General features: G+C 65.2%; 108 protein-coding genes, 1 tRNA gene and 2 pseudogenes (1 of these 111 running past the window's edge). 37 read left to right on the top strand and 74 right to left on the bottom strand.

The window, feature by feature from the left end; all coding sequences use genetic code 11:
* The 4 genes and pseudogenes from IT41_RS20570 to IT41_RS04725 all read right to left on the bottom strand — a co-directional run.
* A pseudogene (locus tag IT41_RS20570) lies at positions 1 to 128 on the bottom strand (S-(hydroxymethyl)glutathione dehydrogenase); the annotation flags it as partial.
* A 143-nt stretch (positions 129 to 271) separates the two neighbouring features.
* Entirely contained in the window at positions 272 to 1285 is a 1014-nt protein-coding gene (locus IT41_RS04735; protein WP_036739070.1) for a hypothetical protein, read from the bottom strand.
* A gap of 31 nt (positions 1286 to 1316) precedes the next feature.
* A complete protein-coding gene (locus IT41_RS04730; protein ID WP_036739069.1) occupies positions 1317 to 2453 on the bottom strand; it encodes an FAD-binding oxidoreductase in 1137 nt (378 codons plus the stop codon).
* Between the two features lie 3 nt (positions 2454 to 2456).
* Positions 2457 to 3530: a Rieske 2Fe-2S domain-containing protein gene (locus IT41_RS04725; RefSeq protein ID WP_052081272.1), complete on the bottom strand. Its 1074-nt coding sequence runs from the start codon at positions 3528 to 3530 to the stop codon at positions 2457 to 2459.
* 161 nt (positions 3531 to 3691) lie between these two features.
* On the opposite strand from IT41_RS04725, the gene IT41_RS04720 reads away from it, so the two are divergent.
* Together IT41_RS04720 and IT41_RS04715 are read left to right on the top strand one after the other, a co-directional pair.
* The gene (locus tag IT41_RS04720; protein ID WP_036739068.1) at positions 3692 to 4264 is read left to right on the top strand and encodes a TetR/AcrR family transcriptional regulator; all 573 of its coding nucleotides are present in this window, start codon (positions 3692 to 3694) and stop codon (positions 4262 to 4264) included.
* A gap of 150 nt (positions 4265 to 4414) precedes the next feature.
* Positions 4415 to 5818, top strand: a complete 1404-nt coding sequence (locus IT41_RS04715; protein ID WP_036739067.1) for a uracil-xanthine permease family protein — start codon at positions 4415 to 4417, stop codon at positions 5816 to 5818.
* A 78-nt stretch (positions 5819 to 5896) separates the two neighbouring features.
* On the opposite strand, the gene IT41_RS04710 is transcribed toward IT41_RS04715, so the two are convergent.
* From IT41_RS04710 to ectA, 4 genes are read right to left on the bottom strand one after another with little or no spacing between them, the layout of a single operon-like run.
* Entirely contained in the window at positions 5897 to 7336 is a 1440-nt protein-coding gene (locus IT41_RS04710) for an aspartate kinase (protein ID WP_036739066.1), read from the bottom strand.
* 48 nt (positions 7337 to 7384) lie between these two features.
* Positions 7385 to 7777: an ectoine synthase gene (locus IT41_RS04705; protein ID WP_036739064.1), complete on the bottom strand. Its 393-nt coding sequence runs from the start codon at positions 7775 to 7777 to the stop codon at positions 7385 to 7387.
* A 6-nt stretch (positions 7778 to 7783) separates the two neighbouring features.
* The gene (gene ectB, locus IT41_RS04700; RefSeq protein WP_036739063.1) at positions 7784 to 9073 is read right to left on the bottom strand and encodes a diaminobutyrate--2-oxoglutarate transaminase; all 1290 of its coding nucleotides are present in this window, start codon (positions 9071 to 9073) and stop codon (positions 7784 to 7786) included.
* A 54-nt stretch (positions 9074 to 9127) separates the two neighbouring features.
* Complete coding sequence (gene ectA / locus IT41_RS04695; protein ID WP_052081271.1) at positions 9128 to 9658, bottom strand: diaminobutyrate acetyltransferase; 531 nt, start codon at positions 9656 to 9658, stop codon at positions 9128 to 9130.
* 225 nt (positions 9659 to 9883) lie between these two features.
* On the opposite strand from ectA, the gene IT41_RS04690 reads away from it, so the two are divergent.
* Positions 9884 to 10348 (top strand): MarR family winged helix-turn-helix transcriptional regulator, encoded by a 465-nt coding sequence (locus tag IT41_RS04690; RefSeq protein ID WP_036739062.1) that lies wholly within the window; start codon positions 9884 to 9886, stop codon positions 10346 to 10348.
* 105 nt (positions 10349 to 10453) lie between these two features.
* On the opposite strand, the gene IT41_RS04685 is transcribed toward IT41_RS04690, so the two are convergent.
* Positions 10454 to 12865, bottom strand: coding sequence for a M10 family metallopeptidase (locus tag IT41_RS04685; RefSeq protein WP_036739061.1), 2412 nt, complete (start codon positions 12863 to 12865; stop codon positions 10454 to 10456).
* 35 nt (positions 12866 to 12900) lie between these two features.
* Entirely contained in the window at positions 12901 to 13278 is a 378-nt protein-coding gene (locus IT41_RS04680; RefSeq protein ID WP_139221670.1) for a hypothetical protein, read from the bottom strand.
* Between the two features lie 256 nt (positions 13279 to 13534).
* On the opposite strand from IT41_RS04680, the gene IT41_RS04675 reads away from it, so the two are divergent.
* On the top strand, positions 13535 to 13885 hold the full coding sequence (locus tag IT41_RS04675; RefSeq protein ID WP_052081270.1) for an STAS domain-containing protein: 351 nt from the start codon (positions 13535 to 13537) through the stop codon (positions 13883 to 13885).
* Complete coding sequence (locus IT41_RS04670) at positions 13882 to 14457, top strand: ATP-binding protein (RefSeq protein WP_036739058.1); 576 nt, start codon at positions 13882 to 13884, stop codon at positions 14455 to 14457. Before IT41_RS04675 ends, IT41_RS04670 begins: the two co-directional genes overlap by 4 nt.
* Before the next feature lie 9 nt (positions 14458 to 14466).
* Here IT41_RS04670 and hspQ read toward each other — a convergent pair whose 3' ends face one another.
* The 4 genes from hspQ to IT41_RS04650 all read right to left on the bottom strand — a co-directional run bounded on the left by hspQ (position 14467) and on the right by IT41_RS04650 (position 18595).
* Positions 14467 to 14799 carry a heat shock protein HspQ gene (gene hspQ / locus IT41_RS04665; protein WP_036739057.1) on the bottom strand — a complete coding sequence of 111 codons (333 nt, stop codon included), beginning with the start codon at positions 14797 to 14799 and terminating at the stop codon, positions 14467 to 14469.
* A gap of 151 nt (positions 14800 to 14950) precedes the next feature.
* Positions 14951 to 15682 carry a metallophosphoesterase gene (locus IT41_RS04660; protein WP_036739055.1) on the bottom strand — a complete coding sequence of 244 codons (732 nt, stop codon included), beginning with the start codon at positions 15680 to 15682 and terminating at the stop codon, positions 14951 to 14953.
* Positions 15683 to 15736: 54 nt separating this feature from the next.
* A complete protein-coding gene (gene serA / locus IT41_RS04655; RefSeq protein ID WP_036739109.1) occupies positions 15737 to 17326 on the bottom strand; it encodes a phosphoglycerate dehydrogenase in 1590 nt (529 codons plus the stop codon).
* Between the two features lie 114 nt (positions 17327 to 17440).
* Positions 17441 to 18595 (bottom strand): phosphoserine transaminase, encoded by a 1155-nt coding sequence (locus IT41_RS04650; RefSeq protein WP_036739054.1) that lies wholly within the window; start codon positions 18593 to 18595, stop codon positions 17441 to 17443.
* A 166-nt stretch (positions 18596 to 18761) separates the two neighbouring features.
* Between IT41_RS04650 and serB the strand changes: the two genes are divergently transcribed.
* The 3 genes from serB to IT41_RS04635 all read left to right on the top strand — a co-directional run bounded on the left by serB (position 18762) and on the right by IT41_RS04635 (position 21947).
* Entirely contained in the window at positions 18762 to 19637 is an 876-nt protein-coding gene (serB, locus tag IT41_RS04645) for a phosphoserine phosphatase SerB (protein WP_036739053.1), read from the top strand.
* 91 nt (positions 19638 to 19728) lie between these two features.
* Complete coding sequence (locus IT41_RS04640; protein WP_036739107.1) at positions 19729 to 20421, top strand: CDP-alcohol phosphatidyltransferase family protein; 693 nt, start codon at positions 19729 to 19731, stop codon at positions 20419 to 20421.
* 56 nt (positions 20422 to 20477) lie between these two features.
* Positions 20478 to 21947: an ABC transporter substrate-binding protein gene (locus tag IT41_RS04635; protein ID WP_036739052.1), complete on the top strand. Its 1470-nt coding sequence runs from the start codon at positions 20478 to 20480 to the stop codon at positions 21945 to 21947.
* A gap of 54 nt (positions 21948 to 22001) precedes the next feature.
* On the opposite strand, the gene IT41_RS04630 is transcribed toward IT41_RS04635, so the two are convergent.
* The 3 genes from IT41_RS04630 to IT41_RS04620 form a co-directional block, all read right to left on the bottom strand.
* On the bottom strand, positions 22002 to 22913 hold the full coding sequence (locus tag IT41_RS04630) for a lytic transglycosylase domain-containing protein (RefSeq protein WP_036739049.1): 912 nt from the start codon (positions 22911 to 22913) through the stop codon (positions 22002 to 22004).
* A 103-nt stretch (positions 22914 to 23016) separates the two neighbouring features.
* Positions 23017 to 23763, bottom strand: a complete 747-nt coding sequence (locus IT41_RS04625; protein WP_036739048.1) for a L,D-transpeptidase — start codon at positions 23761 to 23763, stop codon at positions 23017 to 23019.
* A gap of 329 nt (positions 23764 to 24092) precedes the next feature.
* Positions 24093 to 25394: a D-amino acid dehydrogenase gene (locus tag IT41_RS04620; RefSeq protein WP_036739047.1), complete on the bottom strand. Its 1302-nt coding sequence runs from the start codon at positions 25392 to 25394 to the stop codon at positions 24093 to 24095.
* Between the two features lie 248 nt (positions 25395 to 25642).
* On the opposite strand from IT41_RS04620, the gene IT41_RS04615 reads away from it, so the two are divergent.
* From IT41_RS04615 to IT41_RS04595, 5 genes are all read left to right on the top strand, one after another.
* Positions 25643 to 27277, top strand: a complete 1635-nt coding sequence (locus IT41_RS04615) for an MFS transporter (RefSeq protein WP_036739045.1) — start codon at positions 25643 to 25645, stop codon at positions 27275 to 27277.
* Positions 27278 to 27333: 56 nt separating this feature from the next.
* Positions 27334 to 28272: an ABC transporter permease gene (locus tag IT41_RS04610; protein WP_036739043.1), complete on the top strand. Its 939-nt coding sequence runs from the start codon at positions 27334 to 27336 to the stop codon at positions 28270 to 28272.
* Complete coding sequence (locus tag IT41_RS04605) at positions 28269 to 29081, top strand: ABC transporter permease (RefSeq protein WP_036739042.1); 813 nt, start codon at positions 28269 to 28271, stop codon at positions 29079 to 29081. The genes IT41_RS04610 and IT41_RS04605 overlap by 4 nt, the downstream gene beginning before the upstream one ends.
* Positions 29078 to 30664 (top strand): ABC transporter ATP-binding protein, encoded by a 1587-nt coding sequence (locus IT41_RS04600; RefSeq protein WP_036739041.1) that lies wholly within the window; start codon positions 29078 to 29080, stop codon positions 30662 to 30664. The genes IT41_RS04605 and IT41_RS04600 overlap by 4 nt, the downstream gene beginning before the upstream one ends.
* A gap of 551 nt (positions 30665 to 31215) precedes the next feature.
* The gene (locus IT41_RS04595) at positions 31216 to 32076 is read left to right on the top strand and encodes a D-amino-acid transaminase (protein ID WP_036739040.1); all 861 of its coding nucleotides are present in this window, start codon (positions 31216 to 31218) and stop codon (positions 32074 to 32076) included.
* Positions 32077 to 32157: 81 nt separating this feature from the next.
* Here the strand turns inward: IT41_RS04595 and IT41_RS04590 are convergent, their stop codons facing one another.
* From IT41_RS04590 to rplO, 19 genes are all read right to left on the bottom strand, one after another.
* Positions 32158 to 33006, bottom strand: coding sequence for a calcium-binding protein (locus IT41_RS04590; RefSeq protein ID WP_139221669.1), 849 nt, complete (start codon positions 33004 to 33006; stop codon positions 32158 to 32160).
* A gap of 159 nt (positions 33007 to 33165) precedes the next feature.
* Positions 33166 to 33942, bottom strand: coding sequence for an amino acid ABC transporter ATP-binding protein (locus tag IT41_RS04585; protein WP_052081269.1), 777 nt, complete (start codon positions 33940 to 33942; stop codon positions 33166 to 33168).
* 11 nt (positions 33943 to 33953) lie between these two features.
* Positions 33954 to 35405 (bottom strand): amino acid ABC transporter permease, encoded by a 1452-nt coding sequence (locus IT41_RS04580; RefSeq protein ID WP_036739038.1) that lies wholly within the window; start codon positions 35403 to 35405, stop codon positions 33954 to 33956.
* A gap of 1 nt (position 35406) precedes the next feature.
* Complete coding sequence (locus IT41_RS04575) at positions 35407 to 36660, bottom strand: amino acid ABC transporter permease (protein ID WP_036739037.1); 1254 nt, start codon at positions 36658 to 36660, stop codon at positions 35407 to 35409.
* A 112-nt stretch (positions 36661 to 36772) separates the two neighbouring features.
* Positions 36773 to 37798 carry an amino acid ABC transporter substrate-binding protein gene (locus tag IT41_RS04570; RefSeq protein ID WP_036739036.1) on the bottom strand — a complete coding sequence of 342 codons (1026 nt, stop codon included), beginning with the start codon at positions 37796 to 37798 and terminating at the stop codon, positions 36773 to 36775.
* Between the two features lie 150 nt (positions 37799 to 37948).
* A complete protein-coding gene (locus IT41_RS04565; protein WP_036739034.1) occupies positions 37949 to 38659 on the bottom strand; it encodes an ATP12 family chaperone protein in 711 nt (236 codons plus the stop codon).
* Complete coding sequence (locus tag IT41_RS04560) at positions 38652 to 39311, bottom strand: HAD-IA family hydrolase (protein ID WP_036739032.1); 660 nt, start codon at positions 39309 to 39311, stop codon at positions 38652 to 38654. Before IT41_RS04560 ends, IT41_RS04565 begins: the two co-directional genes overlap by 8 nt.
* On the bottom strand, positions 39308 to 40360 hold the full coding sequence (locus tag IT41_RS04555; RefSeq protein WP_036739030.1) for an RluA family pseudouridine synthase: 1053 nt from the start codon (positions 40358 to 40360) through the stop codon (positions 39308 to 39310). Before IT41_RS04555 ends, IT41_RS04560 begins: the two co-directional genes overlap by 4 nt.
* Complete coding sequence (crcB, locus tag IT41_RS04550) at positions 40357 to 40731, bottom strand: fluoride efflux transporter CrcB (protein ID WP_036739028.1); 375 nt, start codon at positions 40729 to 40731, stop codon at positions 40357 to 40359. Before crcB ends, IT41_RS04555 begins: the two co-directional genes overlap by 4 nt.
* On the bottom strand, positions 40728 to 42056 hold the full coding sequence (locus tag IT41_RS04545) for a replication-associated recombination protein A (RefSeq protein WP_036739027.1): 1329 nt from the start codon (positions 42054 to 42056) through the stop codon (positions 40728 to 40730). The genes crcB and IT41_RS04545 overlap by 4 nt, the downstream gene beginning before the upstream one ends.
* 61 nt (positions 42057 to 42117) lie before the next feature.
* Entirely contained in the window at positions 42118 to 42708 is a 591-nt protein-coding gene (locus IT41_RS04540) for an acyl-homoserine-lactone synthase (RefSeq protein ID WP_036739024.1), read from the bottom strand.
* Between the two features lie 67 nt (positions 42709 to 42775).
* Positions 42776 to 43387, bottom strand: a complete 612-nt coding sequence (locus IT41_RS04535; protein ID WP_036739022.1) for a helix-turn-helix transcriptional regulator — start codon at positions 43385 to 43387, stop codon at positions 42776 to 42778.
* 346 nt (positions 43388 to 43733) lie between these two features.
* On the bottom strand, positions 43734 to 44156 hold the full coding sequence (rplQ, locus tag IT41_RS04530) for a 50S ribosomal protein L17 (RefSeq protein WP_036739020.1): 423 nt from the start codon (positions 44154 to 44156) through the stop codon (positions 43734 to 43736).
* Between the two features lie 163 nt (positions 44157 to 44319).
* Positions 44320 to 45336 carry a DNA-directed RNA polymerase subunit alpha gene (locus tag IT41_RS04525; protein ID WP_036739018.1) on the bottom strand — a complete coding sequence of 339 codons (1017 nt, stop codon included), beginning with the start codon at positions 45334 to 45336 and terminating at the stop codon, positions 44320 to 44322.
* Between the two features lie 117 nt (positions 45337 to 45453).
* Entirely contained in the window at positions 45454 to 45843 is a 390-nt protein-coding gene (gene rpsK / locus IT41_RS04520) for a 30S ribosomal protein S11 (protein WP_011747123.1), read from the bottom strand.
* A gap of 12 nt (positions 45844 to 45855) precedes the next feature.
* The gene (gene rpsM / locus IT41_RS04515) at positions 45856 to 46224 is read right to left on the bottom strand and encodes a 30S ribosomal protein S13 (RefSeq protein ID WP_036739016.1); all 369 of its coding nucleotides are present in this window, start codon (positions 46222 to 46224) and stop codon (positions 45856 to 45858) included.
* 153 nt (positions 46225 to 46377) lie between these two features.
* On the bottom strand, positions 46378 to 47040 hold the full coding sequence (locus IT41_RS04510) for an adenylate kinase (RefSeq protein WP_036739014.1): 663 nt from the start codon (positions 47038 to 47040) through the stop codon (positions 46378 to 46380).
* Between the two features lie 39 nt (positions 47041 to 47079).
* Positions 47080 to 48450: a preprotein translocase subunit SecY gene (gene secY / locus IT41_RS04505; protein WP_074948094.1), complete on the bottom strand. Its 1371-nt coding sequence runs from the start codon at positions 48448 to 48450 to the stop codon at positions 47080 to 47082.
* A gap of 103 nt (positions 48451 to 48553) precedes the next feature.
* A complete protein-coding gene (gene rplO, locus IT41_RS04500; protein WP_036739009.1) occupies positions 48554 to 49039 on the bottom strand; it encodes a 50S ribosomal protein L15 in 486 nt (161 codons plus the stop codon).
* 649 nt (positions 49040 to 49688) lie between these two features.
* Here rplO and IT41_RS04495 point away from each other — a divergent pair.
* From IT41_RS04495 to IT41_RS04485, 3 genes are all read left to right on the top strand, one after another.
* Positions 49689 to 52031: a sensor histidine kinase gene (locus IT41_RS04495; protein WP_036739007.1), complete on the top strand. Its 2343-nt coding sequence runs from the start codon at positions 49689 to 49691 to the stop codon at positions 52029 to 52031.
* Positions 52032 to 52093: 62 nt separating this feature from the next.
* A complete protein-coding gene (locus IT41_RS04490; RefSeq protein WP_231564687.1) occupies positions 52094 to 52735 on the top strand; it encodes a response regulator transcription factor in 642 nt (213 codons plus the stop codon).
* Positions 52736 to 52819: 84 nt separating this feature from the next.
* Positions 52820 to 52895, top strand: a tRNA-Ile gene (locus IT41_RS04485).
* A gap of 1018 nt (positions 52896 to 53913) precedes the next feature.
* Here IT41_RS04485 and trpE read toward each other — a convergent pair.
* The 4 genes from trpE to IT41_RS19375 form a co-directional block, all read right to left on the bottom strand.
* Entirely contained in the window at positions 53914 to 55416 is a 1503-nt protein-coding gene (gene trpE, locus IT41_RS04480) for an anthranilate synthase component I (RefSeq protein ID WP_036739005.1), read from the bottom strand.
* The gene (locus IT41_RS04475) at positions 55416 to 57356 is read right to left on the bottom strand and encodes a peptidylprolyl isomerase (protein ID WP_036739003.1); all 1941 of its coding nucleotides are present in this window, start codon (positions 57354 to 57356) and stop codon (positions 55416 to 55418) included. The genes trpE and IT41_RS04475 overlap by 1 nt, the downstream gene beginning before the upstream one ends.
* A 120-nt stretch (positions 57357 to 57476) precedes the next feature.
* Complete coding sequence (locus IT41_RS04470) at positions 57477 to 58652, bottom strand: aminotransferase (RefSeq protein ID WP_036739001.1); 1176 nt, start codon at positions 58650 to 58652, stop codon at positions 57477 to 57479.
* A gap of 13 nt (positions 58653 to 58665) precedes the next feature.
* Positions 58666 to 59514: a hypothetical protein gene (locus IT41_RS19375; RefSeq protein WP_052081268.1), complete on the bottom strand. Its 849-nt coding sequence runs from the start codon at positions 59512 to 59514 to the stop codon at positions 58666 to 58668.
* Between the two features lie 138 nt (positions 59515 to 59652).
* Here IT41_RS19375 and IT41_RS04460 point away from each other — a divergent pair, with 138 nt between their 5' ends.
* The 13 genes from IT41_RS04460 (at position 59653) to IT41_RS04400 (ending at position 70716) form a co-directional block, all read left to right on the top strand.
* A complete protein-coding gene (locus IT41_RS04460) occupies positions 59653 to 60243 on the top strand; it encodes an anthranilate synthase component II (protein ID WP_036739104.1) in 591 nt (196 codons plus the stop codon).
* Positions 60240 to 61274 (top strand): anthranilate phosphoribosyltransferase, encoded by a 1035-nt coding sequence (trpD, locus tag IT41_RS04455; protein ID WP_036738999.1) that lies wholly within the window; start codon positions 60240 to 60242, stop codon positions 61272 to 61274. Before IT41_RS04460 ends, trpD begins: the two co-directional genes overlap by 4 nt.
* Before the next feature lie 3 nt (positions 61275 to 61277).
* Entirely contained in the window at positions 61278 to 61946 is a 669-nt protein-coding gene (locus tag IT41_RS04450; RefSeq protein ID WP_036738997.1) for a uracil-DNA glycosylase, read from the top strand.
* A 9-nt stretch (positions 61947 to 61955) separates the two neighbouring features.
* Positions 61956 to 62744 (top strand): indole-3-glycerol phosphate synthase TrpC, encoded by a 789-nt coding sequence (gene trpC, locus IT41_RS04445; RefSeq protein WP_036738995.1) that lies wholly within the window; start codon positions 61956 to 61958, stop codon positions 62742 to 62744.
* Complete coding sequence (moaC, locus tag IT41_RS04440) at positions 62741 to 63214, top strand: cyclic pyranopterin monophosphate synthase MoaC (protein WP_036738993.1); 474 nt, start codon at positions 62741 to 62743, stop codon at positions 63212 to 63214. The genes trpC and moaC overlap by 4 nt, the downstream gene beginning before the upstream one ends.
* A 12-nt stretch (positions 63215 to 63226) precedes the next feature.
* A complete protein-coding gene (locus IT41_RS04435) occupies positions 63227 to 64399 on the top strand; it encodes a molybdopterin molybdotransferase MoeA (protein WP_036738992.1) in 1173 nt (390 codons plus the stop codon).
* A 102-nt stretch (positions 64400 to 64501) separates the two neighbouring features.
* The gene (gene lexA / locus IT41_RS04430) at positions 64502 to 65200 is read left to right on the top strand and encodes a transcriptional repressor LexA (protein ID WP_036739103.1); all 699 of its coding nucleotides are present in this window, start codon (positions 64502 to 64504) and stop codon (positions 65198 to 65200) included.
* 127 nt (positions 65201 to 65327) lie between these two features.
* Complete coding sequence (locus IT41_RS04425) at positions 65328 to 66476, top strand: D-alanyl-D-alanine carboxypeptidase family protein (RefSeq protein WP_036738990.1); 1149 nt, start codon at positions 65328 to 65330, stop codon at positions 66474 to 66476.
* Between the two features lie 14 nt (positions 66477 to 66490).
* Positions 66491 to 67090 (top strand): dTMP kinase, encoded by a 600-nt coding sequence (gene tmk, locus IT41_RS04420; protein ID WP_036738987.1) that lies wholly within the window; start codon positions 66491 to 66493, stop codon positions 67088 to 67090.
* Positions 67087 to 68169: a DNA polymerase III subunit delta' gene (locus tag IT41_RS04415; protein ID WP_036738985.1), complete on the top strand. Its 1083-nt coding sequence runs from the start codon at positions 67087 to 67089 to the stop codon at positions 68167 to 68169. Before tmk ends, IT41_RS04415 begins: the two co-directional genes overlap by 4 nt.
* An 11-nt stretch (positions 68170 to 68180) precedes the next feature.
* Positions 68181 to 68978: a TatD family hydrolase gene (locus tag IT41_RS04410; protein WP_036738984.1), complete on the top strand. Its 798-nt coding sequence runs from the start codon at positions 68181 to 68183 to the stop codon at positions 68976 to 68978.
* On the top strand, positions 68975 to 69775 hold the full coding sequence (locus IT41_RS04405; protein ID WP_036738982.1) for an MBL fold metallo-hydrolase: 801 nt from the start codon (positions 68975 to 68977) through the stop codon (positions 69773 to 69775). The genes IT41_RS04410 and IT41_RS04405 overlap by 4 nt, the downstream gene beginning before the upstream one ends.
* On the top strand, positions 69772 to 70716 hold the full coding sequence (locus IT41_RS04400; RefSeq protein ID WP_036738981.1) for an AEC family transporter: 945 nt from the start codon (positions 69772 to 69774) through the stop codon (positions 70714 to 70716). Before IT41_RS04405 ends, IT41_RS04400 begins: the two co-directional genes overlap by 4 nt.
* 8 nt (positions 70717 to 70724) lie before the next feature.
* Here IT41_RS04400 and IT41_RS04395 read toward each other — a convergent pair whose 3' ends face one another.
* The 6 genes from IT41_RS04395 to IT41_RS04370 form a co-directional block, all read right to left on the bottom strand.
* Positions 70725 to 71678: an ABC transporter permease gene (locus IT41_RS04395; protein WP_036739101.1), complete on the bottom strand. Its 954-nt coding sequence runs from the start codon at positions 71676 to 71678 to the stop codon at positions 70725 to 70727.
* Between the two features lie 5 nt (positions 71679 to 71683).
* Entirely contained in the window at positions 71684 to 72982 is a 1299-nt protein-coding gene (locus IT41_RS04390) for an ABC transporter permease (RefSeq protein WP_036738979.1), read from the bottom strand.
* Between the two features lie 59 nt (positions 72983 to 73041).
* Positions 73042 to 74121 carry an ABC transporter substrate-binding protein gene (locus IT41_RS04385; protein WP_036738978.1) on the bottom strand — a complete coding sequence of 360 codons (1080 nt, stop codon included), beginning with the start codon at positions 74119 to 74121 and terminating at the stop codon, positions 73042 to 73044.
* 95 nt (positions 74122 to 74216) lie between these two features.
* A complete protein-coding gene (locus IT41_RS04380; protein WP_036738977.1) occupies positions 74217 to 75299 on the bottom strand; it encodes an ABC transporter substrate-binding protein in 1083 nt (360 codons plus the stop codon).
* A gap of 22 nt (positions 75300 to 75321) precedes the next feature.
* Positions 75322 to 76425, bottom strand: coding sequence for an ABC transporter ATP-binding protein (locus IT41_RS04375; protein ID WP_036738976.1), 1104 nt, complete (start codon positions 76423 to 76425; stop codon positions 75322 to 75324).
* Between the two features lie 160 nt (positions 76426 to 76585).
* Positions 76586 to 76975 (bottom strand): acyl-CoA thioesterase, encoded by a 390-nt coding sequence (locus IT41_RS04370; RefSeq protein ID WP_036738975.1) that lies wholly within the window; start codon positions 76973 to 76975, stop codon positions 76586 to 76588.
* A gap of 267 nt (positions 76976 to 77242) precedes the next feature.
* On the opposite strand from IT41_RS04370, the gene aqpZ reads away from it, so the two are divergent.
* Positions 77243 to 77929, top strand: coding sequence for an aquaporin Z (gene aqpZ, locus IT41_RS04365; RefSeq protein ID WP_036738974.1), 687 nt, complete (start codon positions 77243 to 77245; stop codon positions 77927 to 77929).
* 101 nt (positions 77930 to 78030) lie between these two features.
* On the opposite strand, the gene xylB is transcribed toward aqpZ, so the two are convergent.
* The gene (gene xylB, locus IT41_RS04360) at positions 78031 to 79491 is read right to left on the bottom strand and encodes a xylulokinase (protein WP_036738973.1); all 1461 of its coding nucleotides are present in this window, start codon (positions 79489 to 79491) and stop codon (positions 78031 to 78033) included.
* Between the two features lie 77 nt (positions 79492 to 79568).
* Positions 79569 to 80033, bottom strand: coding sequence for a GatB/YqeY domain-containing protein (locus tag IT41_RS04355; protein ID WP_036739099.1), 465 nt, complete (start codon positions 80031 to 80033; stop codon positions 79569 to 79571).
* Positions 80034 to 80201: 168 nt separating this feature from the next.
* Here IT41_RS04355 and carA point away from each other — a divergent pair, with 168 nt between their 5' ends.
* Together carA and IT41_RS04345 are read left to right on the top strand one after the other, a co-directional pair.
* A complete protein-coding gene (gene carA / locus IT41_RS04350; RefSeq protein ID WP_036738972.1) occupies positions 80202 to 81350 on the top strand; it encodes a glutamine-hydrolyzing carbamoyl-phosphate synthase small subunit in 1149 nt (382 codons plus the stop codon).
* Between the two features lie 94 nt (positions 81351 to 81444).
* A complete protein-coding gene (locus IT41_RS04345; RefSeq protein ID WP_036738970.1) occupies positions 81445 to 83571 on the top strand; it encodes a glycosyltransferase in 2127 nt (708 codons plus the stop codon).
* A gap of 20 nt (positions 83572 to 83591) precedes the next feature.
* Here IT41_RS04345 and IT41_RS04340 read toward each other — a convergent pair whose 3' ends face one another.
* A complete protein-coding gene (locus IT41_RS04340; RefSeq protein ID WP_081967457.1) occupies positions 83592 to 86471 on the bottom strand; it encodes a [protein-PII] uridylyltransferase family protein in 2880 nt (959 codons plus the stop codon).
* Positions 86472 to 86708: 237 nt separating this feature from the next.
* On the opposite strand from IT41_RS04340, the gene IT41_RS04335 reads away from it, so the two are divergent.
* The 3 genes from IT41_RS04335 (at position 86709) to ilvN (ending at position 90057) form a co-directional block, all read left to right on the top strand.
* The gene (locus IT41_RS04335; RefSeq protein WP_036738968.1) at positions 86709 to 87554 is read left to right on the top strand and encodes an arginyltransferase; all 846 of its coding nucleotides are present in this window, start codon (positions 86709 to 86711) and stop codon (positions 87552 to 87554) included.
* Between the two features lie 165 nt (positions 87555 to 87719).
* On the top strand, positions 87720 to 89474 hold the full coding sequence (locus tag IT41_RS04330) for an acetolactate synthase 3 large subunit (RefSeq protein ID WP_036739096.1): 1755 nt from the start codon (positions 87720 to 87722) through the stop codon (positions 89472 to 89474).
* Between the two features lie 22 nt (positions 89475 to 89496).
* Positions 89497 to 90057 (top strand): acetolactate synthase small subunit, encoded by a 561-nt coding sequence (gene ilvN, locus IT41_RS04325; RefSeq protein ID WP_036738966.1) that lies wholly within the window; start codon positions 89497 to 89499, stop codon positions 90055 to 90057.
* 6 nt (positions 90058 to 90063) lie between these two features.
* On the opposite strand, the gene IT41_RS04320 is transcribed toward ilvN, so the two are convergent.
* Positions 90064 to 90405 carry a hypothetical protein gene (locus IT41_RS04320; protein WP_036738965.1) on the bottom strand — a complete coding sequence of 114 codons (342 nt, stop codon included), beginning with the start codon at positions 90403 to 90405 and terminating at the stop codon, positions 90064 to 90066.
* Positions 90406 to 90661: 256 nt separating this feature from the next.
* Entirely contained in the window at positions 90662 to 91411 is a 750-nt protein-coding gene (locus tag IT41_RS04315; RefSeq protein ID WP_036738964.1) for a M48 family metalloprotease, read from the bottom strand.
* A gap of 142 nt (positions 91412 to 91553) precedes the next feature.
* On the opposite strand from IT41_RS04315, the gene IT41_RS04310 reads away from it, so the two are divergent.
* Both IT41_RS04310 and IT41_RS21480 read left to right on the top strand, forming a co-directional pair.
* The gene (locus IT41_RS04310) at positions 91554 to 91808 is read left to right on the top strand and encodes a hypothetical protein (protein ID WP_036738963.1); all 255 of its coding nucleotides are present in this window, start codon (positions 91554 to 91556) and stop codon (positions 91806 to 91808) included.
* Between the two features lie 209 nt (positions 91809 to 92017).
* Entirely contained in the window at positions 92018 to 92233 is a 216-nt protein-coding gene (locus IT41_RS21480; protein ID WP_139221668.1) for a hypothetical protein, read from the top strand.
* A gap of 105 nt (positions 92234 to 92338) precedes the next feature.
* Here the strand turns inward: IT41_RS21480 and IT41_RS04300 are convergent.
* The 23 genes and pseudogenes from IT41_RS04300 to rplC form a co-directional block, all read right to left on the bottom strand.
* Positions 92339 to 92554: pseudogene (locus IT41_RS04300) on the bottom strand (IS21 family transposase); the annotation flags it as partial.
* Positions 92555 to 92685: 131 nt separating this feature from the next.
* Entirely contained in the window at positions 92686 to 93360 is a 675-nt protein-coding gene (locus tag IT41_RS04295; protein WP_036738960.1) for a DUF2270 domain-containing protein, read from the bottom strand.
* A gap of 452 nt (positions 93361 to 93812) precedes the next feature.
* Positions 93813 to 94541: a hypothetical protein gene (locus IT41_RS04290; protein WP_231564686.1), complete on the bottom strand. Its 729-nt coding sequence runs from the start codon at positions 94539 to 94541 to the stop codon at positions 93813 to 93815.
* A 149-nt stretch (positions 94542 to 94690) separates the two neighbouring features.
* Positions 94691 to 94879, bottom strand: coding sequence for a 50S ribosomal protein L30 (gene rpmD / locus IT41_RS04285; protein WP_036738959.1), 189 nt, complete (start codon positions 94877 to 94879; stop codon positions 94691 to 94693).
* A gap of 12 nt (positions 94880 to 94891) precedes the next feature.
* Positions 94892 to 95458: a 30S ribosomal protein S5 gene (gene rpsE, locus IT41_RS04280; protein WP_036738957.1), complete on the bottom strand. Its 567-nt coding sequence runs from the start codon at positions 95456 to 95458 to the stop codon at positions 94892 to 94894.
* Between the two features lie 128 nt (positions 95459 to 95586).
* A complete protein-coding gene (gene rplR, locus IT41_RS04275; protein ID WP_036738956.1) occupies positions 95587 to 95946 on the bottom strand; it encodes a 50S ribosomal protein L18 in 360 nt (119 codons plus the stop codon).
* A gap of 11 nt (positions 95947 to 95957) precedes the next feature.
* Positions 95958 to 96491: a 50S ribosomal protein L6 gene (gene rplF / locus IT41_RS04270; RefSeq protein ID WP_036738954.1), complete on the bottom strand. Its 534-nt coding sequence runs from the start codon at positions 96489 to 96491 to the stop codon at positions 95958 to 95960.
* 10 nt (positions 96492 to 96501) lie between these two features.
* Complete coding sequence (gene rpsH, locus IT41_RS04265; protein ID WP_139221667.1) at positions 96502 to 96900, bottom strand: 30S ribosomal protein S8; 399 nt, start codon at positions 96898 to 96900, stop codon at positions 96502 to 96504.
* 10 nt (positions 96901 to 96910) lie between these two features.
* Positions 96911 to 97216 carry a 30S ribosomal protein S14 gene (gene rpsN / locus IT41_RS04260; RefSeq protein ID WP_036738953.1) on the bottom strand — a complete coding sequence of 102 codons (306 nt, stop codon included), beginning with the start codon at positions 97214 to 97216 and terminating at the stop codon, positions 96911 to 96913.
* Between the two features lie 19 nt (positions 97217 to 97235).
* Positions 97236 to 97796: a 50S ribosomal protein L5 gene (gene rplE / locus IT41_RS04255; RefSeq protein ID WP_036738952.1), complete on the bottom strand. Its 561-nt coding sequence runs from the start codon at positions 97794 to 97796 to the stop codon at positions 97236 to 97238.
* Positions 97796 to 98101, bottom strand: a complete 306-nt coding sequence (rplX, locus tag IT41_RS04250) for a 50S ribosomal protein L24 (RefSeq protein WP_036738950.1) — start codon at positions 98099 to 98101, stop codon at positions 97796 to 97798. The genes rplE and rplX overlap by 1 nt, the downstream gene beginning before the upstream one ends.
* Entirely contained in the window at positions 98101 to 98469 is a 369-nt protein-coding gene (gene rplN / locus IT41_RS04245) for a 50S ribosomal protein L14 (protein ID WP_010400243.1), read from the bottom strand. Before rplN ends, rplX begins: the two co-directional genes overlap by 1 nt.
* A 63-nt stretch (positions 98470 to 98532) precedes the next feature.
* Positions 98533 to 98781 (bottom strand): 30S ribosomal protein S17, encoded by a 249-nt coding sequence (gene rpsQ, locus IT41_RS04240; RefSeq protein ID WP_036738949.1) that lies wholly within the window; start codon positions 98779 to 98781, stop codon positions 98533 to 98535.
* A gap of 12 nt (positions 98782 to 98793) precedes the next feature.
* Positions 98794 to 99000, bottom strand: coding sequence for a 50S ribosomal protein L29 (gene rpmC, locus IT41_RS04235; protein WP_036738948.1), 207 nt, complete (start codon positions 98998 to 99000; stop codon positions 98794 to 98796).
* 143 nt (positions 99001 to 99143) lie between these two features.
* Positions 99144 to 99644 (bottom strand): hypothetical protein, encoded by a 501-nt coding sequence (locus IT41_RS04230; protein WP_139221666.1) that lies wholly within the window; start codon positions 99642 to 99644, stop codon positions 99144 to 99146.
* Positions 99645 to 99809: 165 nt separating this feature from the next.
* Positions 99810 to 100223 (bottom strand): 50S ribosomal protein L16, encoded by a 414-nt coding sequence (rplP, locus tag IT41_RS04225; protein WP_036738945.1) that lies wholly within the window; start codon positions 100221 to 100223, stop codon positions 99810 to 99812.
* Between the two features lie 12 nt (positions 100224 to 100235).
* Entirely contained in the window at positions 100236 to 100958 is a 723-nt protein-coding gene (gene rpsC / locus IT41_RS04220; protein WP_036738944.1) for a 30S ribosomal protein S3, read from the bottom strand.
* Positions 100958 to 101338 (bottom strand): 50S ribosomal protein L22, encoded by a 381-nt coding sequence (rplV, locus tag IT41_RS04215; protein ID WP_036738943.1) that lies wholly within the window; start codon positions 101336 to 101338, stop codon positions 100958 to 100960. The genes rpsC and rplV overlap by 1 nt, the downstream gene beginning before the upstream one ends.
* A gap of 5 nt (positions 101339 to 101343) precedes the next feature.
* Complete coding sequence (rpsS, locus tag IT41_RS04210) at positions 101344 to 101622, bottom strand: 30S ribosomal protein S19 (RefSeq protein ID WP_036738942.1); 279 nt, start codon at positions 101620 to 101622, stop codon at positions 101344 to 101346.
* 3 nt (positions 101623 to 101625) lie between these two features.
* Positions 101626 to 102462, bottom strand: coding sequence for a 50S ribosomal protein L2 (gene rplB / locus IT41_RS04205; protein ID WP_036738941.1), 837 nt, complete (start codon positions 102460 to 102462; stop codon positions 101626 to 101628).
* A 94-nt stretch (positions 102463 to 102556) separates the two neighbouring features.
* Positions 102557 to 102853, bottom strand: a complete 297-nt coding sequence (locus IT41_RS04200; protein ID WP_036738940.1) for a 50S ribosomal protein L23 — start codon at positions 102851 to 102853, stop codon at positions 102557 to 102559.
* Complete coding sequence (rplD, locus tag IT41_RS04195; protein ID WP_036738939.1) at positions 102850 to 103470, bottom strand: 50S ribosomal protein L4; 621 nt, start codon at positions 103468 to 103470, stop codon at positions 102850 to 102852. Before rplD ends, IT41_RS04200 begins: the two co-directional genes overlap by 4 nt.
* Positions 103467 to 103992 carry the 3' portion of a 50S ribosomal protein L3 gene (gene rplC, locus IT41_RS04190; RefSeq protein WP_036738938.1) on the bottom strand. It continues 347 nt past the right edge of the window, so 526 of the gene's 873 nt are visible here — the last part of the coding sequence; the start codon falls outside the window, past its right edge; the stop codon is at positions 103467 to 103469. The genes rplD and rplC overlap by 4 nt, the downstream gene beginning before the upstream one ends.

Below are 103992 nucleotides of genomic sequence, written 5' to 3'. Positions count from 1 at the left end.
TCGGTATGGCAGATGCCGGTCGCCTTGATCTCGACCATCACCTCGCCGGCCTTCGGACCTTCGAGGTTCACCTCCATCACCTCAAGCGGCTTGCCGGCTTCCAATGCGACTGCGGCGCGGGTTTTCACGTGTTTTCCTTTCGAGCAGATGAGGATCGGCAGGGCCGACCCGTGATGAGGTTAGAAGCCGGACGCCAGATCGCGCCCGCGCCGAGACCGGCCCGGCACTTGCCCTGCGGCAGGCCCCCGGCATGATGCCTTCGGTGGCTCCGCTATGCCACGCTGGCCGACAATTCCCGGGCTTCGGCCGATGCGATCTCTTCCCAGGTGTTGCGCAGCCATTCCGCGATCGCCACGTTCTGATCGAACAGCGAATAGCCGACGCCGCCGCCATAATCGGGCATGTCGATCATGTCGGTGGTCATCCAGCGCAGCGGGCTGTTCGGTGTCGCATGATGATGGCGGAAGACCTTGCGCACGACCTCCTTGCAGGGCTCGACGCGATAGGCGTGCCAGAAATGATCCCATTCGCCGGGGCCGGGGCGCTTGAACGGGTACTGGCAGGCGCGGCCCCAGCGGCCGCCCGTGCCGATCATCGACGTGTTCCTGGGACCGTTGGGCGAAACCGGGCGGACCTGCAGCCAGACCACCATGTTCTGGTCGATCCATTCGTCGATGACATTGCCCTCGTCGTAAGGGTCAAGGATCAGCCTGCCGCTTTCGACATCCTCGCGGATGCCGCTGGCATCCTGTTCCTCGGGGCTTTCGATCTTCAGCAGCACATGGCTGTGATCCAGCACGAAATTGAACGGAACGCCCCGCGCCCGGACCTTTTCCGCCACCGGAGTGATGCGGCGGAAGTCCTCGCTGAACATGTAGATATGCACCTCGGCCGAGATGGTGATGCCAAGGCTTTCGCCGACCTCATGGGCGCGCAGATAGAATTCGACCACCTCGTCATCGGTGACCACATGGCCCTGCGCGTGATGGGTCGAGATCATCAGGTTATGGCATTTCGCCCTCGCCTTGGCGGCCCATTCCAGATTGTGACGTATAAGCGCCTCGTCCCGGCCCACCTGATAGGTCCAGAGCCCCGTGGTCAGCGGCACGCCGAACTTGTTCGAGGCCTCGACATATTCGCGCTCCTGTCCCGGCTGCGGGATGCGGTCGAAATGGTCGAACACACCGCTGTCGCGCAGCATGCGGAACTGATCCTCAAGCGGCAGTTCCTTGGTATGCATCAGCCCCCGGCCGTTGCAGCCCAGCGAAAAATCATCGTTTATCATTTCTTTTCCCGGCATTCATCGGTTGAAGGGCTTACAGTTCGATCTGGATCGGCCCCTTGGGGCGCCCGCAACAGGTCAGGACCATGCCGGCCTCTTCCTCGCCCGGCTCAAGCCCCTCGGTGTCGTCCATGGCGACGGTGCCCGACAGGCAATGCGCCTTGCAGGTGCCGCACAGGCCCATCTGGCAGTTCGTCGCGATGGCGATGCCGGCGGCGGTCGCCACCTCCAGGATCGTCTGGCCCGGCTTGTAGGGCACGGTCAGGTCCGAGACGGTAAAGGTGATCTCGGTCACGTCCGATTCGGGCGGCGGCGCCGGATGCTCGGCATCGTGGTGGATGTGCTCGGGCTCGGCCACGCGGTCCAGCGTCAGGCTTTCGGGCGTCGCCCCTTCGGGGTTTTCCCGCTCGGCCGGATCGCCGAAGCTTTCCTGATGGTAATGCGCCATGTCAAAGCCAAGCTCGGCCAGGATGCCCTTGACCGCGTTCATATAGGGCTCGGGCCCGCAGGTCAGCACGGTGCTGTTCAGGATGTCGGGCGCGCGACGTTCCAGGATCTCGCGGGTCAGGAAGCCCTGATCCATCCCGTCCTCGGCGTCATTCTGGCAGATGAAGCCCAGCCTGGTGCCGCTGCGCTCGGCGATCAGTTCCAGCTCGCGGCGGAAGATGATATCCGCGGGCGTGCGCGCCGAATGCAGGAAGGTGACGTCGTAGTCATGCGCGCGCGTGTCGTGCAGATAGCGCAGCATCGACATCACCGGCGTGATCCCCGAACCGCCCGAGAGCATGACGATGCTTTTTCGCGGCGTGGTCGAGATCAGGTCGAAATGCCCGCCCGGCCCGCTGACCGGCAGCACGTCGCCCACCTTCAGAACGTCGTGCATGTAGCGCGAGACCAGGCCCCTTGGATCGCGCTTGATGGTCATGGTCATCAGATGCGGCCGCGAGGGCGAGGACGAGATGGTGTAGGAGCGCGGCACCAGCTTTTCGCCATGGCGCAGGCGCAGGGTAACGAACTGTCCGGGGCGATGCAGGCACAGCGGCGCATCGCCATCCATTCCCGGGCGAACCCGGAAATGGAAGGTTTTGACATCATGGGTCTCGGATTCGATGTCCACGCATTCAAGGTTCCACCGGCCCGAATGCCACTTGTCCAGATGGGTGATGTCCATGGCTCAGATGTTGTCGCGTTCGTTGTTGAGCCAGGTCTTGATCGCCTCGGGACCGTCGGCCTTGGCCTTGCACAGCTCATAGAGCAGGCGGCGATAGGTCAGCGACACCTTGTCCGGGCCCACGGCGATCTCGTCGCGCGGATGCGGGATCTGTTCCGGATCCTGGCTCTCGACGATATCGACATCCTCCTCCAGGATGACCGCCTGCATGTCCATATGCGGCTGGTCGGGGCCGTCATGGTCCGAGTTGCGGCAGGCGAACCAGAAGCTGCGGCAGTGGATATTGTCGAGCGGCGTCGCCCACATCCACATCACCGTGCGGTTGCCGTTCTGCAGCGTCAGGTCCAGCGTCACGCCAAAGGGCAGGTTGATCGTGTAATCGGTAAAGGCCAGTGGCGACATCCCGCCGCGGGCATCCATCGCCTGACGCGCGTCCTTGGGCGGGTCATAGCGGAAGCGCATCCGGCCTTCCTTGCGGAACGCGATGTCCGGGGTCAGGAAGGTGACATGCCCGTCGCGGCCCAGCGTTTCCGGGTGGACAAAGGGGAAATGCGCGAGGTCGGTATAGTTCTCGACCCGGCGGGCGGAATGGGTCTTCCAGTCGTAGGACGGGCCGTGAACGCATTTGAAAGTCGGGTCGTCATAGACGATATGGCCCGGGATCTCGGTATCGGCCGAGCCGTCCAGGCGCACCCAGACCAGGCCGTATTTCTCCTGGCAGTCATAGGCGGTGGCCTTGGCGTTGGGCGGGATCGGCCCGTCGGGCGCGGCGGGGATGCCCATGCATTTGCCACCCTCGCCCCACATCCAGCCGTGATAGGGGCACTGGATGCAATTGCCCTTGTTCCAGCCCAGATGCAGCTGCGCCGAGCGGTGCGGACAACGGTTGTTCAGCGCCACGACACCGTTTTCCAGCCGCGCGACGACGATATCGGTGCTCAGCAGCTTGACGCGCAGCAGCTGGCCGCGCCCGGTATCCGATTCTTCCAGCTCCTTGACGGTGCAGACCGGGTGCCAGAAATAGCGCCAGGTCTCGTTGTCCAGGAACGTTTTCTCGTTCGAAATCATGGTATTCATCGCGTGCCTCTCCTCCCTTGGTGCCGAAGCCGAAAAAGCTCTTGGCGGTTGCCTTGGTATGCGTTACACTCCGTAACGATACACACTGTAACGACCAAATCAAGAGGTTTGCGCAAAAATTGCCGATGACCGCAACTTTACGAAACCCGAGCGGACGTAAAATGGATGATGGTCTGGGGCGCCGGATCACCGATACGACATGGCAATTGCTTGCGGAAAAACCGCTTGCGACGCTGACCATCAGCGAGATCGCCGAAGGGGCTGAAACCAGCCGCCCGGCGATTTATCGCAGGTGGAACTCGGTCGAGGAAATCGTCATCGACGCGTTTCTGTCCGAGGTCGAAGGTGCGGTTCTTGCCGATCTCACCCGCCACCCGCCCGACGCGCTGCGCGACTATATCCGCGCGCTCGGCAGGTTTCTGGGCGGTCGCGTCGGGCGCATCATGGCCGAGATTCTGGGCCGGGCCCAGAACGAGCCGGAACTGATGGAGCGATTCCACGCCAGTTTTCTGCGCCAGCGGCGCGATTACGGCCGCGCCCTTGTCCAGCGGGGACAGCAGGCGGGGTTTTTCCGCGCGGATCTGGACAGCGACCTGATCATCGACCTTTATGCCGGCCCGCTGTATTTCCGCGCATTCGCCAAACATGCCCCGATCGATGACGACTTCACCGACCGGCTGGCAGAGATCGTTCTGATCGCGATCGCCCCAATTCGGACGGAATCCGAATCCTGAACCCCAAGCAAAACAAGGCAAAAAGGACAAAACCCGACCGAAGCTGGACGACATGACCAGCCTCCGGCCACCAGATCGGTCCTGCGACGGCATCAGAGGAGGATGCCTGCAGGGACATCCAGACAATGCAACCTAGGGAGGAACCACTCTATGGCCACCAAGGCAATCGGCACGCCGGAACAACTGCGCGATCCGAACTATACCCCACCAATGCACCAGGCGATTCCGCTGGGCATCCAGCACGTGCTTGCAATGTTCGTCGCGAACGTGACGCCGGCCATCATCATCGCGGGCGCCGCCGGTTTCGGCTATGGCTCCAACAGCCCCGATTTCCCGCAGATGATCTATCTGATCCAGATCTCGATGTTCTTCGCCGGCATCACGACGCTGATTCAGACCATCGGCATCGGGCCGGTCGGCGCACGTTTGCCGGTCGTGATGGGCACATCCTTCGCCTTCATCCCGGTCATGGTGCCGATTGTCGCGGGCAAGGGCGTCGATGCGATGGCCGCGCTGACCGGCGGCGTGATGATCGGCGGCATGTTCCACGCGATACTCGGCCTGTTCATCGGCAGGATCCGTTTTGCGCTGCCGCCGCTGGTAACGGGTCTGGTCGTGCTGCTGATCGGGCTGTCGCTGGTCAGGGTCGGGATCCAGTATGCCGCGGGCGGCGTGGCTGCGATCGGCACGCCCGAATATGGCAGCCTGCAGAACTGGACCGTCGCGGTCATCGTCGTGCTGTCGACATTGTTCTTCAAGTTCTTCGTCAGCGGCATCATGTCCATCTCGGCCATTCTCGTCGGGTTGCTCATCGGCTACCTCGTCGCGCTGCCGCTGGGCATGGTCGATTTCAACAGCGTCGCCACTGCGGCAGTGTTCTCGATCCCCGATCCGCTGCATTTCGGCGTCGAGTTTTCGGCCGGCGCGATCATCGGCATTTCGCTGATGGCTTTCGTGTCGGCGGTTGAAACCGTGGGCGACGTCACCGGCATCCTGAAAGCCGGTGCCGGGCGCGACGCCACCGATGACGAGATCCGCGGCGCGACATTCGCCGACGGTCTGGGCACCGCATTCGCCGGCCTGTTCGGTTCGCTGCCGAATACCTCGTTCAGCCAGAATGTCGGGCTGATCGCGATGACCGGCGTGATGAGCCGCCATGTCGTGACCATTGGCGCGGTCTTCCTGATCCTGTGCGGCCTGTTCCCCAAGCTTGGTGCCATCATCTCGACCGTGCCGATCGAAGTGCTGGGCGGCAGCGTCATCGTCATGTTCGGCATGATCGCCGCGGCCGGCGTCTCGATCCTGTCCGATGTCGACTGGAACCGGCGCAATATGGTGATCTTCGGGCTGGCGCTCAGCCTCGGGCTTGGCCTGCAGCTTGAGCCGGCGGCGCTGGCCAAGCTGCCGACGACGATCCAGGTGCTGCTGACCAGCGGCCTGCTGCCCGCGGCGCTGATCGCCATCGTCATGAACCTGCTGGTCCCGCACGAGCTCCGCGACGAGGCGACCGAGGAAATCTCGGGCGGCATGGCGGGAAAGCGCGTCAAGAACTAGGCGCGGCCGGCACCCGGTCCTGCCATCGACCCGCCCCCGAGGGGGCGGGTTTTTTGCATTGCCGCCCCGGCCGCGAGATCACGCGGCGATGCTGGCCGGGGTTTCATCCTCGATCAGTTCGGCATGCAGCGCCACGATGGCCGCGTCCAGATCGTCCGGGCTCAGAAGGAACTGCACATCCACGGCGCGGCCGGGATTCTGCGCGGCCTGAACCTCGATCCCGGCCCGATCCAGCGCCTGCAAGCCGCGCATGAGCACGTTCTGCCCCCTGAGGTCGCGCCCGATGGCCGAGGCGATGGCGGCAGAGCGCGCGGTGACGCTGGCCGAGGGATAAAGCCCCGACAGTTCCGATTCGATCCGGCGCGCGCGTTTCAGCGATGTCGCCAGATAATGCGTGATCGTGTTCGCGTTCGATATCTTCGAGACGATGAACACATTATGCCGCGCCAGCACCTCGAGGATCGCGGCGTCATAGCCCTTCACGCCGACCATGTCCTGCTCGAACAGTTCCAGAACCACGACCGGCAGGCCGGTGACGATCTCGGCCCCGGTCGCGGTCGCGGGGGCGTCGTCGATCAATGTGCCCGGGTCATCGGGCTCGAACGCATTGGTCACGCGCAGCGGAATCCTGGCCTGGCGCAGCGTCTTGGCGGCTTTCGGATGGATCGCCTCCATCCCCAGATTGGCAAGCTGGTCGGCGACGTCGTAATTGGTATGGCCCAGCTTGCGCACCGCGCCGGGCCCGGCCAGTCCCGGATCGGCCGAAGACAGGTGAAACTCCTTGTGGATGATCGCCTCTTTCGCGCCGGTCAGCCGCGCCAGCCGGGAAAAGGTCACCTCGGAATAGCCGCGATCGAATTCCGCCATCAGCCCTTCGGTGCATTGCGCATAGCCGGTGACGATGGGCAGTTCGGTGGTCAGGTCGATCCCTTCCATCGCGGCGCGCAGCCGTTCCTCCAGCGTATATTCACGCTCGTCCCGCCAGCCGGTCAGATCGACATGGCGCGCCGAGACGCCGGCCCGGTTCAGAAGCAATGTCGCGACAAAGGCGGAATGCGCCTCGCCCAGGCCCGAGAGCAGTTCGCGGAACGCCATCATGTGCTTGGACAGGCGGAAATGGCCATAGCTGCACAGGCGTTGCAGGTCGAACAGGCAGGACCGCGCGCCCTCGATCCGCTCGCGGACGAATTCATCGGCCTGCGTCAGATCCGCGGAATGGTCCAGGATCTCGTGATTCGCCTCGCGCATCGCCTCGGCCACGCGGTCCAGAGCCTGCAGCCAGCCATGCCCCTCGGACGCATTGGCGAAACTGGCATAGACGCCGGGCTCGCCCGTCTTCTTGTGTTCGAGCAGCAGGTTGGTGATGCCGGCAAAGGCCGAGACGACGAAGATGCGCCCGTAAAGACCGGCCCCCTTGCGGTCGCCGATCAGCAACGTGTCGCGCAGTTCCTTCAGGCGGCTCATCGAGGTGCCGCCGATCTTTTCCACCGTATGTTCGGGAAAGCGAAGTTTGGTCAATCTGCTTTCCCGGCCCTGTTGGCGGGCCGGGCCTCTTGTCGTTTCCAGTTATCCTTCGGCGCCGGCGGGCGCATAGGAGCCGTCGGCCCGATGCACCTCGGTTCCGGTCACCGGCGGGTTGAAGCAGCAGGCCATGACCAGTTCTTCCTCGGCGCGCAGCGTATGGCGGTCATGCAGGTTCAGCGCATACATGACGCCCGGTGCGATCTCATGCGTCTCGCCGGTGGCCAGATCTGTGATCGAGCCCCTGCCCGAGATGCAATAGACGCTTTCGAAATGGTGCTTGTAGTGAAACGTATGCTCCGAGCCCGCTTCCAGCGTGGTGATGTGGAAGGAAAAGCCCATCCCGTCATCGGCCAAGAGCATGCGGACCGAACTCCAGCGCGCATCCTTCACGTCGCGGTCGGTGTTCCTGAGCTTGTTGAAATCGCGTATGATCATGTCTGTTTACTCCGCTGCGATCCGGCCGGACCCGGTGGCATCGCGAACCGCGGCCTCCAGAATGTCCAGACCCTTGGTGAAGATGTCGTCAGGTATGGTCAGCGCGGCCAGCACCTTGACCACCTCGTCATGGGCGCCCGAGGTTTCGATGATCAGGCCGTTCTCGAAGCAGGTGGCGCAGATCCGGCCGGCCAGCTCGCCGCTGCCTACATCGATGCCGCGCATCATGCCACGACCCTTGAGCGCGGCGCCCGGCACCAGCGCGGCAATACCCGCCAGCCGCTGGCGCAGGATCTCGCCCTTGCGCTGCACGTCGTTCTGAAATGCGTCATCGGCCCAGAACTTGTCCAGCGCCACCCGCGCGGTGACAAAGGCATGGGTATTGCCGCGGAAGGTGCCGTTATGCTCGGCCGGTTTCCAGATGTCATGCTCGGGCTTGATCAGCAGCGCCGCAAGCGGCAGGCCCATGCCGCTGAACGATTTGGCCTGGGTGATCATGTCGGGATCGAGCCCGAATTCCTCGGTCGAGAAATAGCTGCCCGTGCGTCCGATACCGGCCTGAATGTCGTCGATGATGAACAGCGCGCCGTGCCGGCGGGCCAGGCGCTGGATACCCTGCAGCCAGTCCTTGCTGGCGGCGTTCAGGCCGCCTTCGCCCTGCACCGGCTCGACGATGAAGGCCGCCGGGTCGTCCATCCCGCTCGAGGGGTTCTCAAGAACCCATTCGATATATTCCAGCGTATCCTTGTCCCCCATGGCGTTTTCGAACGGCATGTGGGTGACATCGGCCAAGCTGCCGCCGCCGGCGCCCTCGCGCTTGCCGGAATTGCCGGTCAGGGCCAGCGAACCCATGGTCATGCCGTGAAACGCATTGGTGAAGGCGACGATATTGCGGCGGCCGGTCACCTTGCGGGCCAGCTTGATCGCCGCCTCGACCGCATTGGTGCCGGTCGGGCCGGTCATCATGACCTTATAGTCCATGCCGCGCGGCTTCAGGATCCGCCGCTCGAAGGCGTCAAGAAACGCGGCCTTCTGGACCGTGTACATGTCCAGCCCGTGGGCGATGCCGTCCTGGCTGATATGGTCGATCAGCGCGGCTTTCATGTCCGGGTCGTTATGGCCGTAGTTCAGCGACGAGCAGCCGGCGAGAAAGTCGATATATTCGCGCCCGTCCCGGGCCGTCATGATCGAGCCGCTGGCACTGGCAAAGACAGTCGGGAAGCTGCGGCAATAGGAGCGCGCCTCGGATTCGCGGCGCTCGAAGATACTGGTGTCGGCCGTCTTGTCGGTCGGCATGGGAAAATTACCTCGGATCTGATTGATGTGTTCCGGCGATCGTCGCGGGGCCGGTCAGGCCGCGCGCGCCACCGGGGCCGGGAAACGGATGGTGACCATGTGTTCGGTGGCATGTTCACCGTCGAAATGGTCGTCCTTCCTGAAATGGGGCTTGTCGGTCAGCACGCCGTTGTGGCGCGCGGCCAGGCTGCGGAACAGGGCCCAGCTGGCGTCATTGTCGCGGGTGATGGTGGTTTTCAGATGCAGCACGCCCGCCATGTCGTCGCGCGACAAAAGGCTGTCCAGCATCCGCCCGCCCAGACCCATCCCGCGCGCATCCCCGGAGACGGCAACCTGCCAGATGAACAATGTATCGGCGGCATCGGGCAGGATATAGCCCGAGATCCAGCCCACCGGCACGCCATCCCGTTCGGCCAGAACGCAGGTATCGGCAAAATGGTCGCACTGGATCAGGTTGCAGTACATGCTGTTTTCGTCCAGCGGCTTGCAGGCCCGGATCAGCGCCCAGATATCGCTGCCATCCTCGGGCTCGGGCTTGCGGAAGATCAGTGTATCCCGGTTCTCCGGCTCGACCATGTCTTTCATGCCGCGCTCCTCATTTAGTTCGTAATGCTAAATAACACAAGCTGACCATTTCGCAACCGCAGCATTGGAATTTTTGCGATATATCGCTATTTACGCGAGGTTTCGCCGGGCTTGTCCGGTATGTTCGTCTAATGAAATATTCGCTTTTATAACCAATTGCCGGCGATGATTGACCATTCCGTGAGAATCCAGAATACTGGTTGATCGTCGCCCAGGAGACCGCATGTGGATCGGATCGACACCTGTCTTATCGCCCTTCGCAGAATTTTGCGGGCGGCTGAAACCTATGGCAAGGAGCTCGCGCAATCCGCGGGCATGACCCCCGTGCAGCTGCGGGTCGTCCAGATCGTCGCGGAAACCGGCAGCAGCACGGCTGGCGCGATCGCGAGGCGGATGCATGTTGCCCCGGCCACGATCACCGCGATCATCGACAAGCTGGAGCGCGCCGGCCATGTCAGCCGCGAGCAAAGCCGGACCGACCGCCGCCAGACGCATATCGTTCTGACCGAGCGGGGCCGCAATGCCCTTGATCGGGCGCCCGATGCGCTGCAACAGAAATTCGCGACCGATTTCGAAGGGCTCGAGGATTGGGAGCAGGCCATGATCGTCGCCGTTCTGGAACGCGTCGCGTCGATGCTGGACCGCACCGAGACGCAGCGCGGCGCGGTGCTCTACCCGGGCGAACTCTGACAAACCCGCCCGCCGGACGCCCGGACATCAACGTGGCAGGGTCGCGCGATGCGCAAAAGGCGCCGCGAATGCCGCGGCGCCCTCGCAGGTCCCGTGATGCGTTTCTCAGATGATGATCAGATCGTTCATCAGGATCGCGGTATCGGTCACGCCGTTCACGGTCAGCGTATTGCCATTGCCGAAATTGAACACCGTATTGCCGCCGATGACATCGGCATCGGCCAGCAACTGCGCACGCGTCCGGGGCGCGCCGCCCCAAAGCGCGTTGTCGATGCGGATCGTGTCCATATCGTCACGGAAATCCGTGATGATGTCGCGGCCATCGTTGAAGACGAAGTTATCCGATCCGCCACGGCCGGTCAGAATGTCGTTGCCGTCATTGCCGTTGATGAAATTATCCGCGAAATTGCCTGTGATGCGGTTGTTCAGATCGTTGCCGAACCCGTGCATGACACTGGTGCCCATCATGACCAGGTTCTCGACATTGGCGCTGATCGCGACGGTCGAGGTGGCGCGGATGATGTCGATGCCGCCATTTACCCCTTCCAGGATAACGTCGCCGCTCCGCCATTCATAGATATCGTTGTCGCCGCCGCCGGCCAGATGGTCGCGGCCCTGGCCGCCGACCAGCCGGTCGCGGCCGCTGCCCCCGACCAATGTATCGTTCCCGCCATAGCCGAACAGGACATCGCCGCCGCTCAGCCCGTACAGACGGTTATCCGCGTCATTGCCCAGCATCCGGTTGGCCAGCGAATTTCCATAGCCATCCAGAGCCGTGTTCGAAATCAGCTGCAGGTTCTCCAGATTCGCGCCAAGCCGGGTCAGCAGATCGGTGCGTATCGTATCTATGCCGCCATTCGCGCCTTCATTGATCCGGTCGCCGGCATCGACGAAATAGACATCGTTGCCGGCGCCGCCCAGCAATGTATCCGAACCGCTGTTGCCATAGATCGTGTCATTGCCCCCGCTGCCCCGGATGATGTCATTCCCATCCCCGCCCAGCAGCACATCCGCGCCGTTGTCGTCATAGATCGTGTCATTGCCGCCGCCGCCGCGGACGATGTCATTCCCGGCCCCGCCGATCAGCGTATCCGAACCGCTATTGCCGTAGAGTTCATCGTTGCCGGCGAGACCGCGGATCATATCGTTGCCGTTCCCGCCCTGGATCTGGTTGTTCGCCCAGTTGCCGTAGATCAGGTCATCGCCACGCCCGGCAAGCAGGTCCTCGATCAGCGTGCCCTCTGCGATCGAGATGTTCCCGCGCAGCCCGTAGGCGTTGGAGATGCTGCCCGGCGCCAGGTCGATGCGCTGGTTATTGCCGTCCATGCGCAGGTCCAGCCGGTCGGTGCCGCCCTGGTCGAAGATGGTGAATGTGATGTCGTCGCGCGTATCGGTATTGCGCAGCAGCCTGGCGATGGTGGCATAGCTCTCGCCGGCATTGGTCTGCTCGCCATAGACGTTATTGCCCGTGCGGATCGAGGTCGTCCCGTAAAGGTCCTGCATGGCCTGAATATCGGCCATCATCGCGGACATCACGAAAGCATAGCTGGCATCGATCGTGGTGTTATCCACCTGGCTGAAATAGGACATGATCGACGCCTGCCAACTGTCATTGGCATAGCTGTTATCGACTCCATAGGTGGCCGCGCCGTTGTAATCCCCGGCATGGCCCAGCCCCAGGGCATGGCCGATCTCATGGATATAGGTCTGATAGGAATAGGTGTTGAAGTCGGTGCCAAAATTCGACAGCCAACTGGTGCTGACATTGACGAACGAACTGATGATCTCGCCGCCGAACACCTGCGAGGTCGAATAGGCACCTTCGTCATAGTCGTCAAAGGTGATGTGAGCCGTTCCGCCGCCGGGGTTGCGGTTGAAGTTGATCCCCAGCACGTCCTCCCAGGCCGAAAGCGCCATATCGGCCAGTCGCCGCCCCGCCCCGGTCAGCCCCGCCAAATTGACGTTCAGCGCACCGCCCTGCGCGACATCGAAAGACCGGCGCGAGACTCCGGCATATTCCCAGTAGCCATCGGTCAGCTGCTCGCCAATCTCGTCCATGGTGAGCACCTCGCCGGGATCGACGGCCGCGACGCCAAGGCTGTAGGCGCCGCTGTAATAGTCGCCATAGGAGCCGGCCTCGATGTAATAGGTGCTGGCCGTGGTGACGCTCAGAACGATGCGCGAGCCCAGGCCGCTGCCGCCGTCATCGTCGAATCTCACCTGGGTGCCGCTGGCGTCCATCAGCCGCAGATAGGGGTCGTAAAGCGGCGAGTTGCCGCGCCCGTCCAGCGTGATCTCGTAGACACCCGGCCCCAGCGAGATCCGAACCCAGTCTGCATCCCCCTCGGGGCTCAGATTGCCGTTGAACGTGTCGCCCGAGCGCATGCTGTATGACGTCGCGCGCGAGGCGGCGGCATCGCTGCCTTCGAACAGGTTGGCGCGGGAAATACCGCCCCCTTCCAGCGGTGCCGCAACGATGCGCTCGGACAGGCTGGAATTTCCGTTGCTGGAAGTCATGGCAAAGAATCCTTAATGATGACAGTCTCTTGTTATCAAGGTCCGATCGCCCGCTGCAAAAGGGTGCCGGCGAACTGCTCGATCTGCGCGAAAGGTATGCTGTCGCGGTCGATCACCGTGATCTGCCCCTGCTCACCGACCTGCCGGCTGCCGTCCTGTTCGACGATCAGCCGGGCGTTCAGCACGCCGGGGCCGGGACTGTCCGCCTCGACGATCAGCCGCAGGGGCGCGCCTCCGCCAGCCTGCGGCCGGTAGCCGCGATCCCGCAGCCCGGCCTCCAGCGCGGCGCAAAGCCGCGCCATGGCCGGGACCGGGTTTTCCGGGCATATCAGCGTGACAGGGGAAGAGGCGGCAAGCGGCGTCCCGATCATGGCACCGGCCAGGACAAGGGCGGGCCGCAGAAACAAGCGCATGGTGACATTTTTCAACCGGGACAAGGCAAACCGACCGCACTGAATCATGATCGGTATCTAAACCGAAGCGGGCAAGCCCGCGCAATCTGTCCTTTGGGACAGCCGGGCGGCGAATCCAAAGGTCAACCCGCCCGGAATCCGCGATTTTATGAAAATCCTGCCTATTCCGGCGGAGGCTGAACGCCGTTTTACTTACCTTTCGGTAATGGTTCCGGGTTAACAATCAAAAGACGAACCACGCATGGCAGGACCACAGATGCAGCTGGCACTGATCCCCGAGCCCGACCGGCTGACGATCCAGGTTGACGAAAAACGTCTGGACGCCGCCATCGCGACCGCGTTCAGGGACAAGGTACGCAGCCTGATCGGCAATGGCGGGGCGGCGGTGACGCTTGATCTCAGCGGCGTCGATTTCATGGACAGTTCGGGGCTGGGCGCGGTGATCGCGATCTTCAAGTCGATGCCGGCGGGGCGCAAGCTGGAACTGACCGGGCTGACACCGAATGTCGCGCGCGTCTTTCAACTAACGCGCATGGATACCGTTCTGACCATCCGGCCGGGCGGATGCGCGGCGGCGGCCGGGGCGCCGCAAGGTGGCGGCGAATGAGCCCGGGCATCGCAACCGGCGGCCAATACCGGCTGCGCGCGGTGCCGCCCGGCAGGCAGCCGATGCTGCACCGGATCTTTCGCGCCGATCCGATGACCGTGCGCGAGGCCCTGGTTTTCCTGCATGACAGATTCGACGGCAGCGCCGGCGACGAGGTGATCGCCAGACTGGAACTGGCCGTGGCCGAGGTGCTGAACAATATCTCGCAGCATGGCGCGCAACACGGGGCGCTGCCTCTCGACGGCCGCCCGCATGCGCCGCTGGTGCATCTTTGCGTCGCGCGCCATACCGGCGGCATCGCCTGCGCGGTCACCGATGACGGCCGGCCGCTGCCATCGACCTGCCTCGAGCCCGCCGCCCTGCCCTATGCGGCGCCCGGCCCCGACTCGCCCAAGCCGCCGGATATCTCGGCCCTGCCCCAGGCCGGGTATGGCTGGTTCCTGATCCGGGAACTGACGGCCTCGCTCAGCTATTTCCGAGAGGGGCGCCGGAATTTCCTGGCCTTCATCGTGCCGGTGAACGATCCCCTGCCCCCGGCGGATGCCGATGACCGCAGCCAGAGCGCGGGTTAGGCGCGCCGCCTAGTTCAACCCGAATTGCAGCGGATAGCGGCCATTCTGAAACTCGCCGAACATCTCGGTCACTTCCGGATGGTCCAGCGGTTCGCCGGAAATGTCCGGCATCAGATTCTGCTCCGAAACATAGGCGACATAATAGGTCGCCTCGGTCTCGGCATAGAGATGATAGAACGGCTGGTCGCGGCAGGGACGGGCATCCTCGGGAATGGATTCGTACCATTCCTCGGTATTCGAGAATTCCGGATCGACATCGAAGACCACCCCGCGAAACGGATGTTCGCGATGGCGCACGACCTGCCCCAGACTGTATTTCGCGGTTTTCGAACTGATCCGCATCTCACCATTCCTGTCTGGCGCGGCTCTTACAGTTCCATGCGTCCGCTGTCCACCTCAACAAATGTCCGACATCGCGGCAGGCGCCGATTGCGCCAGGCCGCAGCGGATGGGGTCGGCCGATGCCAACGCACTGGCGGCCATCGCGCCGCGCCTATTTCGGCGCGATGGGCACGCGCCCCTTGCCGCGCACCAGATGCAGGCCGGTTTCGTCAAACACCACCGCGCTCAACGGTCCGCCATAGGCCGCCCCGGTATCGACCGCCAGGCGATTGCCGAAATGCGTGACCTTGCCGACCGGGGTATGGCCATGCACGACCAGAACGCCATGATCAGTCGCGTCCTCCAGAAAGCCGCGGCGGATCCATAGCAGATCATGCTCGGCCTGCGCCGTCAGATCGACACCCGGCCGAATTCCCGCATGAACGAACAGTGCCTGCGGAATCAGATGCCAGAGCGGCAGGTTTTCCAGCCAGCGCAGATGCGCCTCGGGTACGGCGCGCAGGACCTCGGCATGGGTGCGCGCATGATCCGCGCAAATCTCGACGCCATAGGATGCCAGCGTCTCGGCCGCTCCCAGCGTGGCTTGATCAAGCCAGTGCCGCCCCGAGGCTAGACCCGCATCGACCCAGCCCGGCTGGCGGGCAAAGCGCGGCAGGAAACGGTCGTGATTGCCCATCAGCACGATCCACGGCCGCCCGGCGGCCTGCCCCTGCATCAGGTAATCGACAACGCCGTGCGAATCCGGACCGCGATCCAGCAGATCGCCAAGATGAACGATCTCGCCCCGACCGCCATGCGCCGCCTGATCGCGTGCGATCCGGTCATGCGCGGCTTTCAGCAGGTCCAGATGGCCATGAATATCGCCGATGGCATAGGTCGCCATGATCCCCCCGGTCAAGGAAAGCCCCCGAAGATTTACGTCAGGGGCCGGCCGGTTTCAAACCTCGAAATGCAGCGGACGGACCTGCAGGAACTTGTCGGTTGCGCGCAAGGCCTCCAGCACATCGGGACGCGCCGCCTCGTCCAGATAAAGGATCGCGATGGCGTCCTCGCCCGAACCGGTCCGGCCCAAGGTGAAGTTGGCGATGTTCACGCCCAGATCGCCCAGCGTCATCCCAAGGGCGCCGATCACGCCGGGCACGTCCTTGTTGCGGGTATAAAGCATGTGCTCGCCGATCTCGGCATCGACATTGATGCCGCGGATCTGGATGAAACGCGGCTTGCCGTCGCTGAACACGGTGCCGGCGATCGAGCGCTCGCGCGAATCGGTCACCACCGTCGCCTTGATATAGCCGTCGAAGACACCGGTCTTGGCCTGGGTCGTGGTCGCCACCTGCACGCCGCGCTCGGTGGCCATGACAGGGGCCGAAACCATGTTCACATCCGGGTTGGTGGCCTTCATCACCCCCGCGATCACCGCGGCGTTCAGCGCCTTGAGGTTCATCTCGGACGCCACGCCATCGTAAAGCACGTTGATCGCCTTGATCGGCTCATCGGTCATCTGACCGATAAAGGCGCCCAGATGCCCGGCCAGCTTGATCCAGGGCCCCATCACCGCAGCCTCCTCGGCCGTGACCGAGGGCATGTTCAGCGCGTTCTGTACCGCACCGGTCAGCAGGTAATCCGACATCTGCTCGGCCACCTGGATCGCCACGTTCTCCTGCGCCTCGCTGGTCGAGGCCCCCAGATGCGGCGTCACCACGACATTGGGCAGACCGAAAAGCGGGCTTTCCGTCGCAGGCTCGGTCGCGAATACGTCCAGCGCGGCGCCGGCCACATGGCCCGATTTCAGCAATTCCGCCAGCGCCTCCTCGTCGATCAGCCCGCCGCGCGCGGCATTGACGATGCGCACGCCCTTCCTGGTCTTGGCGAGGTTCTCGCGCGACAGGATATTGCGGGTCTTGTCGGTCAGCGGCACATGCAGCGTGATGAAATCGGCCTTGGCCAGCAACTCGTCCAACTCGACCTTGGTCACGCCGATTTCCCGCGCGCGATCCTCCGACAGGAAGGGGTCATAGGCCAGCACCTTCATATGCAGCCCCAATGCCCGGTCGATCACGATCGAGCCGATATTGCCCGCGCCGATCACGCCCAGCGTCTTGTTGAACAGCTCGACCCCCATGAACCGGTTCTTTTCCCATTTCCCTGCATGGGTCGAGGCACTCGCCTCGGGCAGTTGCCGCGCCACGGCGAACATCAGCGCGATGGCATGTTCTGCGGTGGTCACGCTGTTGCCAAAGGGCGTGTTCATCACGATCACGCCCTTTTTCGAGGCCGCCGGGATCTCGACATTGTCGACCCCGATCCCGGCGCGCCCGATCACCTTCAGATTGGCGGCATTCTCCAGAAGCTTCGCCGTCACCTTGGTCGCCGAGCGGATCGCCAGACCGTCATATTGACCGATGATCCCGGCCAGCTTTTCCTTGTCCTTGCCGACCTCCGGCAGGTAGTCGACATCGACGCCGCGATCGCGAAAGATCTGGACGGCAGTTTCCGAAAGCTTGTCCGAAACAAGAACCTTGGGCATTTTCTTCATCCTCTTGGACGAACAAGGACGGCGCGATGGCGCCCGCGCCTCGTTCTCTTTCATGTTCAAATATCCTGGGGGTCCGGGGGCAAGGCCCCCGGTCCGGCATCTCCGTCAGGCGATTTCCGCCTGCGCCTCGATCTCGGCGTTGAAGGCATATTCGATCCAGGGCATCAGCGCCGCGACATCCGAGGTCTCGACGGTCGAGCCGCACCAGATCCGCAGCCCGGGCGGCGCGTCGCGATAGGCGCCGGCATCCAGTGCCACGCCCTCTTTCTCCAGCCGCTTGGCGACCGCCTTGGCGAAAGCCGCACCGTCGCGGATCCGCGGATCGGTGAATTTCAGACAGACGCTGGTGGTCGAGGCCGTGGCCGGATCCTCGGCCAGATCGGCGATCCAGTCCTTGCCGGCGATGAAATCGCGCACCGCCGCGGCATTGGCATCGGCCCGCGCGATCAGCGCCTTGCGCCCGCCCAGCGAGCGCGCCCATTTCAGCGCCACCAGATAATCCTCGACGCAAAGCATCGAGGGCGTGTTGATCGTTTCGCCCTTGAAAATCCCCTCGATCAGCTTGCCGCCCTTGGTCAGGCGGAAAATCTTGGGCAGGGGCCATGCCGGGGTGTAACTCTCCAGGCGCTCGACGGCGCGCGGGCTCAGGATCAGGATGCCATGCGCACCCTCGCCGCCCAGCACCTTCTGCCAGGAGAACGTCACCACATCCAGCTTGTCGAAGGGCAACTCCATTGCAAAGGCCGCGCTGGTCGCGTCGCAAATGGTCAGGCCGGCCCGATCCGCCGGGATCGCGTCGCCATTCGGCAGCCGCACGCCCGAGGTCGTGCCGTTCCAGGTAAAGACCACGTCCTTGTCGAAATCGACCTGCGCGAAATCGACAATCCGGCCGTAATCGGCCTCGCGCACCATGGCGTCCAGCTTCAGCTGCTTGACCACATCGGTGACCCAGCCCGCGCCAAAGCTTTCCCAGGCCAGCATCTCGACCGGGCGCGCGCCCAAAAGCGACCACAGCGCCATCTCCATCGCGCCGGTATCCGAGGCGGGCACGATCCCGATCCGGTAATCCTGCGGAACGTCCAGAAGCTCGCGGGTCAGCTCGATCACCTCGGCCAGCCTGGCCTTGCCGATGGCGGCACGATGCGAACGGCCCAGCGGCGCGCCCTCCAGCATGTCCAGCGAAAAACTGGGGATCTTGGCACAGGGGCCCGAAGAAAAGCGCGGATTGGCCGGCCGCGCGGCCGGGGCAGTCATGCTCATATGTGTAGCCTTCCAGCTATTTAGCGCCGCGTTGGGGCGGCGTGTCCCACCGTCGGACCTATACCCGGCACCCGATTCCCGCAAGCGCTTTCTCATCTGCTGCGCGATTGAACCCGGGCCGCGCATTCGCTAGTGCTGCGCCCGACCCATCAGGCCCGGAGCCCCCATGTTCACCGTCACCATCCTCGCCGCCCCGAAACGCGCCGATCTGACACCGCGCCTGGTCGAGGATCTGCGCGCCCAGTGGAACGGCGGCCATGTGATCTGGCTGAACGCGGGCATCGCGGCCGAATTCCCGCTGGAGGCCCTGCCCGCCGATTTCTGGCCCATCTGGGAGGTGCTGCAGGCGCAGGGCTTCGACCTTGCGATTCAGCCGACCCGGACCCGGCGCAAGGCGATCCTGCTGGCCGATATGGATTCCACCATGATCGAGCAGGAATGCATCGACGAACTGGCCGATGTCGCCGGCGTCGGTGAACGCGTCGCCGCCATCACCGCCCGGGCAATGAACGGAGAGCTGAATTTCCACGAGGCCCTGATCGCCCGCGTCGCCCTGCTGTCCGGCCTGCCCGAAAGCGCCATCGGCGAGGTTCTGGACAGCCGCATCACGCTGGCGGCGGGCGGGCGCGAACTGGTCGCGACGATGCGCGCGCAGGGCGGTTATACCGCGCTCGTCTCGGGCGGGTTCACGGTCTTTACCGAGCCGGTCGCGACCGCGCTCGGCTTTGACGAGCATCGCGCCAATACGCTTCTGGCTGATAACGACCTGCTCACCGGCCATGTCGCCCTGCCCGTGCTGGGCCGCGAAGCCAAGGTCGAGGCGCTGCACGAAATCGCCGCCGCGCGCGGGTTCACACCCGCCGATGTCATCGCGGTCGGCGACGGCGCCAACGATCTGGGCATGTTGCAGCTTGCGGGCACGGGCGTGGCGCTGCATGCCAAGCCCTCGGTCGCGGCGCAGGTCGATCTGCGAATCAACCACGGCGATCTGACGGCGCTGCTCTATCTTCAGGGCTACGCGGCCGAGGAATTCGCGAATTAGCGGCGCAATCGCGCATCACGACACGGGCAAACCGGCCGGCAGGTCCGGGCAAGAACTTGCGAACATGACCGTTCGATGACACAAGCACATGATGAACCTGCGTCTCAAGGCTCTTCTCGTTCACCTGCTCACCGCCACGGGGGCGGTTCTTTCCATGCTGGCGCTGCTCGCCGCCGGCAATGGCGACTGGTCGATGATGTTCTTCTGGCTGGTCGTGGCGCTGATCGTGGACGGGGTCGATGGCCCGCTGGCGCGCCGCTATGACGTCAAGCACAACTGGCCGACCTATGACGGCGTGCTGATGGACCTGATCATCGACTATCTGACCTATGTCTTCATCCCCGCCTATGCGCTGTTCATGTCGGGGCTGCTGCCCGGCTGGACGGGCTGGATCGCGATCATCGCGATCACCTATGGCAGCGTCGTATATTTCGCCGATACCCGCATGAAGACAAAGGACAATTCCTTTTCCGGCTTTCCCGGATGCTGGAATATGGTGGTGCTGGTCCTGTTCGCGCTCAAGCCGAATTTCTGGGTGATCCTGTTCATCGTCGTGGTCCTGACCTACGCCATGTTCACCAATATCAAGTTCATCCACCCGGTCCGGACGGAACGCTGGCGCTGGATCTCGCTGCCTGTGGCCATCCTCTGGGTGGTGTTCGCGATCTGGGCGGCGATGGTCGATTTCCACGCCGAGACCTTCGCCCGCTGGGGCCTTCTGCTGACCTCGCTCTGGCTGCTTTTTGCCGGACTCGCCCAGCAACTGACCGCGAACCGGGCTTGATCGCCGGCGGTTTTGCCCGGAATGTGCCCCGGGTCAGCCAATCGAAAGGGACAGGAATGTTTGCCAGGCTCATGCGGGCGGTCGCATTCGCGGCGATCGCCTCCCCGGCCCTCGCGGCCCAGGACTCGATCATACTGGGCATGGTGCTCGAGCCGCCGAACCTCGACCCGACCGGAGGCGCCGCCGCCGCCATCGACGAGGTGGTCTATGCCAACCTGTTCGAGGGGCTGACCCGCATCGCTCCGGACGGCAGCGTGCAGCCCGCACTGGCCGAAAGCTGGGACATCTCAGGGGATGGCAGCGTCTATACCTTCCGCCTGCGCCCCGGCGTGACCTTCCACGATGGCAGCGCCTTCGACGCGCAGGACGTGATCTTCACGCTCGACCGCGCCCGGGCTCCGGACAGCACCAATGCGCAGAAAACCCTGTTCGAGGGGATCAGCACCGTCGAGGCCATAGACCCGCACACCGTCCGTATCGCGCTGAAATCCCCCGATGGCGCCCTGCCCTTCAAGCTGGCCTGGGGCGACGCGGTCATGGTCGAGCAGGCCAATATCGGCGATATCGCCTCGCATCCGGTCGGCACCGGCCCGTTCCGGTTCGGCGAATGGAAACAGGGCGATCATATCACCCTGACCGCCTATGATGGCTATTGGGGCGAAAAGCCGGCGCTGAAGACCGCCACCTTCCGCTTCATCAGCGATCCGACCGCCGCCTTCGCCGCGATCATGGCAGGCGACATCGACGCTTTCCCGATCTATCCCGCGCCCGAGACCCTGGCCCAGTTCCAGGCGGATCCGCGCTTCCGGGTGCTGGTCGGCACGACCGAGGGCGAAACCATCCTGGCGATGAACAATGCCCGCCCGCCGCTGGACGATCTGCGGGTGCGCAAGGCCATTTCGCACGCGATCAATCGGCAAGAGATCATCGACGGCGCGATGTTCGGCTACGGCACGCCCATCGGCACGCATTTCGCCCCCCATAGCCCCGATTACATCGACCTGACGGCGGAATCGCAGCACGATCCCGAACTGGCGAAAAGCCTGCTGGCCGAGGCGGGCGCCGACAGACTGACCCTGCGCCTTGCCCTGCCGCCCACCCCCTATGCGCGACGCGGCGGCGAGATCGTCGCGGCCGAGCTGCGTGCCGTCGGCATCGACACCCGGATCACCAATATGGAATGGTCGCAATGGCTCGAACAGGTGTTCGGGAACGCGGATTACGACCTGACCATCATCAGCCATGTGGAGCCGATGGATATCGGCATCTACGGGCGCGAGGATTATTACTTCAACTACGACAATCCCGCCTTCCGCGAGGTGATGGCCGAACTAGACGCCGCCACCGCGCCCGCGACGCGCTCGACACTCCTGAAACAGGCGCAGGAGATCATCGCCCGGGATCAAGTCAACGCCTATCTGTTCCAGCTTGCCAAGACCGGCGTCGCCAGGGCCGAACTGCAAGGGCTGTGGGAAAATGCGCCAATGCCCGCCAACGACCTGACGCAGGTCCGCTGGGCAGAATAGCCCGTTTCTTCTTCATTCAAATATCCATGCCGAACGCCGCCACCCGCGCGGCGTTCAGTTCTTCAGCACCAGACAGCGGCCGCCCAGACCGCGCAGCCGGGCGCAAAAGGCATAGGCCTCGGTCTTCGAGGAATAGCCGATCTGCGCGGTATACATCCTGCGCGGCGCGCCCGAAATCTTGCGCCGCACATAGCCGATGCGCTTGCCGCCCAGGATCGGGCGCAGCGTCCGGTTCAGCCGCGACACCTGGCTGGTCGCGCCGGCGCGGCTGGCATGGGCGGCGACGATCACGCCCCAGGGCCAGACGCGGTCCGGCGTCTGGAATTCGCGCAGCTTGCGGTTGCCCGCCAGATCGATGCAGGCCGCGCGAAAGGGGCGCTCCCTGTCCAGCCTTATATCCAGCTCGCCCGGCGGATCGTCGCGCCAGTTCCACGCGGTCCGGCCGGTGATCGCCTCGACGTAATCCTGCGTCTCCCAGGGCAGGCTGCCGCCCTGCGCGATGAAACGCGCGGCGCGGTTCTCGCCACCGTTATAGGCCACCGCCGCCAGCCCGACATTGCCGAAACTGTCGGTCAGCTGGCGCAGATAACGGGCCGAGGCCTCGATCGCCTTTGCCGGGTTGAAGGGATCGTCCAGCCCCACCATCTCGGCGGTGCCGGGCATGAACTGCGCGATTCCCATCGCGCCGACGGGGCTGATGGCATTGGCCTCGAACAGGCTTTCCTTCCACAGCAGCCGGGCGAGGAAATTCGGGTCCAGCCGGTTCTTTCCCGCCGCGCGCTCGATGGTGCGACAGACATCGGGCACATAGGTCGCGACCGCGATGCAATGCCCGCCGTCATCGGTGCAGCGCAACTGGTCCGAGTCGCGCGGCGCGGGCAGCCCATGCACCGGATCGACCGCCTCATAGGCCGGGGCGGAAAAGGCGACAAGTGTCGCGGCCAGGGTCAGGACAAGACGCAGCATCGTTTCCCGAACGCAAGAACATCCCGATCCAGATAGCAGCCCCGGGCCGGTTTGCAAACCGCGTTGCGGCCGGCGCGTGCCGGCCGCGCGATGCAGCCGAGATCTATTGCGGTTGAACGGCCGCGGCGGTCTGCAGATCGCGCTCGCGCACCAGATAGCCGTTCGGCTGCTGGATCATCGGCCCTTCCAGCGCGATGCTTTCGGCCCGGGTCCGCACCTTGACCGGGGTGCCCAGGGGGATCTCTTCGAACAGGTCCATGGCATCCTGGTTGAACAGGCGGATACAGCCGGCCGAGGTGGCCTTACCGATCGAGGACGGGTCCATCGTGCCGTGAATGCGATACATGGTGTCGCGGCTGCCCTTGTAGAGATAGAGCGCACGCGAGCCCAGCGGATTGTCGACACCGCCCTTGAGACCGCCCCTCAGCGGGCCGTAAAGCTCGGGCTGGGTGCGGACCATGTTGGCGGTGGGCGTCCAGCTGGGCCAGGCCTGCTTGCGGCGGATCGTGGCACTGCCGGCAAAGTTCTTGCCGGCCTGCCCGACGGCGACGCCGAAACGCATCGCTTCGCCATTCTCCAGCACATGGTACAGGAAACGCGCATAGGGATCGACGACGATGGTGCCCGGCCGTTCGGGGCCGTTATAGGCGACGCGCTGGCGGGTGTTCTGTTCGTTCAGATAGGCCGGGCGCACGGCCGGAATGTCGATCGGCTCGGAATTGGGGCCGGAATCGATCCGGGCGCCATATATGCCCTGCGTGGTCGTGGTCGGGGTGGTCGTGGCTTCGGGCGGGGCGGCGCAGGCGGCAAGCACAAACCCCAATGCCAGCATAAGCGAAGCAAGGCGCATCGGTATTTCCCTTCGTAACGCACTGCGCCGCAGAGGGCGCAGACGTGGCAGCATTAACATATCACAACGTCGCGCGCACCGCCCGAGCAGAGGGCGGCACGACTCGTATAGCCGTAACAGTCGCCGGCACCGACGCTGCGTCAAGGGCAAGCCCCGCTTCAATGACAAAACGTTACCAGAGTGTTGCTATACGGTTTTCGGCGAAACCTCCCCGAAACCCTTATGAAACAAGCGAAAAACCTGATGCGCAGCGAATCCGGCCGGTGCCACGAATGCGAAAGGGCCGGGTTCGGAACCCGGCCCTTGTCTTGTGACAGGCTTGAGGCCGTTCAGGCGCGCGCGGGCTGCAGCGAACCGCCGATGCCGTCGCGCAGGCCGCGCTGGTAACGCGCATAGCCCAGATCCTCTGCGGCGATATCCGGCTTGCGCCCCGAGATCAGATCGGCCAGCAGGCGGCCCGAGCCCGCAGACATGGTCCATCCCAGAGTTCCGTGGCCGGTATTCAGGAACAGGTTCGCGATCGGCGTCGCGCCGACGATCGGGGTTCCGTCGGGCGTCATCGGACGCAGCCCGGTCCAGAACTCGGCCTTGGCCGGGTCGCCGGCGCCGCCGAACAGTTCGCTCACCGATTTCGCCAGCGTCGCATGGCGGCGCGGGTTCAGGCTCAGGTCGTAACCGGCGATTTCCGCCAGCCCGCCGACGCGGATGCGGCTGCCCAGACGGGTGATCGCGATCTTGTAGGTCTCGTCCATGACGGTCGAGACGGGGGCGCGGCTTTCATCCTCGATATCGATGGTCAGCGAATAGCCCTTGAGCGGATAGACCGGCAGCTTGACGCCCAGATGGCGCACCATCTGCGGCGAATGCGGCCCCATGGCCAGCACATAGCGGTCGGCGGTCATCCGGCCCTGATCGGTCTGAACGCCGGTGATCCGCCCGTTCGCGGCCTGCAGCCGCTCGACCGTCACGCCCCAGCGGAAGGTCACGCCGGCCGCCACGGCCATTTCGGCCAGCCGGTTGGTGAACTTGAAGCAATCGCCGGTCTCGTCGCCCGGCAGGCGCAGCCCGCCGGCGATCCGCTCGGCCGAGGCGGCCAGCCCCGGCTCGGCGGCGATGCAACCCGCGCGGTCCAGCACCTCGAAGGGAACACCGTCAGCTCGGAGCACCTCGATATCCTTGCCGGCCGCGTCAAGCTGCTCGGGCTTGCGGAACAGCTGCAGCGTGCCCTGCATGCGCTGGTCGTATTCGATCCCCGTCTCGGCGCGCAGTTCGCCCAGGCAGTCGCGGCTGTATTCGGCCAGCCGGACCATGCGGCTCTTGTTGATCGCATAGGCCGACGAGGTGCAGTTGGCCAGCATCCGCGCCATCCAGGACACGCGATGCCAGTCCAGGCGCGGCTGCAGGACCAGCGGCGCATGGCGCTGGAACATCCATTTCAGCGCCTTGAGCGGCACACCCGGCGCGGCCCAGGGCGAGGAATAGCCGGGCGAGATTTCGCCTGCATTGGCATAGCTGGTTTCCAGCGCCGGGCCCTGCTGGCGGTCGATCACGGTGACTTCATGTCCGGCCTTGGCCAGATACCATGCCGAGGTGACGCCCAGCACACCTGCTCCGAGGATGATGACTTTCATGTTCGCGCTCCCTCTCCTTCGTGTTGCCGACAAGAATAACATTCCGCAGGAAAATGAATTCCCGATCTGGCCGCCAAACTACGGCATTGCGGATATTATATTCGACATAAATGGAAAATTATCGAAGAACATTCGATAATAAAAAGATATGGTGGGATATATGCCCTTGCGCCGGGAATCATCGCCGGATGATTGCAGCCCATGGGCGGTATGCGTAGGCTGGGCCTGCCGCCCCAGGTGATCAGGACATGCCCAGCCAAGCCCGCCAGAGCCCCCTCGCCCCGTTCAGACACACCGATTTCCGACTGCTCTGGTCGGCCACGCTGATCTCGAATTTCGGGGCGCTGGTGCAGGCTGTCGGCGCGGCATGGATGATGACGCAGCTGACGGATTCGGCCACGCTGATCGCGCTGGTGCAGGCGTCGAACACCCTTCCGATCATGATTTTCGCTCTGATTTCAGGAGCCTTGGCCGATATCCTGGACCGACGGACATTGCTTCTGGGGGCGCAGCTGTTCATGGCCCTGGCCTCGGTCCTGCTGGCGGTGCTGACCTGGCAGGGGCTGATGACGCCGCTGCTGCTTTTGTCGCTGACCTTCCTGATCGGGGTCGGCCAGGCGATCTACAACCCGCCATGGCAGGCCAGCATGCAGGACCTTGTCCCGCGCGAGGACCTGCCGGCGGCGGTCACGCTGAATTCCGTCGGCTTCAACCTGATGCGCAGTATCGGCCCGGCGGCGGGCGGGATAATCACCGCGGCCTTTGGTGCGGCGGCGGCTTTTCTTGTCAACGCGGTCAGCTATGTCCCGCTGCTGGCGGCGCTGGCGCGCTGGCGCCCGGCCCCGCCTCCGCGCACCACCTCGCCCGAGCCCTTTGTCTCGGCGGTGGGGGCGGGGCTGCGCTATGTCGCGCTGTCGCCCAACCTGATGCGGGTGCTGCTGCGCGCAGCGCTGTTCGGCTTTTCGGCCATTGTCATCATGGCGCTGCTGCCCGTGGTCGCCAAGGAGCAGCCCCGGGGCGGGTCGCTGCTTTTCGGCCTGCTGCTGGGCTGTTTCGGCCTGGGCGCGATTCTCGGCGCGCTGATCAACCCGCATATGCGCGAGCGGCTGGATAACGAGAACGTCGTCCGGGTCGCATTCGCCGCCTTTGGCTGCTCGGCGCTGGCGCTGGCCTGGACCGACAGCGTCTGGGCGCATGCGCTGGCCATGCTGCCCGCCGGCGCAAGCTGGGTGCTGGCCCTGTCGCTGTTCAATGTGACCGTGCAGCTGTCCACCCCGCGTTGGGTGGTGGCGCGCGCCCTGGCGCTTTACCAGACCGCGGTCTTTGGCGGCATGGCTGTGGGAAGCTGGATCTGGGGCATGGTCGCCTCGGCCCATGGCGTCGGCGCGGCGCTGGCGCTCTCGGCCATCCCGCTGTTTCTGGGTGCGGTTCTGGGGCACTGGCTGCGCATCCCGGAATTCTCGACATTGAATCTGGATCCGCTGAACCGTTTCCGCGAGCCCTCGCTGGGGCTGGACCTGCGCGGCCGCTCGGGTCCGATCATGGTGACCGTGGATTATATCATCGATCAGCAGGACGTGCCCGAGTTCCTGCGCCTGATGGCGCTTCGCCGCAATATCCGCCGCCGCGACGGGGCGCGCAACTGGGCGCTGCTGCGCGATCTTGAAAGCCCCGAGCAATGGACCGAAAGCTATCATATCGCGACATGGGACGAATATATCCGCCACAACCAGCGCCGCACCATGTCCGATTTCGAGACATACGAGGACCTGCACAAGCTGCATCGCGGCCCGAACCCGCCCGTCGTCCGCCGGATGATCGAGCGCCATACCGTCCCGGCCAGCGACGACACGCCTCTGGTCGGCAAGCTGGAACTGCCATAGGCAAATTTACGCAAAGTTCGCTTTACCCATTCCGCAGCGAGGGCTAGCTTTTTGCCATGCGGCGCTATGTGATCCGTCGGGTGCTCTCGCTTGGTCTCAGCCTTGCTGTGGCCTCGATACTGATTTTTCTGGTGGTCGAACTGGTGCCGGGCGATCCGGCCAGCTACATGCTGGGCACCGGCGCGCAGCCCGATACCATCGCCGCCCTGCGCGAGCAGATGGGGCTGGACCTGCCGCTGCCGCAACGCTACGGCAACTGGATCGCCGGCGTGCTGAGCGGAGATTTCGGCCACAGCTTCACCTACAAGACGCCGGTCGCCGGGATGATCGCCGAGCGGATGCAGGTTTCGCTGCCGCTGACGCTGATGGCGCTGGCGCTGGCCGTGGCGATTGCCCTGCCGATCGGCATGTTCGCCGCCGCCCGTCGCGGCGGGGCGGGCGATACATTGGTGATGGGGGCCACGCAGATCGGCATCTCGCTGCCGAATTTCTGGTTCGCCATGCTGCTGGTGCTGGTCTTTGCGGTCAATCTGCGCTGGCTTCCGGCCGGCGGTTTTGCCGGCTGGGACAATCCGCTGGAGGCGCTGAAATCGCTGATCCTGCCCGCCATCGCGCTGGCATTGCCGCAGGGCGCCATCCTCGCGCGCGTGCTGCGCTCCTCGCTGGTCGAGACGCTGGGACAGGATTACATCCGCACCGCCCGCGCCAAGGGCCTGAGCCGCGCACAGGCGCTGTCGCGCCACGCGCTGCGCAATGCGCTGATCCCGGTGCTCACCATCATCGGCATGCAGTTCTCGTTCCTGCTGGCCGGCGCGATCATCATCGAGAATGTCTTTTACCTGCCCGGACTTGGCCGGCTGATCTTTCAGGCCATCAACCAGCGCGACCTGATCGTGGTGCAGGGCGCGGTTCTTGTGCTGGTCGCCACCGTCATCCTGGTCACCTTTCTGGTCGATATGGGCTATGCGCTGATCGACCCGAGGCTGCGCAAATGAGGGCGTCGCTGATCGTCGGCGGGCTGCTTTCGGGGCTGGCGCTGCTCGCCGCGCTTCTGTCCTATGTCTGGACGCCGGGCGACGTGCTGCAGCTTGCGGTCGCCGACAAGCTGCAACCGCCCTCGGCCGGGCATCTGCTGGGCACCGATCAGCTGGGCCGCGACATGCTGTCGATGATCATGGTGGGGGCGCGCACCTCGCTGGCGGTGGCGCTGGTCGCGGTCGGCATCGGCATGGGTCTTGGCGTGCCGCTGGGCCTTCTGGCCGCCGCGCGGCATGGCGGCTGGCTGGACGAGATCATCATGCGCGGCAACGACCTGATCTTCGCCTTTCCGAGCCTTGTCATCGCGATCCTGATCACCGCCGCCCTGGGGCCGTCGGCGACGAACGCGATCATCGCCATCGGCATCTTCAACATCCCGGTCTTCGCCCGCGTCACGCGCGGCGCGGCGCTGCCGATCTGGGTGCTGGACTATATCCGCGCGGCGCGGGTGGCGGGCAAGGGGCGCGCGCGGATCAGCATCCAGCATATCCTGCCCAATATCGCCAATCTGCTGATCGTGCAGGGCACCATCCAGTTCAGCATGGGCATCCTGGCCGAGGCCGGGCTGTCCTATGTCGGGCTGGGCGCGCAGCCGCCAACGCCAAGCTGGGGCCGCATGCTGGCCGAGGCGCAGACCATGTTCGCCATCGCCCCCCATGTCGCGGTCATTCCCGGGCTGGCCATCGTCATCACCGTCCTGGGGCTGAACCTGCTGGGCGACGGGCTGCGCGACGCGCTGGACCCGAGATTGCGCAGGTCGCCATGATCGAGACCCGCGACCTTGCGCTGTCCATCGGCACGCATCAGATCCTGCATGACATCGACCTGCGCCTGACGCCGGGCCGGATCACCGGGCTGGTAGGCGAATCCGGCTCGGGGAAATCCATGGCGGCGCTGGCGATCATCGGGCTGCTGCCGCCGGCGGCGCGGGCCCAGGGACGGGTCGATCTGGACGGCGACAACCTGCTCGACATGCCCGAGCGCGAGCTGTGCCGCATCCGCGGCAGGCGCATCAGCATGATCTTTCAGGAACCGATGACGGCGCTGAACCCGCTGATGACCATCGGCGAGCAGGTGGCCGAGTCGCTGCGCATCCACCAGCGCCTTGACCGCAAGGCGGCGCTGGCGCGCGCGCGCGAAAGACTGGACCGCGTCGGTCTGCCGGCGCCGCGCTTTCCGCTGACACTGTTTCCGCATGAGCTCTCGGGCGGTCAGCGCCAGCGCGTCGCCATTGCGCTGGCAATCGCCGAGCGTCCCGACCTGCTGATCGCGGATGAGCCGACCACCGCGCTGGACGTGACCACGCAGGCGCAGATCCTCGACCTGCTGCGCGATCTGGTGCGCAACGAGAACATGGCGATGCTGCTGATCACCCATGACCTTGCGGTGGTGGCAGGCATCGCGGATCGCGTGGCCGTCATGCAGCGCGGCGTCATCGTCGAGGAAGGCCCGACCGAGGATCTGTTGCGCCGCCGCGCCCATCCCTATACCCGGCAACTGTTCCAGGCGACCACGCATCAGCCCCGCCTTGTGCTGCGCGCCAGCCCCCGCACGCCCCTGCTGCGGGTCGAGAGCGCGCGGCGCGAATATCCCCTGCCCCGCGCCTCGGCCCGGGAAGCGGCCGGCGTCCTGCGGGCGGTGGACGATGTCAGCTTTCAGATCGACCGGGGCGAATCGGTGGGACTGATCGGCGAATCGGGTTGCGGGAAATCGACCCTGACCCGCGCCATCCTGGGCCTCGACCCGCTGCAGGGCGGCCGCATCACCCTGGACGGGCAGGAGGTCCGCGCCGGCCCCGCCATGCCCGCCGATCTGCGCGCGCGGATGCAGATCGTGTTTCAGGACCCGTTCGGCAGCTTCGATCCGCGCTGGCGGGTCGAGCGGCTGGTCGCCGAGCCGTTTCACCTGATCGGCCGGCCCCGCGACTGGCGCGAGCAGGTGGCCGAGGCGCTCTACGAGGTCGGCATCACCGGCGATGTCATGCGCCGCCATATCCACGAATTTTCCGGCGGCCAGCGCCAGCGCATCGCCATTGCCCGCGCGCTGATCATCAAGCCGCGCCTGATCGTGCTGGACGAGGCGGTCAGCGCGTTGGACGTGCGGGTCCGGGCGCAGGTTCTGGACCTGCTGGCGCGGCTGCGCGCCAGCCACGGGCTGGCGTATCTGTTCATCAGCCACGATCTTTCGGTGGTTCGCCGGATCACCGACCGGGTGCTGATCATGGAAAAGGGCAGGCTGGTGGAAACCGGCACCACCGGCGAGGTGATGGAGAATCCCCAGCACGCCTATACCCGGCGGCTGATCGCGGCCTCGCCCCGCATCCCCGAGGCATGGGGGGCCGAGGAATAGCTCAACGGGCAAGCGGCCAGCAGCCCCGCCCGAATCAGCGATTCGCACCCCGGCGCCGCGCAGCGGACAGCCACCGGGCGCGAACAGGTTCCCGCAGCCGGGCCGCGATCGGCACGGCCTGCACAGCGCCGGCGATCACCGGCCCGATAGGCAGATTTGCCTAAGTCACAGATTTTTCATGAAATAGACATGAAGCACATGCAGAGCACCGGCCCAAAAACAACAGGCCTTGCGACGAACGCAAGGCCTGCTGCTCCTCCCCTGAATGGCGGCCAGCCTCCCCGCGTGGCCGCCCAGGTATCCCGCTCCGTCCGGCGACCCTCACATCTGCCTGACGATCCATCACTTTTGCCTGAAGGGCGGAAGCTCTGTCAACTCGCACGCGTGCCGGATAGGCGGTTGATCGCCGGAGCGGCAATTCTCGCCGCCCGCGTTTCCGGCCGGCGCCGTCCGCTTGTCAATCTTGACGGCCTGCCGCTTCTGGCGCAGGACCGCTGGACACGGCCGGACAGACCGGCCGCGCCCGCCCTTGCGAACACGAGAGGAACGACATGACCCGCACCGTCTATCTGAATGGCGAATACCTGCCGGAAACCGAGGCCCGCGTCTCGATCTTCGATCGCGGCTTCGTGATGGGCGACGGCGTCTACGAGGTCACCAGCGTGCTGGATGGCCGGATCCTGGAATTCACCGGCCATATGAACCGCCTGACCCGGTCGCTGAACGAAATGGGCATGGAGAACCCGCTGGACGAATCCGAATGGCTGGCCATCCATCGCAGGCTGATCGAGCTGAACGACATCGACGAGGGGCTGATCTATCTGCAGGTCACGCGCGGCAATGCCGGCGACCGCGATTTCGCCTATCCGCCCGCCGACACGCCGCAGACGGTGGTGCTGTTCACGCAAAGCAAGCCCGGCCTTGCCGACAATCCGGCCGCCAAATCCGGCCTGCGGGTGATTTCCCTGCCGGATCTGCGTTGGGGCCGGCGCGACATCAAGACGGTGCAACTGCTCTACCCCTCGATGGCCAAGATGGAGGCCAAGGCGCGGGGCGTCGATGAAGCCTGGTTCACCGAGGATGATCTGGTGACCGAGGGCACCTCGAACAACGCCTATATCGTCAAGGGCGGCAAGATCATCACCCGGCAATTGTCGAACGATATCCTGCACGGGATCACCCGCGCATCGCTCTTGCGCTATGCCGCCGAGGCGCAGATGCAGATCGAGGAGCGCCCCTTTTCCATCGCCGAGGCGCAGGCGGCGGATGAGGCCTTTGTCACCTCGGCCTCGGCCTTCGTGCTGCCGGTGGTGGAAATCGACGGCGCGACACTGAACGGTGGCCGGCCCGGCCCTGTCGCGGCCCGGCTGCGCGAGCTTTATATCGAGGAATCGCTGAAACGCGCGGTCTGAGCGCAGCGAGCCCGCCCGGCAACGGGAAAGGCGCGCGGGCTTCCCCGCGCGCCTTTTTCAATGCCCGTCTCCGGATCCGGCTCAGGCGTCGGCGGTTTCGCGGACCAGCTGGATCGGATCGACATCGCGGACCAGAACCGAGCGCAGGATGGCGATTTCCTCGCCGTCCAGCACCACGCGCACATCCTCGCCGTCCTGCACCAGTTCATACTCCTCCTCGCCGGCATAATCCTCGGCCAGGGTGATGGTGAGAATGTCGGCGCCGCCCAGCATGATATCGGCCGGCCCGCCGGCATCGCTGCGCAGAATGATGGAATCCGACCCGGACCCGGCATCGACCAGATCGCCGGCGCCGGCATGGATGGTATCGCGCCCTTCGCCGCCCAGGAGCGTGTCGGGCGCCTCGGGGTCCGAGGCATCGGCCGACAGGATCAGGTCGTCACCCGACTCGCCCTCGATATAGACCGAGCCGCCATAATCCTCGATCTGGTCGTCGCCTTCACCGCCCAGCACCGAATGGTTGCCCAGATTGGTGATGATGGTGTCGCGGCCAATCCCGCCATCGATGGTGTCATTGCCCTCCTCGGCGCCTTCGTCATATTCGCCGTAAATATCGTGCTGGCCGCCCAGATAGATCTCGTCATTGCCCGGATCGGCGATGACGGTATCATCGCCATAGCCCGCGCCGATTATGTCATCGCCCGCGAGGCCGTCGAAAAGCTCGTCATCGTCGTCGCCAGCGATACCGTCGTCGCCGTCCGTGCCGGTCAGGACCTGGTCGTCATCGTCATCCTCGATCCTGACATCGGGATGCAGGCGGGGATCATCGGCCGGCCCCTCCGGCGGATGGTCGTCGTCATTGCCGGACACGGCCGCGCCGATTCCCACAAGGCCAAGCAGGCCCAGCATCAGGAAGATGGTCTGATTCATCGTCAATTCTCTCCGCAACGGTTGGCGGCAAGATAGACCGTTCATTCCCCGGCCTGCAACCGTTCAGCCGCGCCCTGCCCCGGCCATGGCGGATATCCGGGGAAAACCCGGCCGCCACGCGCATGACGGCAGAGGCGCAATCGCCGGCGATGGCGCCGGTCAATGCCCCAGGATCTGGCTGAGAAACAGCTTGGTGCGTTCCGATTTCGGATTGTTGAAGAATTCGGTCGGGGTGTTCTGCTCGACGATCTGGCCCTGATCCATGAAGATCACCCGGTGCGCGACCGCCTGGGCAAAGCCCATCTCATGGGTCACGCAGAGCATGGTCATGCCCTCCTCGGCCAGTTCGATCATGGTGTCGAGCACCTCCTTGATCATCTCGGGGTCGAGCGCGCTGGTCGGCTCGTCGAACAGCATGATCCGCGGACGCATGCACAGCGCGCGCGCGATGGCGACGCGCTGCTGCTGGCCGCCGGACAGCTGGCCGGGATATTTCCGCGCCTGATCGGGGATCCTGACCTTTTCCAGGAAATGCATCGCCGTTTCCTCGGCCTCGCGCCGGGGGATCTTGCGCACCCAGATCGGCGCCAGCGTGCAGTTCTCCAGAATCGTCAGGTGCGGGAACAGGTTGAAATGCTGAAACACCATGCCGACCTCGGAGCGAACCTTGTCGATATTCTTCAGGTCATGGGTCAGTTCGGTGCCATCGACGACGATCTTGCCGGTCTGGTGCTCTTCCAGCCGGTTGATGCAGCGGATCAGCGTGGACTTGCCCGAGCCCGAGGGGCCGGCGATCACGATCCGCTCGCCGCGGCTGACATGCAGGTCGATATCGCGCAGCACGTGAAAGGTGCCGTACCATTTGTTGAGCTTGACGATGTCGATCGCCGTCTCATCCGCTTGCCGGGTTTCGGCGGTCAGGGGTTGCATGCTCATGGACAGGCTCCTCAGCGGTTGCCGCGCTTCAGGCGGCGCTCAAGATGCATCGAATAGCGCGACATGCCGAAGCACAGGACAAAGAAGATCGCGCCGACAAAGAAATAGGGCTCCCAATAGGCGCCTTTCCATTCGAAGCTGGCGCGGACGGTGTCGGACATCGCCTTCAGCGGATCGAACAGGCCGACAAAGACGACCAGCGTGGTGTCCTTGAACATGCCGATAAAGGTCGAGACGATCCCCGGGATCGAGATTTTCAGCGCCTGCGGCAGGATGATCAGGCGCTGCGCCTTCCAGTAATCCAGCCCAAGCGCGTCGGCGGCCTCGTATTGTCCGCGCGGCAGCGCGGCCAGCCCGCCGCGGATCACCTCGGCGACATAGGCGGCGGAAAACAGCGTCACCATGATGATGACGCGCAGCACGATGTCGAAACTCGTGCCGGGCGGCAGGAAATAGTTCAAGAGCAGCGAGGCCACGAACAAGAGCGCGATCAGCGGCACGCCGCGGATGAACTCGATGAACATCACCGCCAGCATCTTGACCACCGGCATATCCGAACGCCGCGCCAGCGCCAGCACGATGCCGATGGGCAGGGACAGCGCGATGCCGGCGATGCCGATGGTGATCGACAGCACGAAACCACCGAACTGGTCCGAGGTCACCGGCACCAGCCGCAGCGGCACCGCCCCGGCCAGCAGCCCGGCAAGAGGCGCGGACACCAGCCACCACCACAGCGCCGCGGCAGCCGCCCCGGCCGCCACGGCGAGCATGCCGAAACGCGCAGCTACCCGCCACACCGCAAGGCCGACGCCAAAGCCCGCCAGCACCATGACCGGCCCCCAGAGCGACCCGCCCCACAGCAGCCAGACCCCGGCAAAGGGATAAAGCAGACTGGCCAGCAGCGCCCGCCCCGGGCGTGCGTCGATCAGCGCCGACCATGCCAGCATCAGCGCCGTCATGCCGGCCAGCACCGCAAGGCCGGTGTCCAGCATGGCCGCCGACAGCACGGTCAGCACGGTCGCGATGGCCAGCACGATCCGCCGCGCCCGGACGCTGGCGCCGAAGAGCAAGGGCGCCAGCGCCAGAAACAGCAATCCGAAGGCAAGGATCGGCCGCCAGTAGAATTCCTGCGGATAGAAGCCAAGAACGAACTGGTGCCAGCGGGCCCTGATGACCGCGAAACAGGCGCCATTGGCCTCGGGGCCATAGGTTTCGGAAACGATCTGGCGGCATTCCCGGATGCTGCCCGCGTTCCAGACCGAATGCGACAGCCAGGGCCACAGCGTATCGAAGATCAGCCACAGGATGCCGAGCCCGATCAGGGTCAGCAGGATGTTCACCGGGCCCGAGAACAGGTTCGCGCGCAGCCACAGCACCGCGCCCGAGCTGCGCATGGGCGGCGGCTGCGGCGGCAGCATGCTGTCGCGGACATAGGCGACGGTCTGGGCATGGGTCTCGCTCATCTCATCGCTCCTTCAGCCGGACGCCGCTGTTGAACAGGTTCATGCCGCTGGAGATGCCCAGGCAGAGCACCAGATAGACGGCCATCATCAGCACCATGCATTCCATCTCGCGCCCGGTCTGGTTCAGCGTCGTGCCGCCCAGCGTGCCGCGCAGATCCATATAGCCGACGGCAATCGCCAAAGAGCTGTTCTTGGTGAGGTTCAGATATTGCGAGATCAGCGGCGGCACGATCACCCGCAGCGCCTGTGGCAGCACCACCAGCGACATGGTGCGGCGCGGACGCAGGCCCAGGGCAAAGGCGGCCTCGGATTGCCCCTTGCTGACCGCGAGGATGCCGGCGCGGGTGATCTCGGCGATGAAGGCGCCGGTATAAAGGGTCAGCGCCAGCCACAGCACGACGAAGCTGTTGTCCAGATTGATGCCATCGGCAAAGTTGAAACCGCGCAGCGCCGGCGGCACCAGATGCAGGCCGAAATACCAGGTCAGGAACAGCAGCGGCAGCAGATAGATCGACAGGCTGATCCACCAGGTCACCGGGCGGATGCCGGTCCGGTCCTGAACCCGCTGCGCCCGCGCCCTGATCAGGCGATGCGCAAGCACCGCCGCGACGAAGGCCACGGCATAGGTGATGAAGGCCCAGCTGATCCCGATGCGCCCGAATGTCAGGGTACCGGGCGAATTCGTCATGCCAAGCGACGGGATGGCGGTATAGCGGTTGGTGGGCGCGATCGTCTCGAACAGGATCATCCCGGCCTCGGGGGTGTCGCCGCGATAGGCATTGGGCGGCGGCAGCACCTCGGAAAAGATCGCCAGGATCAGCAGGATCCACAGCAGCAGCGGGATATTGCGAAAGATCTCGACATAGACCGTCATCAGCCGCGCGATCAGCCAGTTCGAGGACAGCCGCAGCACCCCCGCCAGCACGCCGAGGATGGTCGCGGTAATGCAGCCCAGGAACGAGACCAGCAGCGTGTTCAGCAACCCGACGACGGCGGCGCGCAGATGCGTGTCGTCCGAATTATAGGGGATCAGCTGCTGCGGAATGTCATAGCCGGCGCGGCGGAACAGGAAATCGAAGCTCAGCGTCTTGCCAAGCGCGGCCAGGTTCTGAAGCGTGTTGTTGATGAACCAGCTGGCGGCAAGCATCGCAAGGATGAAGACGACGGCCTGCAGGGTCAGCGACCGGTATCGCCGGTCGTAGATCAGCATCGACAATCGGAACGGCGGAGACTCCGCCCCCGGATATGAAACCATTTTCCCCCCTGTTTCCGGCGGCAGGAACGGGCCTTTGGCCTCTTTGCCTTGCCGGTCTTATGATTTGCGAACGCGCGGAGGTTTCCCCCCGCGCGTCATCTTCTTGCCGCGATCAGCGGAAGGGCATCGCGTAAAGCAGACCGCCCTGCGTCCATTGCGCGTTCAAGCCGCGCGCCAGGCCGATCGGCGTTTCCTCACCGATCGTCTTGGCGAAGATTTCGCCGTAATTGCCGCCGGCCTTGATGGCGCGCACCGCCCATGCGGCGTCAAGGCCGATCATCGTGCCCAGCTCATCGGTCGCGCCCAGCAGCCGCTGAACCTCGGGGTTGCCCGAGGATTTCGCCAGTTCGTCGATATTGGCCGAGGTGACGCCGTATTCCTCGGCCGCGACCAGCGCGTAAAGCGTCCAGCGCGCGATATCGCCCCAGTTGTTGTCGCCATGGCGCACCGCCGGGCCAAGCGGCTCTTTCGAGACGATCTCGGGCAGGATGATGTGGTTTTCCGGATCGGCAAAGGCAGCGCGGGTCGCGGCCAGTCCCGACACGTCGGTGGTATAGGCATCGCAGGCCCGGGCCAGATACTGCTGCTCGCCCTCGGCATTGCTGTCGATGTTGACCGGCCGGTATTCCATGTTGTTGGCCTTGAAGTAATCGGCCAGGTTCAGCTCGGTCGTGGTGCCGGTCTGGATGCAGATCGAGGCGCCGTTCAGCTCCTTGGCCGAGGTCACGCGCTGATCCTTGCGCACCATGAAGCCCTGACCATCGTAATAGTTCACGCCGATGAAATCGAGCTTGAGATCGGTGTCGCGCTGGAAGGTCCAGGTCGAGTTGCGCGCCAGGATGTCCACCTCGCCCGAGGACAGGGCGGTAAAGCGCGTCTGCCCGGTCAGCGGCACATATTTCACCTTTTCCCCATCGCCCAGGACCGCGGCGGCCAGCGCCTTGCAGAAAGCAACATCAAAGCCCGACCAGTTGCCGTTCGCATCCGGGGCGGCGAAACCGACGAGGCCGGTATTCACGCCGCAGTTCAGGACGCCACGGGTCTTGACCTCGTTCAGCGTGTCGCCCTCGGCCGCCATGGCGCCGGATGCGGCCAGAACAACCGCCGCGACCGAGCCGAAGAGTACTGATTTTTTCATGGATTTCCTCACTGTTGCTTCCGCACGGGCGCCGTCTCGGCCGGTTTTGCCAAAACAGGCCCGTCGGGTTCACAAGGAACATTTATGCCCCCATAAGCGGCATTGTGCCGATCAGCGGCGATGCGTCAAGGAATAAGCCGGTGAGCCGGCTTAGCCCCGGCTCAGCTTCCAGAAGCGTTCGGCGGCGCGCATGGCGGCCAGCCGGCCCTCGGCCGCGGCATCCGCCTCGTCGTCGCGACCCCATCTATCGGCCTGGAATTCCTCGTCAATCCGGGACAGGCGCCAGGCCGCTTGCGCGTCCACGCGGCCGCGCAGCACCGCCAGACCAAGAACCAGCGAGCCGGGCAACGTGACCAGATCGTGAAGCGCCGTCAGCCCATAGGCATCCAGAGCGGCGATTTCCGCCTGCAGTTTCAGAAGGACGGCCGGATCCTGATCGACCGGGATCACCCCATGGGTGATGCGCAGCGGCGCGCGCAGCTCGGTCGCCAGCCAGTCGATCAGCGGGTCCCAGCCCTCGGCCTGGGCGCGGATCAGCGCCTCGGGGGCCTCGGCGCGGTAGCACAGCAGATCGGTCGCGCCATATTCGCCCAGCATCATGGCGACGGCGTGAAATTGCGGCATCACCTTTTCGATGGCCGAATTCGCGGCGCGGGTCAGCGGCATGGCATTGGGGTCGATGAGATCGGTCTGCGCCTGCCATTCCTGCGCGATGGCATCGGCCAGCGCCCGGGTCGGCAGGGTCAGCGGCTGCTTGCCGGGGGTCCGCAGCGGGCGTTCGTCCAGCAGCACCTCCCAGCCCCGGGCCAGCGCCCGGACCGAGGCCGCCTGCCAGAACCGGCGCGCTTTCCATTCACTCATCGAGCCACTCCAGCAGGCTCCGTGTCAGCGCCGGATAGTCGGGCGCCACCATCGCGGCGCCGGCCGCCAGCAGCCGCCCGGCCGGGTGATAGCCCCATGACACGCCAAGCGCGCGGGTGCCGGCGGCGACGCCCATGGCGATATCGAATTCGGTATCGCCCACCATGCAGGCCCGGCCGGCGGCCACGCCCGCCTCGTCCAGCGCCGCCTGCAGCATCGCGGGATGCGGCTTCGAGGGGTGGAAATCCGAGGTCTGGCGGCTGATGAACAGCCGCTCCCAGCCATGCGTTTCGATCAGCGCGTCGAGGCCCCGCCGCGCCTTGCCGGTGGCGATCGCCAGCAGCACGTCGTCGCGGATCGCAAGCGCGTCCAGACAGTCCTGCGCCCCCGGATAAAGCGGCGATTCCAGATGCATGCGCGCGGCCAGATAGGCGGCGCGGTAGCCCTCGACCACCTGCGCCTGCTGCGCGGGTGACGCCTCCGGCACCAGCTCCGCGACCGCCACCGGCAGCGACAGCCCGACGATGGCGAGGATCGTGTCGCGCGGCAGGGGCGACAGGCCGGCCGCGGCAAAGCCGGCATTCATCGAACTGACAATCATCTGCTGGCTGTCGACCAGCGTGCCATCGACATCGAATATGACAAGCTTCATGGCGCCTCGGCGAATGGGTCTTCGGGCACGTCCTGTTCGGACCAGCCAAGCGTCGCCCAGGTGCGCCGCATGTGATCGGGCAAGGGCGCGGTGATGGTGACGGTTTTCTTGGTGATCGGATGCTCGAAACGGATCAGGCGGGCATGCAGATGCAGATTGCGGCTGATTTCTCCGCCCAGCTGCGCGCCCCAGCCATCGCCCATGTTTTCCTGGCCCGAGCCGCCATATTTGCCGTCGCCCACGATCGGGTGGCCCATCTCGGCCATATGGGCGCGCAACTGATGGGTGCGGCCGGTGACCGGGACCAGCGCCGCCCAGCTGACCCGGGTGCCAAGCGCATCCAGCACCGCATAATCGCTATGGGCCCGCTTGGCGCCCTCGGTCGCGGCGACCTGCGCGGGGTGGATGGCGACCATCTTTTCGCCCTCGCCCATGCGGCCGCGACCGGGCGCCTTGACCAGCCCGTATTTGATCGAGCCCATGCGCGGGCTGGGCACGCCCGCCACCGCCGCCCAGTAGATCTTGCGCGTGGCGCGATGCCGGAACGCCTCGGACAGGGCGCGGGCGATGCGGTCGGTGCGCGCCAGCAGCAGCACGCCCGAGGTGTCCTTGTCCAGCCGGTGCACCAGCTTGGGCCGGTCCTTGTAGCCGAACATCAGGGCCCCGGTCAGCCCGTCCACATGCCGGTCCCCCTGCCCCGAGCCCCCCTGCGAGGGCAGGCCCGGCGGCTTGTTCAGCGCGATGATATGGTCGTCCCGCCACAGCACGGCGGCCTGGATCATCTGCTGATCCGATGATTTCACGGCGGCGGTCCTGGGCGCCGCCGGCGGTTTGACCGGCGCCTCCGGCAGGGGCGGCACGCGCACCTCCTGCCCCGGCGCGATGCGGGCATTGGCCTTGACCCGGCCACCATCGACGCGCAACTGTCCGGTGCGGCACCATTTTTCCACCGCGCCCTGGGTCAGTTGCGGGAAACGCTTCTTCAGCCAGCGGTCGAGGCGCTGATCGCCCTCCTCCTCGGCCACGCGAATGGTCTGCACGCCGCTCATGCAAACACCCCGCGGCCAAGGCTCAGCCCCGCGATCACCGCCAGCAGCGAGGCCGTGACCGAGGCGAGCGCATAGCCGGTGGCGGTGCCACTCGCGCCGCGTTCCCACAGCACCATCGTGTCCAGCGCGAAGGCCGAAAACGTGGTGAACCCGCCCAGAAGCCCGGTCAGCAGGAACGGCGCCCAATCCTGCCCGCCACGCAGCGTCAGGAGCGAGGCCAGCATCCCCATCGCGAAACAGCCCAGCACATTGGCGATCAGCGTGCCCAGCGGAAAGCCCGGGACCAGCCGCGTGGCCAGGATATTGACGCCATAGCGCGCCGAGGCACCGATCGCGCCGCCAAGCGCCACCTGCAGGAATTCATATCTCATGTCTTGCCCTCTGGCCGCCGCTTCTGGCGCAGACCGGCGAACCATTCAACGCGCTTTTTCAGCTCCCGCTCATAGCCGCGTTCGACCGGCAGGTACAGGACCGGGCGCTTCATGCCGTCAGGGAAATAGTTCTGCCCAGAAAAGGCATTCTCGGCGTCATGGTCATATTGATAGCCCGCGCCATAGCCCTGATCCTTCATCAGCGAGGTCGGCGCGTTCAGGATATGGGCGGGCGGCATCTGGCTGCCGGTGCGCCGCGCCAGATCGCGCGCCGCCTTGTAGGCGTTGTAGCCGGCGTTGGATTTCGGCGCCAGCGCCAGATAGATCACCGCCTGCGCAAGCGCCAGTTCGCCCTCGGGGCTGCCCAGGCGTTCGTAAAGCGCCCAGGCGTCCAGGCAATGGCGCTGCGCCGCCGGATCGGCCAGGCCGATATCCTCGACCGCCATGCGGGTGATGCGCCGCGCCAGATAGCGCGGATCCTCGCCCCCCTCGAGCATGCGGCCCAGCCAGTAAAGCGCGGCATCGGGATCGCTGCCGCGAACCGATTTGTGCAGGGCCGAGATCAGGTTGTAATGCTCTTCGCCGGATTTGTCGTATTTCGCCGCGCGCCGCATCAGGCGGCGCGACAACTGCTCGGGGTCCAGCTTGCCAGTCACCTTCCAGGCCATGATCTGCTCGATCAGGTTCAGAACCGCGCGACCGTCGCCATCGGCCATTTCCAGAAGCCGGTCGCGCGCCTCGCCGGTCAGCGGCAGCGGCCGGGCCAACTCCTTTTCGGCACGCTGCGCCAAGAGTTCCAGATCGATCAGGTCCAGCCGCTTCAGCACGATGACCTGCGCGCGCGACAGCAGCGCGGCGTTCAGCTCGAAACTGGGGTTTTCGGTGGTGGCACCGACCAGCGTGATGGTGCCGTCCTCCATATGCGGCAGAAAGCCGTCCTGCTGCGCCTTGTTGAAACGGTGGATTTCATCGACGAACAGCAATGTGCCGCGCCCCTGCTGATGGCGCAGCCGGGCGGCATCGAAGACCTTGCGCAATTCCGGCACGCCGGAAAAGATCGCCGAGATCTGCACGAAGGCAAGATCCGTCTCGCGCGCCAGCAGGCGGGCGATGGTGGTCTTGCCGACCCCCGGCGGTCCCCAGAGAATCAGCGAGGACAGGCTGCCCGAGGACAGCATGGCGCCAAGCGGGCCATCGGCATCAAGCACACCGCCCTGTCCGATGACATCGGACAGGCGCGCCGGCCTGATCCGGTCGGCCAGCGGGCGGGTCTTTTCAGGCGCAGATTCGCCTGCGGGGGGCGTCGTATCGAACAGGTCTGCCATAGGACCGGCATGTTACGCCGCGCCGGATTGGCGCGAAAGCCCCCCGAAGGGAGGTTGGCGGTCAATGCATCTTGGGCGCGAGATTGATCGAGACGCACTGAAAGTAATCGTCGTCGATCCAGATGACCGGCCCCATCGCCTGGGCATCGACACCGCGCGGCGTCAACCAGCGCGGCCATGTCGACTTGACCAGGCACAGCAGGCGGCTGGCCCCCAGTTCGCGGCCGGAATTGCTCATCTCGGCGATCAGGCTCATCTGCACGCGCCGGCGCTTGCTGCTGGGGATCGAGTGATCGACGAACAGGCGGCTCGCCTCCCATGTCGTTTCATCGACCGGCGCCTTTTCATCCAGCAGGTTCTGCGGAATCGTGCCGCCCAGAAGATCCTCCTGCGCGTCGCGGATCATGTAGGAATAGACGCCGCAACGCGCCGTGGTCGGCGTCAGCCGGACGCCGGCCAGAACCTGGCCGTTTTCATGGATGGCGACCCAGCGGCTCATCGGTGTGTCGTACTGGTCGAACTCCATCCCGTCGGCTTGCGGCAGGGGCCATTTCTTCAGGTCGATGAAGCTCTGCTTGCGAGCGCGGAAGATATTGGCGAACAGCTCGCCGTGGATGTGCATGTTGGCGAAGGAAAGTGTGGTGGTCTGCATGGTGGTTTTCTCCTGGGGTGTGGTGGTGGTGGCCCCCAGGTGTAACCCGCAACGGTGGACGGACCGTTTATAGCAAGCGGTAATCCTTGGCGCGTTGCAGCGCCTCGGCCGTCGTTCGCGCCATCAGCCTTTCACGCGCAGAGATCAGACGGGCCTTGAAGGCGCTTTCCGTAATACCAAGTTTGGCAGCCGCCGCCGCATGGCGATCCCCCTCTGCGATACACCGAAGGGCCTCTTGCTGAGCCTTCGTCAGGCTCTCCGGCGGCTCGGTCACTTCATGGAGCCGTCGTATCGTGGCCGAGATCACCTCGATCTCGTCATCCGTGAATTCCCGCTTGTCATGCGCGAAATCCGCAATCGTGCGCGACTTGATCGGGCCATGCGCGACCGCAAGCCCGTAATGCAAGCCGTGATCCGCCGCGTCCTGCAGGATGGAGAACGGGTCCGGAATCGGCAACACGCTCCAGCGGCATGTCCCGGTCGTCGAGAACCCCCAGGCGATGGTGGGATCGCGCAGGGCATAGGCACGCTCGGAATAGCGCTGCGACCATTCCTTGTTATAGGTTTGGAACTGCATCAGAGGTGCAGCAAAACGAATATGCAGCCCGATGAAATAGCCCGCGGGAGAGAGCTTTTTCAGCTTGGCCAGTGCAGCATTGATTTCCGCGCGAGACGACATGACGATATGGACAGCTTGTGTTTTCTTTATGTTATCAGGAAAATGGCACAGATTGCAGGCTATTCAAGCAATACCGCAATCCTGCGCGATGTTTTTCGCGCTTACCCCGCGTCAACCATGACCGCAGGGTAAGCGGCGTTTCCGGCATGAACCAGATCCCCCCGAAATGGTTTGCCAAATTATGCGCGGGTTCCAACGCGATACACAACCCGTAATAGAACGCTTAGGCAAAGCTACCCATGAAACGCCGCGCCGCGGCGGCACGGACTGTGGCAAAAAAGCCCGCAGCCGCGATCGCGGCTGCGGGCCTGAACCATCTCTTAACCTGCCGGAACGGCTGGATTTCTTACGATTCGTCGGCAGCCTCTTCGGCCTCGACGCGGGCGCGGTCTGCCGCGCCCTTGGCGTCGGTGTCGCGATCGACAAGCTCGATGATCGCCATCGGCGCCATGTCGCCATAGCGGAAACCGGCCTTCAGGACCCGGACATAGCCGCCCTGACGCTCCTGGTAGCGGGCGCCGAGCACGCCGAACAGCTTTTCGACATGGCTGTCCTGCTTGAGCTGGGCCGCCGCCTGACGGCGGGCGTGCAGATCGCCGCGCTTGGCCAGCGTGATCAGCTTTTCGACGATCGGGCGCAGTTCCTTGGCCTTGGGCAGGGTGGTCTTGATCTGCTCGTGCTCGATCAGCGAGCCGGCCATATTGGCGAACAGCGCCTTGCGGTGTTCGTGGGTACGGTTGAGGCGGCGATAGCCGCGGGCGTGACGCATTTCATTCTCCTAACTTGCGTTTTGCTTTGTCCGGCGGCCCTTGCGTGAAAGCCGCTCTCCTTGGGGCACGATGCCCGATGCCTTGCGGCGGGTCCGGGGGCGCCACATGTACAGCAAGCGTACACGGGTCGTAAAGCGGGCCTGTGACGCCCCCGGGGATTTCCTAGAACTGGTCGTCGAAACGCTTGGCCAGATCCTCGATGTTTTCCGGCGGCCAGTCGACCACATCCATGCCCAGATGCAGACCCATGCCCGAGAGCACTTCCTTGATCTCGTTGAGCGACTTGCGGCCGAAGTTCGGCGTGCGCAGCATCTCGGCCTCGGTCTTCTGGATCAGATCGCCGATATAGACGATATTGTCGTTCTTGAGGCAGTTCGCCGAGCGCACGGACAGTTCCAGCTCGTCGACCTTTTTCAGCAGCCGCGGATCGAATTCCAGACCGTCCTCGGCCTCCGAGCGGCTCGCGGCTTCCGGCTCGTCGAAGTTCACAAAGACCGACAGCTGGTCCTGAATGATGCGCGCGGCATAGGCCACCGCATCCTCGGGCGACAGCGAGCCATCGGTTTCGACCCGCATGGTCAGCTTGTCGTAATCCAGCACCTGGCCCTCGCGGGTAGGCGTGACCTCGTAGCTGACCCGCTTGACCGGCGAAAAGATCGCGTCGATCGGGATCAGCCCGATGGGCGCGTCCTCGGGACGGTTCTTGTCGGCGGCGACATAGCCCTTGCCGTTCGAGACGGTCAGTTCCATCTGCAATTCGGCCCCGTCATCCAGGTGACAGATGACATGGTCGCGGTTCAGGATGGTGATGCCGGCGCTTTCCTGGATCTCGCCGGCCTTGACCTCGCCCGGACCCTTGGCCGAGAGCATGAGGCGCTTGGGCGCATCGACATCCATTTTCAGCGTCACGCCCTTGAGGTTCAGGACGATGTCGGTCACGTCCTCGCGCACACCGGGAACCGACGAAAATTCGTGCAGCACATTGTCGATCTGCACCGAGGTGATCGCGCCCCCCTGCAGCGAGGACAGCAGCACCCGGCGCAGGGCATTGCCCAGCGTCAGACCGAAGCCGCGCTCCAGCGGTTCGGCCACGACCGTGGCCACGCGGGCCGAATCGGCGCCCGGCTTGATGTCAAGCTGGGTCGGCTTGATGAGTTCAGCCCAATTCTTGTGGATCATGCGTTTGCCTCCATACCTGTTCCCGACCCATGATCGCCGGCCGGAAACGCCCGAGGTGAAATGCGAAAAGCGCGCCCGCGCCGACAGGCGGCGCGAAACGCGGCAAAGTCTTGCGGATCAGACGCGGCGGCGCTTCGGCGGGCGGCAGCCGTTATGCGCGATCGGCGTCACGTCCCGGATGGCCGTGATGTTGAATCCGACGGCGGCCAGCGCACGCAGAGCCGATTCGCGGCCCGAGCCGGGGCCCTGGACTTCGACTTCCAGCGTGCGGACGCCGTGTTCCTGCGCCTTCTTGCCGGCGTCTTCGGCGGCCATCTGGGCGGCATAGGGGGTCGATTTGCGCGACCCCTTGAAGCCCATGGTGCCGGCCGAGGACCACGAGATCGCGTTGCCCTGAACGTCCGAGATCAGGATCTTGGTGTTGTTGAACGAGCTGTTCACATGCGCCACTCCGGTGGCGATGTTCTTGCGTTCCTTGCGCTTGATGCGGGTCTTGTCGCGTGCCATGTCCGTTCCCCCTTACTTCTTCTTGCCGGCGATCGGCTTCGCCGGGCCCTTGCGGGTGCGGGCATTGGTGTGGGTGCGCTGGCCGCGGACCGGCAGGCCGCGGCGATGGCGCAGGCCACGATACGAGCCCAGGTCCATCAGGCGCTTGATGTTCATCTGCGTTTCACGGCGCAGGTCGCCTTCGACGGTCAGGTTGCCGTCGATATATTCGCGGATCTGCAGGACTTCGGCATCCGACAGGTCATTGACGCGGCGCGCCGGGTCGATGCCGACAGCCTCGATGATCTGATGGGCGAAATGGGGGCCAATGCCATGGATATAGGTCAGGGCGATGGGGACGCGTTTCCCCGTCGGAATGTTGACGCCAGCAATACGAGCCACGCGTTTTCCTTTTCATGTTGCGGTTCCGTAGCACCGGAACCTTTTTTCACAACCAAAGACCCGAAAGCCATGCCTTCGGGCCTTTAACCGGCACCCGGATATCGGGCGTTTCTCTTGCGAGAAGCTGCCGATTATGCGATTCGCGACCGGGCGTCAACCCTTGCGCGACAGTCTGTCAAGAACTTTTGACATGGCCGCCGCGACCACGTCGATATCGGCCAGCCCGTCGACGGTATGCAGGTTGCCCTTGGCATAGTAATAGCCGATCAGCGGCGAGGTTTTCTTGTAATATTCCATCAGCCGGGTCTTGAGGCTTTCCTCATTGTCGTCAGCCCGGCGCCGCAGATCGGTCGAGCCGCAGGCATCGCAGGTGCCCGCCACCTTGGTCGGCCTGGTCTCGTCGTGATAGACCTCGCCGCAATTGCCGCAGGTGAAGCGGCCGGTGATGCGCGCGATCAGCGCCGCGTCATCGACCTGCATCTCGATCACGGCGTCGATGCGCTGGTCGGTTTCCGCCATCAGCGACTGCAGCGCATCGGCCTGGGCCAGGGTGCGCGGAAAGCCGTCGAAGATGAAGCCCTTGCCGCCCTGCCCCAGCTTTTCGCGGATCAGGCCGATGACGATCTCGTCGGTGACCAGTTCGCCGCGCGCCATGACCTCGGCCACGATCTGCCCCAGCTCGTTGCCGCTCGCCTTGGCCTCGCGCAGCATGTCGCCGGTGGACAACTGGACAAGGCCGCGCTCGTCGATCATGCGGCGGGCCTGCGTGCCCTTGCCTGCGCCGGGCGGGCCCAGCAGAATGATGTTTGTCGCCATTGTCGTCCCTCTTTTGCTATTCTCGGGCGAACCGCCGCCTCAGCGCCGCGACGGCGCCTTGCGCGGCTTGGCCGCCCCGCCCTTGCCACGCCTGCCACGCAATTGCGACTTTTCGATCAAACCTTCGTATTGATGCGCAAGCAAGTGGCTTTGCACCTGATTGATCGTATCCATCACGACGCTGACCACGATCAGGACCGAGGTGCCGCCGAAATAGAACGGGATGGCCAGCTGGTCGCGGATGATCTCGGGCAGGAGGCTGACAAAGGCCAGATAGGCCGAGCCGATGACCAGCACCCGGTTCACCACATAGGTCAGATAATCCTCGGTCCGCTTGCCGGGGCGTACACCGGGGATGAAGCCGCCCTGGTTCTTGAGGTTCTCGGCCACGTCATCGGGTTTGAAGCTGACGTTGAAGGTGTAGAAATAGGTGAAGAAAATGATCATCGCCGCGAAAAAGATCAGGTAAAGCGGCTGTCCGGGACCGAAATAGGCCAGCACCGTGGACATGATCGGCCCGGTCTCATTGCCCGAGAAGGTCGAGATGGTGATCGGCAGAAGCAGCAGCGAGCTGGCAAAGATCGCCGGGATCACGCCCGCCGGGTTCACCTTGATCGGCAGATGCGAGGACTGGCCGTCATAGATCTTCATCCCGACCTGGCGGCGCGGATACTGGATATGGATCTTGCGCATCGCGCGTTCCATGAACACGACAAAGGTGACCACCGCGATGATCATGACGATCACGCCCAGCGTCAGCGCGGTCGAGCCGCTGGAGGCGCCCTGCGCCAGGAATTGCGCGACCTGGGTCGGGATTTCCGCCACGATGCCGACAAAGATGATCAGCGAGATGCCGTTGCCGATGCCGCGGGCGGTGATCTGTTCGCCCAGCCACATCAGGAACATGGTGCCGCCGACCAGCGTGATCACCACCGAGGCGCGGAAGAACAGGCCCGGATCATGGGCCAGATTGCCCGCCTCGAGGCTGACCGCAAGGCCGTAGGCCTGGAACAGCGCCAGCGCCACCGTGCCGTAGCGGGTATACTGGTTGATCTTCTTGCGGCCCTGCTCGCCCTCTTTCTTGAGTTGCTCCAGCGCCGGCACCATCGAGGCCAGAAGCTGCACGATGATCGAGGCCGAGATATAGGGCATGATCCCAAGCGCAAAGATCCCCATGCGCCCCAGCGCGCCGCCGGTGAACATCGACAGGATGCCGCCGATCCCGGCCTGCGCGTCCTGCATGAAGTTGCGGAGCGCGGCGCCATCAATGCCGGGCACCGGGATATAGGTGCCCAGGCGGTAGATGATCAGAAGTCCGAGGGTGAACCAGATCCTCTGGCGAAGCTCTTTCGCCTTGCCGAGCGCGCCCCAGGAAAGGTTCGCGGCCATCTGTTCTGCGGCTGACGCCATTCTTGTGCCCCTTCATGGCAGCGCCGCCGGATCGTTTCCCGATCCCGCGGCGCCTGGAAAACTTAGCTGCTATCTATGGGGCGCGGTCGCGCCCTTCAACAGCTTATTCGGCCGCGGCTTCTTCTTTGGCCGGGCGCGAGACGGTCAGCTTGCCGCCGGCCTTCTCGACCGCCTCGACGGCGGTTTTCGACGCGCCGGCCACGGTCAGGTTCAGTGCGGCCTTCAGCTCGCCCTTGGCAAGGACGCGCACGCCGTCCAGCTTGCGGCGGATGACACCGGCCGCGACCAGCGCGTCCTCGGTCACATCGGCTTTCGCATCCAGCTTGCCGGCATCGACAAAGGCCTGCAACTGGCCCAGGTTGACCACCGCGAAGCGCAGGCGATTCGGCTTGGAAAAGCCGCGCTTGGGCAGGCGGCGATAAAGCGGCATCTGGCCGCCTTCGTAACCGTTCAGCGCCACGCCCGAACGCGAGGTCTGGCCCTTGATACCACGGCCGGCGGTCTTGCCCTTGCCCGAGCCGGGGCCACGCGCCACGCGCTTTTTCTTGCGGTTCGCGCCTTCGTTGTCGCGCAGTTCATGCAGTTTCATATCGCTTCTCCTGAAGCCGGAAGCGCCCCATGAAGCGAAAGGGGGGCGGACACGGCATTTCTTGGTTGTTGAGTCGGTGCCGTCAGGGGCACCGGGGGCGTATAGGCGATCGGCCGGACGGGATCAAGTGAGTGCAGGCGGCGCGGGCGAAACCGGCGGGATCGCGACCAGGCAGGCGCACAGGCGCGACCGGAACCTGCCCCGGCCGCGCCCGGCCTTGATGCGATCAGCCCCCCGATGGGATCGAGGGAGACGGGAGGCCGATCGCGGTAACCAGTTAACCGCCTAAAAATCGGGCAGGCCGGCCTGGGCGCACGCCAGACCGGGCCAAACCCAAACTACCGCCGGACGAGGACGGCCGGCAAACTCATGTACAACAGCCCCTGCTCTGTCAGCACGGCTGACGCGCCGGAGTCGTTGCGGTTTTTGTTCCATGACAGCCGCCACAGGTAAATTCGTGTCATTGCCTAGGCAATATCGCCCATGCTGCACCGCAGAACCGGACCGCCGCCCAAAGCCCCTATGAATCGGCCGAAAGCTTGGTAGAACAGGCCGCAAACAAGCGGCAGTCCCGGGGGCAGCGCGTGATCACAGTTGGAAAAGCCCCGCCCGTCGCGACGGGCCGGCATCGCCGGAAGGACCGTTGGCCATGATGAAATCGCTGGGCGCATTGCTGGCGCTTGGCCTTGCCGGCCTGCAGTTTCTGGCCGTGCTTGCGGTCGTGTTCTCGTCCTATATCACCTCGCAAAAGGCGCTGCTCGATCAGGCCCGGGACCTGCTCCGCGATGTCGGCGCCAATACGGTGGTCCATTCCCAGGGCTTTCTGAACCCGGCCGAGGGCGCCGCCCAACTGGCCGCCCGGCTGGCGCAGAACGAGGTGGTCGCCAGCGACGACCAGCAGCGGCTCGAGCAGCTGTTGTTCCAGCAATTGCAGATCACCCCGCAATTCGCCGGGCTCTATTATGGCAACGAGGATGGCGGCTTCGTCTATGTCATGCGCAGCCCGGACGAGCCGGGGGTGTTCCGCTCGAAGATCATCGCGATTTCGGCCGAGGGCGAACGCAGCACGCGGCTCATCTGGCGCGACGGCGACTTCAATATCCTCAGATCGCAACTGGACCCTGCGGACCGCTTCGATCCGCGGACCCGCCCCTGGTATATCAAGGCGCAGGCAGAGCGGGCGATCATCTGGACCGATCCCTATATCTTCTTTTCCTCGCAGCAGCCGGGGATTACCCTCGCGGCGCCGGTATTCGAGGTCGAACACGGCGTTCGCGGCGCGATCGGCGTCGATATCGAGATCAGCATGATCTCGGTCTTTCTGGCCAGCCTGAATATCGGAAGCAATGGCAAGGCCCTGATCATCAACAGCAATGGCGACGTGATCGCGCATCCCGATCAGGATCTGATCAAGACCGCCACCGACGAGGGCGGGCTGCGCTTTGCCGATATCCGCGAAATCGGCGATCCGATCGCGCGCGCCGCCTTTGGACCGCTGGCCGCCAGCGGCTCGATCCCGGTGGCGCAGGAAACCGCCTCGGAATTCGTCTATGAAGGCAATCGCTACGTCTCGAACATGATGCCGGTGATCAGCGAAAAGCTGCCCTGGACCATCGCCGTCTATGCCCCCGAGGACGATTTCACCGGCGTCATCAAGCGAAACCGGGCGATGAACATCTGGCTGGCGGTGCTGGTCGCGGTCGTGACCGCGATCGTCGGGCTGGCGCTGGCCGATTTCATCCACCGGCCGGTGCGCGCCTTTGCCGTGCGCACCGCGCTGATCTCGCAGGGCGAGATCGACGCCGACGCGCCGGCGCCCAAGACCTATCGCGAACTGGAACGCGCCAATGAGGCGCTGGTCCAGGAGATCGTCGCCCGTCACGCGGCCGAGCGCGAATATGGCGAGACCTTCAACATGTCCTCGCGCGGGATGGCGCAGATCGCGCATGGCAGCGGAAATTTCATGCGCGTGAACCAGCGTTTCGCCGAGATCCTCGGCTATGACCGCGACCAGCTGATCGGCATGCGTTTCGCCGATCTGATCCATCCGGACGATGCCGCGCCTTTCGCCGATTCCGGCATCCTGACCAAGGACGATTTCGTGCTGAACCGGGATCTGCGCTGTATCGGCGCCAATGGCGAGGCGATCTGGGTCACGGTCAATGCCATCACCATCCTCGACCAGAACGGCAAGGCGCTGCATGCGGTCCTGACCATGGATGACATCACGCAGAACCGCCATGCCGAGGAACAGATCGACCGTCTCAACAAGGACCTGTCGCATCTGGCGCGGCGCGACACCATGGGGCAGATGGCCTCGGGCCTGGCGCATGAGCTGAACCAGCCGTTGACCGCCATCGCCCAGAATGCCGACAGCGCGCTCGTGTTGCTGGACCGGCAGGGCGGCGGCAATCCCGAACTGCGCGACATCCTGACCGAGATCGAGCAGCAATCCCTGCGCGCCGGCGATATCATCCGCGCCCTGCGCGGCTTCATCCGCAAGGATGAGTTTCCGCCGAAGCCCTTCAGCCTGGAGGACCTTCTGAAACAGATGTGCTATCTGGTGCGGGCAGAAGCGAGCGACGCGCGGGTCACCATCACGACCTCGCTTCCGGACGATCTGCCCAGGGTCGTGGCGAACCGGGTGCAGATCGCCCAGGTCCTGATCAACCTGCTGCGCAATGCCATCGAGGCCATGGCCACGCAGCCGGACGCCGCCCCGCGCGAGATCGGCATCGCGGCCTCGGCCTCGGAGGAGTTCGTGACCGTCTGCGTCACCGATTCCGGCCCCGGCATCGCCCCGGATCTGAACCTGTTCGCCGAGTTCGAGACCACCAAGGCCGGCGGCATGGGCCTGGGCCTGTCGATCTGCCGATCGATCGCGGGAAACAATGGCGGCAGCCTGTGGCTCGACGACAGCGTCAGCCGCGGCGCAAGGTTCTGCTTCACGATTCCAGTATATCAGCCCAAAGTGACCCCACTGCAGGATTGACAAACCTGGCATCATGCCCGGAAACGGTTCCAGCAGCCGAGCCGATCCTTCGTGAAATATTCATGGCGCCGAAACCGATGAACGACGTTCCCTTTACTGTCTTTGTGGTCGATGACGATGACGGCATCCGCGTATCGCTCGAGCGCGCGCTGAGCATGCGTGGCTATCGGGTCGAAACCTACGACTCGGCGCGGTCCTTCCTGGAATCCCTTGGCGGGGACCGTCCCGGCTGCCTGGTGCTGGATTATGGCATGCCCGGCATGAACGGCCTTGAGCTGCAGCAATATCTGAACGCGCACGAGATCCGCCTGCCGATCATCTTCATCACCGGCCATGGCGGCGTGCCGGAATCGGTGCAGGCGATCAAGGGCGGCGCGCTGGATTTCCTGGAAAAGCCCTTTCCGCAATCGGCCCTTGCCGAACGGATCGACGCCGCCTTCGAGATCATTCGCAGCCAGATTTCGGCCGATCGCTCGCAACGCGAGAAACAGGCCCGGCTCGACAGCCTCACCGCGCGCGAACGGGAAATCGTGCGCCTGTTCGTCGAGCGCCCCGCCGAGACCTCGAGCAAGGAGGTCGCCGCCCATTTCGGCATCAGCCCGCGCACGGTCGATCACCACCGCGCGCGCATCCTGGAAAAGCTCGAGGTGAAATCCCTGGCCGAGCTGATCGCGCTGGTCCGACCGGCGGATATCGCGCGTTAGCCCCGGCCCGGCTTTCGGGCAGCGCGAAACTCGCCGCGCTCCCTTGACCTTGGCACAAAACCCCAGCAAGGTGCGCCCTGTTCAGGGCCTGTAGCTCAATGGTCAGAGCAGGGCGCTCATAACGCCTTGGTTGGGGGTTCGAGTCCCTCCGGGCCTACCATCCTCACGCAGATCTCTTTTTTCAGGTTCTGACGCGGCATTATGTCAAACCTGCCCAACGGGTTTGGCAATTTTTGCTCTCTACTTCGTCCGCTGCAAGCTGCTTGTTTGCAACTGCGGGCCGATCTGCCAGCTTGGCTACGGTCGCCTTGACATGTTCCCTTTTCAGCTTCGCAACTGTCTTGTCGCCGTGCTGTTCAGGAAAGGGTTCAATGGTGCTGCGATAGGTTCGCTGCCTGATCGGCTTGAGCTTGAGGTATTCCGATGATCGGCAATAGCTAACGACAAGTGCGGCGACGGTGCCGGGCGAGGAAGCATTGGCAATATTTCGGGGGCTTGCGCATCATCGCAGCACTTCATTCCATGCGTGACCTGTATCGACACCTTCCGTCGGCATGCCGGCTCCCGGCAAGCAATCAATTGCGGCGTCCAGCGCCCGAACATCCCACAGGGCGCGGCCATAGACCTTTTTCGGGCCGTGGTGTCCATCCTCGCCTCAGAACGCGCCGCTCTGCCGCACCTTGACGGCCCGGTCGACACCGCGACGAACTCGAGCCACATCCAGCCTGGTATTGCCGCTGGCTGTCGAGGTCACGAGGCCGTTGTCCGAGAGTTGTAGTAGACCGGGACGTCTGGCCCTGCGTAGGCTTCGCTGGCGACTTTCGGCAGTTCAAAGACGCCCATCGTCAGGCGTTGTTGCAGAATTCAGCCTTTGATCGCAGTTCCCACTCTCCCCTTCAGCTCATGCAACGCGCCCCATCTTGGCGGCGCGGAGTGCGTTGAAGCGGTTGACGATGGTAATGCCGCCGGGATGTGCTCCTTCCTCAGGCGGGCGTTCCTGCGGATCGCAATGACAGAGGCACCGCCGCGATCAAGGATCGCGATGTGGCATCAGCGTGTAGCCGTGCCCAACAGTTACAGCGCTCTCGGCATCTCCGTCACGGAACCCACAGGATAAGCATGTCTAGGGAAGAAAACGTCTTCCCTTCACCAGACTTGCGCAAAAAGCCCGGCCATTCCTACCCGTTTCCGCGCACGAAACGCGCCGCTTCCTCGGCCGCGCGTTGCAGGGCGCGCGATTTGTTCACGGTTTCCGTGAACTCGGCCTCGGGGTCGCTGTCATAGACGACGCCGCCACCGGCCTGGATGTACAGCGTCTGGTCCTTGATCACGCCGGTGCGCAGCGCGATGCACATGTCCATCTCGCCATTCGCCGCGAAATAGCCGACGCCACCGGCATAGACGCCGCGCTTTTCGGGTTCGAGCTCGTCGATGATCTCCATCGCGCGGACCTTGGGCGCGCCGGACACGGTGCCGGCGGGCATGCCGGCCAGCAGCGCGGACAGCGCATCCTCGCCCTCGCGCAACTCGCCCACCACGTTCGAGACGATATGCATGACATGGGAATAACGCTCGACGATGAATTGCTCGGTCGGGGTCACGGTGCCCATTTTCGCCACGCGGCCGACATCGTTGCGGCCCAGATCCAGCAGCATCAGATGCTCGGCCAGTTCCTTTTTATCGGCCAGCAGGTCGGCCTCAAGCGCGTCATCCTCGGCCGGGGTGGCACCGCGCGGGCGGGTGCCGGCGATGGGCCGGACGGTCACCTGCCCGTCGCGCAGGCGGACGAGGATCTCGGGGCTGGCCCCGACGATCTGGAAACCGCCGAAATTCAGGTAGAACATGAAGGGCGACGGGTTGGTGCGCCGCAGGCTGCGATAAAGCGCAAAGGGCGGCAGCGGGAAATCCATCGCCCAGCGCTGCGAGGGCACGACCTGAAAGATATCACCCGCGCGGATGTAATCCCTGGCCTTTTCCACCGCCGCCAGATAGGCGGGCTTGCTGAAATTGCTGCGCAGCTCGCCGACCTTGAGGTCATGGCCAAGGGCGCGGGGCTCATGCGGCTGGCGGTCCAGTGCGCGCAGCGCCTCCATCAGACGCTCGGCGGTCCTTGCATAGGCGGCGCGGGCGGGCACCCCGTCATCGTGCCAGGCGGGGGCGCATAGCAGCACCTCGCCCTTGACCCCGTCCAGCACCGCCACGACCGAGGGGCGCATCATCATCGCATCGGGCAGGCCCAGCGGGTCGGGGTTCACGTCCGGCAGGCGTTCGACCAGGCGGATCATGTCATAGCCCAGATAGCCGTAGAGGCCGGCAGCCCCGGCGGGCACGCCCTCGGGCATGTCGATCCGGGTTTCGGCGATCAGCGCGCGCAGGCTGTCCAGCGCCGGGCGGTCGTCATCGCTGAACTCGTCGGAATAGCGGGCATTGCGGTTGATCCGGGCCTGGCCGTCGCGGCATTCCCAGATCAGGTCCGGCTTCATGCCGACAAAGGAATAGCGGCCACGGACCTCGCCCCCGGTCACGCTTTCCAGCATGAAGGAATTGGGCGCGGCCTCGGCCAGTTTCAGCATCAGGCTGACCGGCGTGTCCAGATCGGCGGCCAGGCGGATGGTCAGCAACTGGTTGCGCCCCGCGCCCCAGCCGCGTTCGAAATCGCTGAATTCGGGCGAGATATCCATTATTGCAGCCGCGCATTCTCCGCATCGATCGCGGTCTGGTTCAGGGTCACGCCGCCCTGCGTCTGCAAGGCGCGGGTGAAATATTCAAACACATCCTGGCGCATGGAATCGGCCAGGCGTGCCTCGATTCCGTCGCGCACCTGCCGGGCCTCCTCGCTGTCGGTTTCGGCCGGATGCACCGCGTCCAGCGTGACCAGAAAGACCCGGCCCGCGGCATCGACGATCTCGGTCTGGCCGGGCTCGGCGATCTCGAAGGCCTGGGTCACGACCTCCTGCGGCACATCGGCGATGAAACCGCCGCGTTCCAGCCCGATCTCGGCCTGACCGGGCCCGAGCGCCTGCCCGGGTTCCTCTGCGCTTGCGGGTGTATCGACCATCACCCCGGCCGCCTGCGCGACCGGATCCGTGGCGGCGGTCTGCGCCGGCTCGATCACCGGCTGGGCGACGGCATCGGCGCGGACGCGCTGCTCCTCGGCAAGGACCCGAAGCTGGCGAATGGTCTCGTTGCGGGTCCAGTCCTCGGCCACCCGGTCGCGGACCTCGGCAAAGGGGATCAGCGCCGGCGGCTCGATCGCATCCAGCCGCAGCGCGAAGACGCCGCCATCCTCGAGCTCGAAGAGTTCGGGAAAGTCGCGCTCGGTGATCTGGGCCGCCTTTTCGCGGAATTCCGGATAGGCGTCGATGCCGCCCGGATCGGCTTCGGCATTCGCCGTCCAGTCGATCCTGCCCAGCTCCATCGGCGTCTCATCGGCCAGATCCTCAAGCGTGGCGCCGCCCGCCAGCCGGTCGGAAAAATCACTGGCGCTGTCCTCGATTTCGCGGCGGGCGCGATCCACGGCCGCCTCAAGGCGCAGATCGGCGCGCGCCTGCTCATAGGGGATGTCCACCGGTTCGAGGATCGCATTCATCGAGAACAGGGCCGGACCCAGATCGGAACTGGCCGGCCCGGCGATGCCGGGCGCGTCCAGCGCGAAGACCGCCGCGCCCGCCGCGCCCAGATCGGCCTCGGCAACCTCGCCCAGGTCGATATCCTCAAGCGTCAGCCCGCGCTCGGCGGCCAGTTCCTCAAAGGTGGCTTCGCCGCGGTCGAGCCGCGCCCTGGCATCCTCGGCGGCGGCCATGGTCGGAAAGACCAGACGCTCCACCATCCGGCGCTCGGGCTGCCGGTAATCCGCGATGCGACTGTCATAAAGGTCGCGCAGGGCCTCCTCGTTCACCTCGACCTCGGCTTCCAGCATCTCGGGCGTGAGCCAGGCAAAGGTGATCTTGCGGATCTCGGGCGAGGTGAAGCGGTCGGCATTGGCCTGATGCCAGGCCTCCAGCGTGGCGTCATCGGGCTGCGCGATCGGCTCCGGCAGATCCTCGGCGGTCAATTCGCGCCAATGTATGTCGCGCGTCTCCAGCAGCCAGCCCTGGGTCAGCGAGGTCACCGGCTGCGGCGCGACCACGCCGGCCAGCGCCGCGCGCAGCAGGATCGAGCGCGCCTCGTCCATGCGCAGGTCATGTTCGTATTCGGCCTCGGTATAGCCCAGACGCCGCAACTCGTCGGCATAGACCTCGCGGTCGAAATTCCCGCTCAGCCCGCGAAATCCCGGATCGGCGGCGATCTGTTTCAGCACCGGCTGGTCGCCGACCGAAACGCCGATCTGCCTGGCCTCGTTCTCAAGCGCGGCGGCGGTGAAAAGACGCGCGAGCGCCGATTGCTCGATGCCGATGGCGCGCGCCTCGGCGGGGCTGAGCTGGCGGCCGGTGCGGGCGGCGAATTCCTGCATTTCGGCATTCAGCATGCGCCGGTAATCGTCCGAGGTCACCTCGACCTGCCCGACCGCGCCGATATCCGTGCTCCCGCCCGAGAAATTGGTCACGCCAAAGCCGCCCAATCCCAGTATCAGCATCCCCATCAGCACCCACACGATGGTCGATCTGCCCTTGCCGCGCATCTTGTCGCTGCCTCGTCATGATTTCATTCTTGTGCCAAGTCTTTAGGGTGCCATCGCCCCGGCGGCAAGTGTCGCGATCGCGGCCGTGACGGCAGGCCGCGCGGGGCAGAGGCGGGTTTTTCAGGGTCGAAATGCCGCAAGCCGCTGCAACAGCGCCGCGATCCCGACCCGATCGGCATTGGCAAAGGCGATGCGCAGATGCCGCGACGCCTGCGCATCCCCCTCGGGCATGAACATGGTGCCCGGCAACAGCAGTACGCCGGCCTCATGGACCAGCCGCCGCGCCAGCTCGGCCGAGCCCATCCGATAGGGGTGTTCGACCCAGGCGAAATAGGCACCGCAGCCCTTGACGCGCCAGCCGTCAAGCCCGGCCATGCCGCTGGCCATGGCATCGCGCCGGGCAAGGATCTCGGCCCGCTCGCCGGCCAGCCAGTCGCGCAGGTTCGCCATGCCCCAGGCGGCGCCGATCTGGCCAAGCTGGCCGGCGCAGATGGCGACGGTATCCAGGAATTTCTCGATCTCGACCATGCGGGCGGGGCCGGTGATCAGCGCGCCCACGCGATGCCCGGTCAGCCGGTAGGCCTTGGAGAAGCTGTAGAGATGGATCAGCACCTCGCCCCAGTCGGGATCGGCGAACAGATCATGCGGCGCGCCCTCGCGGCTATCAAAATCGCGATAGGTCTCGTCCAGGATCAGCGCCAGCCCGCGTTCGCGCGCCAGATCGCGGAATGCGCGCAGGGTTTCGGCCGGATATTCCGCGCCCGACGGGTTGTTGGGGCTGACCAGCACGATGGCGCGGGTGCGGTCACTGACCAGCGCGGCGGCGGTCTCGGCATCGGGGATCATGTCCTGCCCGCAATGCAGCCCGACCGTGCGGATGCCCTGCATGTCCAGCCACATCTTGTGGTTGAAATACCAGGGCAGCGGCAGGATCACCTCGTCGCCCGGCCCGGCCAGCGACTGGATCGCGGCGCAAAAGGCCTGGTTGCAGCCCTGGGTGATCGCGACCTCATCGCTGCGGATGGCGCCGCCATAGGCGCGGGACCATTCGCGGGCGACGGCCTCGCGCAGCTCCGCCCGGCCCAGCACGGGACCGTAAAGATGCGCGTCCGCGCGGTTCAGCGCCGCCTCGGCCATGGCGCGGCGCAGGGGTTCGGGCGGCGGCGCGACCGGCGCCGCCTGGCTGAGATTGATCAGCGGGCGCTCGGGCGGAAAGCTGACCCCCTCGATCCAGCGGCGCGCCTCCATGACTGGCGGCCGGAAGGTCGAGGCAAGGGCGGGATTGATGGCTGGCATGGCGTGTCCGGGGCTAGTCGTTCAGGCGCAGATCGCCGAGGCCCGGCGGCAGCGACAGATCGAAGCCCGATCCCGGCGCGGTTGCGGGCGGGGATGCGGTCTGGGATGCGGGCGGGGCCTCGGGCGTAACGGCGACGGGCAGCGGCGCCGATTCGCGCTGCGGATCCGGGGCGGGGCGGGCCTGAACGGCGGGCAGCGGCGCCGGCGCGGGCGCCGCAAGCCCGGCAACGGCTTCGGCCGGCTCGGGCTGCGGTTCGGGCCGAATTTCTGGCGGAGTTTCGGGCCGCGACAGGACCGGCGCCGCATCCGCCTGCCCTGCCTGACCGGCCCGCGGCGCGGTCGGCCGGGGCAGGCCCGGATCGGACAGGCCGCTTTCGGGCGCGCGGTCGGGCGTCGGCACCACCACCCTGCCCGGCAGCGCCAGCGGCACCGGCGCCTTGTCCGCGGCATCGGGCAGAGCGACGGGCTCGGGCGCGCGCAGGGTGATCGCGGGCGCGGCCGGAGCCTCGCCGCGCGCCTCGGGGCGCTGGCGCTCGGTCTCGGCCGCCTCGGGGGCGATCTCATCGGCGGGGGCCGCGACCACGGGGGGGCTGGCAAGCCGGGGGGCGGCGGTCAGAGGCTGCGGCGGCTGCGGCTGCATATCGGTGCCGCGCGCGAATTCCGAGCCGGCGGGCACGGACAGCGTCTCGGTCGCGCGGCTGCCCGCTGCCGGGTTTTCGGCGCCGGTCGCGAGCTCCGCCACAGGCACGTCCGCCAGCCCGGACGGGCGCGGCGGCTGCGGCATGGCAAGCGACAGCACCACCAGACCCGCACCGCAGATCACGGCACCCTGAATCAGCCCCGCCGCGAATCCTTTTGCCATAGCTCGCCTTGTCCTGCCGCGTGAGGGCGCGCATGCACGCCTGTTTTTCTTGCCCTGCGGGCTTGACCCCCGGCAAGGCTTTAGCCCATCTATAACGGCAGTTTTCCCGGGGTTCACCCCCCAATGCAAGGCGCCTCCATGATCCTGCTCATCGACAATTACGACAGCTTCACCTGGAACCTCGTGCATTATCTGGGCGAGGCGGGCGCGGATGTGGTCGTGCGCCGCAATGACGCGCTGGACGTGGACGGGGCGCTTGGGATGGGCGCGCAGGGCATCGTCATCTCGCCCGGGCCATGCACCCCCGCGCAGGCCGGCATCATCGTGCCGCTGATCCGGGCGGTGGCGGAACGCGGCCTGCCGCTGCTGGGCGTCTGCCTGGGCCATCAGGCGATCGGCGAGGCCTTTGGCGGCAAGGTCGTGCGCGCGCGCGAAATCGTGCATGGCAAGACCGATGCGATCAGCCATGACGGCACCGGGGTCTTCGCCGGCCTGCCCTCGCCCCTGACCGCGACGCGCTATCATTCGCTGACGGTCGAGCCGGAATCACTGCCCGACTGCCTGCGCGTCACCGCCACCACGGCGGACGACACGATCATGGGGCTGGTCCACCGAACCCTGCCCATCGAGGGGGTGCAGTTCCACCCCGAATCCATCGCCTCGGAACATGGCCACGACATGATCCGCAATTTCCTGCGCCGCTGCGGCAATCTGGACCGCGCCGCATGAGCGGCGCGACCGATATCCGCCCACTGATCGGCCTTGCCGCCAGCCGTCCCCTGACCGGGGCCGAGGCCGAGGCCGCCTTCAACGCCCTGTTCGAGGGCGCCGCGACCCCCGCCCAGATCGGCGGGCTGCTGATGGCGCTGCGCGTGCGCGGCGAAACCGTGGACGAGATCGCCGCCGCCGCCCGCGCCATGCGCAATCGCATGAACCGCATCGAGGCGCCGGCGGATGCGATGGATATCGTCGGCACCGGCGGCGACGGCAAGGGCACGCTGAACATCTCGACCGCGACGGCCTTTGTGGTGGCGGGCGCGGGCGTGCCGGTGGCCAAGCACGGCAACCGCAACCTGTCGTCGAAATCCGGTTCCGCCGATGCGCTGACCCATCTGGGCCTGAACGTGATGGCCACGCCCGAGATCGCCGAACAGGCGCTGGCGCAGACCGGCATCTGCTTCATGATGGCGCCCATGCACCACCCCGCCATGCGCCATGTCGGCCCGGCGCGGGCGGAACTGGGCACGCGCACCCTGTTCAACCTGCTGGGGCCGCTGACCAATCCCGGCGGCGTGCGGCGGCAGCTGACCGGCACCTTCGACCGGGTCTGGAACCGCCCCATGGCCGAGACCCTGCGCGAGCTGGGATCGGAAACGGTCTGGATGGTCCATGGCAGCGATGGCACGGATGAAATCTCGATCGCCGGGCCGACCTGGGTCGCGCAGTTGAAGGATGGCGAGATCGCCGAATTCGAGATCACGCCCGAGGATGCCGGCCTGCCCACCCATCCGTTCGAGGCGGTGCTGGGCGGCGACCCCGCCCTGAACGCCGCCGCGCTGCGCGCGCTGCTGGCCGGCGAAAAGGGCGCCTATCGCGATGCGGTGCTGCTGAACGCGGCCGCCGCGCTGCTGATCGCGGGCAAGGCCGCAGATCTGCGCGAAGGCGCCGAGCGTGCCGCCGAGGCCATCGACAGCGGCGCCGCGCAGGCGCGGCTGGAGGCGCTGGTCGCCATGGTCGGCGCGCCCGAGCCACAGGCCTGATCCATGGCGCAGGGCATCGCGATCCCGCCGGCATGGGCCGATCTGCCGTTTTTCCGCAAGGACTGGCCGGGAATATCGGAGCGACTGGCGGATCAGGACTGGCTGCCCGGCCCCGCCCGCGTCTTTGCCGCGCTGGACCTGACCCCGCCCCAGGCCGCGCGCGTGGTCATTCTGGGTCAGGATCCCTATCCGACGCCGGGCCATGCCAATGGGCTGGCCTTTTCGGTCACGCCGGAAACCGCGCTGCCGCGTTCGCTGAAGAATATCTATGCCGAGCTGCGCGACGATATCGGCGCGGCACCCCCCAATGGCGATCTGTCGCATTGGGCGCGGCAAGGGGTTCTGCTGCTGAACAGCTCGCTTTCCGTGCTGCCCGGTCAGGCGGGGGTGCATGCGAAATGGGGCTGGGACCGGCTGGTGCGACAGGTCGTGGAGCGCGCGCAGGCCCAGCGGCCGCTGGCTTTCATCCTGTGGGGCGGGCATGCGCAAAAGGCACTGGCGGGCCTGCCGCGCGACGGCGATCTGGTGATCGAAACCGCCCATCCCTCGCCCCTGTCGGCACGGCGGGGGTTCCTTGGCTCGCGCCCGTTCAGCCGGGTGAACGACTGGCTGCGCGAACGCGGCGAAATGCCCGTCGACTGGGCCCTTTCCGAACAGGCCGCTGCGGAGTAAACCGAAACCATGGATATCCTCGACCGCATCAAAGCCTACAAGCTTGACGAAATCGCCGCCGCCAAATCCGCGCGCCCGCTGGCCGATATCGAGGCCGCGGCCCGCGCCGCCGGTCCCCTGCGCGGCTTTGCACAGGCGCTGGCCGACAAGGCGGCGACCGGCCACGCGCTGATCGCCGAAATCAAGAAGGCCAGCCCTTCGAAAGGGTTGATCCGGCCCGATTTCGACCCGCCGGCGCTGGCCCGCGCCTATCAGGCCGGCGGCGCGGCCTGCCTGTCGGTGCTGACCGACGGCCCCAGCTTTCAGGGCGCGCCGGACTTCCTGACCGCCGCCCGCGATGCCTGCGATCTGCCCGCGCTGCGCAAGGACTTCCTTTACGACACCTATCAGGTGGCCGAGGCCCGCGCCTGGGGCGCCGATTGCATCCTGATCATCATGGCCTCGGTCGATGACATGCTGGCCGCCGAGCTTGAGGACGCCGCCCGCCACTGGGGCATGGATGCGCTGATCGAGGTGCACGACCGCGCCGAACTGGACCGGGCGCTGCGCCTGAAATCGCCGCTGATCGGGGTAAACAACCGCAACCTCAGGACCTTCGAGGTCAGCCTTGATGTCACGCTGGAGCTTGCGCCGCATGTGCCCGAGGGCCGCGATCTGGTCTGCGAAAGCGGGCTGTTCGCACCCGCCGATCTGGACCGCATGGGGGATGCAGGCGTCAAACGCTTCCTGATCGGCGAAAGCCTGATGCGGCAGCAGGACGTCACCGCCGCCACCCGCAATATTCTGGGCCTGACATGAGCCTGACCCATTTCGACGCCAGCGGTCAGGCCCATATGGTCGATGTCTCGGCCAAGCCCGACACCGCGCGCGAGGCCGTGGCAGAGGGGCTGGTCCTCATGTCCGCCGAGACCCTGGCACTGGCCCAGGGCGGCGCGGCCAAGGGCGACGTGCTGGGCGTCGCGCGGCTGGCCGGGATCATGGGGGCGAAACGCACCTCGGATCTGATCCCGCTGTGCCATCCGCTGCCCATCGCCAGGGTCTCGCTGGACCTGACGCCCGATCCCGCCCTGCCCGGCATCCGCATCACCGCCACCGTGCGCACGACCGGCAAGACCGGCGTCGAGATGGAGGCGCTGACCGCCGTCTCGACCGCCTGCCTGACCGTCTATGACATGCTCAAGGCGGCGCAAAAGGACATGCGGATCGAAGGCATCCGGCTGCTCTCCAAGACCGGCGGCAAATCGGGCGAGTTCCGCGCCCAACCCTGAAGGGAGGCCCCCATGATCAGCGTCGATGAAGCCCGCGCCCTTGTCCTTGGCCTGGCCCGAGCGCCGGAAACCGAGGATATCCCCCTGCATGACGCGCTTGGCCGCGCGCTGGCCGCGCCCGCCGTCGCGCGGCTGACGCAGCCGCCCTTCGATGCCTCGGCCATGGATGGCTATGCGCTGCGCTCGGCCGAACTGCCCGGGCCCTTGCAGGTCATCGGCACCGCCGCCGCCGGCGTGCCCTATCAGAGCGAGACGCCCCCGGGCAGCGCCATCCGCATCTTTACCGGCGCGCCGGTTCCCGCCGCCTATGACCGCGTGGTGATGCAGGAAATCGTCACGCGCAAGGGCGACGAAATCACCGTTTCCGATGCTGGCGAAAACCTGAATATCCGCCTGCAAGGCAATGATTTCAAAGCGGGTGACGAGTTTCAACCCAAACGCCCGCTGCGCCCCTCGGATCTGGCGCTGATCGCGGCAATGAATGTGGCGCGCGTCACCGTGGCGCGGCGCCCGCGCGTCGCGATCCTTGCCGGCGGGGATGAGCTGGTCCTGCCCGGCGCCGATCCGGCACCCGGCCAGATCGTCAGTTCGAACGACATCGCCATCGCCGCCATGGCGCGCGAGGCCGGCGCCGATCCCTTTATCCTGCCGCTGGCCCGCGATACCCAGGAGAGCCTGCGCGACCGCTTTGCCGAATCTGAGGGGGCGGATCTGATCGTCACCATCGGCGGCGCCTCGGTCGGCGATCACGACCTGATCGCCAAGGTCGCGGCCGATCTGGGGATGGAGCGCGCCTTCTACAAGCTGGCAATGCGCCCCGGTCGGCCGCTGATGGCCGGCCGCATGGGCAGCTCCGCCATGCTGGGATTGCCGGGAAATCCCGTATCCGCAATAGTCTGCGCGAAACTGTTCATGCAGCCGTTGATCCGCGTGATGCAGGGTCTGCCCGCCGGCCCGGAGCCCGCCCTTGCCGTGCTGTCGCGCGACCTGCCAGCCGAGGGCAACCGCCGGCATTACCTCCGCGCCCGGCTGATGGCCGCTGACGGGCTGCCGCGCATCGACCCCTTTGCCGATCAGGACAGCGCCCGGCTGTGGCTTCTGGCGCAGGCCGACGCCCTGCTGATCCGTCCGGCCAATGACCCGGCGCGCCGGGCTGGCGAGCAGGTCGAATTTCTGCCGCTTTAACGGCTTTTTTACCCGAATCGCGGTAGCGATTGACGCGTGGGAGTCGATGGTCTAGAACATTCAAGGAACATGATGGCGGTTGCAGCAAGGCAGGAACAGACGATGCTGACGAAAAAGCAAATCCAGCTGCTTGAGTTCATTCAGGCGCGCATGGCCCGCGACGGTGTGCCGCCTTCTTTCGACGAAATGAAGGTGGCTCTGGACCTGCGCTCGAAATCGGGCATCCACAGGCTGGTCACCGCATTGGAGGAACGCGGCTTCATCCGCCGCCTGCCGCATCGCGCGCGGGCGCTGGAAATCGTCCGCCTGCCCGACACGCTCAGCAGGGGTGCGGGTTTCCGGCCGCGGGTCATCGAAGGCAGCGTGCCCGACCGCCCGGCGCCCCTGCCACGCGGCGCGATGGAGGTTTCGACCTCGGCCGTCGAACTGCCGGTCATGGGCCGCATCGCCGCGGGCGTCCCTATCGAGGCCATCTCGGAGGTTTCGCACCACATCGCGGTGCCCGGCGCGATGCTCAGCGGACGCGATCGCCATTACGCGCTGGAGGTCAAGGGCGATTCGATGATCGAGGCCGGGATCAAAGATGGCGACGTGGTGGTGATCCGCGAACAGGACGCAGCCGATAACGGCGACATCATCGTCGCCCTGATCGAAGGCGCCGAGGCAACGCTGAAACGCTATCGCCGCAAAGGCGGCATGATCGCGCTGGAAGCCGCGAACCCCGCCTATGAGACCCGCGTCCTGCCCGAGGACAAGGTGCGCGTGCAGGGTCGCCTCGTCGGCCTGATCCGCAGCTACTAGCGACACGCTCGCAAAGGCCACAGGTTTCAAGGTCCTTCACGTGCCCGGCACCCGCGCCCAAGCAGCGTTGCGGGCCGCCAATGGCTGGGGTAACCATGTGTCAAACGCGACAGGCCAAGGATAATCCATGCGCGCCCTGACATTCCGCATCTTCGCTCTGGTCATGTTGCTGGCCCTTCCCGCCCAGGCATTCGAAACCAATGCCCGCGCTGCCTGGGTCTATGATCTCGCGACCGGCACCGAGTTGATGGAAACGAATGCTGATGAGCCGCTGCCGCCGGCATCAATGTCTAAGCTCATGACCCTTTACATGCTCTTCGAGGCGCTGGACGAAGGACGGCTGCAGATGGACACGCGGCTGCCCGTCTCGACCAAGGCCCGGCAGATGCAGGGGTCGACCATGTTCCTGAACGAACAGGATCGCCCGACCGTGGAGGAACTGATCAAGGGAATTGTCGTGCTGTCCGGCAATGATGCCTGTGTCGTGGTCGCCGAGGGGCTGGCCGGAACCGAGGCCGCCTTTGCCCGCCAGATGACCGAACGCGGCACGGCGATGGGCCTGACCAATTCGACCTTTGTCAATGCCTCCGGCTGGCCCGATCCGCGACATCGCATGTCGGTGCGCGACCTTGGTGTCCTCGCGCAACGCCTGATCACGGATTTCCCCGAATATTATCCCTATTTCGCAATCAGGGAATGGCGTTTCGACAACCGTGCGCCCGCGAACCGCTTCAACCGCAACCCGCTGCTGGGGCTGGGGATCGGCGCCGACGGCCTCAAGACCGGCCATACGCAAGAGGCGGGCTATGGTCTGGTCGGCTCGGCTGTGCAGGGCAACCGGCGGATCATCTTCGTCGTTTCCGGCCTGGAAAGCGACAAGGCCCGCGCCGAAGAGGCTGAACGGATCGTCAACTGGGCCTATCGCCAGTTCACCATGAAGACCATCATCCCCAAGGGCGAGGTCGTGGCCCAGGCGCCGGTCTGGCTGGGCAGCGCCAGCAAGGTCGGGCTGACCACCGATGACGGTGTCAAGGTCCTGATCCCGGCCGGATCGCAAGCCGGCGTCACCGCCGAGGCGGTTTTCCGGGGCCCGATCGAGGCCCCCATCACCGCGGGCGACAAGCTGGGCGACCTGGTGGTGAATATTCCGGGCGCCGGCACGTCGCGCCTGCCGCTTTACGCGGCCAGCGATATCCGCCGCTCGGGTCTTTTCGGCCGGTTGCAAAGCGCCGCGTTCCGGCTGGGCGAGCGCGCCTATCAGGCCGCGATGAACTAGGCGGCATCGACCGGATGTTCATCAGCTTCGAGGGGATAGACGGCTCGGGCAAGTCAACCCAGGCGAAACGCCTGGCGCGGGCACTGGCACAGCGCGGCATCGAGATCGTCCTGACCCGCGAGCCCGGGGGCAGCCCCGGCGCCGAGGAGATCCGCCGCCTGCTGGTCGAGGGCGGCAGCGAACGCTGGTCGCCCGAAACCGAACTGCTGCTGTTCACCGCCGCCCGGCGCGATCATCTGGAACGGCTGATCCGGCCGGCGCTGGCACGGGGCGCATGGGTCGTCACCGATCGTTTCGCCGATTCCACCCGCGTCTATCAGGGGGCCGCGCGCGGCGAACAGCGCGCCCTGGTCGAAGAGCTTCACCGCCTGATGATCGGCCTCGATCCGGATCTGACCTTTGTCATCGATATCGCGCCCGAGGTCTCGCTGCAGCGCGGTCAGGCCCGGGGCAGCCCGGAGGACCGGTTCGAGGGCATGGGCCTGGATTTTCAGCACCGGCTGCGCGACGGCTTTCGCGCCCTTGCGAGGGCCGAGCCGCAGCGCATCCGCCTGATCGATGGCAGCGGCAGCGAGGATGAGGTCGCCGCGCGCGTCCTCGCCGGTCTGCCATGAGCGATGCAGCACCGCCCGAACCGGACCGCATTCCCGGCGCCCCCCACCCGCGGCACGCCCGCCGCGTCGTCGGGCATAACGCGGCGATCGCGGGTTTCCTGCAGGCCGCGCATGCCCGCCGGCTGCATCACGGCTGGCTGATCACCGGCCCGCGCGGCACCGGCAAGGCGACGCTGGCCTGGGCCATCGCGAAATGGCTGTTGAGCGACGGCGACGCGGCGGATCTTGGCTCGGATCCCGATAATCCGGTCGTGCGGCGGATCCGCGCCCTGTCCGAGCCACGGCTGCAACTGATCCGCCGGCCGGCCGACGACAAGACCGGGCGGCTGCGCAACGAGATCACCGTGGACGAAATCCGCAGGCTTCACGGCTTTTTTCACCTGAGCGCGGCCGGGGGCGGGCGCCGCGTCGCGATCGTCGATGCCGCCGACGAAATGAACGGCGCCGCCGCCAATGCGCTGCTGAAACTGCTTGAGGAACCGCCGCCGGATGCCACCCTGCTGCTGGTGGCGCATCAGCCGGCGCGGCTTTTGCCCACCATCCGGTCGCGCTGCCGCGAGTTGCGCCTGCATCCCCTGCCCCCCGAGGACATGGCACAGGTTCTGGCCGGGCTTGGCGTCGAGCAGGATGCCGCGCAACTTGCCGCGCTGTCCGGCGGCTCGGTGGGCGAGGCGCTGCGGCTCGCCGGACAGGACGGGCTGGCGCTCTATGAGCAGATCGTCCGGCTCTTCGCCGACCCGCCGCGCATGGATCGCCGCGCCGCCGCCGAGATGGCCAATGCCGCCGCAGGGCGCGCGAATGCCGAGGGCGATTCCTTCGATCTGATGATCACGCTTCTGGACCGGTTCCTCACCCGCGCCGCACGCACCGGGTTGATGGGCGCCCCCCTGCCCGAGGCCGCCGAAGACGAGGCCGAGGTGCTTTCGCGCCTCTCGCCCGATCAGGCCGCCGCGCGCCATTGGGCCAGCGCGCAGGCCGAACTCTCGGCCCGCGCCCGCGCCGGGCGGGCGGTCAACCTTGACCCTTCGGCATTGGTGTTGGATATGCTGGTCGGGCTCGCGCACCGCCCCGCGACCTAACGGGACCCGCCATGACCGAACCTGCCCCTCTGCCACTGGTGGACAGCCATTGCCACCTCGACTTTCCCGATTTCGACGGCGAGCATGCCGAGCTGATCGCGCGCGCCCGTGCGGCGGGCGTCACGCGCATGGTCACGATCTGCACGCGGCTGAGGAACGAGACCGCCGTGCGCAAGCTGGCCGAACAGCATGACGAAATCTATTACGCGGCCGGCACCCATCCGATGTATGCCGCCGAAGAGCCGATGGTTTCCGTGCAGGACCTGGTCGCGCTGGCCGAACATCCCAAATTCGTCGGCATCGGCGAAACCGGTCTCGACTATCACTATACCGCCGAAAGCGCCGCTGCGCAGGCCGACAGCCTGCTGATCCATATCGAGGCCGCGCGCCAGACCGGCCTGCCGCTCATCATCCATTCGCGCGACGCGGATGAGGACATGGCCCGCATCCTGACGCGGGAACATGCCGCGGGCGCGTTCTCCTGCGTCATGCATTGCTACACAAGTGGCCCCGCACTGGCCCGCGCCGCACTGGATCTGGGCTTTTACCTGTCGATGTCGGGGATCGCGGCCTTTCCCCGCTCGCACGAGATCCGCGAGATCTTCGCCGCCGCCCCCCGCGACCGTATCCTGGTGGAAACCGACGCCCCCTATCTGGCGCCGCCGCCCCATCGCGGCCGGCGCAACGAACCGGCCTATGTCGCCGATACCGCCCGCGCCGGCGCCCGGGCGCTTGGCATGGATGCCGCCGAATTCGCCGCGCTCACCACCGCGAATTTCGCGCGGCTGTTTGCCAAGGCTGCGGCATGATCCGCGCGACAATCCTGGGCTGCGGCTCGTCGGGCGGGGTGCCGAGGCTGGGCAATCGCTGGGGCGATTGCGACCCGACCAATCCGAAGAACCGCCGCCGCCGATGCGCCCTGCTGGTCGAGCGGATCGGCCATGACGGGGTGACCCGTGTGCTGATCGATACCGGCCCCGATCTCGTGCCGCAGATGCTGGATGCCGGGATCGGGGAGTTGGACGCGGTCGCCTATACCCACGCCCATGCCGACCATATCCATGGCATCGACGATCTGCGACAGATCGTCTTCAACATTCGGCGCAAGCTGCCGGTCTGGGCCGATGCCGTCACCGGCCGGGCGCTGGTGACCCGTTTCGGCTATATCTTCGAGGCGCCGCCCGGGTCCGGCTATCCGGCGATCTGCCAGATGCACATGATCGACGGCCCGTTCGAGGTGGATGGCGCCGGCGGACCCATCCACATGGCCCCTTTCGAGGTGGATCACGGCGGCATGCCCGCACTCGGGTTCCGCATCGGCGGGCTTGAGCAGAGCCTCGTCTACCTGCCCGATGTGCTGAGCATCCCCGAGGATTCCTGGCCCTCGATCATCGGCTGCGATGTGTTCATCTGCGACGCGCTGCGGCGCGAGCCGCATCCCAGCCACGCGCATCTGGCGCTGACGCTGGAATGGATGGCACGGTCCGAATGTGCGCACGGTGTGATCACGAACATGCATATCGACCTGGATTACGAGGAGGTCATGGCCGAAACCCCGCCGAATGTCGTCCCCGCCCATGACGGCATGACGATCGAACTGATATGAGCGCGCTTTTCAACGTCATCCTGCCGGTCTTTCTGGTCGTGGGTTTTGGCTATATCACCTGCTGGCGCGGCATGCTGTCCGAGGTCGCGGTCGATGGCATCATGCGTTTCGCGCAGAATTTCGCGGTGCCCGTCCTGCTGTTCAACGCCATTGCCAATCTGGATCTGGGCGCGAATTTCGACCCGTTCCTGCTGGCGTCATTCTATGCCGGGGCGTTCATTTCCTTTGGCGCCGGGCTTGCCGCCGCGATCTACTGGCTGAAGCGCCCGCTTGAGGATGCCATCGCCATCGGCTTTGTCTGCCTGTTCTCGAACTCGCTGCTGCTGGGCGTGCCGATCACCGAGCGCGCCTACGGCCCCGACGCACTGGTCTGGAACTTCTCGATCATCGCGATCCATTCGCCGCTGCTTTATACCTTTGGCATCACGGTGATGGAATTCGCGCGGGCGCGCGGCCGGAACCTGTCCGTCGGGCGGGTCGCTTTGCGCGCGCTGTCGGGGGTGCTGCATACGCCATTGGTCATCGGCATCCTCAGCGGGCTGGTCATGAACCTGCTGATCCAGGCCGGGCTGGTCATGCCCGAAGGCTTCTGGTCGGCGGTCACCATGCTGTCGAGCGCGGCCCTGCCGACCGCGCTTTTCGCGCTTGGCGGCATCCTCTATCGCTATCGCCCCGAAGGCGAGATGCGCGCCATCGCGCTGTGCTGCGCCGCGTCGCTGGCGCTGCATCCGGCCATCGCCTTCGGGCTTGGCAGCCTGTCGGGGCTGAGCACGGACCAGATGCGTTCTCTGGTCGTCACCGCCAGCATGGCGCCGGGGGTGAACGCCTATCTCTTTGCCTCGATCTACGGGGTGGCCAAGCGCGTGGCCGCCTCGACCGTGCTGATCGGGACGCTGCTGTCGATATTGACCGTCTGGTTCTGGCTGAACGTTCTGCCCTGAGCGGCGGCCTAATGCGGGGTGATCCCGCGCAGCTTTTCCGAGCGGCGGCGCAGCAGCTCGACCGTGGTCAAAAGCGCGATGGAAAAGATCACCAGCAGCGTCGCCACGGCCAGGATCGCCGGGCTGATCTGTTCGCGAATGCCGTTCCACATCTGGCGCGGGATGGTCTGCTGGTCGGGTCCGGCGATGAACAGCACCGCCACCACCTCGTCGAACGAGGTGACAAAGGCAAACAGCGCGCCCGAGATCACGCCGGGCAGGATCAGCGGCATGGTGATGCGGAAAAACGTCCTGCGCGGATTGGCGCCAAGGCTGGCCGCCGCCCTGTTCAGCGACTGGTCGAAGCCGACCAGCGTCGCCGTCACCGTGATGATGACGAAGGGGATGCCCAGCGTCGCATGGGCAAGGATCACCCCCAGATAGGTCCCCGCCAGCTTGCCGCATTGCGGGCTCAGCCCGAACCAGGTCAGCAATTCGCAGGGGTTCGAATAGAAGAAGAACATCCCCGTCGCGGTAATGATGATCGGCACGATCATGGGCGAGATCAGCACCGCCATGATCGCCCGGCGATACGGCATCTCGGGTCGCGACAGGCCAAGCGCTGCCAGCGTGCCCAGACAGGTCGCGAGGATCGTCGAGAACACGCCGATGATGACCGAGCTTTTCGCCGCCTTGATCCATTTCGCATTGGCCCAGGCATCCGCCCACCAGCTGCCGTCGCGCGGCGCGTCCGGGTTGGCCATGCCGAATGTCAGCAGACTGTCATACCAGCGCAGGGAATAGCCCTCGGGGTCAAAGGCCAGCATCTCGTCGGTAAAGGTGAAATAGGGCTCGGCATTGAAGCTGAGCGGAATCACCACCACGATCGGCGCGATCAGGAAAAAGAAGATCGCGCCACACAGGACCAGATAGGTGTAGTGCCAGATCCGCTCGGTCGTCGAGGCATATTTCGGAAGCGCCATGGCGATCACCCCAATTTCAGATTGTCGATGCCGACCAGCCGGTCATAGAGCCAGTAAAGGATCAGCACGCCGCCCAGCAGCATGGCTGCCAGCGCCGCCGCCATCGACCAGTTCAGCGTCCGCGTCATATGCATCGCGATCAGGTTGGAAATCAGCTGCCCCGAAGAGCCGCCGACCAGCGCCGGCGTGATGTAATAGCCGACCGCCAGGATGAACACGAGCAGCGCCCCCGCCCCCAGCCCCGGCAGGGTCTGCGGGAAATAGATGCGCCGGAACGCCGTCCAGCTGGTCGCGCCAAGGCTGCGCGCCGCGCGGACATAGGACGGGTTGATCGTGCGCATCACCGAATAAAGCGGCAGGATCATGAAGGGCAGCAGGATATGCGTCATCGCGATGATCGTGCCGGTCTGGTTATAGATCATCTGCAGGCGCTGGCTGTCATTGATGATGCCCAGCCAGACGAAGACGTCATTGATCACGCCCTGCTGCTGCAACAGCACCATCCAGGCGGTGGTCCTGACCAGAAGCGAGGTCCAGAAGGGCAGCAGCACGAGGATCATCAACAGGTTCGACTTGCGCATCGGCAGCGTCGCCAGCAGATGCGCGACCGGAAAGCCCAGCACGAAGGTGGTGAATGTGATCAGCAGCGACAGCCACAGCGTGCGCATGAACAGCATCAGATAGACGCGCTGCTGCTCCTCGACCCGGACGATATTGCCCGCCTCGTCGCGGGTCATATCCATCGCCGCCAGGTAGAAATTGGCGGTGTAGGGGGTCGAGGCCTGGCGCATCACCGACCAGAGCTGCGGATCGGCCCAGTCCTCGTCCATCTCCAGCAGCTTTTCGCGGTAGGGCGGCTCGATCCCGCGCCTGACCTGTCGCCCGGCCGAGGTGAACAGCGAACGCGTACCGGGCATGTCGTAATTGATCCGGGTGCCGACGACGCCGATGCTGCGCGCCTCGGCCGCGGCCTGCAGGTCCAGCGCCAGCGCCTGCCATGCGGCCGCGTCGGGTTCGGTGCCCGGCGGGTTCTCGGCGAACCAGGCCGAGATCTGCGGCATGTTCGCGGAGAACCCGTCATTCTTGACCGAGCGTTGCAGCATCTGCCCGATCGGCACGACAAAGGTGATCAGCACGAACAGCAGCAGCGGCAGAACCAGCAGGAATGCCTGCCGGCGCGCCCGCGCCTGACTGCGCGCCAGCGCCCGGGCCAGCGGCTGCCCGTCCGCCGTGCGCAGCGGCCCCTCGGGGGCGATCTCGCTTGCGGTCACGGCAGCGCCTTGCGGGTCGAGCGAATGGGCCATGTCGGTCCTTTGTCACATGAGAGACGCCGCCCGGAGCCCCTGCCCCGGACGGCATGAGGTCAGTTGGCCAGCCAGGCGTTGAAACGCTCGACCATCTCGGCATCGTGGTCGGCCCACCATTCCGGATCATCCATGACCGCCGTGGTCATATGTTCCGGATTGGTCGGCATATGCGGCCCCATCTCGGTCTTGCCGTCCTGATACAGGCCGACCAGCGCGGCCGAGCTTTTCCGCGACGGGCCATAGGCGATATATCTCGCCTGATCGGCCAGCCGCTGGGTGTCGGTGGCGAATTTCAGATATGCCATCGCCGCCTCGGGATTGGGCGAGCCTTTGGGAATGGCGAACATGTCCAGATCCATGTACTGCCCGTCCCAGATGATCTGGAAGGGCTTCCCTTCGCTGACCATGGCATCGAAGAAGCGGCCGTTATAGCCGGTGGCCATCGACACTTCGCCATCGGCCAGAAGCTGCACGGGCTGGGCGCCGGCATCCCACCAGACGACATCGTTCTTGATCGTGTCGAGCCTCGCGAATGCCCGGTCCACGCCTTCGGGCGTGTCCAGCGTGTCATAGATCGCATCCGCCGCCACGCCATCGGCGATCAGCGCCAGGTACAGGGTCCGCTTGGGGTTCCTGGGCAGGCCGCGCTTGCCGGGGAATTTTTCGAGGTCAAAGAAATCCGCTGCGGTCGCGGGCGGGTTGTCGCCGAATTTCGTCGTGTCAAAGGCGATGACCGTGCCCCAGAAGATATTGGCCACCGCGCATTCGCGCAGCGCGCCGGGGATGAAATCCTCGGCCGCGGGCGTGCCGTCTGGAGCGGGCGGCAGGTCGGCGGGGTCGATCTCGACCAGCGCGCCCTCGTCGCACAGGCGGATCGCGTCCGAAACCTCGATATCGAAGACATCGCCGGTGATATTTCCGGCCTCCACCTGCGCCTTCAGCGGCGTGGCGGGGTTGTCGGCGGCCAGCATGTTGACCTTGATGCCGGTCTTCTTGGCAAAGGGAATATTATAGGCCTCGACCTGCGAGCGCTCATAGGCGCCGCCCCAGGATACGACATTGACCTCCTGGTTCTGGGCCTGGGCCGCCAGCCCGAAGCCGCAGAGGGCCGAGGTCAGGACAATCGTTTTCTGCATGTTCTCCTCCCGTTGAATATCCGGACTTGCGCCGGCTTTTCACACGCCCCGGGACGCGTGATGGCCGCGGCGAAGCTGCCGCCGCGGCCGAAAGATCAGTTCGCCGCCAGCCAGGCGTTGAACCGTTCCTGCAATTCGGCATCGTGATCGACCCAGAAATCCAGGTTCGAGCCCAGTGCCTGGGTCATGTTCTCGGCGAATGTCGGCAGGTTCGGACCCATCGGCACATCCGTGCCCTCGATATTGCCGACCAGCGCGGCGGCCGAGACGCGCGGCGGGCCGTAGCTGATGAATTCGGCGGCGCGAGCCTGCTGTTTTGGTGCGGTCGAGAAGGCGACGAATTCCTTGGCCTCGTCCAGATGCGGGGCGCCCTTGGGAATGACCCAACCTTCCATCTCATAGATCTGGCCGTCCCAGACGATCTTGAACGGCTTGCCCTCGCCCTGGGCGGCGTTGAAGATCCGGCCGTTGAAGGCAAAGGCCATGCTGACCTCGCCATCGGCCAGAAGCTGCGGCGGCTGCGCGCCGGCCTCCCACCAGATCACGTCGTCCTTGATGGTTTCCAGCTTGGCAAAGGCCCGGTCGACGCCCTCGGGCGTGCCCAGCATGTCATAGACCTGATCGGGCGCGACGCCATCGGCCATCAGAGCGAATTCCAGGTTGAACTTGGCGCCCTTGCGCATGGTGCGCTTGCCCGGGAATTTCGCCGTGTCGAAGAAATCGGCCGGGCCGGCGGGCTTGGCGTCAGCGAATTTGCTGTCGTCATAGGCCAGCACCATGGAATAGACATCCGTGCCCACGAAACATTCGGTCACCGCGCCGGCAATGAAATCATCGGTGGCGGCGGTGCCGTCTTCGGCGGGCAGCAGGATCGCGGGGTCGATTTCCTCAAGCAGCCCCTCGTCGCAAAGCCGCACCGCATCGGCATATTCGACCGAGGCGACATCGACGGTGACATTGCCGGCCTCGACCTGCGCCTTGACCGGCGTGGCGGGGTTGTCGGCATCCGAAACCGTGACCTTGATGCCGGTCTCGGCCTCGAAGGGCTTGGCATAGGCCTCGACATGGCTCTTGCCATAGGCCCCGCCCCAGGACAGCAGATCGACCTGCCGGTCCTGCGCCTGGGCGGTGGCCGCCACGGCGACCAGGGCCGAGGTCAGAATGAGGAAGCGCTTCATCGTAACTCCTTTTCGATGCGGGTCAGACGGGATCCAGCGCGCGGGCATCCTCGGGATGCCAGCCGATCCGGATGGTTTCGTTGGGCGACAGTTTCACCTGGCCCAGAGTATTGCGGTATTTCATCACGAAATCCTCCTGCCCGGCCACGTGCAGCCGCGCCCGCAGGATGTCGCCCATATAGATCACGTCCCGCACCTGCGCCTCGACAGTATGGGCGTCGGCGGGCATCAGTTCGGGCTTGAACTCGACCCGTTCGGGCCGGATCGAAACGGTGGTCGCCTGCCCGCTCTCGCGGATATTGACGGCGGTGGCGTCGATCAGCTCGCCATTGCCAAGCCGGACCAGCGCCTTGTCCCCGTCCAGCTTTTCGATGACACCCCGCAGGGCGTTGTTTTCACCTATGAAACCGGCGACGAAACTGTTTTCCGGCTGCTCGTACAGGACCGGCGGCGCGGCCAGCTGCTGGATGCGGCCATCGTTGAAGACGGCGATGCGGTCGGACATGGTCAGCGCCTCGCCCTGGTCATGGGTGACATAGACCACGGTGATGCCCAGCCGGTCATGCAGCGCCTTGATCTCGAACTGCATGTGTTCGCGCAACTGCTTGTCCAGCGCCCCCAGCGGCTCGTCCATCAAGACCAGCTTGGGGTCGAAGACCAGCGCCCGCGCCAGCGCGATCCGCTGCTGCTGGCCGCCGGAAAGCTGCGCCGGGCGGCGGCTGGCGAACTGGCCCATCTGCACCATGTCCAGCGCGCGGGCGATGCGCTCCTGCCGCTCGGACTTGGACATGCCGCGCACTTCCAGCGGAAAGGACAGGTTCTCGCCCACGGTCATATGCGGGAACAGGGCATAGTTCTGGAACACCATGCCGATGCCGCGCCGGTGCGGCGGCACATCGTTGATGTTCTGCCCGTCGAGCAGGATCTCGCCATGCGTCGCGGTCTCGAACCCGGCCAGCATCATCAGGCAGGTCGTCTTGCCCGAACCCGAGGGGCCGAGCATGGTCAGGAATTCGCCCTTGCCGATCGAGAGGTTCAGGTCTTTGACGACAAGCACCTGTCCGTCATAGCTTTTCTGTACGTGATCAAAGACAACGAAAGCGTCGTTGCCGGATTGCGATGTCACGATGCGGGCTCCCTGTATTCTATGGTTCTTTGTTCCGCAGGTTCAGACTATTCGGGCGCCGCGACAGATTGCAACCTGCTTGTTCGATCATGCCGGCGATGACCCGCAGGCAATCCGGCCCTGCCGTTCGGTCGCGCGATCCGCCGGGCCGCGTGCCTGTTCAGCGATCATCCGGCAGCGGCCGCGGGCGGCCATGTTCGTCCAGCGCGACAAAGACAAAGGTCGCCTCGGTGACCTTGTGGCGGTCTTCGGCCTCGCGCGAGCGGCGCCATGCCTCGACATGCAGATGCAGGGAACTGCGCCCCTCGCGGATGATATTGGCAAAGACCGAAACCTCGTCCCCGACCTTGACCGGCTGATGAAAGGTGAATGAATCCACCGCAACGGTCGCCGTGCGCCCGCGTGCCCGCCGGGCGGCCACATTGCCGGCGGCCAGGTCCATCTGCGCCATCAGCCAGCCGCCGAAGATATCGCCCGCCGGGTTGGTATCGGCGGGCATCGCCGTCGTGCGGATCGCGGCATGCCCCGTGGGGAAGTCATCCTTGTCCATCTGAACCCACCATCTGCTTGCTTTCCGCTGGCCGTGCATTCGGGCGCAGGCGCCACAGGGCCAAGCTTGACCGCGCGCCTGCTTGCGGTCAATGCCCCTGCCGGGTCGCGGCCCTCCATAGGCAGAACCACCAACTTGACGGCACAGGTCAAATAGCGCCGAATTGCCGGGCATGGAGCCTGCGCGTCGGTCGGGAAAACCGCTTCCGCCCTGCAGTCCGGTTCGTCAGGCTTTGTGATGTGGTCTGTATACGAGGAGTTGGTTACCATGCAGAAACGGCTTGCGGCCGAGGCTCTCGGCACGTTCTGGCTTGTTTTCGGCGGCTGCGGCAGCGCGGTGCTGGCAGCGGCCTTTCCCGAACTCGGCATCGGCTTTTACGGCGTCGCGCTGGCCTTTGGCCTGACCGTGCTGACCATGGCCTATGCGGTGGGCGGCATCTCGGGCGGGCATTTCAACCCCGCGGTCACGGTCGGCCTGACCTTCGCGGGTAAATCCGAATCCGCCGCGCTGGTGCCCTATATCGTCGCGCAGCTGGCCGGGGCGATCCTTGCGGCGGTATCGCTCTATGTCATCGCCTCGGGCAAGGCGGGGGTCGATCTTGGGGGCTTCGCCGCCAATGGCTACGGCGAACATTCACCGGGCGGCTATTCCATGCTCTCGGCCTTCCTGATCGAGACGCTGCTGACGGCGTTCTTCCTGATCATCATCCTGGGCTCGATCCACGACCGGGCGCCCAAGGGATTCGCCCCCATCGCCATCGGTCTGGCGCTGACGCTGATCCATCTGATCTCGATCCCGGTGACGAACACCTCGGTCAACCCGGCGCGTTCGACCAGCCAGGCGCTGTTCGCCGGCGGCTGGGCCATCGGCCAGCTTTGGCTGTTCTGGGTCGCGCCGATCCTGGGCGCGGTGATCGGCGCTCTGATCTGGAAATCCGTAGGCGAAAAGGACTGATCCCACCACCGACCAGCCGTCCGAAACGGTGGGCGGGATCCGGAGACGCAAGGCGCGGCTGACGGTCGATCCTACCGCCGCCCCGCATGGCCGGGCGCCGGTCAGCCGCCCGGTGCCTGCAATCCGCGCAGGCGGGGATAGGCGGCGCGATGCAGCGCATGTTTTTCTGCATAGGCCCCGGCCAGCGCGGCATCGGGCGGGATCTCGGCACGCAGGGCGGGGCTCGAGAATATCCGCCCCGAGACATCGCCCGTCACGCAGGCCGCGCCCAGCCGGGCCGCGCCGAAGGCGGCGCCGAAATCGCCATCCTCGGGCTCCAGCAGCACCAGCCCGGTGGCCGAGGCGATGATCCGCAACCAGGCATGCGAGCGCGCGCCGCCGCCGACCGCATAGGCTGCCTCGATCGGCGTGCCGGCGCGGCGCAGGGCCTGGACGCAATCGGCAAAGCCCATGGCGACGCCCTCCATCACCGCCTGCGCCAGATCGGACAGGCCCGAGGCACGGCGCAGCCCCAAAAGGGCGCCGGTCGCATCCGGATCGTTCAGCGGCGTCCGCTCGCCGGAAAGATAGGGCAGGAAGGTTACCGGCGACGGCGCCGCAACCCCGTCGGGGACCAGCGCGGCCAGTTCCGGCGCCGGCCGGCCGGCGATCTCTGAAAGCCATGTCATGCTGTCGGCGGCCGACAGCATCACCCCCATTTGATGCCAGCGCTGCGGCACCGCATGGCAGAAGGTATGCACCGCATCGTCGGTATTCGGCGCGTAGCTGTCGGTCGCCGCGAACAGCACGCCCGAGGTGCCCAGCGACAGAAACCCCGTGCCGGGCGCCATCACGCCCATGCCGCAGGCGGTGGCCGCATTGTCCCCGCCGCCGCCCGCGACCGGCACCTGGGGCACCCCCCATTCCTCGGCCAGCCCGGCGCGCAACCGGCCCGAGATGGCGCTGCCCTCGACCAGCGCCGGCATGTGATCGCGGCTGAGCCCGGTGGCGGCCAGAAGCTCGTCCGACCAGTCGCGCCGCGCCACGTCCAGCCATAATGTCCCCGCCGCATCCGACATCTCGGAGACATGCTCGCCGGTCAGCCACAGCCGCAGGTAATCCTTGGGCAACAGCACGCGCGCGGTCTGTTCGAATATCTCCGGCTCATGGCGGGCGACCCAAAGCAGCTTGGGCGCGGTAAAGCCGGCCATGACCAAATTGCCCGCGATGCCGTGGAAATCGGCGCGCCCGGTCAGCTCCGCGCATTCCTGCCCCGAACGGCCGTCATTCCACAGGATGCAGGGCCGCAGCACCCGGTCCGAAGCGTCCAGCAGCACCGCCCCGTGCATCTGCCCCGAAAGCCCGATGGCGCGCAATCGCGCCATCGCCTCGGGATGTTGCCGGAGCAGTTCGCCGATCGCGCGCCCGCAGGCGGCGATCCAGTCGGCGGGGGCCTGTTCGGACCAGCCGGGATGCGGCCGGCTGACGCTCAGCCCGGCATGGGCAATGCCGAGGGTCGCGAAATCCCCGTCCACCAGCATCGCCTTGATGCCCGAGGTTCCCAGATCAAGTCCCAGATACATGCCGCCCCCTTTCGCCGCCGCGCATCCCGCCCCGCCACCCGGATCCGCGCAGACGCGCCCGGGCGGCCAGCCGGGCGTCAGCCCATCAGCCGTTCCTTGACCACCGGGCCGACCGCGCCGAAATCCATCTGCCCGGCATGGCGCGCGCGCAGCTCGGCCATGACCCGGCCCATGTCGCGGATCGTCGAGGCCCCCAGATCCGCGATCACCTGATCGATGGCGGCGCGGGTTTCCTGATCGTCAAGCTGGCGCGGCAGATAGGACTGGATCACCTTGATCTCGTCCTGCTCGCGCTCGGCCAGTTCCAGCCGCCCGCCCTCTTCATAGGCACGGGCGGATTCCTGACGCTGCTTGACCATTCTGGACAGCAGCGCGGTCAGGTCCGCCTCGGTCAGCCCGCCGACCTCGCCGCCCTCGGTCCGGGCGGCGATCTCGCGATCCTTGATCGCGGCCGAGATCAGCCGCAGCGTCGACAGCCGCGACGTCTCCCGGGCCTTCATCGCGTCCTTGGTGTCGGCCAGAATGCGTTCACGCAGTCCCATCTGATCCTCGCTGAATAGTCGAACCGGGGTGTTGCCCGCCATTGCCCCCGTCGTCAAGCCTTGGCGTCAACCCCTGGGCATGGCGAAAGTTCCGATCAGCCGCCCTTGCGCCTTGACGCCCGGGCCCGCTTTACCTAGGTTCCCGGCGATTTACCCGGAGAGTCGACGATGGCCCAGAAACCGACCGCATGTCTTGTGCTTGCCGATGGCACAGTGTTCTATGGTCGGGGCTTCGGCGCCACCGGCGAGGTCGTGGCCGAACTGGTCTTCAACACCGCCATGACCGGCTATCAGGAGATCATGACCGACCCGTCCTATGCCAGCCAGGTCGTCACCTTCACCTTTCCCCATATCGGCAATACCGGCACCACCGCGCAGGATGACGAGTCCGCCCAGCCCGTCGCCAGCGGCATCGTGGTCAAATGGGACCCGACCGAGCCCTCGAACTGGCGCGCGACGGAGGATCTGGCCGCATGGATGGAAAAGTACGGCCGCATCGGCATCGGCGGCGTCGATACCCGCCGGTTGACCCGCGCGATCCGCCAGCAGGGCGCGCCGCATGTGGTGCTGTCGCATGACCCGCAAGGCCAGTTCGACATCGCCGCGCTGGTCGCGCGCGCGCGCGACTGGCCGGGGCTGGTCGGGCTGGACCTCGCGCGCGAGGTGAGCTGCCGCCAGAGCTATCACTGGGACGAGGGCGCATGGTCCTGGCCCGGGGAATTCGCAACGCCCGACCGGACCCGGCCCTTTCACGTGGTCGCGGTCGATTACGGCGCGAAACGCAATATCCTGCGCTCGCTGGCACAAAGCGGCGCCAAGATCACCGTCCTGCCGGCCACCGCCACCGCCGAGGAAATTCTGGCCCATGAACCCGAAGGGGTGTTCCTGTCGAACGGCCCCGGCGATCCCGCCGCGACCGGCGAATATGCCGTGCCGATGATCCGGGAACTGCTGGCCCGCGACCTGCCGGTCTTCGGCATCTGCCTTGGCCACCAGATGCTGGCGCTGGCGCTTGGCGCAAAGACCGTCAAGATGGGCCACGGCCATCACGGCGCCAATCACCCGGTCCGCGACCGCGAGACCGGCAAGGTCGAGATCACCTCGATGAATCACGGCTTTGCGGTCGATGCGCAGACCCTGCCGGAAAACGTGGTCGAGACCCATGTCAGCCTGTTCGATGGCAGCAATTGCGGGCTGCGCGTGACCGGCAAGCCGGTCTTTTCGGTGCAGTACCACCCCGAGGCCAGCCCCGGCCCGCAGGACAGCGCCCATCTGTTCGGACGTTTCGTCGAGGATATGCGCAGCCGTCGCGCCTGACGCAACGTCAGGCACCGACCGGTGACGCGCTTAACCGGTTGTTAACCCTGCCCGTGCCAGAGAAGGGGCCGATGACCCCGAACTGGAAACGCGCATGGCTGGCACCGCCCTCATCCGTTCCTTTCCGCCCCGCCCCGCCCCCTGCGCGGAAGCGGCGGGGGTGAACCCGCCACCGGCACCGGCGGGTGACGCCGCCTCCAGCCTGGTCGCGGCGCGCGATATCCGTCCGCTGGGCCAGATCCTGATCGAAGACGGGACGGTCGATCCGCAAAACCTGCTCCGGGCGCTGGTCATGCGACGGCGCCAATCCGTGCGCCTGGGAGAGATCCTGCTGGCCAAGGGCTGGGTGCAGGAGGACGCGCTGACCCGCGCCCTGTCGCGGCAATGGCGCAGCAGCATCGTCGATCTGGCCAGCATGCCCCCCGACCCGCGCCTGGTCGATCAGCTGGGCGCGAATCTGTGCCTGTCAGAGGGCGTCGTGCCTTGGCGGCGCGTCGGCCGCGTCACCTTCATCGCCTCGGCCCGGCCCGAGGAGTTCGAGGCGCTGCGCCGCCGCCTGCCGGCGGAATTCGGCCCCGTGCGGATGCTTCTGTGCTCGGAAACCGCCGCCCGCGACGCGATTCTCGCACTGCGCCGGACCACGCTGATCCGGCAGGCGGAGATGCGCGTGCCGGGCCCGGAAAGCTGCCGGACCCGCAACGAAAGGCGTACCGGCCGCATTGCCGTCACGCTGATGATGGTCACCCTGCTGGGGCTGCTGTTCAAGCCGATCGCGGTGATATCGCTGCTGACGATCTGGGCGGTGCTGGCGCTGATCGCATCGACGGGGCTCAAGCTGTTCTCATTCGCCGCGATCCTGCGCCGGCAGGCCCGGCAGGATCGCAAGGATCAGGCCATAGCGCGCGGCGAAACCGCACCACCCGAGATGGACGCCCCCCTGCCGGTGATCTCGGTCATGGTGCCGCTCTTTGCCGAGGCGGATATCGCCGACAAGCTGATCGGCAGGCTGTCGCGTCTGGAATATCCGCGCGAACTGATGGATATCCTGCTGGTGGTCGAGGAAACCGACCGGGTGACCTGCCAGGCGCTGGAAGCGGCCGCCCTGCCGCGCTGGATCCGCGTGATCAGGGTTCCCGATGGCCCGATCCAGACCAAGCCGCGGGCGCTGAACTATGCGCTGAACTTCTGTCGCGGCACGATCATCGGCATCTGGGATGCCGAGGACCGGCCCGAGCCGGATCAACTGCACAAGGTCGCGCGCGGCTTTCACTTCGCCGCGCCGGATGTCGCCTGTCTTCAGGGCGTACTGGACTATTACAACCCCCGGACCAACTGGCTGGCGCGCGCTTTTACCATCGAATATGCGTCATGGTTTCGCGCCACGCTGGCCGGGGCGGCAGAGCTGGGCCTGGTCGTGCCACTGGGCGGCACGACCCTGTTCTTTCGCCGCGACCTGCTGGAACAGGTCGGCGCCTGGGACGCCTGGAACGTGACTGAGGATGCCGATCTGGGCGTGCGCCTGACCCGGCGCGGCTACCGGACCGAGATGCTCGACACCGTCACCCACGAAGAGGCGAATTGCCGGCTGATCCCCTGGATCAAGCAACGCTCGCGCTGGCTCAAGGGATTTGCCATGACCTGGGGGGTGCATATGCGCGACCCCGTGGCGCTGTGGCGCGATCTGGGCGCCAGGCGGTTTATCGCGCTGCAGGTGCAGCTGTTCGCCTCGGTCTCGCAATATCTGCTGGCCCCGGTGCTGTGGAGCTTCTGGCTGCTCAGTCTCGGACTGCCGCACCCGATACGCGAGACGCTCTCCGACCGGCTGGGCGGCAATGCGATCGCGATCCTGTTCGGCGTCTTTCTGCTCTCGGAACTGCTCAGCATCGCCATCGGGCTCTGGGCCGTGCGCGGGCGGGCGCATCGCCATCTGCTGCCCTGGGTGCCGACGCTGCATCTTTATTTTCCGCTGGGCTGCCTGGCCGCCTGGAAGGCGATCTATGAAGTCGTGGCCCGGCCGTTCTACTGGGACAAGACCCAGCACGGCATCTTTGACGCGGGACCGGACGATCAGTCCGCCGCTTCGGCTGATGCCCCGGATGGAAGCGCGGGCAGCGTCCGGTTCATCCCCATGGGCAGCGCCACGGATACCGGGCGGAACGCCAAGGATCGGCAGGCGGACGACATGCCGACGCTGATCCCCGTTCTGGGCAAGGTCGGATAAAGGCACGGCATGGCGGCGGATCAGCCGGGCGCGCGCTCCGGCGGCTTGCGATCCGGTCGCGCCGCCTGTCCGGCGCCGGTCGGATCGGGCGCGGCCACGTCTGACCGGGTCTCGGGCGGCACCGCCAGCACCTCGTCGATGGTCCGGCCTGCCGTTTCGACCGTCTCGACCAGCTTCCGCGCCAGTTCATCAAGCGTGCCCGCATCCGCTTCGCGCAGCAGGAATGCCTGCCCGCCCTTGCCCAGATTCTCCATGTTCAACGGCTTTTCCGTCAGCAACCGCCCCGCGCATTGCAGGTTCCAAAGGAAACGCCGGGCCGAGGCCAGACTGTCTGCCCGCTCGCCCGCGATCAGCCCGCTTCGGGCGCCGGCACGCAATTGCGCCAGCGGCGCGCGCGCCGGCACGCCCGCCCGCAGGGCAAGGGATTGCGCCAGCAATTCGATATCCTGCAGGCGGCCGCGACCGATCTTGGCCTCCCAGGCGCCATCCGGGGCCTTGGCCGCGAAAATCCGGCCACGCATTTCCACCAGATCGGACAGGATGCGCGCATCGCCGCCGCGGGTTTGCAGCACTTCGGCGCGCAAGGCCTCGACCTCGGCGGCCAGCGCACCGGCATCGGCGCCGCAACCGCCCACGACGCGCGCGCGCGTCAGGGCCAGGTGCTCCCAGGTCCAGGCCTCGGTCAGCTGATAATCGCGGAATGATTGCACCGAGATCGCGACCGGCCCCTGCCGCCCCGAGGGGCGCAGCCGCATATCGACCTCGTAGAGCCGCCCGGCCGAGGTCGGCGCCGACAGGGCGGTGATCATCGCCTGTGTCAGCCGCGCGTAATAGGCCCGCGTCGCCAGCGGCTTGTCGCCGGCCGAACTGTCCTGTCCGTCAGCATCATAGATCACGATCAGATCCAGATCCGACGCGGCATTCAGCTGTCGCGCGCCCAGCGACCCCATGCCCAGGGCGACCGCGCCCCGCCCCGGAGGCGGGCCGTGGCGGCGCGCGAACTCATCGGCCACGACCGGAAACAGCGCCGCGACCGCCGCATCGGCGATATCGGCATATTGGCCGCCCGCCTCTTCGGCGCCGATCAGCGCGCGCAGATGGTGAACGCCGGTGCGAAACTGCCATTCATGCGCCCAGCGGCGGGCCGCATCCAGCGCCATTTCATAGCCGCCATTCGCGGCCGAGAGCGCCGCCTCAAGCGTCTTTTCAAGCTGGGCCAGCAGCCCCCGCGCCGCCGGCCATTCGGAAAAGAAACTGCCCCCCAGCACGGCATCCAGCACCTCGGGATGATGGGCGAGATAGCTGGCCAGACGCGGCGCGGTGCCGCAGATATCGGCGATCAGGTCGATCAGTTGGGGATTGGCCTCGAACAGCGAGAAAAGCTGCACCCCTGCCGGCAGGCCGGCCAGAAAGCTGTCGAACCGGGCGAGCGCCTCTTCGGCATGATCGGCAGCGGTCAGACGGCTCAGCAATTCCGGCTCGATCCGGGCAAAGACGGCGCGCGCACGCTGGGTGCGCAGCGCCGGATAGCTGCGCCAGCGCTCGACCATGCCCTCGGCCTCGGGCGAGAGTTGCGGCCGGCTGCCATGATCCGCGGGGGTGAAGAATTCGCCGGTCAGCGCCTCGACCCGCTGCAGGCGGCCGGCCAGACGGGCCGACCAGGCGGCGGTATCCGCCTGCCCCATCATGCGGGCAATGATGTCGATGGCTTCCGGGGCGACCGGCACGGAATGGGTCTGGGCATCGTTCACCATCTGGATGCGGTGCTCGATCTCGCGATGTTCGCGATAATGCTCGGTCAGTTCCTGGGCCACCTCGGCCGCCACCCAGCCCTTGTCCGCCAGCCGGGCCAGCCCCTCGACCGTGCCGCGCACGCGCAGGTCGGGATCGCGCCCGCCCGAAATCAGCTGCCGGGTCTGGGTGAAGAACTCGATCTCGCGGATGCCGCCCTGGCCCAGCTTCATATTGTGGCCCGGCACCTCGATCCGGCCCTGCAGGCCCTTGTGTTCGCGGATGCGCAGGCGCATGTCCTGCGTGTCCTGGATGGTGGCGAAATCCAGATGGCGGCGCCAGACAAAGGGCCGCAGCTCATGCAGAAAGCGTTCGCCGGCCGCGATATCGCCGGCACAGGGCCGCGCCTTGATATAGGCGCCGCGCTCCCAGGTGCGGCCCTCGGCCTCGTAATAGGCCAGCGCCGCCGAGACCGAGATGCAGACCGGGGTCACCGCCGCGTCGGGGCGCAGCCGCAGATCGGTCCGGAAGACATAGCCCTGATCGGTATTGTCCGACAGCGTCGCCGCCGCCTTGCGGGTGGCGCGAATCAGACTCGCGCGGGCTTCGTGCTGGTCATCGCGGGCATATGCGCTGTCGTCATAAAGCACGATCAGGTCGATATCCGAGGAGTAATTCAGCTCTCCCGCGCCCATCTTGCCCATGGCCAGCGCGACGATCCCGCCGGCATCGGCCGCGCTTTCGGGCAGTTTCCGGCGGGCGCGCTCGGCCTGGACATGCACGCGCAACGCGAGGTCGGTCGCGCGGTCGGCCAGTTCGGTCAGGGCGCCGGTGACCTGCTCCAGTTTCCAGACCCCGCCCAGATCGGCCAGCGCCGTCCACAGCGCGACGCGGCGCTTGGCGCGGCGCAGGGCGGGGCCAAGCTGATCGGCCGAAAGCGTCTCGAAGCCCGCGATCTCGCGCGCGACCAGATCCTCATGCGCCAGCGCCTCGGGCAGCCACTCGGCCTCGCGCGCGATCAGGCCGGCGAGGTAGGGGCTGCAACCGGCCGCGCCACGGATCAGATCGGCCAGTGCCGGCTCGGAAATGCCCGTGGCCAGCAGCGCGGCCTGCCCGCGATCGGCATCCACGGGAATGGGCAGACGGGTGATGCGGGCGGCGAATTCCATAGCCGCAGCCTAATGGCGGCGCGCCCAAGGTCAATGCGGACCGATCACGACCCTCGCGGGATCTGCGACAATTCTTGCAGTTTCCAAGCTTGGCGAGCGGATATTCTGTTGCTAGGCTTCGCCAAAGAATGAAGCGAGACTGTAACCGCGACCCCCGACCCATGCGCGCATTGACCAGAACGCCCCCCGTGCACATTCCCCGGCATGTGCCGCGCCCGTCCCTCCCGAGGGCTGCCGATGCGTCATAGCCTGCCGCATGCGCCGCAATTCTATGTGACCGCCCCGCAGCCCTGCCCCTATCTGCATGGCCGGGCAGAGCGCAAGCTGTTCACCGCATTGACCGGGGAATCGGCCAATGAGCTGAACAACACGCTGTCGCGGCAGGGGTTCCGGCGCTCGCAGAACGTTCTTTACCGACCCAGCTGCGAAAGCTGCGTGGCCTGCATGTCGGCCCGCATCCGGGTGTCGGAATTCAAGCCGTCGCGCACGCAACGGCGCATCGCGCGCAAGAACCGGCATCTGCGGCGGCTGGCGACCAGCGCCTGGGCGACCGAAGAGCAATACGAGTTGTTCCGCAGCTATCTGGACGAACGCCATGCCGATGGCGGCATGGCGGATATGGACATCTTCGAATTCGCGGCCATGGTCGAGGAAACCCCGGTCCGCACCCGTGTCATCGAATACCGGACCGCGCAGGGCCACCCGCAGGCCGAGCCGACCCCGCAGGACCATGACGAGCTGGTCGCGGTCTGCCTGACCGATGTGCTGGATGACGGGCTGAGCCTCGTCTACAGTTTCTACGATCCGGCTTTCGACAGTTCGAGCCTGGGCACTTATGTCATCCTCGACCATGTCGAACTGGCGCGCAGCGCCGGCATGCCCTTCGTCTATCTTGGCTACTGGGTGCCGGGCAGCCGCAAGATGGATTACAAGGCGCGGTTTTCGGCGCTGGAGATTTACAAGGGCGGCGTCTGGCAGCCGATCGGCGATCCGGCCCAGCACAGTTCGGACATTCATCCGCTGTCCATTGACCCGATCGTCGAACAGGTCGCGCGGATCACCCTGCCGCACAGCCATAAATAATTACCCGAAGCCAGGCGATATTGAAATAATATGTCTCAAAATGGCCTTTGCGGGTCATTTTGTTGGATAATCGCCATTGACCCCGCCCCGCCCAGCCCATAGTTTCCTGCGGCGCAGCATGGCCCCGGCGGTAGCTGCGCCGAGGTTCACAGATGGAGAATGGGCATGTCCCGAGAAATGACGGGTGCGAGGATGGTTATCGAAGCTCTGCGCGATCAGGGCGTCGATACGGTATTCGGCTATCCGGGCGGGGCGGTACTACCCATCTATGACGAGATCTTTCAGCAAAACGACATCAAGCACATCCTTGTGCGCCACGAACAGGGCGCCGTCCACATGGCCGAGGGCTATGCCCGCTCGACCGGCAAGCCGGGGGTGGTTCTGGTGACCTCGGGGCCGGGCGCGACCAATGCCGTGACCGGGCTGACCGATGCGCTGATGGATTCGATCCCGCTGGTCGTGCTGACCGGCCAGGTCCCGACCTTCCTGATCGGCACCGATGGTTTTCAGGAGGCCGATACCGTCGGCATCACCCGCCCCTGCACCAAGCATAACTGGCTGGTCAAGGAAACCGACGAACTGGCGGCGACAATCCACAAGGCGTTTCATATCGCCACCTCGGGCCGCCCGGGGCCGGTGCTGATCGACATTCCCAAGGATGTGCAGTTCGCGACCGGCGAATATGTCGGCCCGAAACAGATCGAGACGCCCAGCTACCAGCCGGTGAAAAAGGGCGATCTGGCCACCATCACGCGGCTCGTCGAACTGATGGAAACCGCGCGGAGGCCGATCCTCTATACCGGCGGCGGCGTCATCAACTCGGGAACCGGTGCCAGCCAGCTGTTGCGCGAACTGGCCGATGCGGCGGGTTTTCCGGTCACCTCGACGCTGATGGGGCTGGGCGCCTATCCGGCCTCGGGCAGGAACTGGATCGGCATGCTGGGCATGCACGGGCTGTATGAAGCGAATATGGCGATGCATGACTGCGACCTGATGATCGCGGTCGGCGCGCGTTTCGACGACCGGATCACCGGCCGCGTGGCCGATTTCAGCCCCGGCTCGGTCAAGGCGCAGATCGATATCGACCCCAGTTCGATCAACAAGGTCATTCGCGTCGACCTGCCCATCGTCGGCGATGTCGGCCATGTGCTCGAGGATCTGCTGAAGGTCTGGAAATCGCGCGGCCGCAAGACCAATGCCGAGGCCGTCCGCGCATGGTGGACCCAGATCGAGCAGTGGAAGGCACGCAACTGTCTAGCCTATCGCAACTCGGACCAGGTCATCAAGCCGCAATACGCGTTGCAGCGCCTGCAGGAACTGACCGCCGGGCGCAATCCCTATATCGCGACCGAGGTCGGCCAGCATCAGATGTGGGCCGCGCAATTCCTGCATTTCGAGGATCCGAACCACTGGATGACCTCGGGCGGGCTGGGCACCATGGGCTACGGGCTGCCGGCCTCGATCGGGGCGCAGGTCGCCCATCCCGACGCGCTGGTGATCAATGTCGCCGGCGAGGCAAGCTGGCTGATGAACATGCAGGAAATGGGCACCGCCGTGCAGTTCCGCGCCCCGGTCAAGCAATTCATCCTGAATAATGAACGGCTTGGCATGGTGCGGCAATGGCAGCAGCTGCTGCATGGCGAACGCTATAGCCAAAGCTGGTCGGAAAGCCTGCCCGATTTCGTCAAGCTGGCCGAGGCTTTCGGCTGCAAGGGGCGCACCGTTTCGGACCCGGCGGAACTGGACGACGCGATCCGCGAGATGATCGAATATGACGGCCCGTTCATTCTGGACGTGCTGGTCGAGAGGCATGAGAACTGCTTCCCGATGATCCCCTCGGGCAAGCCGCATAACGAAATGCTGCTGGGCGAGGCCTCGACCGATGGCGCCATTACCGGCGCCGGCGGGGCCCTGGTCTGAAACATTAGCAAACGAGACGAACATGGCAGCTTTGAACATCCAGAAAGGCGCATCCAGCCACTCGGCCTATGATCTGCGCGACCCCAATGCGGAAATCATCGAAAGCCATACGCTTGCCGTGCTGGTCGATAACGAGGCCGGCGTCCTGGCGCGCGTCATCGGCCTGTTTTCCGGCCGTGGCTACAACATCGACAGCCTGACCGTAGCCGAGGTGGATCATCTGGGCCACCGCTCGCGAATCACCATCGTCACCCGCGGAACCCCCGCAGTGATCGAACAGATCAAGGCGCAGCTCGGCCGCATCGTGCCCGTGCACGAGGTCCACGACCTCACCGTCGAAGGCCCCAGCGTCGAGCGCGAACTGGGGCTGTTCAAGGTCTCGGGCAAGAACGAGAAGCGGGTCGAAGCGCTGCGCATCGCGGAAATATTTCGTGCCAGCGTGGTCGATTCGACCCTGGAAAGCTTTGTCTTCGAGATCACCGGCTCGCCCGAAAAACTGGACGCTTTCGCCGATCTCATGCGGCCCCTCGGCCTGGCGGATCAGGCCCGCACCGGCGTCGCCGCGCTGACGCGCGGCACCTGACCGCGCTCAGCGGTTGGCGGCCAACCTCAGCGCGTGCTCGGATCCCGGGAATTCCGTATTCGAGACCACACGCAGAGAGGGTTGATTCGCCGCCGCCGGCTCGCCTATGCCACGCAGAAGGTCGGGCAGTTCGGACCGCTTGTTGCCCGTCACCGGCGCGACGGCGCGCGCGTGGCGCAGGTCGTTCAAGGTTTCGAACTCCAGTTCGACCAGATCGCCGGCTTCCGGCCAATCACATGAAAACGCCAGATTTTTCTGCCCTTGCAGATAGGCCAGAGCGCCATGGTCCTCGCACCAGATGACAGCCTTCTCCTTGGCTGGGCTGCTCCACAAAATAACCCCGATCATAGGTGCTCCTTAACCAAGTTCTTCCGGCAAAAAACCGCATCAGCAAATGTACAGGCTAGAAACTATCGGCAGAGTCTCGCCTATGGAAGAACTTTTTAACCAACACCACAAAGCTTCCGCAAGGTCAGCCCAGCGAATCTTCGCTGCAAGCGCGAAATCGCTTGAGAGCGGCCGGCCGGGCGCATGATTTCCATTTCATATCAATGGCTGAACCCCATATCGCGCGCTGATGCCACAACGCAACAGTGCAGCGATATTATCGTATTCTCCCACCGCGATAGTCCTTGATCGCGCGGGCGACCTGGGCCATCCGCGAGGCGTTGGACGGGTGGGTGCCCAATATCTTATCACCGGGGTCGGGTATTCTGGCAAAGAACTGCGCACCATGTTCGGGGTCGAAGCCGGCGTTCAGCGTGATGATCGCGCCCAGATAATCGGCTTCGAGCTCCCAATCCTTGGAATAGAAGCGAGCGCCGAACTGCGCGCCGAAATCCTGCGCCGTCTGGATCATCGAGGAATCGCCGCCATAGGCGCTGGCCAGCCCGCCCAGAATCACCGCGCCCATGGTCGCGGCGCTGGATTTGCGGTTGATATGGCCCAGAATATGGTGGCTTGCCTCATGCCCGACGACAAAGGCCAGTTCGTCGACGTTCCGCGCCTCGCCGATCAGCGACAGCGTGAAGCCGATGATCGGCCGGCCACTGGAATCGATGGTCTGATAGGCATTGGGCTCAAGCCCGGGACGGTCATCGACCACGAACCTGAAATCGCAGTTGATCGGCTGCGTGCGGCGCTGCATGCATTCCCGCTCGACCGCGGGTTCCATCCGCTGGATCACCGAGACGAAGGCGCGCGCCGCGGCGCCCGCCTCCCTGGGAAGATCGGGCGACGGCGTGACGCTGGTCGCGACCGGTGCCACCGGGTCGGTCCGCGGCTGCGGAATCGGCTGCGCAACGCAGCCTGCCAGAGACAGCACAACCGCCGCAATCCGCCACCCCCTGATCATGCCCCGTCCCTGTCCCGCCTGCCGCATTTCTGCAAGATTTCACGCCACCTTATCCGGGACCTTGCGGCTCCGCAAACCCCTGCCCTTGCCCCTTCCGGCGTATCACGCGATTGTTGAGAAACGCTGAACCGGAAGGATCGCCATGTTCACCATCGAGCACGATTTCGACGCCACCGTCATCACGCTGATCGACGAATTGCCGGCCGGAGCCATCGCAGCCGCCCGCCCCCTGAACGAGGATGTCGTGATCCAGAGCTTCGACGACCGCGTGGTGGTCGAGCAATTCGACCCCGATACCGGCGAGCTGGCGCAGATCGTCCTGACCATGGAGCAGCTTGAGGAGCTGCGCGCCGCCCTGAACCTGCCCGAGGGCAATTACCGCCTGGAGCGCGGCTAGGGCGTTCCGGATGAGGTTCGAGACATGCAGCTCGGCCCGCCTGTTGCGCCTGCGGCAAGCGCATGTCCGTTCACCCGAGCAGTTGCTCGCTGCTGAACAGAAATGGATCAGTTTAGCCCGAAACGCTTTGGCAGGACCTGCGCGGCTATGTGTGGGCTGGCCATTCTGGTCGTGATTGCCTGAAACTGCACGCAAATCAGGAGGCAGGAATGACGCATCGTCGGATTGGTCAGGAAAGCTTTGGTTTTGCCCGCGATCAGGGACCGTGGCGCTCGTTGCTTGGCGATCTGTCGGATTTGATCGACGGGCGGCATGTCGAGCATCGGCTTGCGGATATTTCCTGCCCCAACAGAGACGAGCCGGCCCGGCATCCAATGGGCCACCCTTATCGGCGCCGAAGAAGGCCCCTTCTTGCCGAAGGTTAGCTGACCCGAGACGGCGTCGTCTCCAGGTAACACAGCCGGATCGGGCCAGCGGGTTTCCGGCAGTCAGGCTCGCGTCTTGAAGCGCCAGCTCTCGTTCTTAGGTTAACCGAGAGCGTGGAGCTCCTGAAACATCCGGATGCGCGTCAGACGCCCGCGCTTGGGCCTGCCCGAGTTCTTGGCCAGCATCCGGTCGAGCGCATCCCGCCATGGACCAATCCTCGGCTGGACAATGCGCTCGTAGGTGAACTCCGTCGCGCCGAAGCGGATGACCTTCCGTACCGTCTTTTGCGACACACACAGTTCGCGGCAAATCTGCTTGATGGGCTTCTAATGCCGAAAATACGCCCGACGGATCTTCGCGATCGTTTTCACCACCAACATCCCAAACACGGCTCCCGCCTGTTCCCGGGGACAGGTTGGACCACCGCATCAGGGGGCCGTTTGGACGCCGATCACCCCATGCCCAACGGATCGCGGCGCTTCTTGGCGCGGCCAGCGTCGGAACGCTCGCTCCACAGCGCGATCAGGCCCCAGCTCAGGCAATAAGTTCCGCCCAGAAACAGGATGAACCAGCCCGGGATCGGCCCGACGGCGGCGCGGGAGACCAGTTCCATGGCCGAGCTGATCGGCGTGGGGTGGACCATCAGCTTGCCCAGATATGCGGCCGTCTGGATGAGCAGGATCCAGAAATAGTTGCGCCGGATACGCCGCCCGATCGCCGTCCACATGCTGACGTGATAGCGTGGATGCAGATAATCCTGCGCCAGCCTGTCCTGCCAGTGCTCCTCAAGATGCAGGTCGCCCTCTTTCAGCATGGGGGCCATGAAATGCAGTTCCATCCAGCGGCAGCGGGCGCGCCAGACGTTGAAATAGCGATAGCGCCGCGCCTCCAGCATCAGAAAGAAGATGATCAGGATGCCGACCAGGATCAGGGGCAGAGGCGAGGCCTGCGGCGAGGAATAGGCGATCGACAGCGCGACCCCCAGCGTGACCACCGACCAGTTGGTCGTCGTGTCCAGCCGCGTGCGCCAGATGGTCGAACGATAGACCTCGCCGCGATAAAGATGTGCGATCACACCCATCTCGGCGGCGTTGAGCGACTTGCGCTCGGTCGCCCGTGCCTCCATCGCGTTTCCTCCTGCCCTGGCCCAAGGTTTGCATGCAATGGGCGCGTTTCGCAAGTATCGTCGGCGGAGGGCGCGTGCGCGGCAGGTTGCGGGCATATGGAGATGCCGGACAAAACGATCCGGGCAATGGTCGAAACCGGTCGTCCCGGGCTGGCCCCTTTTGCCGGCCCGCTTGACGGATACCGCGTCGTGAATGCTGATCCGCCCCGGCGCAGGACGCGTCGCCATCCATGGCGCCCTCGATCAGTATCGGCGCGTTGATACAGCGCAGCGCATCCTGCGGCCCGCAGCGCTGGCCGACATGCCCTCATTCGGAGCAACGAGGAAACGCTGCCGCGAATCAGGCGAATACGGTCCACCCATCCATGCCGGCCTCTCTTCCGGCCGGCAGCATGTGCCGGGAATCAGAACTCGTGGGAAATCCAAAAAATTCGACTTACTCGGGACGGGCGCTAGAATTCCAGCCAGCTGCCCAGCTTCACCGCTGCCTCGCCGTCGCCGGCAAGCGGCAGGACAAGGCCCAGTTCGATCTTGGCCGGCCCGGCCAGATCGCGTACGACCGAACTGGCCAGCTTGCCCGAAAGCCCGGTATCGTCCCGATCCTCGAGCCGCAACTGGTTGATCAGCATCATCCCCGTGAACGGGCGAAAGCCCAGTGTCGCCTCAAGCTTGGTGGTGACCTGAGGCGTCAGATAGGTCAGCGCATCGCCCTCATAGACCACGTTTTCCTCGGGCTCGGGCTCGATCTCCTGCTGCTTGCCCGCGACCTTCACCCGGCTTTCGACGGTGATCCAGCCGCCGCCCGGCAGCCAGTCGATCCCTCGCCCCCAGGCAGCCCCGATCTGCACCACCGGCACCAGATCGCCATCGCGCTCGAAACCGCCCAGGCCCAGCGAGGTGACCCAGCGATTCGCGCCCGAGCCGTCGCCGCGCGCCTGCTGCAGCCAGATCATCGCCGAGGTTTCGCCGATACTCGCGTGCCCCAGTTCAAACCCCAGCGTGCGGCGCGGCGACAGCCCGTATTCGCCGTAAAGCCCGACATAGCTGTTATCGTTGCGATCCGCCTCGACCGAGAGTGACAGGAAAAGCGCCTTGGGCTCGCGCGGCCAAGGCCCGGCCGAGGCGGCCGTGGCCAGCATGAGCAGGAAAAGCGCAAGGCGGCAGGTTCCCTTGGGCGGCACGGCATGTCCCCTGACCGATTTCGGCCGCCGCCAAGTCTAGGACAGGCTGGTTAATGCGGGGTTAACGGCGCCGGCGCGCGTACCGGATCCGCGCCGGGACTGCCAGCGGCGCGGAAAAGGAAAAGGCCGGGTTTCCCCGGCCTTTGCAATCAGTTCTTTTCTTCGATGATCTGCACAAGATGCGGGATCTTGTTGACCATGCCGCGCACGGCGGGAGTATCTTCCAGCTCGCGGGTGCGGTGCATCTTGTTCAGGCCCAGCCCCTTCAGCGTCTCGCGCTGGATGGCGGGGCGGCGGATCGGCGAGCCGATCTGCTTGACGACGATGGTTTTTGCCATGTTATCCGCTCCTTACGCTTCGGCGGCCGCTTCGGCCGGCTTGTCGTTCGAGGGCAGGATCTCGGCCACTTTCTTGCCGCGACGCTGGGCGACGCTGCGGGGCGAGGCCTCGGCCTTGAGCCCGTCGATGGTGGCGCGGATCATGTTATAGGGGTTCTGCGAGCCCAGCGACTTCGCCACGACGTCCTGAACGCCCAGCATCTCGAAGACGGCGCGCATCGGACCGCCGGCGATGATCCCGGTACCGGGAACGGCGGTGCGCATCACCACGCGGCCCGCACCATGGCGGCCCTCGATATCGTGATGCAGGGTGCGGCCGTCGCGCAGCGGCACGCGGACCAGGCTGCGCTTGGCCTGCTCGGTCGCCTTGCGGATCGCCTCGGGAACCTCTTTGGCCTTGCCCTTGCCGAAGCCGACGCGGCCACGCTGGTCGCCCACGACCACCAGAGCGGCAAAGCCGAAGCGCTTGCCACCCTTGACGGTTTTCGAGACGCGGTTGATCGCGACCAGACGGTCGGCGAATTCCGGGGTTTCCTCGCGCTCTTCGCGGCGGCCCCGACGGTTGTCACGTTCTGCCATAAGGCATTCCTCATACGATGGCGCGCAGCCGGCGCCGTTGGGTCCAATCCAGGTGGGCCGCCGACGGATCGGACGGCCCCCGGATCATCGGGGTGGCGTGCCGTGTCTGGCGGCGCCACCCGCAGGGATCAGAACTTCAGACCGCCCTCGCGGGCCGCATCTGCAAGTGCCTTGATCTTGCCGTGGAACAGGAAACCGCCACGGTCGAAGAGAACCTCTTCGACACCGGCCTTTTTCGCGCGCTCTGCAATCGCAGCGCCGATCTTGGCCGCAGCTTCCACGTTGTTCTTGCCGACAACGCCCAGATCCTTTTCCAGCGACGAGGCCGAGGCCAGAGTGACCCCTTTCGCGTCGTCGATCAGCTGGACGCTGATGTTCTTGGAAGAACGGTGAACGGAAAGACGCGGACGACCGTCCGAGATTTTCCGCAACTTGTTCCGTACGCGCAGGCGGCGCTTCTGGAACAGCTCTCTTTTCGTCAGTGCCATTTTTGCGCCCCTTACTTCTTCTTGCCTTCCTTGCGGAAGACCTGCTCACCCTTGTAGCGGATGCCCTTGCCCTTGTAGGGCTCGGGGCGGCGCCACTCGCGGATATCCGCGGCGACCTGGCCGACCAGTTGCTGGTCGATGCCTTCCACCACGATCTCGGTCTGCTTGGGAGCCGAGATGGTCACGCCTTCCGGGGTGTCGAAGTTCACGTCATGCGAATAGCCAAGCGACAGCTTCAGGGTCTTGCCCTGCATCTGGGCGCGGTAACCGACGCCCTGGATTTCCAGCTCTTTCTTGAACCCTTCGCTGACGCCGGTGACGAGGTTGGCGACCATCGAACGCGTCATGCCCCATTGCTGGCGCGCACGCTTCGACAGCCCGCGCGGCGCGATGTTCACGCCGCCCTCGCCGACCGACAGGGTCACATCATCCGTCGCGGTGAAGCTGCGGGCGCCTTTCGGCCCCTTGACTTCAACGGTCTGGCCCTTGACTTCGGCCGTCACACCCTTGGGCAGTTCGACCGGTTTCTTACCAATCCGAGACATCCTGCCCTCCTTAGAATACGGTGCAGAGGACTTCGCCGCCGACATTGGCGTTGCGAGCCGCTGCATCCGACATCACGCCTTTCGGCGTCGAGACGATGGAGACGCCCAGGCCGTTGCGGACCTGGGGGATTTCACGGGCGCCGGCATAGACGCGGCGGCCGGGCTTGGAGACGCGGGCCAGTTCACGGATGACCGGAGCGCCCTCGAAATATTTCAGGCTGATTTCCAGTTCATTGTGACCGGCATCGGTGGTCACCGCCTCATAGCCACGGATGTAGCCTTCGGCTTTCAGCACGTCCAGAACCCAGGCGCGCAGCTTGGAGGCCGGGGTGCGCACGGTCGATTTGCCACGCATCTGCGCGTTGCGGATGCGGGTCAGCATATCGCCGAGAGGATCGTTCATATTCATATTCGCCCCCTTACCAGCTGGATTTGACCAGGCCGGGGATCTGGCCGTGCGAGCCCAGCTCGCGCAGCATGATCCGCGACAGTTTCAGTTTGCGGTAATACGCATGCGGACGGCCGGTGAGCTGGCACCGGTTGTGCAGGCGGGTCGCGGACGAGTTGCGCGGCAGCTCAGCCAGTTTCAGGCTGGCCTTGAAGCGCTCTTCCATCGGGCGCTCCTGGTCGTGGACGATCTCGTTCAGCGCGGCGCGCTTGGCGGCGTATTTCTTGACCAGACGTTCGCGCTTCTTCTCGCGTTCGACCATGGATTTCTTAGCCATATCTTCTTTCCCTCCGCGATCAGCTGTTGAACGGCATGTTGAAATGCTTCAACAGCGACTTCGCTTCCGCGTCGGTCTTCGCGGTGGTGCAGATGATGATGTCCATCCCCAGAACTTCGTCGACCTTGTCGAAGTTGATTTCCGGGAAAACGATGTGCTCCTTCAGGCCCATGGCATAGTTGCCACGGCCGTCGAAAGCCGTGCCCTTGACACCGCGGAAGTCGCGGACGCGGGGCAGCGCGATATTGATCAGACGATCCAGGAATTCATACATCCGGTCGCCGCGCAGGGTCACCTTGGCACCCAGCGGCATTTCCTCGCGGACGCGGAAGCCGGCGATCGATTTCTTGGCTTTCGTGATCACGGCCTTCTGACCGGCGATCAGCGACAGCTCCTCGGCGCCCTGCTTGACCTTCTTGGTATCCTTGACGGCCTCGCCGATGCCCATGTTCAGGACGATCTTGTCCAGACGCGGGATCTGCATGTCGTTCTTGTAGCCGAACTCTTCCTTGAGAGCGGCGCGGATCTTGGTCTTGAACGCAACCTTCAGGCGCGGCGTGTAATTCGCTTGGTCCAGCATCAGATCACGTCTCCCGTGGTCTTGGCGAAACGGACCTTCTTGCCGTCTTCCTCGCGGAAGCCGACGCGGGTCGCTTTGCCGTTCTTGTCCATCAGCGCGAGGTTCGACAGGTCGATCGGCATGGCTTTCGCCACGCGGCCGCCCTGCGACGCCTGGGTCTGACGCTGGTGACGGATGGCGATGTTCACGCCGTCAACCACGGCCTTGTTCTCTTTCGGGAACACGGCGGTGATTTCGCCCTGCCGGCCCTTGTCCTTGCCGGCCAGCACGACGACCTTGTCGCCTTTTTTCAGCTTGGCAGCCATCACAGCACCTCCGGCGCGAGCGAGATGATCTTCATGAAGTTCTTGGCGCGCAGCTCGCGCACGACCGGCCCGAAGATACGCGTGCCGACCGGCTCACCCTGGTTGTTCAGGATGACGGCGGCGTTGCGGTCAAAACGGATCGAGGTGCCGTCTTCACGCTTCACTTCTTTGGCGGTGCGCACGACGACGGCCTTGCGGACGTCGCCTTTCTTCACGCGGCCGCGCGGGATGGCCTCCTTGACGGAGACGACGATGATGTCGCCCACCGACGCATAGCGACGGTGCGAACCACCCAGGACCTTGATGCACTGCACCCGGCGTGCGCCGGAGTTGTCAGCGACATCCAGATTGGTCTGCATCTGGATCATAGGGTTACTCCCGACCTTTGGGGACCGGCGGCACCGGCCCCAGGGTATCGATTAAACTGGTGTTCAGGCCTGGGCTTCGGCAGCGTCAAGCAGAACGGTCCAGCGCTTGGTTTTCGAGATCGGCGCGCATTCGACGATGCGAACGATGTCACCGACCTTGAACTGGTTATCCGCGTCATGGGCGCGGTATTTCTTGGACGACCGCACGGTCTTTTGCAGCAGCGGATGCTTGAAGCGACGCTCGACCAGAACGGTGACGGTCTGTTCGTTCTTGTCGCTGACGACCTTGCCTTGCAGGATGCGTTTGGGCATTGACCGGGCTCCTTAGTTCGACGCCGCGGCTTCCGCCGCTTTCTGGTTCAGAATGGTTTTCACACGGGCCACGTCGCGACGGACAGAGCGCATGCGGGCGGTCGATTCGAGCTGGCCGGTGGCCTGCTGGAAGCGCAGGTTGAACGCTTCCTTCTTCAGCGAGAGCAGCTGTTCCTTCAGCTGATCGGGCGTCTTGTCTTTCAGTTCCTGCGCTTTCATGCGCCTGTTCCTTTCAACATCACCGGAGAGCCCCGCTTGCACGGGCCACCCTGATTCCGGTGGAGTTTCATGATGAAGGCCTGCCTATATGCGGGTTGGTCAGGAAAGACAAGGGAATTCTTAGGGTGCGACCGGCGATGAGCTTATGCGCCCTCCCGAAGGTGACGCAGATCGAACTCGCTCAGCGACTTCGCCATGTCATCGGCTGCACCACACAACGCGTCTACCACAAAGTGCTTTGGCGGCGCCTTCTCGTCGCACTCATGCGGATAACGCAGGGGGTAGCCAGCAGTGCCGCCATGCAGTCTGCAAAGCTCTTTCACATACTCCTCAATAAGAGTTTGTGCCTCATCGTCCTCGGGAACGTCGGGGAACATACCGCTTAAGCGGGCTTCCTCCACCGCATAGCCCGCATGGATATACACATGAAGCCGTACCGCAAGGCATATGTCATCTTGCCACAGCGCAGCAATATCGTGCCCCTTTTTTCCATTGGACGGAGGCTTTCGACCGTTTACGTAGCAGCATGCCTTGAGCATCATCTCCAGGCCATGACCCGCAAGTGCCAAAGTCGGCCTTTGCAAAAATGGTGTTCCTTCGAGGCTCGCCGCGTTCAAAGCCTTTGCACCCAGCAGGAACTCCATGGCTATCGTGGCGCACTTCCTCGCTTGGCAGAAAAAATCAGCGGTCATATTCGCAGCTTGCTCTGAAATGACGAGAGTCTATCAAGGCCAGATTAACAGAGAAAGGCCCCGCCGATGCGCCGGCGGGGCCTTAGATATAGTCACAAAGGCTCGGCCTTGCCGATATTACCAGTCTTCGCGCGCGACGATACGGGTCAGGACCGGCAGTTTCTGCGCGCCAAGGCGCAGGGCCTCGCGCGCGACGACGTCGTTCACGCCGTCGATCTCGAACATGATCCGGCCGGGATGGACGCGGGCGGCCCAGAAATCGACCGAGCCCTTGCCCTTGCCCATCCGCACTTCGGTCGGTTTCGAGGAAACCGGCACGTCCGGGAAAATCCGGATCCAGACGCGGCCCTGACGCTTCATGTGACGGGTGATCGCGCGGCGGGCCGCCTCGATCTGACGGGCGGTGACACGCTCGGGCTCGATGGCTTTCAGCGCGTAAGAGCCGAAGTTCAGGTTGAACCCGCCCTTGGCTTCGCCATGGATGCGGCCCTTGTGCTGTTTGCGGAACTTGGTCCGTTTCGGTTGCAGCATTTCTGTTTCTCCTTAGCGCGCGTCGCGGTCGCGGTCACGACGCGGACCGCGCGGCGACGGACCGTCCTGCGCCTCGGTGGCGCGGCGGTCGCGGGCCTGCGGATCATGCTCCATGATCTCGCCCTTGAAGATCCACACCTTGATGCCGATGATCCCGTAGGGGGTCATGGCCTCGGCCAGTGCGTAATCGATATCGGCGCGCAGGGTGTGCAGCGGCACACGGCCTTCGCGATACCACTCGGTCCGCGCGATCTCGGCACCGCCCAGACGGCCGGCGACGTTGACGCGAATGCCAAGCGCGCCCATGCGCAGGGCGTTCTGGACCGAGCGCTTCATGGCGCGGCGGAACGATACCCGACGCTCAAGCTGCTGGGCGATCGACTCGGCCACCAGTTGGGCGTCCAGTTCCGGCTTGCGGACCTCGACGATGTTCAGGTGCAGCTCCGAATCGGTGAAATTCGCCAGCTTCTTGCGCAGGGTCTCGATATCGGCGCCTTTCTTGCCGATGATGACACCCGGGCGCGCGGCATAGATCGTGACGCGGCACTTCTTGTGCGGGCGCTCGATGATGACGCGGCTGACGCCGGCCTGCTTGGCCTCTTTCTTGATGAATTCGCGGATTTTCAGGTCTTCCAGCAACAGATCGCCGTAGTCCTTGTCATCCGCGTACCAGCGGCTGTCCCAGGTGCGGTTGACCTGAAGACGCATCCCGATGGGGTTGACTTTCTGACCCATTACGCGTGCTCCTCGACCTGACGCACCTTGATGGTGATTTCCGAAAACGGCTTCATGATCTTGCCATAACGGCCACGCGCCCGCGGGCGGCCGCGCTTCATCACCAGGTTCTTGCCGACCCAGGCCTCGGCGACGACCAGATTGTCGACGTCCAGGTTATGGTTGTTCTCGGCATTGGCGATGGCCGACTGAAGGCATTTCTTCACGTCGCCGGCGATCCGCTTGTGCGAGAAGGTCAGATCGGCAAGCGCCTTGTCCACCTTCTTGCCGCGGATCATCTGAGCCACCAGGTTCAGCTTCTGCGGCGAGGTGCGAAGCATCTTGGTCTTCGCCATCGCCTCGTTCTCCGCCACGCGGCGCGGATTCTTTTCCTTACCCATGACGATTATTTCCTTTTCGCTTTCTTGTCGGCGGCGTGACCGTAATAGGTCCGCGTCGGCGAATATTCACCGAACTTCTGGCCGATCATCTCTTCCGAGACACTTACCGGGATATGCTTGTGCCCGTTATAGACGCCGAAGGTCAGGCCGACGAATTGCGGCAGGATGGTCGAACGGCGCGACCAGATCTTGATGACATCCGACTTGCCGGATTCGCGGGCTTTCTCGGCCTTGCGAAGCACATATGCATCGACAAAGGGGCCCTTCCAAACTGAACGTGCCATGGATTAACGCCCCTTCTTCGCGTGACGCGACCGCAGGATATACTTGTCGGTCGTCTTGTTGGAACGGGTCCGCTTGCCCTTGGTGTCCTTGCCCCAGGGCGTGACCGGCGTGCGGCCCCCCGAGGTGCGGCCCTCGCCACCACCATGCGGGTGGTCGATCGGGTTCATGGCGACGCCGCGGACGCTGGGGCGGATGCCCTTGTGACGGTTGCGGCCCGCCTTGCCGATATTCTGGTTCGCGTGGTCCGAATTCGACACGGCGCCGATGGTCGCCATGCATTCCTGACGCACCAGACGCAGCTCGCCCGAGCTGAGGCGGATCTGCGCATAGCCGCCATCGCGACCGACGAACTGGGCATAGGTGCCGGCCGAACGCGCGACCTGACCGCCCTTGCCGGGCTTCAGCTCGACGTTATGGACGATGGTGCCGATCGGCATGCCCGAGAACGGCATCGCGTTGCCGGGCTTGATGTCGACGCGGGTGCCCGCGACGATCTTGTCGCCCACGGCCAGACGCTGCGGCGCCAGGATATAGGCCCGCTCGCCATCGTCATATTTGATCAGCGCGATGAAGGCGGTGCGGTTCGGGTCATATTCGATCCGCTCGACCGTGGCCGGAACATCGAACTTGGTGCGCTTGAAATCGACGATGCGGTAAAGACGCTTCGCCCCGCCGCCCTTGCGGCGCATCGTGATCCGTCCGGTGTTGTTCCGGCCGCCCTTCTTGGTCAACCCCTCGGTGAGGGTTTTGACCGGGCGCCCTTTCCAAAGCTCCGAACGGTCGATCAGAACCAGCCCACGCTGGCCAGGCGTCGTCGGATTATACGACTTGAGTGCCATGCTTTCTGTCTTCCGTTGCTTTGGACCGTGCTTGGTCCGTTTCAGTCAAAATGCAACGGCCCCGCTGCCGGGGCCGTCGATTCGCGGCTTGTTATCAGAGACCGGTCGAGACGTCGATGCTGTTGCCAGCCTCCAGCGTCACATAGGCCTTTTTCACGTCCGAGCGGGTGCCGGGGCGACCGCGGAAACGCTTGGTCTTGCCTTTGGTGATGGTGGTATTGACCGCCTTCACCTTGACGTTGAACAGGTTCTCGACCGCTTCCTTGATCTGCGGCTTGTTCGAATCCTTGCTCACCTGGAAAACATAGGCGTTGGCCTCACCGGCCAGCGTCGCTTTCTCGGTGATCAGCGGCTTGACGATCACGTCGTAATGTTCGGGCTTCACGGTCATTTCAGACGAGCCTCCAGAGCTTCGACCCCGGCGCGCGTCAGCACGAGCGTGTCGCGACGCAGGATGTCATAGACGTTGGCACCCATCGAGGGCAGCACATCCACCCCTTCCAGGTTGCGGGCGGCGCGGGCGAAGTTCTCGTTCACTTCGGCCCCGTCGATGACCAGCACGCGCTTCCAGCCGTTTTCCCGGACCGCTTTCGCGACGGCCGAGGTCTTGGCTTCCGCGATGTCCAGGTTCTCGACCACGACCAGTTCGCCGGCCGAGGCTTTCGCCGAGAGCGCATGTTTCAGGCCAAGCGCGCGCACCTTCTTCGGCAGGTCGAAGGCGTGGCTGCGCGGGGTCGGACCCTTGTAGACGCCACCGTGACGGAAGGTCGGCGCCTTGCGGGAACCGTGGCGGGCGCCGCCGGTGCCTTTCTGGCGATAGATCTTCTTGGTCGAGTAGCTGACGTCCGACTTGCCCAGAACCGAATGCGTCCCGGCCTGCGCCTTGGCACGCTGCCAGCGCACCACGCGGTGCAGCAGATCGGCGCGCGGCTCAAGCCCGAAGATGTCATCGCTCAGGTCGATATCACCGGCCTTGCCGGCATCGAGGGTGATCACACCGAGTTTCATTTGTCTTCTCCTTCGGGCGCGGCATTGTCGCCAGCCTCGGCGGCCTTGTCGGCCTGGATCGAGGCCTGGGCCTCGGCCTCGGCAGCAGCCTGGGCGGCGGCTTCGGCTTCGGCCGCGGCCTTGCGGGCGGCTTCTTCCTCGGCGGCGGCGGCGGCGGCGGCCTCTTCGGCCAGACGCGCGGCTTCCTTGGCTTTCGAGCGGGTCGCGGCGGGGAAGATGGTGGTTTCGGCCAGCGGCTTCTTCACGGCATCCTTGATCGTGACCCAGCCACCTTTCGAGCCGGGGACCGAGCCCTTGACCATGATCAGGCCACGGTCGGCATCGGTCTTGACGACCTGCAGGTTCTGGGTGGTGACGCGCACCGCACCCAGATGGCCGGCCATCTTCTTGCCCTTGAACACCTTGCCCGGGTCCTGACACTGGCCGGTCGAGCCGTGCGAGCGGTGGCTGATCGACACGCCGTGCGAGGCGCGCAGACCGCCAAAGTTGTGACGCTTCATCGCGCCGGCAAAGCCCTTACCG

Origin of the sequence: Paracoccus halophilus (genome assembly GCF_000763905.1) — a bacterium.
GTDB lineage: Bacteria > Pseudomonadota > Alphaproteobacteria > Rhodobacterales > Rhodobacteraceae > Paracoccus > Paracoccus halophilus.
The sequence above is the reverse complement of the archived record's forward strand: the minus strand, read 5'-3'. Positions and strand labels throughout refer to the sequence as shown.

Excerpts from the sequence above, each read along its gene's own strand:
- IT41_RS04735 (WP_036739070.1), bottom strand. The coding sequence starts at position 1,285 with ATGATAAACGATGATTTTTCGCTGGGCTGCAACGGCCGGGGGCTGATG.
- IT41_RS04730 (WP_036739069.1), bottom strand. The coding sequence starts at position 2,453 with ATGGACATCACCCATCTGGACAAGTGGCATTCGGGCCGGTGGAACCTT.
- IT41_RS04725 (WP_052081272.1), bottom strand. The coding sequence starts at position 3,530 with ATGAATACCATGATTTCGAACGAGAAAACGTTCCTGGACAACGAGACC.
- IT41_RS04720 (WP_036739068.1), top strand. The coding sequence starts at position 3,692 with ATGGATGATGGTCTGGGGCGCCGGATCACCGATACGACATGGCAATTG.
- IT41_RS04715 (WP_036739067.1), top strand. The coding sequence starts at position 4,415 with ATGGCCACCAAGGCAATCGGCACGCCGGAACAACTGCGCGATCCGAAC.
- IT41_RS04705 (WP_036739064.1), bottom strand. The coding sequence starts at position 7,777 with ATGATCATACGCGATTTCAACAAGCTCAGGAACACCGACCGCGACGTG.
- ectB (WP_036739063.1), bottom strand. The coding sequence starts at position 9,073 with ATGCCGACCGACAAGACGGCCGACACCAGTATCTTCGAGCGCCGCGAA.
- ectA (WP_052081271.1), bottom strand. The coding sequence starts at position 9,658 with ATGAAAGACATGGTCGAGCCGGAGAACCGGGATACACTGATCTTCCGC.
- IT41_RS04685 (WP_036739061.1), bottom strand. The coding sequence starts at position 12,865 with ATGACTTCCAGCAACGGAAATTCCAGCCTGTCCGAGCGCATCGTTGCG.
- IT41_RS04680 (WP_139221670.1), bottom strand. The coding sequence starts at position 13,278 with ATGCGCTTGTTTCTGCGGCCCGCCCTTGTCCTGGCCGGTGCCATGATC.
- IT41_RS04675 (WP_052081270.1), top strand. The coding sequence starts at position 13,535 with ATGCAGCTGGCACTGATCCCCGAGCCCGACCGGCTGACGATCCAGGTT.
- IT41_RS04670 (WP_036739058.1), top strand. The coding sequence starts at position 13,882 with ATGAGCCCGGGCATCGCAACCGGCGGCCAATACCGGCTGCGCGCGGTG.
- hspQ (WP_036739057.1), bottom strand. The coding sequence starts at position 14,799 with ATGCGGATCAGTTCGAAAACCGCGAAATACAGTCTGGGGCAGGTCGTG.
- IT41_RS04660 (WP_036739055.1), bottom strand. The coding sequence starts at position 15,682 with ATGGCGACCTATGCCATCGGCGATATTCATGGCCATCTGGACCTGCTG.
- serA (WP_036739109.1), bottom strand. The coding sequence starts at position 17,326 with ATGCCCAAGGTTCTTGTTTCGGACAAGCTTTCGGAAACTGCCGTCCAG.
- IT41_RS04650 (WP_036739054.1), bottom strand. The coding sequence starts at position 18,595 with ATGAGCATGACTGCCCCGGCCGCGCGGCCGGCCAATCCGCGCTTTTCT.
- serB (WP_036739053.1), top strand. The coding sequence starts at position 18,762 with ATGTTCACCGTCACCATCCTCGCCGCCCCGAAACGCGCCGATCTGACA.
- IT41_RS04640 (WP_036739107.1), top strand. The coding sequence starts at position 19,729 with ATGAACCTGCGTCTCAAGGCTCTTCTCGTTCACCTGCTCACCGCCACG.
- IT41_RS04635 (WP_036739052.1), top strand. The coding sequence starts at position 20,478 with ATGTTTGCCAGGCTCATGCGGGCGGTCGCATTCGCGGCGATCGCCTCC.
- IT41_RS04630 (WP_036739049.1), bottom strand. The coding sequence starts at position 22,913 with ATGCTGCGTCTTGTCCTGACCCTGGCCGCGACACTTGTCGCCTTTTCC.
- IT41_RS04625 (WP_036739048.1), bottom strand. The coding sequence starts at position 23,763 with ATGCGCCTTGCTTCGCTTATGCTGGCATTGGGGTTTGTGCTTGCCGCC.
- IT41_RS04620 (WP_036739047.1), bottom strand. The coding sequence starts at position 25,394 with ATGAAAGTCATCATCCTCGGAGCAGGTGTGCTGGGCGTCACCTCGGCA.
- IT41_RS04615 (WP_036739045.1), top strand. The coding sequence starts at position 25,643 with ATGCCCAGCCAAGCCCGCCAGAGCCCCCTCGCCCCGTTCAGACACACC.
- IT41_RS04610 (WP_036739043.1), top strand. The coding sequence starts at position 27,334 with ATGCGGCGCTATGTGATCCGTCGGGTGCTCTCGCTTGGTCTCAGCCTT.
- IT41_RS04605 (WP_036739042.1), top strand. The coding sequence starts at position 28,269 with ATGAGGGCGTCGCTGATCGTCGGCGGGCTGCTTTCGGGGCTGGCGCTG.
- IT41_RS04600 (WP_036739041.1), top strand. The coding sequence starts at position 29,078 with ATGATCGAGACCCGCGACCTTGCGCTGTCCATCGGCACGCATCAGATC.
- IT41_RS04595 (WP_036739040.1), top strand. The coding sequence starts at position 31,216 with ATGACCCGCACCGTCTATCTGAATGGCGAATACCTGCCGGAAACCGAG.
- IT41_RS04590 (WP_139221669.1), bottom strand. The coding sequence starts at position 33,006 with ATGAATCAGACCATCTTCCTGATGCTGGGCCTGCTTGGCCTTGTGGGA.
- IT41_RS04585 (WP_052081269.1), bottom strand. The coding sequence starts at position 33,942 with ATGAGCATGCAACCCCTGACCGCCGAAACCCGGCAAGCGGATGAGACG.
- IT41_RS04580 (WP_036739038.1), bottom strand. The coding sequence starts at position 35,405 with ATGAGCGAGACCCATGCCCAGACCGTCGCCTATGTCCGCGACAGCATG.
- IT41_RS04575 (WP_036739037.1), bottom strand. The coding sequence starts at position 36,660 with ATGGTTTCATATCCGGGGGCGGAGTCTCCGCCGTTCCGATTGTCGATG.
- IT41_RS04570 (WP_036739036.1), bottom strand. The coding sequence starts at position 37,798 with ATGAAAAAATCAGTACTCTTCGGCTCGGTCGCGGCGGTTGTTCTGGCC.
- IT41_RS04565 (WP_036739034.1), bottom strand. The coding sequence starts at position 38,659 with ATGAGTGAATGGAAAGCGCGCCGGTTCTGGCAGGCGGCCTCGGTCCGG.
- IT41_RS04560 (WP_036739032.1), bottom strand. The coding sequence starts at position 39,311 with ATGAAGCTTGTCATATTCGATGTCGATGGCACGCTGGTCGACAGCCAG.
- IT41_RS04555 (WP_036739030.1), bottom strand. The coding sequence starts at position 40,360 with ATGAGCGGCGTGCAGACCATTCGCGTGGCCGAGGAGGAGGGCGATCAG.
- crcB (WP_036739028.1), bottom strand. The coding sequence starts at position 40,731 with ATGAGATATGAATTCCTGCAGGTGGCGCTTGGCGGCGCGATCGGTGCC.
- IT41_RS04545 (WP_036739027.1), bottom strand. The coding sequence starts at position 42,056 with ATGGCAGACCTGTTCGATACGACGCCCCCCGCAGGCGAATCTGCGCCT.
- IT41_RS04540 (WP_036739024.1), bottom strand. The coding sequence starts at position 42,708 with ATGCAGACCACCACACTTTCCTTCGCCAACATGCACATCCACGGCGAG.
- IT41_RS04535 (WP_036739022.1), bottom strand. The coding sequence starts at position 43,387 with ATGTCGTCTCGCGCGGAAATCAATGCTGCACTGGCCAAGCTGAAAAAG.
- rplQ (WP_036739020.1), bottom strand. The coding sequence starts at position 44,156 with ATGCGTCACGCCCGCGGCTATCGCCGCCTCAACCGTACCCACGAACAC.
- IT41_RS04525 (WP_036739018.1), bottom strand. The coding sequence starts at position 45,336 with ATGATCCACAAGAATTGGGCTGAACTCATCAAGCCGACCCAGCTTGAC.
- rpsK (WP_011747123.1), bottom strand. The coding sequence starts at position 45,843 with ATGGCACGCGACAAGACCCGCATCAAGCGCAAGGAACGCAAGAACATC.
- IT41_RS04510 (WP_036739014.1), bottom strand. The coding sequence starts at position 47,040 with ATGGCGACAAACATCATTCTGCTGGGCCCGCCCGGCGCAGGCAAGGGC.
- secY (WP_074948094.1), bottom strand. The coding sequence starts at position 48,450 with ATGGCGTCAGCCGCAGAACAGATGGCCGCGAACCTTTCCTGGGGCGCG.
- rplO (WP_036739009.1), bottom strand. The coding sequence starts at position 49,039 with ATGAAACTGCATGAACTGCGCGACAACGAAGGCGCGAACCGCAAGAAA.
- IT41_RS04495 (WP_036739007.1), top strand. The coding sequence starts at position 49,689 with ATGATGAAATCGCTGGGCGCATTGCTGGCGCTTGGCCTTGCCGGCCTG.
- IT41_RS04490 (WP_231564687.1), top strand. The coding sequence starts at position 52,094 with ATGGCGCCGAAACCGATGAACGACGTTCCCTTTACTGTCTTTGTGGTC.
- trpE (WP_036739005.1), bottom strand. The coding sequence starts at position 55,416 with ATGGATATCTCGCCCGAATTCAGCGATTTCGAACGCGGCTGGGGCGCG.
- IT41_RS04475 (WP_036739003.1), bottom strand. The coding sequence starts at position 57,356 with ATGCGCGGCAAGGGCAGATCGACCATCGTGTGGGTGCTGATGGGGATG.
- IT41_RS04470 (WP_036739001.1), bottom strand. The coding sequence starts at position 58,652 with ATGCCAGCCATCAATCCCGCCCTTGCCTCGACCTTCCGGCCGCCAGTC.
- IT41_RS19375 (WP_052081268.1), bottom strand. The coding sequence starts at position 59,514 with ATGGCAAAAGGATTCGCGGCGGGGCTGATTCAGGGTGCCGTGATCTGC.
- IT41_RS04460 (WP_036739104.1), top strand. The coding sequence starts at position 59,653 with ATGATCCTGCTCATCGACAATTACGACAGCTTCACCTGGAACCTCGTG.
- trpD (WP_036738999.1), top strand. The coding sequence starts at position 60,240 with ATGAGCGGCGCGACCGATATCCGCCCACTGATCGGCCTTGCCGCCAGC.
- IT41_RS04450 (WP_036738997.1), top strand. The coding sequence starts at position 61,278 with ATGGCGCAGGGCATCGCGATCCCGCCGGCATGGGCCGATCTGCCGTTT.
- trpC (WP_036738995.1), top strand. The coding sequence starts at position 61,956 with ATGGATATCCTCGACCGCATCAAAGCCTACAAGCTTGACGAAATCGCC.
- moaC (WP_036738993.1), top strand. The coding sequence starts at position 62,741 with ATGAGCCTGACCCATTTCGACGCCAGCGGTCAGGCCCATATGGTCGAT.
- IT41_RS04435 (WP_036738992.1), top strand. The coding sequence starts at position 63,227 with ATGATCAGCGTCGATGAAGCCCGCGCCCTTGTCCTTGGCCTGGCCCGA.
- lexA (WP_036739103.1), top strand. The coding sequence starts at position 64,502 with ATGCTGACGAAAAAGCAAATCCAGCTGCTTGAGTTCATTCAGGCGCGC.
- IT41_RS04425 (WP_036738990.1), top strand. The coding sequence starts at position 65,328 with ATGCGCGCCCTGACATTCCGCATCTTCGCTCTGGTCATGTTGCTGGCC.
- tmk (WP_036738987.1), top strand. The coding sequence starts at position 66,491 with ATGTTCATCAGCTTCGAGGGGATAGACGGCTCGGGCAAGTCAACCCAG.
- IT41_RS04415 (WP_036738985.1), top strand. The coding sequence starts at position 67,087 with ATGAGCGATGCAGCACCGCCCGAACCGGACCGCATTCCCGGCGCCCCC.
- IT41_RS04410 (WP_036738984.1), top strand. The coding sequence starts at position 68,181 with ATGACCGAACCTGCCCCTCTGCCACTGGTGGACAGCCATTGCCACCTC.
- IT41_RS04405 (WP_036738982.1), top strand. The coding sequence starts at position 68,975 with ATGATCCGCGCGACAATCCTGGGCTGCGGCTCGTCGGGCGGGGTGCCG.
- IT41_RS04400 (WP_036738981.1), top strand. The coding sequence starts at position 69,772 with ATGAGCGCGCTTTTCAACGTCATCCTGCCGGTCTTTCTGGTCGTGGGT.
- IT41_RS04395 (WP_036739101.1), bottom strand. The coding sequence starts at position 71,678 with ATGGCGCTTCCGAAATATGCCTCGACGACCGAGCGGATCTGGCACTAC.
- IT41_RS04390 (WP_036738979.1), bottom strand. The coding sequence starts at position 72,982 with ATGGCCCATTCGCTCGACCCGCAAGGCGCTGCCGTGACCGCAAGCGAG.
- IT41_RS04385 (WP_036738978.1), bottom strand. The coding sequence starts at position 74,121 with ATGCAGAAAACGATTGTCCTGACCTCGGCCCTCTGCGGCTTCGGGCTG.
- IT41_RS04380 (WP_036738977.1), bottom strand. The coding sequence starts at position 75,299 with ATGAAGCGCTTCCTCATTCTGACCTCGGCCCTGGTCGCCGTGGCGGCC.
- IT41_RS04370 (WP_036738975.1), bottom strand. The coding sequence starts at position 76,975 with ATGGACAAGGATGACTTCCCCACGGGGCATGCCGCGATCCGCACGACG.
- aqpZ (WP_036738974.1), top strand. The coding sequence starts at position 77,243 with ATGCAGAAACGGCTTGCGGCCGAGGCTCTCGGCACGTTCTGGCTTGTT.
- xylB (WP_036738973.1), bottom strand. The coding sequence starts at position 79,491 with ATGTATCTGGGACTTGATCTGGGAACCTCGGGCATCAAGGCGATGCTG.
- IT41_RS04355 (WP_036739099.1), bottom strand. The coding sequence starts at position 80,033 with ATGGGACTGCGTGAACGCATTCTGGCCGACACCAAGGACGCGATGAAG.
- carA (WP_036738972.1), top strand. The coding sequence starts at position 80,202 with ATGGCCCAGAAACCGACCGCATGTCTTGTGCTTGCCGATGGCACAGTG.
- IT41_RS04345 (WP_036738970.1), top strand. The coding sequence starts at position 81,445 with ATGGCTGGCACCGCCCTCATCCGTTCCTTTCCGCCCCGCCCCGCCCCC.
- IT41_RS04340 (WP_081967457.1), bottom strand. The coding sequence starts at position 86,471 with ATGGAATTCGCCGCCCGCATCACCCGTCTGCCCATTCCCGTGGATGCC.
- IT41_RS04335 (WP_036738968.1), top strand. The coding sequence starts at position 86,709 with ATGCGTCATAGCCTGCCGCATGCGCCGCAATTCTATGTGACCGCCCCG.
- IT41_RS04330 (WP_036739096.1), top strand. The coding sequence starts at position 87,720 with ATGTCCCGAGAAATGACGGGTGCGAGGATGGTTATCGAAGCTCTGCGC.
- ilvN (WP_036738966.1), top strand. The coding sequence starts at position 89,497 with ATGGCAGCTTTGAACATCCAGAAAGGCGCATCCAGCCACTCGGCCTAT.
- IT41_RS04320 (WP_036738965.1), bottom strand. The coding sequence starts at position 90,405 with ATGATCGGGGTTATTTTGTGGAGCAGCCCAGCCAAGGAGAAGGCTGTC.
- IT41_RS04315 (WP_036738964.1), bottom strand. The coding sequence starts at position 91,411 with ATGATCAGGGGGTGGCGGATTGCGGCGGTTGTGCTGTCTCTGGCAGGC.
- IT41_RS04310 (WP_036738963.1), top strand. The coding sequence starts at position 91,554 with ATGTTCACCATCGAGCACGATTTCGACGCCACCGTCATCACGCTGATC.
- IT41_RS21480 (WP_139221668.1), top strand. The coding sequence starts at position 92,018 with ATGACGCATCGTCGGATTGGTCAGGAAAGCTTTGGTTTTGCCCGCGAT.
- IT41_RS04295 (WP_036738960.1), bottom strand. The coding sequence starts at position 93,360 with ATGGAGGCACGGGCGACCGAGCGCAAGTCGCTCAACGCCGCCGAGATG.
- rpmD (WP_036738959.1), bottom strand. The coding sequence starts at position 94,879 with ATGGCAAAAACCATCGTCGTCAAGCAGATCGGCTCGCCGATCCGCCGC.
- rpsE (WP_036738957.1), bottom strand. The coding sequence starts at position 95,458 with ATGGCAGAACGTGACAACCGTCGGGGCCGCCGCGAAGAGCGCGAGGAA.
- rplR (WP_036738956.1), bottom strand. The coding sequence starts at position 95,946 with ATGGCACTGACGAAAAGAGAGCTGTTCCAGAAGCGCCGCCTGCGCGTA.
- rplF (WP_036738954.1), bottom strand. The coding sequence starts at position 96,491 with ATGTCTCGGATTGGTAAGAAACCGGTCGAACTGCCCAAGGGTGTGACG.
- rpsH (WP_139221667.1), bottom strand. The coding sequence starts at position 96,900 with ATGAATATGAACGATCCTCTCGGCGATATGCTGACCCGCATCCGCAAC.
- rpsN (WP_036738953.1), bottom strand. The coding sequence starts at position 97,216 with ATGGCTAAGAAATCCATGGTCGAACGCGAGAAGAAGCGCGAACGTCTG.
- rplE (WP_036738952.1), bottom strand. The coding sequence starts at position 97,796 with ATGCTGGACCAAGCGAATTACACGCCGCGCCTGAAGGTTGCGTTCAAG.
- rplX (WP_036738950.1), bottom strand. The coding sequence starts at position 98,101 with ATGGCTGCCAAGCTGAAAAAAGGCGACAAGGTCGTCGTGCTGGCCGGC.
- rplN (WP_010400243.1), bottom strand. The coding sequence starts at position 98,469 with ATGATCCAGATGCAGACCAATCTGGATGTCGCTGACAACTCCGGCGCA.
- rpsQ (WP_036738949.1), bottom strand. The coding sequence starts at position 98,781 with ATGCCCAAACGCATCCTGCAAGGCAAGGTCGTCAGCGACAAGAACGAA.
- rpmC (WP_036738948.1), bottom strand. The coding sequence starts at position 99,000 with ATGAAAGCGCAGGAACTGAAAGACAAGACGCCCGATCAGCTGAAGGAA.
- IT41_RS04230 (WP_139221666.1), bottom strand. The coding sequence starts at position 99,644 with ATGGAGTTCCTGCTGGGTGCAAAGGCTTTGAACGCGGCGAGCCTCGAA.
- rplP (WP_036738945.1), bottom strand. The coding sequence starts at position 100,223 with ATGCTGCAACCGAAACGGACCAAGTTCCGCAAACAGCACAAGGGCCGC.
- rpsC (WP_036738944.1), bottom strand. The coding sequence starts at position 100,958 with ATGGGTCAGAAAGTCAACCCCATCGGGATGCGTCTTCAGGTCAACCGC.
- rplV (WP_036738943.1), bottom strand. The coding sequence starts at position 101,338 with ATGGGTAAGGAAAAGAATCCGCGCCGCGTGGCGGAGAACGAGGCGATG.
- rpsS (WP_036738942.1), bottom strand. The coding sequence starts at position 101,622 with ATGGCACGTTCAGTTTGGAAGGGCCCCTTTGTCGATGCATATGTGCTT.
- rplB (WP_036738941.1), bottom strand. The coding sequence starts at position 102,462 with ATGGCACTCAAGTCGTATAATCCGACGACGCCTGGCCAGCGTGGGCTG.
- IT41_RS04200 (WP_036738940.1), bottom strand. The coding sequence starts at position 102,853 with ATGACCGTGAAGCCCGAACATTACGACGTGATCGTCAAGCCGCTGATC.
- rplD (WP_036738939.1), bottom strand. The coding sequence starts at position 103,470 with ATGAAACTCGGTGTGATCACCCTCGATGCCGGCAAGGCCGGTGATATC.